This window comes from Tenacibaculum sp. MAR_2010_89 (assembly GCF_900105985.1).
Taxonomy (GTDB): domain Bacteria; phylum Bacteroidota; class Bacteroidia; order Flavobacteriales; family Flavobacteriaceae; genus Polaribacter; species Polaribacter halocynthiae.
Genome location: NZ_FNUB01000005.1, coordinates 2,998,918 through 3,114,260 on the forward strand (window position 1 = coordinate 2,998,918; position 115,343 = coordinate 3,114,260).

The window sequence follows — 115,343 nt, forward strand, 5'->3', positions numbered from 1 at the left end:
ATCTTATCTAAGTCTACATTTACAGCATCAGTACCTATAATTGTATATTCAGAAGGTTTCTTTAATTCTACTTTTTCAGGTACTTCCAATAGAGCTGCTTCTTTAACAACCTCTCCATAACCTATAGTTTCTCCTTTATCATTTGTAATAATTCCTTTAGATGCTTTACAAGTAGAAGAATCAACTCCCCACTTTGTAGCAGCTGCATTTATTAACATCTGTTTTGTAGTAGCTCCTGTTTGTCGTAAAGCATCCCAACCTTTACGTATAGATTGGCTCCCGCCTGCTACTTGGCGTGTATATTCCTTTTTATTATATTTTGCTTGAACTACATGTACTTTATCCCACTCAACATCTAATTCCTCTGCAATAATCATTGGCATTGATGTTTTTACACCCTGGCCTATTTCTGGATTAGGAGAATAGATTGTGACATAACCATTATCTGATATTTTTATAAATGCATTAAAGTCATTAAAATTTAGATTTTCTATATCAATAGAAGGCTTTACATTTGGTTTACACGCTGTAAATAAATTAAAGCCTATCATAATCCCTCCACTTGCTAAAGCAGATGTTCTTAAAAAATTCCTTCTACTAAATGTTAGTTTATTTTCTTTTGAGTTCATCTTGGTAGTATTTATGACATTTTTTCTGCTGCTATAGCAATTGCTTTTTCTATTCTATTGTAAGAAGCACACCTGCAAATATTTCCATGCATTGCTTCGCGAATTTCTTGTGTATTGGGGCTTGGGTTTTCTTTTAAAAAAGAAGCGGCTGTCATTATTTGACCTGCTTGACAATAACCACACTGAGGTACATCAACTTCTTTCCATGCATTTTGCAAAGGATGAGTTCCTTCTTTAGAAAGCCCTTCAATAGTTGTTATCTCTTCTTTATCTATAGCAGAAACTTGTAATTGACAACTTCTCATAGCTTTGCCATCAACATGAATTGTACAAGCGCCACATTGAGCTATTCCACAACCAAATTTGGTTCCTACCATATTTAATTCATCACGCAATATCCAGAGTAAAGGTGTATCAGAATCGGCTGTAACAGTAACCAATTCTTCATTAATTTTTAGAGTATAAGTTGGCATTTTTAAGTAGTTTTTGTTTCGTTGAGTGTAAGTTACAAAAAAATTGCTGTTTTATATTTAAATGCATAATTTTAAGAAAACTTTAATCTACTTATATAAATAATATCTTTTTTTACAAGAAGCTAGTACTATTATAAGTTATAAATTTGCAACTTACTTTTATTATCATGAGTTTAAACAAGCATTTATTTTATAATTATTTACAGGAACTTGGTTTTTCAATTAATACTTCTAAATACTTAAATCTATTTATTTTACTAATTTTATTTTTAATTGCTATTTATGTTATTGATATAATTACCAGAAAAGTATTTCAAAGTATTTCAGTTCGAATTGCTAAAACATCAAAAACAAATTTTGATGATATATTATTAGCTAACAAGCTTCCTACTAATATTGCACATCTTATTCCTGTCTTTTTATTTTTTGAATTGATTCCTATTCTTTTTTATGATTTTGAATACATCAGAAACCTAATTATTAAATCTGTTCAAATAATTAGTATCGTTTTAGTTATTAAAATTGTTAGAAGTATTTTAAACTCTATAAAAGATTACTTAAAAACATTACCAAAATTTAAAGACAAACCAATTGATAGTTACATACAAGTATTTATGATATTTGCTTGGTTTAGTGGTTTCATTTTGTCTTTTGCTATTATAACCAATCAGTCTATTTTAGCCTTTTTTACAGCTCTAGGTGCCGCTTCTGCAATTATAATATTAATTTTCAAAGACACTATTTTGGGGTTTGTTGCCAGCATTCAAGTTTCTGTAAACGATATGGTTCGAATTGGCGATTGGATTACTTTTGAAAAATTTGGAGCAGATGGTGATGTTATAGAAATTTCACTTGCCACAGTAAAGGTTCAAAATTTTGACAAAACAATTACTACAATTCCTACATATGCCTTAATTTCTGACTCTTTCAAAAACTGGAGAGGAATGGTAAACTCTCAAGGAAGAAGGATTAAAAGAGCTTTAAACATTAAAATAAACAGTATTAAACACTTGTCGAATGAAGATATCGATAAATTAAAATCTGTTCAATTGATTGAAGAGTATTTAACTATGCGTCAAAAAAAGATTAACAACTTTAATAAAGAATACAATATTAATAAAGGCCTTCTTTTAAACGGACGTAATTTAACTAATATTGGTGTTTTTAGAAAATACGCTCAAACCTATATTGAAATGCATCCCGCTATCAACAATGATATGATGATTATGGTTAGACAGTTAGCACCTACTTCTCAAGGTTTACCTTTAGAAATATATGCTTTTAGTGCTGATAAAAACTGGAAGAACTACGAATATATTGTATCCGATATTTTTGATCATTTACTGGCTTCAATTAAACATTTTGATTTAGAAATATTTGAATTACCAACAAACACAAACTTTTAGGTTATAAGTCAAGTTCTATTAGTTTCTCATTGTAATCAAATTGTAGATCTTCATGTAACTTATCAATACCTTTACGTATTAACCTTACTTGAGTTATCAGTACATTTTGTATGCGAGGACTCTTCTTTATCGACGGTTTAACATTTTTTAGCTGTAAACAGAAGTACAATAATAACTCAATTTCTGTTTCTTTATTTTTTGAATACCGAATATACCTCTTTGTTGTTGTAAGTATTTTCCGAACACTTTTTCTTATATAAAAATAACTCTTTGTATTAACCTCACTAAACAAAACATCTATTTCCTTTTTCACAGTTTCTCTATACTGTTCTTCATTATGCGCCTCAAACAACAAATAAGTTAACAACTCTTTATTTTCTTTTTTAAACCTAATTAACTTTAAGCATAACTCTAATAATTCTTTAGAATTCTGATGCTCCAACTCATCCTTTAAAACTTTAATTGTAGCTGTTTTCATACATTATTAATCTATGGATGGAATATAAATAAAAACCTCATAGATTCAGAATCTATGAGGTTTTTATTTATCTATATTTTTTATCTATGAAATACTAGGCACTTTTACTACTTCATTTACATCTGCATTATAATCAACTCCTTCAACTTTAAATCCGAATAAATTAAAGAAATCATTACTATACCCTTCTAAATCTCCTATTTCTGATAAGTTTTCAGAAGTTGCTGTTTTCCATAATTCAGCGATTTCAGATTGAACATCTTCTCGCATTTCCCAATCATCAATACGAATTCTACCTTTATCATCTAGAGCTATATCTCCTCCATATAGTCTTTCACTATATAAACGTTGAATTTGCTCAATACAACCTTCATGAATTCCTTTTTCTTTCATTACTTTAAACAACAATGAAATATATAATGGAATTACTGGAATAGCAGAACTAGCCTGTGTTACTAAAGCCTTATTTACAGAAACATAAGCTTTACCTCCTATAGATTTTAAATCATCTGAAATTGTAAAAGCAGTTGCTTCTAAATGATCTTTAGCAGCTCCAATTGTACCTTTTCTATAAACAGCCTCTGTTAAAGATGGCCCTATATATGAATAGGCTACTGTTGTTGCTCCTTCAGATAATAAGTTTTCTGCTTTTAAAGCATCCATCCACATTTTCCAATCTTCTCCTCCCATTACAGTTATTGTATTTTCAATATCATCACCCTCAGCTGGCTTTATAGATATTTCAGATACCTTACCTGTATGGAAATCTACTGTTTTATTTGAAAACTCTCCACCTATCGGTTTTAATACCGATTTAAATCTTTTTCCACTAACTGGATGTGTTCTTACCGGAGATGCTAAACTATAAATAACCAAATCAATTTGACCTAAATCTTCTTTTATCAAATTAATAACTTCTTCTTTTATTTCATTTGAAAAAGCATCTCCATTTATACTTTTTGCATACAAACCGGCAGCATGGGCTTCTTTTTCAAAAGCTGCTGTATTATAAAACCCTGGTGAACCTGGTCTACCTTCAGTTCCTGGCTTATCAAAAAACACTCCAATTGTAGCTGCATCTGATCCAAATGCACTTGTTATTCTTGACGCTAAACCAAAACCAGTTGAAGAACCTATTACTAATACTTTTTTAGCTCCTTCTATTTTACCTTTTGACTTTATATATTCAATTTGATTTTTTACATTCTCCTCACAACCTATTGGATGTGATGTTAAACAAATAAACCCTCTTGTTCTTGGTTCTATAATCATTATTGTTTGTTTTAAAATTTTATATTTCTGATTGGTTATCTTTTATTCTTTGACCAATCATTGTTAAAATTCGTTTGTTTACTTCTGAATCATTTTCTTTATAAAACTCAAATTCTTTTACTGTAAATTGACCAATAATTAAACCTAATAACTGATTTCTTAAAGTTATATTTTTTCTAGTTATTGTATTTACTGTCTTATTGAACTTTTCTCTTTTTATGTTTAAAATATCTATTTTTTGTTTAGCACAAAAAAACATAAATAGTTCTACTATTAATTCATTTTGTAATTTTAAGATTGGACGTACAGTTCTATTTTGAAAATCTTCAATAGGAATTGATGATGACAAATTTAAAACGGGTCTAATACTTATTTTTTTACTATCCATTTAAGAAATCAACTACATTATCATTTATACGCTTTAATACATTATCTGTATTTGCTTTGATAAAAGTTTCTCCAGTAATTTGCTCAAATAACTCTATATATCTATTAGATATTTCAATAATTTTATCATCTGACATTTCAGGAATTTGTTGTCCTTCTTTTCCTTGAAAACCATTTTCAATTAACCATTGACGTACAAATTCTTTAGATAATTGCTTTTGCTTTTCACCTTTTTCTTGACGCTCAGCATACCCTTCTTCATAAAAATAACGAGATGAATCTGGAGTATGAATTTCATCAATCAGTACAATTTTTCCTTCTTTAGTTTTTCCAAATTCATATTTAGTATCAACTAATATCAATCCACGTTTTTTAGCTATTTCAGTACCTCTTTGAAATAATTTACGTGTATAATCTTCTAATACTAAATAATCTTCTTCAGAAACAATTCCTTTAGCTAAAATATCTTCTCTTGAAATATCTTCGTCATGTTCTCCATTATCAGCTTTTGTAGAAGGTGTTATAATTGCTGAAGGAAACTTATCGTTTTCTTTCATCCCTTCAGGCATATCTACACCACAAAGTGTTCTTTTACCAGTGTTATATTCACGAGCTGCATGACCTGACAAATATCCTCGGATTACCATTTCAACCTTAAAAGGTTCACATAAATGACCAACAGCTACATTTTCATCAGGGTTTGCTATCAACCAGTTTGGAACAATATCCGCAGTATCATTCATCATTTTAGTTGCAATCTGATTCAATATTTGCCCTTTAAAAGGAATTTGACGTGGTAAAATAACATCAAATGCTGATAATCTATCTGAAGCTATCATCACTAATAAATCATTATTAATGTTGTATACCTCTCTTACTTTACCTTTATAAACTGCTTTTTGATTAGGAAACTGAAAACTAGTTTCGTTAATTGTATTCATTATAGTTATTGTTGTGTTGTAGTGTGCAAATGTAAGTTTTTTACTTTTCTTTTTTTATTCTTTTTATTTGTTTAATATTATCTAAAATTGGTGTTGCAGTTACAACACTATCTTTTTCTTCCACATAAAAGATATAAGCACTGTTCTGACCTATTTTCTTAACCTTTAATTTACTATTATCTTTAAAAATTAATAAGCAATCACTTTTAAATTTAATATTGGTCAATTTCTTTTTATAATTAATTCCTGCACCTAATCTAAACCCTAAAAGTAAAGCAAACAAAAAGTACAAAACAACAAATACAAAACCACTTTTCTTACTTACCTTAATTCCTTTTTTATTAGCATCTTCTTTATATAATTTACGATACCATTTTTTATCTTTATTTTTTTCATGAATTTTAGGAAATCTAACAATCCAGAAAAAGGTTAATAACATAAAAAAAATAAAAACTCCAAATAACAATTTATTATTAATTAATAAGGAAATAGGAGAAAAAAGAGCATCTAAAATAGATACATATTCTAAATAATTAATATCTAAAAACCCATAAAAAATCGCTTCAGAAACAAGACCTAAAACAACTAAAAATAAGTACCCTAAAGATAAATGTTCTTGAAAACTTAATTTATTTAACATCTTATTCTGTTTCTATACTTTTATAAGCCTTAATAATTTTTTTTATTAAACGATGACGTACAACATCTTTATCATCTAGGTATACTTGCGCTATTCCATTAATATCTTTTAAAGCCAATAATGCTTGCTTTAAACCTGATATCTGCTTACGGGGTAAATCTATTTGTCCAGGATCTCCAGTAATAATAAACTTAGCATGCACTCCCATTCTTGTTAAAAACATTTTCATTTGGGCATGTGTAGTATTTTGTGCTTCATCTAATATAACAAAAGCATTATCTAATGTTCTTCCACGCATAAAGGCCAAAGGTGCAATTTGAATTATTCCTTTTTCTAAATGAGACTCTAATCGTTCATGCGGAATCATATCCCTTAATGCATCATATAACGGTTGCATATAAGGGTCTAGTTTCTCTTTTAAATCACCTGGAAGAAATCCTAAATTCTCACCAGATTCTACCGCTGGTCTTGTTAAAATTATTCTACGAACTTCTTTCTCCTTTAATGCTCTAACAGCTAATGCTACTGCTGTATACGTTTTTCCTGTTCCTGCTGGACCAACAGCAAACAACATGTCATTTTTCGTCATTAACGAAACCATTTTACGTTGATTTTCTGTTTGAGCTTTAATTTGTTTACCACTAACTCCATGTACCAATACATCAGATACTTTTCCTGACTGTGGCTTATCTTCTTTTCCTGTAGAGGTTATTAAACGTTCTATAACATTTTCATCAAGTTTGTTATACTTCATATAGTATTTGATTAGCATACCAACACGCTTTTCAAATTCATCTAAAATTTCGGGTTCTCCATAAATTTTTAATTTATTTCCTCTAGCAACAATTTTTATTTTTGGGAAGTATGTTTTTAATTGACTTATGGTGCTGTTTTGAGCTCCAAAAAAGTCGTTTGGATTAATTTCTGTTAATTCAATAATACGTTCGTTCAAATGATATAAGTTTTAATATTATTCACACTAAAAATAATGATTATTTTTATTGAATTGCTTAGTTTTGCTATAATTTTCAATATAATTTTTCACAATTTAATTAACAAGTAACTAATATTAATGTCTCTTATTACATTAACTACTGATTTTGGAACTAAAGACCACTTTGTAGGGGCTGTAAAAGGAGCTATTTACTCAGAGCTACCAAATGCTATTATAGTAGATATAACTCACGACATATCTCCTTTTAACATTACTGAAACTGCATATATTTTAAAAAATGCTTACAAGAGTTTCCCTGACAACACCATACATATTATTGGTGTAGATTCAGAGCTAAGTATTGATAATAAACATATAGCTATTGAATTAGATAATCAGTTTTTTATTTGTCCTGATAATGGATTAATTTCCATGATTGCATCAGAGGTAAACCCTACTCGAATTGTTGAAATAAACATCCATAATCATACAAATAGCAGCTTTCCTGTTTTAGATATATTTGTTAAAGTAGCTTCACATATTGCTCGTGGTGGTAATTTAAATGTTATAGGTAAAGAAATTTCAAACTATAAAAAGATTACTGAAATTCAACCAAAAGTAAATCAACAACAAACTATTATTAAAGGTGGTGTTATTTATATTGATAATTATGGTAATGCAATTACAAATATTAATAAGAAGTTATTTAGCTCAATTGGTAAGGGACGTAACTTTATTATAAACGCTAGTAGGTATCAATTTAAAAAAGTATTGAATGGTTATAATGAAATTGTTGACTATACATTACCTGAAGAAAAAAGACAATACGATGGAGATAAGCTAGCTCTTTTTAATTCAGCTGACTTTCTTGAAATTGCTATTTACAGAAGCAACTTAAAAACTGTTGGAGGAGCCTCTACCCTTCTTGGCTTAAAGTATCGAGATACTATTACTATTGAATTTGAAGATGTTGTTAAGCCTGAATTTGTAACAATAAACCAATAATTATGTTTGTACGTATTGTAAAAATGAGTTTTCATTCCGAAAAAATTGAAGAATTTCTTGCTAATTTTAATGAAAAGAAAGAATACATACGAAAATCATCAGGTTGTCGTTTATTAGAGTTGTATAGAGACAAAACGAACCCTAATATATTTTTTACCTATAGTTACTGGGAAACAGAAGAAGATTTAGAAAATTACAGAAACTCTGAACTGTTTAAAGGAGTTTGGGCAAAAACTAAAATTCTTTTTAATGATAAACCAGTTGCATGGAGTGTTGATAAATTAGCATCTTTGCTTTAATGAAAGAATTATTTAATCCTTTTCCTATTTTAAAAACCGAACGTTTAGTTTTAAGGAAGCTTGTTGATAGTGATCAAAAAGCTACTTTTGAGATACGTTCTAACAAAGAAGTAAATAAATTTATTGACAGACCTGTTCCTAAAAGGATTTCGGATATAGAAGACTTTATAAAAATGATTGACCAATTAATTAACGCCAACAAAGGTGTGTATTGGGCTATTGAGTACAATAATATTTTAATAGGCTCTATTGGGTTGCGTCATTTTAATGAAGACTTTACCTATGCCGAAGTTGGCTATGAATTACAAACTGATTTTCAAGGAAAAGGCTTTATGAGTGAAGCTTTAAAAGAAGTTTTAAACTATGGTTTCAACAAACTCCTTTTAAATGAAATTGAAGCTTATACGCACAAAAAAAACAAGAACTCTATAAGCTTATTAAAGAAACATAATTTTAACATTCGATCTGAAAAAAAAGATGTAGATTTTGAAAATAATATTATTTTAGGATTAATAAAAACAGATTATAATCATATATGTTAGCCATACTAAAAAAAGAATTCAACTCATTTTTTTCCTCACCCATAGCTTATTTAGTTATTGGTGTATTTTTACTCGTAAACGGATTGTTTTTATGGGTGTTTAATGACAATTTAAATATCTTAAATGCTGGCTTTGCTGATCTTAACAGCTTTTTTTACTTGGCTCCCTGGTTACTATTATTTTTAATTCCTGCTATCACCATGAAAAGTTTTGCAGATGAATTTAGCAACGGAACTATTGAAATATTAAAAACAAGACCTTTGACAGACTGGCAAATTGTACTTGGAAAATTCTTTGCTTCTTTATTATTAGTTAGTATTGCTTTAATACCTACAATAACGTATGTATACACAATTCACAACCTAGGCAAACCTATTGGTAATATCGATATGGGTAGCACACTAGGTTCCTATATTGGAATATTCTTTTTAGCAGCTACATACACTTCAATTGGTTTATTTACCTCAACACTTTCAAAAAATCAAATAGTAGCTTTTATCATAAGTGTATTTATCACTTTTATTTTATTTTTTGGGTTTGAATCTATAAGTAGTTCTTTAGGAAAATCTGGATACACGCTACAACAATTCGGAATTAATGAACACTATAAAAGTATTAGTCGCGGTGTAATAGACACTCGTGATATTATTTACTTTATTTGTGTTACTTTTTTCTTTTTATTCATTACTAAACAACAATTAAAAAATGAGTAAAAAAATTCAACACATACTATTCGTTTTTATAGGTATATTAGTTATAAACTATATAAGTAAAAGTGTATATAAACGTTTTGACATCACTCACAACAAACGTTATTCTTTATCAAAAGTAAGTACAACACTAATCAATAAATTTGAAAATCCTTTATTAATAAATGTATATTTAGAAGGTAATTTTCCTTTAGAATTTAAACGTTTACAAATAGAAACTCGTCAGTTTTTAGAAGAGCTACAAGCTGAAAACTCAAACATACGATTTCGTTTTATAAATCCTGATAATATCAGAGAGGAACTTATTAAAAAAGGAATGCTTCCTAGCAGACTAACTGTTGATGAAAATGGAAACTTATCTGAAGCTATTATTTTTCCTTGGGCTGAAATAAGTTATGGTAACAAAACAGAATTAGTTTCTTTATTACCAGATTCAGCTTTAAAAACTCAAGAAGCTCAATTACAAAATGCTATTGAAAAACTAGAATATTCGTTTGCTAGTGCTTTTAGTTTAATTTCTAAAAAAGCTAAACAAAAAATAGCAGTTATTTCTGGAAATGGAGAATTGAGTGATATGTATTTGTATAGTATTCTATCTAAACTGAAAAACAAATACAGACTTGCTAAATTCACATTAGACAGTACCGAAAATAATCCTCAAAAAACATTAACTGATTTAACTAAATACGACTTAGCTTTTATAGCTAAACCTACTCAACGTTTTACTGAAAAAGAAAAATTAGTTTTAGATCAATACATTAATAATGGAGGTAGAAGTTTATGGATGGTAGACACAAACTATGCTGACACTGATAGTTTATACAATGAAGGTAAAATGTTAGCTTTTCCTCGTGATTTAAATTTAACCGACTTACTTTTTAGCTACCAAGTTAGAATTAACAATAAACTTATTCAAGATTTATATAGCGCTAAAATCCCGCTAGCTACAGGAAACATAGGTAATCAAGCACAATTTCAACATCTCAATTGGTTTTATCACCCATTAGTTAATGGAAACCCTAATCATCCAATCACAAAAAACATTGCACCAGTTCGTTTTCAATTTACCACTCAAATTGACACTTTAAAAGGAAATATTAAAAAAACACCTTTATTTATATCATCAGTACTAACAAAAAAAATTGGTACACCTAATTTTGTTGAACTACAAAGTATTAGTAAACAACCAAAACAGAATGAATATAATGGTGGTCCACAATTATTGGCTGTTTTATTAGAAGGGAAATTTACTTCTGCTTATAAAAATCGTGTCAAACCATTTAACACTCCAAGCTTTTCTTCTGATACCAAAGAAAATAAAATGATTGTTATAGCAGATGGTGATATTGCTAAAAATCAACTTTTAAAAGGAAAACCTTATGATTTATCAAAAGACAAATGGACAGGTGCATATTACGGAAACAAAGAGTTTTTATTAAATGCCGTTGATTACTTATTAGATGACACAGGACTCATTCAACTTAGAAATAAAACTATCCAAATTAATCTTTTAGATAAACAAAGAGCCTATACAGAAAAACGTTTTTGGCAATTTTTAAACATTGGAATTCCACTTATACTATTAACATTATTTGGTTTTTCTTTTAATTATTGGAGAAAGAAAAAATATAGTTAAATACTCAATAAGTTATCATGAGTAAAAGTATATTCTAATACTTTTTGTATTTTTTCCGAATTTATAATTTTGTACTGTAAAGGCATAGAGTTATCAAAAACTGGTAGCTCCTTTCCCAATATCTTTCTTGCATTTTTATAAAATTCTTCACGAGTTGGATGATGATTTGAACAAACATTAAATACCTCACCAAAGGCATCTTGAATTATCACTTCCTTTATAACTGATATACAATCGTCTAGATGTACCATATTCACAAAACCTTTAGGATATGGTATTGCTTTGTTTTTAAACCAATTTCCTGGTTGCCTATCATAACCAAAAAGACCTGCAAATCGAATAATAGTAGTTTTAAAACTTCTGTTTTTTAAAAATAGTCCCTCTATTTCAACTAAAGGAGAATTAACAGTTTTATCTTCTTCAGTCATTTCTTTATTTAAACTAGGATACACAGAAGTAGAACTAATAAACAACACCTTTTTCACAGGTGATTTCTCTATCCTTGAAATCAAATTACTAAAGTCTTCTATATTTTTAGAGGTAATAGCTATAACTAGAATTTCAGAATTTAAAAAATCACTAATATCATTATCTAAAGAAATATCTACTAAAAAAGGAATGATTTTTAAAGCTCTAAAAACATCCATTTTTTGTTTAGAAGTAGTTGACCCTTTTACTCCGTATCCATTATTTATTAAATCAATTGCTAATGGTTTTCCTAACCATCCGCATCCCAAAATACTAACACGCTCCATCACAACAACTATCGTCTTTTACCAATTTGCATGAAACTACTGCTAGTAATGCACCTAAAATTGGTGCTAAAATATATAACCATAAATGCTCAAAATGTCCAGATACTATAGCAGGAGCTATAGAACGAACTGGGTTCATAGATGCTTTAGTCATTGGACCTGCAAACATAGCTTCTAATAAAACTACTCCTCCAATTGCTATACCGGCCATTACTCCTACTTCTTTACTTCCTGTAGAAACATTAATAATCGTAAGCATTAAAAAGAACGTTAACAATAGCTCTAATACAAAAGCTCTCCAAGGCTCTAAAACAGGTATTGTTGCTCCATAATATTCACTATCTGGAAATATAATCCATAATAGTATACTTGCCAATAAAGCCCCCAATAATTGAGCTATAATATACTTAGGAACTTCTTTCCATGAAAACTTTTTAGCATATGCAAAAGCAATAGTTACCGCAGGATTAAAATGTGCTCCTGAAATTTCTCCAAAAGCATAAATCATAGCCATTACTATTAACCCCCAAGTTATTGCAACACCAACATGAGTTAAATCAGCTCCTCCAGTTATTTCGTTTACAGTCATTGCTCCTGTTCCACAAAAAACAAGTGAAAACGTACCTATTAATTCAGAAATATATTTTTTCATGACTGCAAATATACGCTTCGTTATTTTAAGCTTTTGTTAACATTTTCCATTTATTTTCGTTGTAATTTTAGCAAACTAATTAAAAACAAACCCATTCATATCATGAAAAAAATATTATTAAGTTTGTTTGTTGTAGCTTTATCAACAAACATAAATGCTCAAGTAAAAACCCCAGCTCCGAGTCCTTCTTCAAAACTTGAACAAAAAGTAGGTTTATCTGATGTTTCTGTAGAGTATTCTAGACCAGGAATGAGAGGTAGAACTATTTTTGGAGACTTAGTTCCTTATGATAAATTATGGAGAACTGGTGCTAATGCTAATACAAAAGTTACATTTAGTGATAATGTTACTATTGACGGAAAAGAATTAAAAAAAGGTACCTATGCATTATACACTAAACCAGGTAAAACTTCTTGGGAAGTGATTTTTTATGCTGACTCTAATAACTGGGGAACTCCTCAAAAGTGGGACGATAAAAAAGCTGCGCTTACAACTACTGCTAAAGTAGTGCCAATGCCAATGAAAATAGAATCATTTACAATTACTATTGATGATCTTACTAACAATTCTGCAGTTTTAGGTATCTTATGGGAAAACGTTTATGTAGGTGTTAAATTTAATACTCCTACTGACAAAGGTGTTGAAGCTAGTATTGCTAAAGTTATGCAAGGTCCTAGTGCTGGTGACTATTTTTCTTCTGCTGTATATTACTTACAAGAAGGTAAAGATATAAACAAAGCTAGAACATGGATTAACAAAGCAATCAATATGACTAAAGATCAACCTCGTTTTTGGTATTTACGTCAACAATCATTAATCTTAGCAAAAGCAGGAGATAAAAAAGGAGCTATTAAAGCTGCTAAAGCTTCTTTAGCTGGTGCTGAAAAAAGAGGGAATGCTGACTATATTAAAATGAACAAAGACTTTTTAGCTAAAATGAAATAATTTCATTTTAAAACAATAAAAAAGCCTGGAAATTTAATTATTTCCAGGCTTTTTTATTTGTTAACTTTAATTAATTTTCTTGATACTTAATTACAATATATTTCTTAAATCAACTCGCATGTTTAACAAATTCTTTTTAAAACCTGCTTTTTCATAAGCTTTAATAGCCCCTATATTTTCAGTATAAACATCAAGCCGTACTTCATGAATTTTTTTTGACTTAACCCAATCAAATAAAGCCTGTACAACAATTTTATTTATCCCTCTTCCTCTGTGTGATGGACTTGTATACATAAAACCTAAATAAGCAAACTTATCAAACTTAAAATATTTTTTTGGCGTTACTATACTTGCATAACCTGAACTTACAGGTATATCATTATCAACAACTACTATCACTTCAATATCATCAGCTAAAATCATTGCTTTAATGTCATAATAAGATATTTTTTCTTCCTTTAAAGTTACATCAAAAGGACGCTCAGCCTTAATTATCTCTTGTTCAAACTCTAATAACACTGGTAAATCTTCCAATGTTGCTTTTCTAGTCGTTATCATTTATAAATATATTCTTATCTAATATTTGAATTAAAACAGCTATTAACATTACTAATCCGCAACCTAAAGCATTTAACCACAAATATGGTAACCAATCTAGATACCATACAGTAACAATCAATATTTGAGTTATAATTGCTGCTATAAACACTGCATTTCCTTTTACAGCTTTTATAAAAAAGGCTAATAAAAATACTCCTAAAACATTCCCATAAAATATAGATCCGATAATATTTACCAATTGTATAAGGTTATCAAATAAATTAGCTACACAGGCTACTATAATAGCTAAAATACCCCAACCTAAAGTAAACCATTTAGACATTTTTACATAATGAGCATCAGAATATTCTTTAGTAACATTTCTTTTATATAAATCCATCGCTGTTGTTGAAGCTAAGGCATTTAATTCAGAGGCTGTAGACGACATAGCAGCTGATAATATTACAGCTAACAATAAACCAATTAATCCTTTTGGTAAATTATTTAATATGAATTGAATAAATACATAATCTTTATCATTGGTTTCAACCTTAGAATCAGCTTTTTCTATAATTTCTTTTGCTTTTTCTTTAAGCTCTTTGTCCTGTTCATTTAGTTTTTGAATTTGTTTTTTATTTTCAACAGTTAATCCTTCAAAAATTAATGTTTTCTTTTCGTTTTCAATTCTTTGATGTTGAGTTTCTAACTGCTTATATTCCAAAGAATATTTAGATTTAACAACTGCTTCTTGTGCTTTAGGGTTAAAATTCAAAGGAGAACTATTAAACTGGTAAAATACAAATACCATTACCCCAACCAACAAAATAAAAAACTGCATAGGTACTTTTAATAATCCGTTAAAAATTAATCCTAACTGACTTTCTCTTACTGATTTCCCAGATAAATATCTTTGAACCTGACTTTGATCAGTTCCAAAATACGAAAGCATTAAAAATGTTCCTCCTAAAATACCTGTCCAAACTGTATATCTATTATTTAAATCCCAAGAAAAATCTAGCACTTTCATTTTATCACTTGCACCGGCTATTTCAAGAGCTTTTGTAAACGTTATTCCGTCTGGTAAGTAATCTAAAATAATATAAAAAGCAATAAACATCCCTGCAAAAATGACGCCCATCTGTTGCTTTTGAGTTACACTTACTGCTTTAGTTCCACCAGAAACTGTATAAATAATAACTAATAATCCTATTATTACGTTTAAAGTAATCAAATCCCAACCTAAAACAGCCGATAATATAATAGCAGGTGCAAAAATGGTAATTCCAGCAGCTAAACCTCTTTGAATAAGAAATAATATTGCTGTTAATGTTCTTGTTTTTTTATCAAATCGCCCTTCTAAAAACTCATAAGCAGTATATACTTTTAATTTATGGTAAATAGGAATAAAAACTAAACAGATAATTACCATTGCTATAGGTAACCCAAAATAAAATTGAACAAACCCCATTCCACTATGAAAAGCTTGTCCTGGTGTGGATAAAAAAGTTATCGCGCTTGCTTGTGTTGCCATTACTGACAACCCAATAGTCCACCATTTACTATCATTGCCCCCTTTTATATACTCTTCAACATTTTTACTACCTTTAGTTTTCCATGCTCCATAAATTACAATAAACGCTAACGTTAACGAAAGAACTATCCAATCAATACTTTGCATACTCTAGTTATTAAAAATATTAGTAATTATATAAAACAGTACTAAGTACACTAAATTGGCTACTAAAACAAGTGTGTATTCACGTTTCCATGTATATTTTTGGGGACTCATAATATTATTTTATTGTTTTGGTTTTTCAAAAAAACTATCAGCTAATGGTGCTTTACTTAACAATGCTGAAGAAAATTGAGTAGGTTCTCTAGTAGGTTCTAGTGGATTACCATCTTCATTTTTCTTGTACCAAGTTATTGATTTTGGTAATACTAAACCGTTAACATTTTCCCAATCATTATATCTAATAATATTAAATTTACTAGATGGTTTTTTAGAAAAATAAGTAACAGTGTACCCTAACCATTCCATTTGATATGTTTCAGGATGGTAATATATAAAATAATTATCATCAGGAGAAGTTCCTACATTTGCTTTATATGATATTTTTATACCTGGATAAGATACTCCCTCAAATTCTAGAGGTTTAGTTTCTGAATATGTTATTCCATCATCTGCCAATACAAAAGGCATTGCATAGAAATAAAAATACAAATTATAATAAAATTCAGGATTCCCTTTAAAAGCAGCAGAATCTTGTTCTTTCAACCAAACATTTTCTCCATCAAATCCTAATGAATATTTATCTGTACTCACAACTGCTTTTCTTGAATTTAATTCAGTGGTATGTTCTTCATTTTTTACAGTAAAAGATAATGTTTTATAGCTTTTCCAAACATCAATTCCTCCATGCTTTTCTATAACCTTATCCAAATTCTCTGGATAACTTTTTTTGATTTTTTGTTTTTTAACAGACTTATTACACGATATGAATACTACTAAAACTAGTATTACTAAAATTATTTTTTTCATTTTATAAAACGGTTTATAAGTTTTTGTCGAAAATATTTTTTGAAATTACGATTTTTTAAAACAAAAAAATCCTGAGCAAAAACTCAGGATTTAAATTTATTTTCAAAAAAAATTATTCGTTATGCATAAAACGTTGTTTTCCTAACAACTCTTCTTCAGTTTCAACATTATCATCATCAGGCACACAACAATCAACAGGACAAACAGCCGCACATTGAGGCTCTTCATGAAATCCTTTACATTCTGTACACTTATCTGCAACAATATAATAAATTTCATCTGAAATTGGCTCTTGCTCTTCTTCAGCATTTGCGTTATTTCCGTTTGGTAATACAATATCACCCTCTAAATCGGTACCATCAGCATAACGCCAATCATCAGCACCTTCATATATAGCTGTATTTGGGCACTCAGGTTCACAAGCACCACAATTTATACATTCATCTGTTATTATAATTGCCATAATAAATCACTTTCAGTTTTGTAACTTTGCAATCGCAAAAATAGTTCCAATTTAATTTAGAACCAAAATAAATGGATAACATAAAAGGTAGAATAAAAGCTTTTAGTGAATTAGGGAGCTTTTTAAGTCAGTTTTCTTCAGAAAAAATGGCACAAAAAGAAAATGTACTTCATAATGATTTATTTTTTGAAGGCTTCAAGCATCAGTTAAAAATAGCAGGTGAAAACAATACATGGTTTACTAGTGATAATTTATTTTTTGCAACTCAAAGTTGGGCAGAAGCATTGACTTTTGATAACTTAACTCAATGGACTAAAAATGAACAACTAGGCAAAGGGATCTCTAAAAATGTAGCAGTAATAATGGCAGGAAATATTCCTTTAGTTGGGTTTCATGATTTTTTATCTGTACTTATTGCTGGCCACTCTATAACAGTAAAACAATCGTCAAACGACAAACATTTACTTCCTTTTTTAGCTAAATATCTAGAGTATGTTTCTCCTGAGCTAAAAGGAAAAATAGTTTTTACAAATGAAAAACTAACTACTTTTGATGCTGTAATTGCTACTGGAAGTAATAATACTGCTAGATATTTTGAGTATTATTTTAAAAACAAGCCTAATATTATTAGAAAAAGTAGAAATTCTGTTGCTGTTATTACTGGAAACGAAACTGAAGGTGATTTAGAAAGTTTAAGTGATGATATTTTTAAATATTTTGGTTTAGGTTGCCGTTCAGTTTCTAAGCTTTTTGTTCCTAAAAATTATAATTTTGACAGTTTTTTTAAAGGAATGTATAAGCGTCATGAAATTATCAATAATGCAAAATATGCTAATAACTATGATTATAATAAAGCAGTATATTTAATGAGCGAATTTGATATACTTGAAAACGGTTTTTTAATGATTAAAGAAGATAAAAGCTATGCTTCACCAATTGCTTCTGTTTTTTATGAATATTATGATAATTCAGATGATTTGAAAATAAAATTATTTCAAGATAAAGAACAAATACAATGTATTACTTCTAATAACTTTATTGAAAATGAAATACCTTTTGGACATACTCAAAAGCCTAAGTTATGGGACTATGCTGATGGAATTAACACTCTAGACTTTTTAACTAATTTATAAGGTTTAAATTCGTATAATTTGCATCTTTGCTTAACAACACACAAGTAAAAAAATGAAAAAACATAACTTTAGCGCAGGTCCATGTATTTTACCTGAAGAAGTACTTCAAAAAGCTTCTGAAGCTGTTATTAATTTTAACAATGACAATTTATCATTAATTGAAATTTCACACAGAAGTAAACCTTTTGTTGATGTTATTGAAAATGCTAGAAGTTTAGCTTTAGAATTATTAGGCTTACAAAACAAAGGATATAAAGCTCTTTTTTTACACGGAGGAGCTAGCTCTCAATTTTTAATGACAGCGTATAATTTATTAAATAAAAAAGCAGCTTATTTAAATACAGGAACATGGAGTAGTAAAGCTATAAAAGAAGCTAAATTATTTGGAGAATTAAACGAAGTAGCTTCTTCTATAGATAAAAACTTTAATTATATTCCAAAAAATTATAAAATCCCTAGCGACGCTGATTATTTTCACTGTACAAGTAACAACACTATTTACGGAACTCAAATGAAAAGTTTTCCTGAAACTACAGTTCCAATGATATGCGATATGAGTTCTGATATTTTTTCTCGTCAATTGGATTTTTCTCAATTTGACTTAATTTACGCAGGAGCTCAAAAAAATATGGGGCCTGCAGGAACAACATTGGTTATTATTAAAGAAGACATATTAGGAAAAGTTGAACGAGTAATTCCATCTATGCTCAACTACCAAACTCATATAGAAAAAGATAGTATGTTTAATACACCTGCTGTTTTTCCTATATATGTATCTATGCTAACATTAGAGTGGTTAAAAGATTTAGGAGGAATAGACTTTATAGAAAGTGTTAATAAACAAAAATCAGCACTTTTATACAATGAAATAGATAGAAACCCTTTATTTAAAGGACTTGTTGAAGAAGATGATAGAAGTCATATGAACGCTACTTTTACATTAACTAATAAAGACTTAAAAGAAAAGTTTGATTTCATGTGGCAAGAAGCTAACATTAATGGATTGCACGGTCATAGAAGTGTTGGAGGATATAGAGCAAGCATGTACAATGCATTACCACTATATAGCGTTCAAGCTTTAGTTGATGTAATGCAAGAATTAGAAAGAAAAGCATAAAAATAACGTCATCATTCATTTAAAAAAAGCTTCTCTTTTTCAGATGAATGATGTCAAACTGAATTAAAAAATGAAAATATTAGCAAACGATGGTATTTCTCAAAGCGGAATTGACGCTTTAGAAGAAAAAGGTTTTGAAGTTTTGACTGTTAAAGTAGCACAAGAGCAACTTATAAACTATATAAATGATAACAATATAGATGCAATACTAGTTAAAGGAATTACACAAATACAAGAAGAATTAATTGAAGCTTGCCCTAGTATTAAATTAATTGGTTGTGGTGGTTTAGATATGGACTCTATTGATGTTGATTTTGCAAAAGAAAATGGAGTGCATGTTATTAATACTCCTGAAGCTACTTCACAAGCTATAGCCGAACTTGTTTTTGCTCACTTATTTGGTATGGTTCGTTTTTTACATCAAGCCAACAGAGAAATGCCACTAGAAGGAGAAACAAGATTTAATGCGTTAAAAAGGGAGTTTGCTGCTGGAACTGAACTTAAAGGTAAAACATTAGGTATTATTGGTAATGACCCTTCAGGCAAAGATGTCGCTAAAATAGCGCTTGCAACAGGTATGAAAGTTATATTCTCAGGAAATTATTCAGATGAAAACACTATAACTGTACCTTTTTACAACGGTCAGTCTATAGATATTGAAGTAGAAACTGAGCCCTTAAAGGAATTATTAAAAAGTGCCGATTTCATTACTTTTCATACTACTTCTAATGAAGGATATATTATAGGTAATAATCAATTTAAAGACATGAAAGATGGTGTAGGTATAGTTAATACTTCACAAGGAGGTGTTTTAGATGAAGTTGCTTTGGTTAATTACATTGAAAGTGGCAAAGTGAAATATGCTGCTTTAGATGTTTTTGAAAATGAACCAACACCTGAAATTCAACTATTAATGAATACTGACTTGTCATTATCTCCTCATATTGGCTCATCTACTCTTGAAGCTCAAAATAGAATAGGTACTGAATTAGCAAAACAAATTATTGAACTACTTTCTGAATAATATATGGCAATTGTAAAACCTTTTAAAGCTGTTAGGGCTACACGTGATAAAATAGCATTGGTATCTTCAAAATCTTATGAAGCTTATCCTGCAGAACAATTAGATGCTAAATTAGCATTTAACCCTTTTTCATTTTTACATGTTGTAAATCCTGGCTACAAATATCACCAACAAGAAATATCTGGTGATCAACGCTTTAAACTGGTTCATAATCGTTACCTTGAATTTAAAGAGGATGGTTATTTTACTCAAGATGAAATTCCAGCTTTTTATATTTATAAAAAGATAACCCCCACTGATTCTTTTTGTGGAATTATTTCAGCTACTTCCGTTAATGATTATCATAATGATGTAATAAAAAAACATGAAGGTACCTTACGAAAAAGAGAATTACTGTTTGAAGATTACCTTAGAAACACTGGATTCAATGCTGAACCTGTTTTATTAACTTATCCTGATAATGATGAAATTACTTCTATAATAAATAAGTATCAAGAAAACAGAGCTGAATATGAATTCACCACAACTGATAAAGAAACTCACTTACTTTGGATTATAAGTAATAAAGTTGATATTGAAAAAATTACATCCGCATTTGAAAAAGTAGATACTTTATATATTGCAGACGGACACCATCGCTCTACTTCTTCATGTATGCTTGCTGAACATTTAGCTAAAGAAAATCCAGATCATACAGGTAATGAAAATTATAACTTTTTTATGAGTTATTTATTACCAGAAAGTCAACTAAATATTTATGAATTTAATCGATTTATAAAGGACTTAAACGGATTAACTGTTGATGGTTTTCTAATTGAATTAGATACTATTTTCAAAATAGAGAATAAGGGCTTAGAATTATACAAACCAAAAGAAAAGCATAATTTTAGCATGTACTTAAATGGTGATTTCTATTCTTTAAGTTTACGTAAATCTGCTTATGAATTCACTAATGAATTAAGTAAATTAGATGCTCAAATTTTATATCAAACAGTGTTAAAGCCTATTCTAGGTATTGATGATATTAGAAATGATTCTAAAATAATTTACTCACAAAACAAATCTGGAGGGTTAGAATTGAAAACTAAAGTAGATGAAGGTTCTTTTAAAGTATCTTTCGGAATGTTACCTACCAATATTGACGAATTAAAAGGGATTGTTGATATCGGCTTATTAATGCCTCCTAAAACTACATACATTGAACCTAAACTAAGAAGTGCATTAACCATTTATGAGTTTTAAATTATATCGTTATAATGATAAAAGAAAGTTTACAAAAAATAAAAAACTTATTACCTAAACATGTTACGCTAGTGGCTGTTTCTAAAACTAAGCCTATTTCAGATATTCAAGAAGCATATGATGCTGGTCAAAGAATATTTGGAGAAAATAAAATTCAAGAAATGGCTTCCAAATTTGAGGCACTTCCTAAAGATATTGAATGGCACATGATTGGGCATTTACAAAGAAACAAAGTAAAATACATGGCTCATTTTGTAAACTTAATTCATGGTGTTGATAGCTTAAAAACTTTACAAGAAATAAACAAACAAGCAAAAAAACACCATAGAATAATTAATTGTTTACTTCAAATAAAAATTGCCAAGGAAGATTCTAAATTTGGTTTATCATTTGATCAAGCAAAAGAAATAATAGCCTCAGAAGAATTTAAAAGTTTACAGAACATAAAAATTACTGGACTTATGGGAATGGCAACATTTACTGATAATGAACAACAGTTATCTGAGGAATTTTCATCACTACATACATTCTTTTTACAAGAAAGAATAAATAAACCAGAGCTAACTACACTTTCAATGGGAATGAGTGGTGATTATGAACTAGCTATAAAAAATGGTAGTAATATGGTTAGGATTGGTAGCTCTATATTTGGTCATAGAAATTATATTGCTTAGATTTACATTAACCGCTTAAAGAGAAAGAATTGTACGCAGTTGTAGATATTGAAACCACAGGAGGAAAATTTAACGAAGAAGGTATTACTGAAATAGCCATTTATAAATATGATGGCCATCAAATTGTAGATCAATTTATTAGTTTAGTTAATCCTGAAAGAGAAATTCAAGAATTTGTTGCCAAACTTACAGGTATTAACAATAAAATGCTTAAAAACGCTCCTAAATTTTATGAAGTAGCCAAACGTATCATAGAAATAACTCAAGATTGTATTTTAATTGCTCATAATGCTAATTTTGATTACAGAATTTTACGAACAGAATTTGGTCGTTTAGGCTATGACTACAATAAAAATACTTTATGTACAGTTGCACTTAGTAAAAAATTAATTATTGATTCTCCTTCTTATAGCTTAGGAAAACTTTGTAGACATCTAGGAATACCTGTTACTGATAGGCATAGAGCTAATGGTGATGCGCTTGCTACCGTTAAACTTTTTAAACTTTTATTAGATAAAGATATTGATAAAGAGATCATACAACAATCTGTAAAATACTTTGATAACAGGCATGAAAAACAACGTATTTTAAACATATTAAACAAACTTCCTGAAGCTCAAGGTGTTTTTTATATTCACAACCAAGAAGGAACTATTATCTTTATAGGTAGAGGTAATAACATAAAGCTAGAAGTTAATAAACAGTTTTTAAAGAAAACCTCTAAAGCTGAAAAAGTGTTTAAGAGAGTACATGAAGTAACTTATGAAGAAACTGGAAACTCTTTGCTTACTCGCTTAAAATATCATTTAGATTTAGACAGTGTACGTCCGAAATACAATATTATTCGTAAACGTAAAAAAAACAATACGAATTTTAATAACAATACTTTTTTAATAATTGATAAAGGAAGAATTCCTGAAGAACATGCTGTAATTTTAATAGAAAATAATACTGTACTTGGTTATGCATTTACCAATTTGGCTTTTCAAGAAAACCAAATAAGTATTTTAAAATCAATGCTAACACCTATTGAAAACAAAGAACTAGCTAAAACAATTATTAAAAATTATTTATTAAGAAATAAAGTTCAAAAAATCGTTCGATTAGAAACTGAAGAAAATATTTAATATTTATTTTCTAAAAAAAAGCCGAAGTTTAAACTTCGGCTTTTTTTATTATTTACTTAAATACATTTTTCTACGTGAATATAAATCGTAAAATTGATCATCTCGTAAATTATCTATAAATAAAATGCTTTCTCCTGTACTCTTCATTTCTGGTCCTAACTTTTTGTTCACATTAGGAAACTTATTGAAAGAAAAAACTGGTTGTTTGATAGCAAAACCTTCTAATTGAGGATTAAAATTAAAGTCAGTTACTTTATTTTTACCTAACATTATTTTTGTAGCATAATTTACATATGGTTCTTTATAAGCTTTGGCTATAAAAGGCACAGTACGTGATGCACGTGGATTAGCTTCAATTATATAAACTTTATCATCTTTAATAGCAAATTGAATATTTATTAATCCAACTGTATTTAATGCTAAAGCTATTTTTTTAGTATACTCTCTAATTTGTTCAAGAATTAACTCTCCTAAATTAAACGGTGGTAAGGTTGAATTTGAATCACCTGAATGAATTCCACATGGTTCAATATGTTCCATAATACCTATTATATAAACATTTTCACCATCACATATTGCATCAGCTTCAGCTTCTATTGCTCCTTCTAAATAATGATCTAATAATAATTGGTTTCCTGGCATTTGGCTTAATAAAGAAACTACATGTTTTTCTAACTCTTCTTTATTAATTACAATTTTCATTCCCTGCCCTCCAAGTACATATGAAGGTCTTACTAAAATTGGAAAATCTAATACTTCTGCTATTGCAGCTGCTTCATCTGCAGTAGTTGCAATATCAAATTGTGGATAAGGAATATCATTTTCTTTTAATAAGTTAGAAAACAACCCTCTATCTTCAGCTAAATCTAAAGCTTCATAACTAGTACCTAAAATCTTAATTCCATATCTAGATAATTTTTCAGCTAACTTTAATGCAGTTTGTCCACCTAATTGAACAATAACACCTTCAGGTTTTTCATGCTTAATAATATCGTAAATATGCTCCCAAAAAACAGGTTCAAAATATAACTTATCAGCTGTATCAAAATCAGTAGAAACTGTTTCCGGGTTACAGTTAATCATAATAGTTTCATAATCGCATTCAGCTGCAGCTAAAACACCATGAACACAACAATAATCAAACTCAATCCCTTGTCCAATTCTATTTGGTCCAGAACCTAAAACTATAACTTTTTTCTTATCAGATACTACACTTTCATTTCCTGTAAAGCGTTCACCGTTAACCTCCATATCACTTTCAAATGTTGAATAGTAATATGGTGTTTTTGCTTCGAATTCAGCAGCACAAGTATCTACTAATTTGTATACACGGTTGATACCTAATTCTTCACGCTTATTATATACTTGACTTTCTAAACAACCTAACATATGAGCTATCTGACGATCTCCATATCCTTTTTGTTTAGCTTCTAATAATAACTCTCTATCTAAATTCTCTATAGTATAAGTAGAAATCTCATTTTTAAGCAAGTGTAATTCTTCATATTGCTTTAAGAACCACATATCTATTTTTGTGATTTCATGAATTCTACTTAATGGAATTCCCATTGCAATTGCATCGTAAATAATAAATACACGATCCCAAGAAGCATTTGTTAACTTCTCAATAATTTCATCGTAATTTTTATTCTCTTTTGCATCAGCTCCTAATCCATTACGTTTAATTTCTAACGATTGAGTGGCTTTATGTAAAGCTTCTTGGAACGAACGTCCAATTCCCATAACCTCTCCTACCGATTTCATTTGTAAACCTAAGGTACGATCAGATCCTTCAAATTTATCAAAGTTCCAACGTGGTATCTTCACGATTACATAATCTAATGTAGGCTCAAATAAAGCTGAAGTTGATTTTGTTATTTGGTTTTGTAACTCATCTAAATGATACCCCATAGCTAACTTAGCAGCAACTTTTGCAATAGGATAACCAGTTGCCTTACTTGCTAAAGCTGAAGAACGAGATACACGAGGATTAATTTCAATTGCTATAATCTCTTCTTTTTCATCTGGGCTCACAGCAAACTGTACATTACAACCTCCTGCAAAATCACCTATAGAACGCATCATATGTATAGCCATATCACGCATTTTTTGATATGTCTTATCACTTAAAGTCATTGCAGGTGCAACAGTAATAGAATCACCAGTATGAATTCCAATTGGGTCCATGTTTTCAATAGAACAAATAATAACTACATTATCATTTGAATCTCTCAATAACTCTAACTCGTATTCTTTCCAACCAATTAACGCTTTATCAATCATTACTTCATGAACTGGCGAAACCTCTAATCCACGTCTTAATAATTCGTCAAAATCTTCTTCTTTATATACAAAAGATGCTCCTTCACCTCCTAAAGTAAATGAAGCTCTAATAATTAAAGGAAATCCAAATTCTTGAGCAATTTCTTTACCTTTTAAGAAAGAAGTTGCTGCAGCTTGAGGTGCCATAGGAATACCTATGTCATCCATTAAAAGTCTAAATTTATCACGATCTTCAGTAATATTAATGGCATCAATATTAACCCCAATAATATCTACATTAAAATCATCCCAAATACCTTTCTCATCAGCTTCAATACATAAATTTAATGCTGTTTGTCCACCCATTGTAGGTAAAACAGCATCAATATGAGGATGTTCTTTTAATATTTGAACAATAGACTTTGTATTTAATGGTAATAAATACACGTGATCCGCCATTGACGGGTCTGTCATAATTGTTGCTGGATTAGAATTGATTAAAATTGTTTCAATTCCATCTTCTCTAAGCGATCTTAATGCTTGTGTTCCTGAATAATCAAACTCACATGCTTGACCAATAACGATAGGCCCAGATCCGATAATTAAAATTGACTTAAGGTCTTGTCTTTTAGGCATTACTTATTTTGTTGTATAGTTGTGTGTAAAAATAATAAATTACTTGGGTACAAAAAAAGGCGTTACTAATAAAAAGTAACACCTCTATATGAATGACATTATATCATTATTTTTTTGGTCTTGGAGCTGAAGAAACAGTTAAACTTTTTCTTCCTTTAGCTCTTCTTCTTGCTAATACTTTTCTACCATTAGCAGAAGCCATTCTTTCTCTGAAACCGTGTTTGTTTCTTCTCTTTCTCTTCGATGGTTGGTACGTTCTTTTTGGCATTACTTATATTTTTAAAATATCTTCTTTAAATTATGTCTTGCTTTTGTGAAATTCCGTCTGCTAAAAGCGTGGGCAAATATACAATAGTTTTTTTGTCTGACAAATCCATTTTTTGTTTTTTTAAAAATATTTGTCACTTTATGGAAAGTATATCTTTTTACACTTTTTTGTTTGCTAAAATTATTAGACTTCTTACTTTTGCCCAAACCTAACAATACCATGAATAACACTAAATACGTTTTTGTAACAGGAGGCGTAACTTCATCACTTGGAAAAGGAATTATAGCTGCTTCTTTGGCTAAACTAGTACAAGAAAGAGGTTTTTCTGTAACCATACAAAAACTTGATCCATATATCAATATTGACCCAGGAACATTAAACCCGTACGAACACGGAGAATGTTATGTTACTGATGATGGAGCTGAAACTGACTTAGATTTAGGACACTATGAACGTTTTTTAAACATTCCTACTTCACAAGCTAACAATGTTACTACAGGTAGAATATACCAATCTGTAATTAACAAAGAAAGAAAAGGAGAGTTTTTAGGTAAAACTGTTCAAGTGATACCTCATATTACTGATGAAATTAAACATCGTATTCAAATTTTAGGAAATACAGGTGATTATGATATCGTTATCACTGAAATAGGTGGAACAATTGGAGATATAGAATCTTTACCATACATAGAAGCTGTTCGTCAATTACAATGGGAATTAGGTGAAGAAAACGTAATTGTTGTTCACTTAACATTGGTTCCTTATTTAGCTGCTGCTGGTGAACTAAAAACAAAACCTACACAACACTCTGTAAAAATGTTAATGCAAAGTGGTGTAAGTCCTGATATTTTAGTGTGTCGTTCTGAACACGAAATAAATGATACTATAAAACGTAAATTAGCTTTGTTTTGTAATGTAAAGCAACAAGATGTTATTCAATCTTTAGATGCTGAAACTATTTACGATGTTCCTAATTTAATGTTTGCTGAAGGTTTAGATTATGTTGTTTTAGAAAAACTACGTTTATCTACAAGAAAACAACCTAAATTAAAAGCTTGGAATAAATTTTTAGAAAAACATAAAAATCCAACCTCTACAATAGAAATAGGTTTAGTTGGTAAATATGTTGAACTTCATGATTCATATAAATCAATAACTGAAGGATTTATTCATGCTGGTGCAGCTAATAAAACAAAAGTAAATGTTCGTTGGATACACTCTGAAGAATTAACTCCTGAAAATGCAGCTTCTCAACTAGAAGGATTAAATGGTGTTTTAGTAGCTCCTGGTTTTGGTGATAGAGGTATTGAAGGTAAAATTTCTGCTGTTCAATATGTTCGTGAAAACAACATTCCTTTTTTAGGTATATGCTTAGGTATGCAAATGGCTGTTATTGAATTTGCAAGAAATATTTTAAACTTAAAAGAAGCAAATTCTACTGAAATGAACCCTTCAACCAAGCATCCTGTTATTAATTTAATGGAAGACCAAAAAGAGGTTACTGAAAAAGGTGGAACTATGCGTTTAGGAGCTTGGGATTGTCAATTAAATCAAGATTCGAAAGTTTTTAATGCATATAAAGAAGAAATAATTAGCGAACGTCATCGTCACCGCTTTGAATTCAATAATAAATATAAAGAGCAAATTGAAAATGCTGGTATGCAAACCACAGGTATTAATCCTAAAACTGGCTTAGTTGAAATAGTTGAAATACCTTCACACCCTTGGTTTGTTGGTGTTCAATACCATCCAGAATATAAAAGTACAGTGTTAAATCCTCATCCTTTATTTGTCGATTTTATTAAAGCTGCACTTAAGCAATCAAAAAAATAACTTTTAAATCCTGCAAAATTGACTTGCAGGATTTTTTATTTAAAAATGGAATAGCATTTGTGCTATACTGTATATCAAAATTAATCAACGTAAAACTCTTTAAAATAGATAGGGTTTTACTACATTTGTCGGGTTTTTCTTTGTACAAGAAAAACATTAACTGACAGGTTGACATTTATAAAATATATCAATGGAACAAAAGAAATTCGATTTTAATTCCTTTATAGGAATGCTTTTATTAGGAGGTATTTTACTTTGGTGGATGAACACTCAAAAACCAGAAGAAACTCCAGAAACTAACACTAGCACTCAAACAGAACAAGTTTCTGAAACTACTACTCCATCAGAGGATAACACAAGTACTGTTGTTTTAAACGACTCTTTAAAACAAATTGCTTTACAAAATAAATTAGGTGCTTTTTCTTACGGTGCTTTAAATAGTAAAGAAGGTGCCTCTATCATAGAAAATAGTTTATTAAAACTTACTATTGATAACAAAGGAGGTCAAATTACTGAAGCTCTAATTAAAAACTTTAAAACTCACGATTCTCTACCGTTATATTTAATTAAAAACAAGAATGCTTCTTTTAATGTTAATTTCGGGACTAATGATAATCGTATTTTAAATACTAAAGATTTATTATTTACTCCTGTTCTTACCAAAAATGGAGACACACAAGTGCTTTCTATGAAATTAAAAGTAGCGGAAGATAAATTTTTAGAGTACCGTTATGAAATAAAGAAAGACGATTACAGAATTAACTTTGCTATTCGTTCGCAAGGTTTAAGTAACGTAATTAATGCTTCTCAACAAATTAATTTAGATTGGAACTTAAAAGCTTTTAGTCAAGAAAAAAGTTTAAAAACAGAGAATACCATGTATTCTTGGTTTTATTATAAAGCCGGTAGTGAAGTTGATTATTTAAGTCCAGGAAATTCTGAAGTTGTAAATGATGTAAATTGGGTTTCTTATAAACAACACTTTTTCTCTTCAGCTTTACTTAGTGAAACAGCTTTTAATAATGCTACACTTACTTCTACTGATTTGGTTAAAGACCAAAAGAAAGATACCATTTTCACTAAAGCTTATGAATTAAAAGCTCCTTTAGCTTTGAAAAATGGAGAATTAAATTATAACATGCAATGGTTTTATGGACCTACAGATTATAATTTACTTAAAACCTATAAAGGAACGGATTTAGATCAAACAGCAGATTTAGGTTGGGGTATATTCGGTACATTAAACCGTTATGTATTTTATCCAGTATTTAATATGCTTAAAGGTTTCATTGGTAACTATGGTCTAATCATTATTTTAATGACAATAGTAGTTAGAATTATAATGTCTCCTGTATTATACAAGTCATATTTATCAAGTGCTAAGATGAAAGTGATTCGTCCAGAGATGGAAGAAATCAACAAAAAGTATCCAGGTAAAGAAAATGCAATGAAGCGTCAACAAGAAATTATGGCTGTTCAGCGGAAAGCTGGAGTAAGTATGATGTCTGGTTGTATTCCTGCATTAATGCAAATGCCTGTTTTCTTTGCTTTATTTAAGTTTTTCCCAACCAACATTGACTTTAGACAAAAAAGTTTCTTATGGGCAAACGATTTATCATCTTATGATACTATTTATAAGTTACCTTTTGATATTCCTTGGTATGGTAATCATGTTAGTTTATTCCCTATACTAGCCTCAATAGCTATTTTCTTTTATATGAGAATGAACCAAAGTCAACAAGCAAACATGCAAGCTCCTCCGCAAGAAGGAATGCCTGACATGAGTAAAATGATGAAGTATATGATTTACTTCTCTCCTATTATGATGTTGTTTTTCTTTAATAACTATGCTAGTGGATTAAGTTTATATTACTTCATTTCTAACTTATTAACTATTGCAATTATGTTTGTAATTAAAAACTTTGTAATAGATGAAGCTAAGATTCATGCAAAAATTGAAGAAAACAAAAAACGTCCTGAAAAGAAAAAAAGTAAATTCCGTGAACGTTTAGATACAGCGATGAAGCAAGCTCAAGAACAACAAGCTGCTCAACAAAGAGGTAAAAACAAAAAATAATAGTAGTTTATAACTACACTATAATTTTACTACAGACCAGAAGATATTTAATTCTTCTGGTTTTTTTATGATTATAATATAAAAATCACCCATAAAGGGTGAGTAAGCTGAACAAAAAATAATGTAGTTTTAAGAATAATAATCTTTTAAAAATAAAATACCATGCTAGAAATCTTAAAACTTAACGGAGTTCAAAAATTAGAAAGAAAACAACAAAAGAGTATTAATGGTGGAGTTTGCCCTCAACAAGGAGAATATTGTGTTCCTGGAATACCAATTCATTGTATTACAGCTGATCCTTATCTTTGTATCAACAATAAATGGGTGAAATTATAAGCAAAAAAAGCCGATTAGAATTTATATACTAATCGGCTTACTATTTTTCAAATAAAATATCTATTCAATTACTAATTTTTTAGATATTCTTTCTTTTAATGTTTTAATCAATACAATATAAACACCTTTATCTAAAGCTTTAACATTAATAGAACTTTCTTTTTTCCATCTAGTTCTATACACTATTTTCCCATATTTATTAGTTATCTCTACCTCTACTCCTTCTAAACTTAAGTTACTCTTTAAATACACCTTTTCTCTTGAAGGATTAGGATAAAGCTGTACTAACTGAATTTTATCAGTGTTTAAATCCATCTCTTTTATCTTTTTCATATTTTCATTATGATTGTCATCAGAAACTTCATATTTTTTTTCTGCTATAAAATTATATTTCAACTTAGTTTTATCTTCACTCAACATGCTTTCCTCTTCATATATAAAGAAAACTTTATCTGTATAACTAATTTGAGAACAGTTAGTTCTTGATATATGCCTTACTAAATAATACATTCCATGCTGTACGTTTGGCACACTATAATTATGAGTTGGCGTAGTAGAATTTACTATTGTATGTAAACTCCAAGAAGAAAGGTTAGGATATGTATTTACAGTATTTTTAAAAACAATCCAATTACTTACAGCATTTGTAGATACTGTTGCACTTACATTAAGACTAGATGATCCATTAGTAGGTGAATTAATAGACCCGCTGAAATTAGAATTTACTACTCCGTTAAATGTATACGGTATTTTAAATACTTTCCTTTGTTCCTTCCAACTACAAGTAGAGGTCCATACACCATGCTTTACCATATAATATTTACCTCCAATATTAGGAACATTATACGAACCAGATATTGCATTTACATACCCCACTACACTAACAACATTAGCATCTGCAGTACTAAAACTATTCATTTCCGATATTACATACTGATGTGCTGTTCCATTTGGATTTACCCCACTATTAACAACATTAATAGACACTGTATTAGATGATTCATTACATGTAATACTTGTTGTAAATGCTGCATTCAAATTACACACTACTTTAGAAATACTTACATCATCAATTAAAATGGCTCTAGCATTATTGTTTCCCATCTTTTCAATAGGCCACATCTTTAATCTAATTTCAACTTTATCATAAATACTTGCTTCTCCTTGGCTTATTACAAATGTAGTTTTATACTCTTTCCATTGAAAATTAGTTACGCTTGGTGATGTATAAATAACCTTACTTTGCGTACAAGAATTACCTTTACGTAGCACCACTTCTACATTATAATAATTAACAGGATCAAAGAGTGGATTAGAAAGCATATAAAAGTTTTTAGCTCTTGCTAAATATAAAGACAAGTCATAACCTCCAGCTTGTAATGAGTTTTTTAATGTTCCTCTTATCCTCTCTTCACTTGCTGGGCTAGGTGGATAAATCGCTGTATATATTCCTGCATATCTATTTCTCCCTGATCTTTCTGGTAGTCCTGCTGATGTAGTAAATTTATTATTTGGCACCTTAATTTGAGCTGAAGGACTGTTTTTATCAAATAAATCTGAACTCGGAAATGTACTTTGAATATTAGAATTATAAGGAATACACTCCCCTTTATAATGACTCCAATAAGTTGCACGCTGAAGCTGCCCTTGATTATTAGGTATTGACCCTAGTTCAAAACTGGGATTTTCAACTAGATTTTGTGACATTCCTAATTGGGTAAAAAATATAGTTATTAAAAAGCATAAAATGCTTGACCTTTTATTGTTTTGATTCTTCATCTTTTAATTGTTTTTTTGGGATTAATCGTTAAATAGTACCTACTCTTTTTAGTAAAGGATTTTCGGTTTCCTCCATAATAATTAAAAATGATAATTACTCTAAAACTGAAATATTTACTTACAGCATAGTAATTGCACATTGTGTTTCCTAAAAATAGCCTTTGAAAAAAAATGAGGAAATAGTATAATTTCTTTGAAAAATTATTAATAACAACTAGTAGTTTTAAAGTTTTATTTCAAAAACTAGCAGTACATTCATTAGTAGTAGGAATCTCCTTTTTTATTGTTTAATCATAAAATATGAGTTCTCGAATGTAAAAACTTTAGTGCATCATTTGGTTAACTAGTTTCCCTATTAAGTGTTTTTCTTTCCAAATGAAACAAATACTCTTATAGTTTATATATAAAATGCTGATTTAAATAAACTAGAAAGGGCTTTAAAATAAACTCTCTCTATTTTTTTTAAAAAAAACTTCGAAATCATCATTTTTAACGTAATTAAAAAAATAAAAAACTTTATTTTTTTTAAAATTCTCTACTACAGAAAAACTATTCTAATGTTAAGTAATTGTTAATTTAACAACATAAGCACTCTTAATTTACATTTAAAATAGTAATCTTTTTTTAACTTCTAAAACTCTCTTTTTCTCAATGTTTACAATAGCAACACAGTTGCTTTAATAAATATAAGCACTTATTTTATACAATATAAAAACCTAAAAAACAAATACTTATGAATATTTTTAACATTTAATATTTTAGAAGATTTTATACTTTTGATTCAAATTAAAACCCTTCATTATGAAAAAATTAAACAATTTTTTTGTGAGTGCACTTTCAATTGCATTCTTAATTACTTCTTGTCAGAACGAAAATGTTTCTGACCAAAGCACACAAAATGTAGAACCTATAGCGAGTGAGGGAAAAATCATTCCAGGCCAATACATTGTTGTATTTAAAAACTCAACCATTAATCCAGCCTCAAGGGTATTGTCAAAATCACCTATTGTCGGTAGAAAAGCGAAAGCTAGTTCGGTAAGAAAAATTTCAGAAAACTCAATTTCAGAAATCAACCGTATACTTACAGATCATAAGGTTGATCAATCAAGAGTTTTGAATTATTACACTACCAAAATTTCTGGTATTGCCGTGAAATTAAACAAAGAAGAAGCTCTTGCTTTCTCGAAAGATGAAAACGTTGCTTCAATCGAGTTTGATCGTATTGTTGAAATACCAAAATTCGAAATTGAAGAAACTACTTCTTCAAATGGTTCACAAAGAATGGCTCAACAAACCCCTTGTGGTGTAAGTAGAGCTGGTGGTTTTGCAGATGGATCTGGAAAAAATCAATGGATTTGGGTAATTGATAGTGGTATTGACTTAGATCACCCAGATTTAAATGTTGTTACCAACACAACTTATGCAAAATCTTTTGTAGGTGGATCTGCAAATGACTGTAATGGACATGGTACACACGTAGCAGGAACTGCAGCTGCTAAAAACAATGGATTTGGTGTTGTTGGAGTTTCTGCAGGTGCTGCGGTAGTACCAGTACGTGTATTTGGTTGTAGCGGTGGTAGTAGTACATCTACCATTCTTGCAGGTATTAACCATGTTGGACAATATGACATTCCTGGTGATGTTGTAAACCTAAGTTTAGGTGGTTATTATGGTAGTGGCTGTTCTAATAGTTCTGCTTACAAAAGCGCTTTATTATCACTTTCAAACTCTGGAAGTTATATAGCTATTGCAGCAGGAAATGATAGTGATAATGCTGCATATTACAATCCTGCTTGTATAAGCGGAAGTAATATTTACACAGTTGCTTCTATGACTTGTAATCGTGGCTTTTCATCATTTTCTAATTACAACATGAATCCTATTGATGCTATTGCAACTGGAAGTAGTGTACGAAGCACTTATTTAAATGGTGGTTACGCTACCTTAAGTGGTACTTCAATGGCTTCTCCTCATGTTGCTGGTATTATGCATGCTAGAGGAAGAGGACCAAGATTTTCAGGTTCTGTAAGACATAGAGGTGAAAACTATCCTATTGCAGTAAGGTAATTTGTTACTAAGTTTATTTTGAATTAAATCCCACCTTTGAAGAAGAGCAAAGGTGGGTTTTTAATAATATCTCTTTCTATTAAAACAACACGCTAACTTTAAAAACCTCTTCATTAAATAGTTTTACATCTTTTCTTATTTAACAAAGCTTTAACTAAAGTGTATTAAACCATTATAGACCTTCGTTGTCTAAAGTTTTTATAAACTAATTCAATGAAAAAAATTACAATACTCTTAGTTTTTTTAAGTATCTCCCTTTATGCTCAAAAACCTAAAACAAAACGAAATATTCCTAAAGTAAGATTAACAGGAAAAATTATAGAAACAAAATCTAAGCAACCATTAGAATATGCCACAGTTGTTTTAACACACTTAAAAAACAAAAGAGTTACCGGTGGTGTAACTGATGTTAAAGGGAATTTTGATATTCAAATCCCTAAAGGAATGTATGCTATAAAAATTGAATTTATTGGCTTTAAAACTAAATCTCTTCCTAATAAAGAATTAACTCAAAATGTAAATTTAGGTACTATTACACTTAATGAAGATGCTGAAACTTTAGAAGAAGTTGAAATTATTGCAGAGAAATCTACTGTAGAAATACGCTTAGACAAAAAAATATACAATGTTGGAAAAGACATGACTGTTAAAGGTGGTAATGCTAGTGATGTTTTAGATAATGTACCATCTGTAAATGTTGATGTAGCTGGAGCAGTTAGCCTTCGTGGAAATGAAAATGTTCGTATTTTAATAGATGGAAAACCTTCAGCTTTAGTAGGTTTAAATGGAACAGATGCTTTACGTAATCTTCCTGCAGATGCTATTGAAAAAGTAGAAGTTATTACATCTCCTTCCGCTAGATATGATGCTGAAGGAACCGCAGGTATTTTAAATATTATTTTACGCAAAGGAAAAATAACCGGTTTTAATGGTTCTGTGAACTTAACAGTAGGAAATCCTGATATGCTTAGAATATCTCCTAATTTAAATTTCAGAACAAAAAAATTAAACATCTTTTCAAACTTAGGTTACTCATACAGAAAAGGCCCTGGTAATTCTCAAAGTTTTTTTACAAATTTTGAAAGTGACGGAACTGTTAAAGATTATAGGAATGAAGACAGGGTTTTTGACCGAAAAAATAACAACTACAATGGTTCATTAGGTCTTGAATACTACATATCTCAAAATAGTTCAATAACTGGTACTTATTTCTATAGAAAATCAAAAGGAGAAGATATTGCTACTAATATTACTAAAAACTTTGATATTAATAGAGATTTGATTTCTACAGAAAATAGAATTGAAAATGAAAATGAGGATGGTAAAGACAATCAATTTTCTATAAATTACACGAATAACTTTGATGGTAATGGTAAAAAACTAATTATGGATTTTCAGTATGGAGACAGCAAAGAAATAGAGGATTCTCCTGTGACAATCAACGATGTTTTATCTGAACAAAATTCACAAATTACAGAATCAAAAGATAAGCTTTTTCAAATAGACTATATATTACCTATCGGTGAAAATAGCCAAGTTGAACTTGGACATAAAACCACTTTACAAGATTTATATTCTGACTTCAAAGTTAGACTAAGACAACCTGATGGCTCTTTTGTTGAGAGTAGCTCTTCAAATGCAATAGATTTTAAACAAAATATATATGCCTTTTACGCACAGTACGGAAATAAAATTAACAAATTCTCTTATCTATTAGGTTTGCGTTCAGAAATTACAGACATTGATTTAAGAGTATTAACAACAAATCAGTTTTCTGATAAAAACTATACAGAATGGTTTCCTACTGTTAACCTTGGTTATGAATTAAATGACTCTGACAACCTTACCTTAGGATATAGTAGAAGGTTACGAAGACCTCGTCATTGGTTTTTAAATCCTTTTGAATCTCGTAGTTCTGCTACAAATGTATTTAGAGGTAACCCTGATATCAATCCTACTTTTACTAGCTCTTTCGATTTAGGATACACAACAAAAATTAGAAAGTTAACTTTAAACTCTTCTATTTATTACCAATACTCAACAGATATAATGCAAGGTGTATCAATTATAGAGGAACGAATTATTAATGGTACACCTACAAATGTTTTTGTTCGACAACCTGTAAACCTTAGTGACCAAAGTCGCTACGGTTTTGAACTAACAACTAACTATTCTCCTGCTAAATGGGCAAAATTATCAGCTACTTTTAACTATTTCAAATTTAAAACTGATGCCTTTTCTTATGTATATACAGCTCCAAACGGAAGTAAAATCACAACCAATTTAGAAGAAGTTAATAACAGCAGTTGGTTTACACGTTTTAATGCTCGAATTACATTACCTGCAAAAATTCAATGGCAAACACGTATCATGTTCCGTGGTCCACAAGAAACTGCTCAAAGTGAAAGAAAAGGTATGTTTGTAGCCAACCTATCATTTAGTAAAGATATTTTTAAAGAAAAAGCTTCTTTAGTTTTAAATGCAAGTGATTTATTTAATACTCGTAAGAGAGAAACAACTACCTATAATGGAGACAGAGCCAATCCTAGTAATATAATTGATGGTAGCTTTCAATGGAGAGAACGTCAAATATCTTTAAGTTTTACGTATCGTTTTAATCAAAAGAAAAAACGAGAACGTCCACAAAGAGGCAACGATAATGGCGGTGGTGGAGAATTTGGAGGATAATTTCTTTTAAATTTTAACACTAAAAAGAAACACGGAGAAACTATTTTTTTCCGTGTTTTTTTTTATAGTTGAAAACATTTAACCACTAAAAAAATAGATGTCTTACATCTAACACTAAACTGTCACCCTCATGTCTACTGTATTTCATTAAAAAAAATACTCATTCGCTATCTTTGCATTACAATTAATCTTAGAATCAAAACAACAATGGAGTACGAAGCTATCAATTTAAAAGACATCAAAAAAATGCGGTTAGAACGCCATTGGTCACAAGATCAACTAGCAGAAATGAGTGGCTTAAGCAAACGAACAATTCAACGAATTGAAAGTGGAGAAAATGCAGGGTTAGAATCAATAAAGTCATTAGCTGCTGTTTTTGAAATTAACATTACTAATTCTAATAAAAAAATTGAACAAATTAAACTAGAAGAAGAATACATTCAAAAAGTAAAAGGTTTTTATAAGCTTTTTTTTATTTCACTTTTAAGTTTAGTTCTACCTTTTATAATTGCAATTAATGATTCAAGCAATTGGCCTCTATTTTTATGGATACTCGCTTCTTGGTTAATTGTTTTAGGAATATACTCACTTAATTCTTTTGATTTTTTTGGAGAAGAATGGAAAAAGAAAATAATTAGTAAAAAGTTTAATAAGAACCAATAAAAGCTTAATTCAATTGTATACTAATATTCCATCTATACCAATTAAAAAAGCTCGTTCATGATGAACGAGCTTTTTTTATATTTTGTAAAAACTACCTACTTACCTTCAGCAGCTTTTTTAGCTTCTCTTTTTAATTTTATGTTTTCCCAGATAGTTCCACCAATCCAATAAGGAACTACAAATGTTAATAAGAAAATTAACAACCAAAATCCAGCTGTAAAAATAAACATAAATAAAACTAAACCTGAGAATTCTGAAAAATCTAACATTTGTTTTTTATTAAAATTGTTACGAGCTACAAAATTATAACTATTTTTCGTTACTAGCAATAAAATCTGATAAAAATCAACTACTAAATCTATTAGAATTTGTAATTTTGGTCATCATTAATTTTTAGCATTTTAAAAATCATTTACAAATGAAATACAGAATCGAAAAAGATACTATGGGACAGGTAGAAGTACCTGCTGATAAATATTGGGGAGCTCAAACCGAGCGTTCTCGTAATAATTTTAAAATCGGTCCTGCTGCGTCTATGCCTTTAGAAGTGGTATACGGATTTGCTTACTTAAAAAAAGCCGCAGCTTTTACAAACTGTGAATTAGGTGTATTGGCTCAAGAAAAAAGAGATTTAATAGCACAAGTATGTGATGAAATTTTAGAAGGTAAACACGACGATCAATTTCCTTTAGTAATTTGGCAAACAGGTTCAGGTACACAATCTAACATGAATGTGAATGAAGTTGTTGCAAATAGAGCGCATGAAATTGCAGGAAAAGTAATTGGTGAAGGAGAAAAAACAATCCAACCTAATGACGATGTAAATAAATCACAATCATCTAACGATACTTTCCCTACAGGAATGCATATCGCAGCTTACAAAAAGATTGTAGAAGTTACCATTCCTGGAGTGGAGCAATTACGTGATACTTTACAAGCAAAATCAGAGGCTTTTAAAGATGTTGTAAAAATTGGCCGTACTCACTTAATGGATGCTACTCCCCTAACCTTAGGACAAGAGTTTTCAGGGTATGTTGCTCAATTAAACTTCGGTTTAAAAGCATTAAAAAACTCATTAGCACATTTAGCTCAATTAGCTTTAGGTGGAACTGCTGTAGGTACAGGTTTAAATACTCCTGCTGGATACGATGTATTAGTAGCTAAATATATTGCTGAGTTTACCAAACTTCCTTTTATTACTGCTGAAAATAAGTTTGAGGCTTTGGCTGCACATGATGCTTTAGTTGAAACTCACGGATCTTTAAAACAATTAGCTGTTTCTTTAAACAAAATAGCAAATGATATTCGCTTAATGGCATCTGGACCTCGTTCAGGTATTGGAGAATTAATTATTCCTGCTAATGAACCTGGTTCTTCTATTATGCCTGGAAAAGTAAATCCAACCCAAGCTGAAGCTATTACTATGGTTTGTGCGCAAGTTATGGGGAATGATGTTGCCGTTACTGTTGGTGGAACTCAAGGTCATTACGAATTAAATGTTTTTAAACCAATGATGGCTGCTAACGTATTACAATCTGCTCAATTAATTGGAGATGCTTGTGTCTCTTTTGATGTTAATTGTGCTGCTGGTATTGAACCAAATCATTCTAGAATTACTGAATTAGTGAATAATTCATTAATGTTAGTTACTGCTTTAAATACAAAAATCGGGTATTATAAAGCTGCTGAAATCGCTAATACAGCACATCAAAATGGTACTACTTTAAAAGAAGAAGCTGTTCGTTTAGGATATGTAACCCCTGAACAATATGACGAATGGGTAAAACCTGAAGACATGACTGGAAGTTTAAAATAAACTTTTTAATAAACATATAAGTTTAAAAAGGTTGTAAATAAATTACAACCTTTTTTCATCTCTACTATTTAAATAATTTCAAAAAATGAATAAACACGAAGAATTTATGAGTGAAGCTGTAAAAGCAGCTTTAAGAGGAATGCAAAACAACGAAGGAGGACCATTTGGGTGTATTATTGTAAAAGACGGAGAAATTATAGGTCGTGGTAATAATAAAGTTACCTCAACAAATGACCCTACTGCTCATGCAGAAGTTACTGCTATTAGAAATGCATGTAAAAATTTAAGCTCTTTTCAACTAGAAGGCTGTATTATTTATACATCTTGTGAACCATGCCCTATGTGTTTAGGTGCTATTTATTGGGCTAGGCCTGAAAAAGTTTTTTATGGAAGTAATCAAGTAGATGCTGCAAACATTGGTTTTGATGATGAGTTTATTTACAAAGAAATTCCTTTACCTTATGAAAAACGTAGTATTCCGTTTGAACAAGTAGGCCGTGAAATAGCGCTAGAGCCTTTTGAAAAATGGACTGAAAAGCAAGATAAAACAGAATATTAAATTATGCTTTATCTAAAAACTCCACAACATTTTGTTGTGGAGTTTTTCATTTATAAAAATCATGTGTATTTTTTACTTAGTCTTTTCTTATTTCACAACTCTGACAAATTTCTTAATAGACATAGTTTTACTACATTTTCTTCTATACCCAAAATTAAAACGTTCATGATTTTTTTAAATTAACTACGCCATTTATTCCCTATTTTTAAAGGTATTTAACAATTTCACTAAGTAATAAACTAACTAACAATGACAAAACCTCTAAATGAAAAGTCATCTTCTTGCTGGAACTGCGATGGAGATATTACCTTAGTTACACAACGTCTTAAAGAGATGTTTGTAGAAATGGGACAAAAAACTAGAATTGAAAACGGTCAAAAACCTGCTGAAAGAGCTGTTTTCAGAAAGCAACATGGTATAGCCTATGGTCGTTTTGAAATAAATAAAAATATAGACGAGAAATTTAAAGTTGGAATATTTGCAGGAGATACTTATGAATGTGCCGTTCGCTTTTCAAGTGACACAGGACCAACATCTCCAGATTTACATTCTACCTTAGGGGTAGGTTTAAAATTATTTGGTGTTGACGGACCAAAATTACTAGGTGATGGAACTAATGCTGATTTCATTTTTCAAAATATTGATCGATTTTTTGCTCGTGATGCTAGTCAAATGTGCAGTTTTACTACTGCTGGTGTTATTGATCGTGACTATAGCTCTTATATTGGAAAACACCCTGAACTTGCTAGCATTTTACAAGCCATGACTAAAGAAGAAGCTAGTGTATTAAGCGCAAGTTATTGGGCAATTCTCCCTTTTAAATTAGGTGACTCTCAAATTGTAAAATATCGTTTGGTTCCTGATGATACTTATAAAGGAACCCCTTTTAATGATACAAATTATTTAGGCTTAGACCTGCAACAACGTTTAGTAAAAAAAGAAGCTACTTTTCGTTTTGAAATACAACTAAGAACCAATGACGCTACTATGCCATTGGATGATGCGCAAGTAGTTTGGAGTACAGAAGAGAGTCCATATATATGTATTGCTAAACTACATTTACCTCAGCAAGATGTTTCAAGTATTGGTCAAGCTGAATTTGGAAGTAATTTAGCGTTTAATATTTGGAGAACGTTACCACAACATGAACCATTAGGTTCTATTGCACAAGCAAGAAAAGTAGTATATGCTGCAAGTGCTGAAGCAAGACACCAAGCGAACGGACAGCAATTACACGAACCAAAAAGCATCAATCCAAATTTTGAAGGAAATACTGATGAAAACAGTGACTGCATTGTAAAAGCAGGTATCTATCCTCCTATTGGAGTTATGAGAGTTGGAAATAGCAAAGATGAATACTTTCTTGGGCCTTTAGTTGACAATCCTGAACCACAAACCGATCCGTATGCGTATAGAGATAAAACTGGTGCTTTAAAAAGACAAGCTGCTCAATTTAGAATTTATGGATTCAATGCAGCTGGTAAAGCTGTAAAAGAATTAACTGCAGAAAACTCTAACATTACATGGCATAGTCATTTATCAAATCAAAAATCTTCATGGTATCAATTCAACATTGCTTTAGATATTCCAGAAGCTGCAGATAGTCCTCCTTCTTTATTACGTAACATAGATGTAAAAGACAGAAACTCTTTATTAATAGATGGTGGTGCTAAATCTATTTCTGGAACAAACATTAAGGATGGTCCTTTTTTTGAAGGAGAATTTTTATCTAAAAAAGTGTATTTAGGGGAAATGCATACCGATGAAAAAGGTCGTTTAATTATGCTAGGTGGACATGGGAAATCAGAAAATATAAATGGAGATATTGCTATTACTTTTGCTAACAATGAAGGTTGGTATGATGACATTTCTGACGGACCTGTTACTGCCGAAGTTGAATATAATGGAAACAAGCTTATAGTAGATCCTGCTTGGGTTATTTGTGCACCACCTGATTATGCACCGATGCAAAAGTCAGTACGTACTATGTGGGATTTAATGCGTGATGTAGCTGTAAAATCTAAAATGTTAGTTCGTCCTACAAGACCGTCTTTCACTAAAGATATTTTACCTATTTTTCAACGTATGACTGATTTACAATGGGTAAATGCAGGTTTTGCCGGTGCTTTTGGATTTGGAGGACAATTTAACTACACCACTAACGAATGGATTAAACGATTAGGAAACCCATCTTCTGCATATATGGAAATGCGTAGAACAATTTCAAATAATTTCCGTCGATTTGATGTTACAAGTGCTGAAGCACCTCAATTATGGCCTTGGTTATATGGTGATGCTATTAGTATTCCGTCAACAGGTTCTGTTCGTCAACATGCCACATTATCAAATTTACAGTTAGAGTTTTTAGACCAATGGGTTAAAGGAGATTTTGATGCCGATTATATAGATATGACAGGATGCCCACACACACCAAAAGCTCAATCAATAGATGACTTACCTATAACTGAACAACCAGATATGCTTACCAAAGCTGCAATGGAGTTTTGTTTAGCTGATGCTTTTCATCCTGGATGTGAAATGACCTGGCCTATGCGTTCTTCAGGAATGTACATGGCTCCTTTCCGAATTAAACACGCTCCAAAAACACCTCCAGTTAATACTATGTATTATGGACCTATCATGAATAATGAAGTACTCCCTTTAGCTAAAGGACCTATTTTAGGGGGACAAGTAGCTGGTAGTATTACTCGTTGGATGGCTATTCCTTGGCAAACTGATACTGCAAGTTGTAGAGATGGTTATACCAGTGAATATGACCCATATTTACCAACATTTTGGCCTGCTAGAGTTCCTAATAATATTTTAAATGAAGAACGTTATGAAGAAGCTGTTGACACTAATCTATCTGAAGAAACTCGTATCCAAGCTTTTAATTACCGTACTGAATGGCTAGATAATCTTCCTTTAGATGGTGCATCTCCAACCTATACGAATCAAATTAACAGTATGGTTAAATATTTTGATAAACTAGCAGTTGTTCAAAAACGTCCTGGAGTAACTCATGATCCTAATTTCCCTAAAGAAATGCAAGTTGGAATTACACCTACTCCTGAGCAAGAAGCTACATTATTAAAAGCTACTCTAGCAGATTTAGATACTATTTTAAATAGTAGTCATACTTTAAATGATGCTACTAAAAATATACTAAACGCAGCAGTAGATAAACTTTCTCATGACAACCTTTTAAACGAACAATTCTTATTAGAAGGAGCTAAAGGTGAATTACTAACGTTAGTAGAAGATGAATTAACAAAAGATTTTACTCCATCTTCAAACGTTACTAACACCATTAATCTTATTGCTTCTAAATTACATACAATGAAACAATCAGACTCACATCAGCAAGAAGTTTCTAAAAAAGTAGAAGTAGGTATTCCTGAAAAAATGACACGTTTTTCAAGATATACTCCTAAATAAATTACTTTTATAATTATTCAATAAACACAATCTTGTAAAAGTATTACAAGGTTGTGTTTAAAAGTAAATTAAATATTAACTCTTTTAACACTCACTTTGTGAGAAAAACAGATATACTTATTATTGGCGGAGGTATTGCGGGTTGCATTGCTGCAATCTCCTTAGCTAAGGATTATAATGTTACTTTAATAGACAAACAAATAACTCCTTCTGATCGAATTGGTGAATCATTAGCTCCTGCTGCCCAAAGAATTTTAAAGAAACTAGATCTTTTAGAAAATGAATCAGATGAATTTAAACAAACATTATTTAGTAATAACCTTGGTATGCAATCATACTGGGGAAGCAATCAACTTCATATTGTAGATCATCTTAAAAATCCTGATGGGTTTTCTAAAAGCTTAGATAGGGCAAAATTTGAAACATACCTCAGAAAAAAAGCATTAGACAGAGGTGTTCTTTGTTTATGGGGAATACGTCTTTTTAATAGCGTTTACGAAGAAAATATATGGAGAGTAACCGGTAAATCTGATAATTTAAAAAACAGAACTACTCATGTTATTGAAGCAAGTTTTGTTATAGATGCTACAGGAAGACAATCTCACTTTGCAAAAAGTATAGGAATTAAACGAGTTCAATATGATAAATTAATTTCATGTTGGATAAGTATACCTAATACAAATATAAATACTATGAGTACTATTCTTGCTGAACAACAAGGTTGGTGGTATAGTGCAGTTTTACCTAATAATACCAGAATTATTTCTTTTCAAACTGATTCAGATATCATAGATAAAGCGATACTTAAAAATTCTGAATCTTTTTTAGCACTTCTTAAAACGAATCAAGTAATACATTCGTTAATACCTAAAAATAAAAAAGATATTACTTTTCATGGAACTGTTAGTGCTAATTCAACACGTTTAGAACAGGTTTCTGGTAAACAATGGATTGCTTTAGGAGATGCAGCTATTAGCTTTGACCCTTTATCTTCTCAAGGTATGTTTAATGCAATGGCTAATGCTATGCAAGTTAAGGAACTACTAACAAATTTTAATATTATTAATGATTTTAGCTTAGCTAAAATGGAAAACTTCAACAATACTTATTCAAATCAAATAGAGCATGTGTGGAGTCACTATTTAAAGCATAAAAATTTATTTTATAAAGCAGAAGCAAGATGGAAAGAAAGTACTTTTTGGAAAAGGAGAAACTCCTAACCTTTTATTAAATTAAAACTAGGCCTTTAAAAAAAGAAAGTTTAATTAGAATGTTTATTTAGCCATGAGATTACATTTTTATTAAAAAAAGCTGCGACATTTAACTTTTGTTCAACAAAACCAATAATGTTTTCATTTCCTCCATGATGAACTCCAATTACAAAATATCCATCTTCATCTTTATACCATAAAGGAGTTCCGCTATCTCCTTGACAAGTATACATTGGATACCCAATAATTGTATTTCTATCATTAATTTTTATAGTAGAATACAATGCATTTTTCTCTATTAATTCTCCTTTAGAATCACATGGGAATCCTGTTAAGTGTAACCTTTTATTATTTAATTCGTAATTATTTAAATACTTAAAAAAAGTTACATTCCTAACATATTTATTAGGGTTTGTAATTTTAATAATTGCAATATCATTTTCAACTCCCTTATTTTTTTCTTTATATAAAAAAACCTTAAAATCTTTTTTCTTTAAAACAATATTTTCTCCTCCTATACTATAAGATATTTTAGTAATACCTTTATTAATGATATTATGTTTAGCTGTTACAATGATATTTTCTTTAATAAAAGAACCTGTTCCACTAAATCCGTCATGAAAAAAATGATACCATCTCTTAACAGTAAACTTTATAATTGAGTTATAAGGATCTGTTTTTTTTACATTACTATCCAATATCACTCTATTTCCTTTCCACTCCTCTTTACCAGTACAAATACAATTTTGAGCTGTTATACGTGTATTTATACAAAACACTATAAATACCAATAAATAAAAATTCACCTTCATCTGTTTACTCTATTATAAAAATTTACAATGCAATTTATTTATTATTATTTACTTTTAAATACTTAGTACTAGCGATATTTCAAAAGCCAGTAACTTTAAACATTATAACAAAAAACAAACCTCCTCAACCATGTATTTAGTTGGGGAGGTTTTGTAAAGTCAATCTTAAAAACTTTACTTCAATCTATTCTCTATAAACTCTTTTACTTCCTGTTTCGCTTTTAGCATTTCAACTTCATCAGATGTTTTTCCTTCTGCTCTTTTTATAAATGAATCGAACAGGTGACTCATATAAATTGGTGAAGTATCACTAGTATAACTTACAGCATTATGACAGCTAAAGCAATTAGCTAATGTATTTACATTAACATCTTTTAAACTACTTTTAAAAGTTTGTGTGTAAGTTTCCATTGTAACATTTGCACAATTTAAAGAACCTCTCGCTACTGATCCAGGTGTCCCGCTTCCTACACTATATTTTAACTTCACTAATAATTCAGCTTGTTGTTTTGATGATAATCCATCAGTATCAACCCAAATAGAACCGTTATAAAAATAATTTGCCCATACATCTTTTAAATTCTTTTTTACACAATTGTTAATATTTACTATGTTTTCGAAATTTACAGACTCTTCTTGACTTGTTTTCATAAATCCTCCTGTAGAATCTCTAGGTACACCAAACTTAAAAATATCGTATACTTTATATAATGTTGATGCTTGTTTTTTAATCGTATCCCAATAAATACCATTAATTCCTGTGGTACTACCTTTAGCAAATAATAACTTATCTGAAGATGAACTTGCTTTATCTTCTTTCCAATTATAATTTGGTGCTAAATCATAATTCTCAAAAGTTGCCCAAATAAATTCAGGATGGTTTTCTACTACTCCAACAACATGCATTCCTAATAAAGCCACTTCTTTATTGGTAAAATTCCCTTTTCCATCATCTACAGCTCCAACCGTTGTAAAATAATTAGCACGTTTATTTACAGGAATTGCATCAATAGAAGTCCAAGAAACTTTTAACTCTAATGATCCAACTGGAAAAGATGATAAATTATCTTTAGCTAATGTTCCATTTAAAATAGAGTCTTTAAATTTTTCAGCTGCGTTTTTTAATGTTGGTGAAACATGAATTGAATAAAAAACTGTCTCTTCTTTGTTATGTGCATTATTATATGCTGGATTTGTTCTTAAAATTCCTGATGAACCAGCTTGTGCAGTATCTTCTAAAACCACAGATGCTCCAGGCACTGGTGTTACACTTCCCAAGTGAGAATCTACTTGATACATTTTTTTTGGGTTTAAAAATAATGGTAAAGTATCTCCAACATACAATGGAACTTCCTTTCCATCTAATTTTACTAGCAATTTCTCTATTTGATATTCAGGTTTTGTTACCCATAAAAACTTTTGCCATGACCATTGATGAAAAATAGCATTTGTAGTACTTATTGTATCAAACGGACTGCCTATTCCCTCTTCTGGAGCAGGTGTTTGAGAATGTGGAAACCAATTGCTTTCACACAAGCTTTCTATTTCTAACTTATTATAAGCTACTTCAGTTTTTACTTTTATTTGTTCTTTTTCTTTCTTTTTACAAGAATTTAAAAACATCATACTCAACATAAGTAACGTTCCTAAAGCTAGTTTAAATGATAATTTCATGATTGATTAGTTTTTGATTGTTAAACAAAGTTCTAAATTTTAACAACCTTTTATTAAAAAAATGTCATGAAACCCTAAATTACAGTTATAAAAAGAGTTATTTTAATATCAAGTGTATAAATAGTTACCTTTTGAAAGTAAAAAAGTTGCTTACATAGTATCATAAGCAACTCTCTTAGTATTACATAACTTTATAAAATCGATTTTAATTATTCATATAAAAAATATTTCATTGATCTAGTTTTCCTGATAATGATGACACCTGTAATTCCAATCTTTTTATTTCTCTTAATACCGCATTTTTATCCATTTGTAACCATGCAAAAATTTTCAACATGCTAACTCCTAATAAGAATACAACTGAACCTAACGCCCATTTTATTAACTCTTTTGTTTCTTCTGATTCAAAAAAATGAATAGTACAATACACAAACAACCCAAAAAACACAAGAGTCATAATGTTCATTAAATACATAATCCATTTATTTTTTCCTTGAAAAAGCCCTCCCACCATTTGAAACATATTTTGTTCCTCTAACTCTTCATAAAATTTAGCTTCTTCTTCTGATAATGTTTCCTTTATTAATTTATCTATATCTTCTATATTATTCATAATTTATATGTTTTAAAATTGTTTTTAATTTCTCTCTTGCATGAAACAATCTAGATTTAGTAGTTCCTACAGAGATATTTATTAATTCGCTAATTTCATTTAAAGAATAATTTTGTGTGTAAAAAAGTTGTATCACTATTTTTTGATTTTCGGGTAACTTTTGAATCCCTTCTCTTAATCTTTTCTTATAAATAGATTCTTTGTTTTCAGCTCCCTCAGTACAAATATTTACCGTATTATCTTTATAATATTTCTCTAATTTTAACTTTCTTTTTTTATTTAAACGTAAATAATCTATAGCTTTTCTTTTTACAATACTAATAGCCCAGCTTTTAAACTTATCTGGTTCCTCTAAATTTTCTATTTTCTTTAAAATCACCTTCCAACTTTCTTGAGCTATATCTTTTGCTACATCAGCATCTTTAACATACCAAAAAGCTAGTTTACAAAATTGTAAATGCCATTTTTTGACCAAAAAAGAAAATGCTTCTTTCTTTCCTGATTTATAGGCCAACACTAATTCTTTATCTGATGAATTATTATTATTTTTCATAATCGATTACAATACATAGACGCCCAAAAAGTTAAAAGGTTCAATTTAATTTTAAAAATAATAATTAATGTTTATGTTTAAAGTACTTCAAACAATATCTTTTCCTAATTTTGCAAACCATAAAATATTTACAATGCCACGTAGAGAACGAAATAAATTTGTTAAAAAAAATCAGGATTTAGAAATATTAATTGAAGATTATGCTTTTGGAGGAAAAGGAATTGGTCGAATTCGTTCTGATGAAGGAGTTTTTGTAGTCTTTATTCCTAATACCTTGCCTGGTCAATTGGTAAAAGCACGTGTTGTGAAATCTAAAAAAAACTATGCGGAATGTAAGTTAATTGAAGTTTTAAAACCTTCAGATAATGAAATAGAAGTTCCATATCAAGATATTCCTGGGGCTCCTTACATTCAATTACCTATAAATTTACAACACCAGTACAAAAAAGAAAGTACACTATCTCTTTTTAAACGTATTGGTAAAGTTTCTAACATAGAAGATTTATTTGATGAATTTATAGCTTCTCCAAACGTATTTCATTACCGTAACAAAATGGAATATGGTTTTTCGGCAATTGGTTATGATCGAAAGAACAAAACTGATATAGATGAATTTACATTAGGTTTTAAACGTCGTGGTACTTGGTGGATGGGTGATAATTTAGACAAAGATTCTGGCTTATTCGATAAACTGGTTGAAGACAATCTAAAAAGTATTAGAGAATATTGCCAAGAAACTAATTTAGCTCCTTGGCATGGCCCAAAAAAAGAAGGTTTTTTCAGATACTTTGTAGTTCGCAAATCATACAAAACTGATGAATTGCTATTTAACTTAGTTACTACATCTTACGATTTACCCAAATTTGATTTGCAAAAATTCGCTCAATTTTTAAAAGATATTTTCGGAGAACGTTTAGCTGGATTATTACATACAATAAATGATGAAGTTGGAGATAGAACAATTGCCACTTCTGGAAGTATTGACTTGGTATATGGAAAAGAGAAAATAGTAGAAGAGTTACTTGGATTAAATTTTGAAATTAGCATGAAAAGCTTTTTTCAAACAAATCCAAAATCTGCTGAAAAATTATATACTAAAGTAGTTGATTATGCTTTAGAAAACAAAGAAGCTATTGACAATACTGTGGTTATGGATTTATTTTGTGGTACAGGTACCATAGGACAAATTATAGCTTCAAATTCTAAAAATGCAAAAATTGTAGGAGTTGATATTGTAGCTTCTGCAATTGAAGATGCTAAAAAGAATGCTAAAAGAAATAACATAGAAGGCTTACAGTTTTATGCTGCTGATGTTGGTAAATTCTTATACGAACATCCTCAATATAAAAATAAAATAAGAACCATTATTTTAGATCCTGCACGTGCTGGAATTGCACCAAAAACACTTAAAAAAATCATAAATTTAAATGCAGAAAGAATGGTTTATGTATCTTGTAACCCAGCAACACAAGCTCGTGATACTGAAGAACTAATGAAAGCTGGATACCAGCTTAAAAAAATTAGTTTGGTAGATCAGTTTCCACACACAGCACATATAGAAACTGTTGTTTTATTTGAAAAATAAATTTAAATGAAAAAATACATCTACATTATAATTATAAGTTTTATGGGACTTTCTTCTTGTGAAAAAGATGATTTCTGTACTCAAAATCCTGTAACGCCTAGTTTAATATTACGTTTTCATGATAAAGATGATGTTACAAAGAAAAAAAGTGTAGAACGTTTTTCTATAATTGCTGTTGGAAAAACCGATAGTCTTTTTGTAGACAGAAATACTGATTCTATTGCTATTCCTTTAAATGGACTAGATACCAAAACGGTATATACTTTAAAAATGAATGATGTAGATAATATAAAAACAAACAATAAAATAGCTACTTTAACTATTAATTATACTACAGAAGAAGAATACATTTCTCGTTCATGTGGTTATCGATTTATTTTTAAAGATATTACTTTAACGAGCTCAACACCTTCTTGGATAAATAGTTTATCTACTAAAGATGTTTCTATTATAAACAATCAAATTAAAGCACATGTACAAGTATTTCATTAGTTTTTGTTTAGTTTTTGTTTTTACGAATACCTACTCTCAAAAAAAACAAAAAAAAACAGTAAAAAAAGATACTATAACGTACAAAACTGGGTATGGATTACGTATTGGTGTAGATTTAAGCAAACCAACACTCTCTTTCGTTGATAAAAGCTATAGCGGATTAGAACTTGTTGGTGATTATAGAATTACAAAAAAATGGTATGTTGCTACAGAATTAGGGTATGAAAAAGAAATTAGTTTTGAAGATTTTACAAACTCTACCTCTAAAGGAAGCTATATAAAAATTGGCGCAAATTATAATGCTTATCAAAATTGGCTGGATATGAATAATGAAATTTATATTGGAGCTAGATACGGATTTGCTTTATTTGATCAAACTTTAAATAGTTACACACCAAATGTTACTAATGGTTCAACTACTCCATATTTTCCTGCAAATACAATAAACACTCCAGTAACTGATACTGGTTTAACAGCGCATTGGACAGAAATTCAGCTAGGAATAAAGGTAGAAACTTTTAAAAATTTATTTTTTAGCGCAGGTTTCTCTTATAAAATTTTATTAAGCGTTGATGATCAAAAGAATTTCAAAACATTATATGCTCCAGGTTTCAATAGAGTTTTTGAAAATAATACAGGTTTTGGTTTTAACTATACAATTTCTTACCTAATACCTTTTGTTAATAAGTAATTTATTAGCATACGCTTGATTTTACTACCTTTACAAAGTAAAAAAGTTAAACTTATTAACAATGAATAAAATCCCTAGCGTAAATTTAGAAGACTTTTTATCTAACGATGAAACTCGTAAACAAAAGTTTATTGATGAAATAGGACACGCTTATGAAAACATTGGTTTTGTAGCCTTAAAAGGACACTTTTTAAATGATAAACTGGTTGAAGATTTATATGCAGAAATTAAAAACTTCTTTGAACTACCAGTAGCAACAAAACAAAAATACGAAGTACCTGGAATTGGAGGTCAAAGAGGCTATGTTTCTTTTGGAAAAGAATCTGCTAAAGGAAAAAAAGAAGGTGATTTAAAAGAGTTTTGGCATTTTGGTCAATATGTTGAAGACAATCCAAAATTAGAAAAAGAATATCCTGAAAATGTTAATGTAGAAGAGCTTCCTAACTTTAATGAAGTAGGAAAAAAAACATATCAAATGCTTGAAAAAACAGCTAAATATGTACTTCGTTCATTAGCTTTACATTTAGGACTAGAAGAAACGTATTTTGATCAATATATCAAAAACGGGAACAGTATTTTACGTCCAATACACTACCCTCCTATTCAAGAAGAGCCAAAAGGAGCTGTTAGAGCTGCTGCTCATGGTGACATTAATTTAATTACATTATTAATGGGATCTCATGGTAAAGGCTTACAAGTACAAAATCACAAAGGAGAATGGATTGACGCTATTGCAGAACCAAATGAATTAATGATTAATGTTGGTGACATGTTATCTCGACATAGTAATAATAAATTAAAATCAACCATTCACCGTGTTGTAAATCCGCCAAAAGAAATGTGGGGTACTTCTCGTTATTCGATACCATTTTTTATGCATCCTATTTCAGAGATGAAACTAGATGTATTAGATAACTGTATTGATGATAACAATCCAAAACAATTTGAAGATATTACTGCTGGTGATTTTTTAAACGAACGGTTGCGTGAGTTAGGATTAATAAAGTAATAATGGATATACAAGATCAACTTAAAAACCTGTTTCCTGATCATAAATTTGAGGAAAAACCTGTTGAAGAAAAACCTGATGTTTGGCTACAAGAAGAACCCATACTTTGTAAATATGAAAAACGTAAAGGTAAACCTATTACTATTTTAGATGGTTATAATGGAGCTACAAGCGACTTTAAAAAACTAGCTAAAGAAATTAAAACTAAACTAAGTGTTGGTGGTAGTTATAAGGATGATAAAATAATAATCCAAGGAGATTACAGGAATGAAATAATGGAAATTTTAAAAGCCAAAGGCTTTAAAGTAAAAAGAGTTGGAGGTTAAACAAAAATGCTGAGAAAAAAAGTTTCTCAGCATTTTTGTTTTTACATTTTTTGTTATATCATTACAAAGTGTTAAAAATCATTTAATTAATAATAACGGCAAAAAATAAACGTTTATTATATATTATTAAGAAATATTATCAATTATCCCCAATAATTATGGCATCTTCTATATTACACATTACAAACGGAGACAGTACTACCCAAGTATTAAATAAACTAAATTTTAATGGATCAATAATTACATGGCGTGAGATGTTATGTGAAGGAAAAACATCTATTGACGTTGGTAGTGAGAACTTTTGGAAAACTCGCTTTGATTTTTTAAAATCTTCTTATAAAGTTTCAAAAAAAACTTTTATTGATTACACCTTAAAAGAATACAGAAATCTTTGTAATCAAAAACAACAAGATGAAATTGTATTATGGTTTGAATATGATTTATTCTGCCAAGTAAATATGCTTGCTGTTATAAGTTGGTTAAAACGTTACAGAAAAGGAAGAAAAATATCATTAGTTTGTAGTGGTGAAATAGAAGGTAAAAAAGGATTATTTGGTTTAGGTCAATTAACAAATACTGAATTAAAAGAACATTATAATAAAAGAGTAGTATTAACTCAAGATGATATTGAGTATGCTGATTATATTTGGCAATTATATTGTTCAGACAGTCCCCTACGTTTAGAAACAGTTCATCAATACAACCCTATGTCACCTTTTGTATATCTTGAAGCTGCTATTAAAGCACATATTCAAAGGTTTCCTTCAATTAAAAATGGATTAAATAAAATTGAAAACTCTATTTTAGAAATTGCCAATCAGCAACATTTTAAAAATAAAAATGAATTAGTTGGCTCAATTTTGGCTTCACAAGAAGTATATGGATTTGGTGATACTCAATACTTTAACAAACTGCAACAATTAAAAAAACTGTTCACTTCCTTTGACCCCGTTAAACTAAGTAAAATGGGAAAAAAAGTATTAAATGACCAAGTAAATTACTATGGTCAAATACGTTCTGATTTTTCGTATCTTGGCGGTTCTAAAAAATATAGCTACTTGTATATAAACAATACCAACAAGCTATTAAAAATAACATCATAAATGAGCATACAACATTCTGAACTAATATTAAATTCAGACGGAAGTATTTATCACTTAAATTTAAGACCCGAACATATTGCTACTGACATTATTTTTGTTGGTGATCAATATAGAGTAGATAAAGTAACAAAACATTTTGACAGTATTGAATTCACTACTCAAAAACGTGAATTCAAAACAACTACTGGAACCTATAAAAATAAACGTTTAACAGTTATTTCAACAGGTATTGGTCCTGATAATATTGATATTGTTTTAAATGAGTTAGACGCTATCGTTAATATAGATTTAGAAACACGTCAAATAAAAAAAGAACATACTTCTTTAAATATAACTCGAATAGGAACCTCAGGGTCTTTACAAAATGATATACCTGTTGATAGTATTTTATTAAGCTCTCATGCTTTGGATTTAAATGGAATGTTACATTCTTATCAAATTGATAAAATTACAACACCAGAAATAGAGAAAGCTTTTATTAACCATACCAATTGGTCTGATAAAAAAGCAACACCTATTATTATTGAAAATGGGAAGTCATTAGAACAAAAACTATATTCTAATTCTATTTATAAAGGAATCACTGCAACTGCAGGTGGATTTTATGGACCTCAAGGAAGAGTCCTTAGGTTAGGTTTACAAGACGCTAATTTAAATACTAAAATTGATAGCTTTAACTATAACAATAATAGAATTACAAACTTAGAAATGGAAACTTCAGCAATTTACGGATTATCGAAGTTGTTAGGTCATAACGCTATTTCTATGAATGCAATTATAGCAAATAGAGCTACCGGTACTTTTAGTAAAAACCCTAGCCAAATAATTGAAGATTTAATTATCTATACGTTAAACAAATTAGTAGAGTAAATGCTTAATTTAAAAGTTGGTGGTGTACCGGAACATTTTAATTACCCATGGTACATTACATTAAAAAATAAAGAATACACAAAGCATAATATAAATTTGCGTTGGAAAGATTATCCAGGTGGTACTGGAGAAATGTGTAAAGCTTTACGTTCTGGAGAAGTTGATATTGCAATTGTACTTACTGAAGGAATCATTAAAGATATTATAAATGGTAATCCTTCTAAAATTACCCAAACTTATGTAAAAAGCCCTTTGATTTGGGGAATTCATGTTGGCGCAAAATCTAATTTTAAAGAAATTCGAGATTTAGAACACGCTACCGTTGCTATAAGTCGATTCGGATCTGGCTCTCACTTAATGGCAATTGTGAATGCACATAACAATGGGTGGGATATTGATAAATTAAAATTTAAAGTAGTTGGAAACTTACAAGGAGGTATTGATGCTTTAACCAATGAAGAGGCTGATTATTTTATGTGGGAACACTTTACTACAAAACCTTTGGTTGACAGTAATATTTTTAGGCGCTTAGGAGATTGTCCAACACCTTGGCCTTGTTTTGTTATTGCTGTTCGTGATGAAATTTTAGAAAACAATTTTGAAGAAGTAAAAAAAGTTTTAAATATTATAAACTCTTGTACTGAAGACTTCAAAAGCATCCAGAATATTGACAAAACACTAGCTATCAGATACGAACAACAAGAAAAAGACATAAAAGAGTGGCTTTCTATAACTGAATGGAATGATGGAAAACCTGCTTCAAAAAACTTAATTACACGTATACAAAATAAAATGGTAGCCTTTAACGTTATTGAAACGAAAGAAGATTCTGGTAAATTAATCAAAAATATGTATATTTGATTTTTAAAATATTAAAAATGAAAAAAGTAGTATTTATTGCAATTTGTATAGTTAGTTTATTAGGTTTTTCTTCTTGTGGTAGCACAAGCCCTTGTGGTTTAGCTAAAACTGATCAAACAAAACAAAACTCTCATCAACAAGAGATTGTAGTTGCTGAAGCAACTGCCGAATAGTTGATTTCTTTATTCAAATTCAATAAATCCGCTTTTTAAGCGGATTTTTTATTTGGTATTATGAACAGAAATTAATTTTTCTTCTTTAACATTGGAACGAACTTAAAATCTCCTAATTCATGTTTTTCAAACTCTTTAGGTGATTTACGTATAAACAATGTCATTACTTGTTCAGTATCACCAACAGGAATTAGCAGCATTCCTCCTACTTTAATTTGTCCTAATAAAGCTTTAGGTACAAAAGGAGCCCCTGCTGTAACAATAATTTTATCAAAAGGAGCTTGTTCTGGTAATCCCTTATAACCATCTCCAAAAATAAATCGTTTAGGTCTATACCCTAATTTAGGTAAAAATAATGATGTTTTTTTAAACAATTCGTGTTGACGTTCTATAGAATACACCTCAGCTTTTAACTCTAATAAAACAGCAGTTTGATAACCTGACCCTGTACCAATCTCTAATACTTTGTCACCTTCTTTAATTGCTAACGTTTGTGATTGAAAAGCAACTGTATATGGATGAGAAATAGTTTGTTCTGCTGCTATTGGAAATGCTTTATCTTGATACGCATGCGCTTCAAAGCTACTATCTATAAATAAGTGCCTAGGAATTTTACGAACAGCCTTTAAAACTTTTTCGTCTGTAATTCCTTTTGCTTCTAAAACGTTTGCTAATTGGTTTCTAAGTCCTTGGTGTTTGGTAGTATCTCTCACTAATATCCTAATTTCAGTGGGCTAAAAATAGTAATAAATATCTTTAAAAGTGTATCTTTGTTAGCGTTGATTTTTTTCCAAAAATCACTAACTAAAAATAACACTTTCATTACGAGGATACAACCCATAAAAATAATTATTAAAAAGATTGTTTTTATCTTCTAAGTAATAAAAATAAATATAAAATATGTTAAAAGCTGGAGTTTTAGGAGCAGGTCATTTAGGTAAAATACACTTGCGTTTATTACAACAATCAGAGAAATATGAATTAATAGGATTTTATGATCCTTTTACTGAAAATGCACAAAAAGTTGCTAAAGAATTTGGATATACCCTATTCAACTCTATAGCTGAACTTATAGATGCTGTAGATGTTGTAGATATTGTAACACCTACTCTTTCACATTTTGACTGCGCACGACAAGCCATTGAAAAAGGAAAACATATTTTTATTGAAAAACCTATAACCAATACAGTATTGGAAGCTGAATCTATAAGAACTTTAGCTAGTCAATTTCATGTAAAAGGACAAGTGGGTCATGTTGAACGTTTCAATCCTGCATTTACTGCTGTAAAAGACATGATTGATACTCCAATGTTTATTGAAACTCATAGATTAGCTGAATTTAACCCAAGAGGTACTGATGTTCCTGTTGTTTTAGATTTAATGATTCATGATATTGATGTTATTTTATCTGTTGTAAAATCAACTGTAAAAAATGTGCATGCAAGTGGTGTTTCTGTAATTTCAGACACTCCAGATATAGCAAATGCTCGAATTGAATTTGAGAATGGATGTGTTGCTAATTTAACTGCTAGTAGAATATCTATGAAAAACATGCGTAAATCTCGCTTTTTTCAAAAAGACGCTTATATTTCTGTTAATTTTTTAGAGAAAAAGTCTGAAGTAGTTAGAATGAAAGATGTACCAGAAAAACCAGATGAGTTTGCTATGATTTTACAAAACGCAGAAGGTGTTAAAAAGCAAATTTATTTTGATAATCCTGAAGTAACAGAAAATAACGCGATTTTAGATGAGTTAGAGTCTTTTGCTGATGCTATTAACAATAACACTACCCCTATTGTTTCTTTACGTCAAGGTACTGAAGCTTTACGTGTAGCACAAATGATTATTGACTGCTTTTAATCCCTCATACTAAGTAAAAACATTCAAGACAAACAAACGAAATTAAAATAAATTATTCAACTGAATAAAAACAAACTACAACACATGAAAAACATAGCCGTAATTGGAGCTGGAACAATGGGAAATGGAATTGCACATACTTTTGCGCAATTTGGATATAATGTACAATTAATTGATATTTCACAAACTGCTTTAGATAAAGGTTTAGCAACTATTACTAAGAATTTAGAAAGGATGGTAGCTAAAGAAAGAATTTCAGAAGATGATAAAAATAATACATTAAACAACATCACTACTTTTACAAGTATACAAGATGGTGTTAAAAATGTAGATTTAGTAGTTGAAGCTGCCACTGAAAACGTTGATTTAAAATTAAAAATTTTCAAAGACATTGACGCAGCTTGTGGTTCTGACACTATTTTAGCTACAAATACTTCTTCTATTTCTATTACACAAATAGCAGCTGTAACTAGCAGGCCAGAAAAAGTTATTGGTATGCACTTTATGAATCCTGTACCAATTATGAAGTTAGTTGAAATTATAAGAGGATATAATACAACTAATGAGGTTATGGAGGTTATTGTTGATTTAACTAAAAAAATCAAAAAAGTTCCTGTTGAAGTTAATGATTATCCTGGTTTTGTAGCTAATCGTATATTAATGCCAATGATTAATGAATCAATTGAAACTCTTTATAATGGAGTTGCTGGTGTTTCTGAAATTGATACTGTAATGAAACTTGGAATGGCACATCCTATGGGACCTTTACAATTGGCTGATTTTATTGGTTTAGATGTATGTTTATCTATTTTAAATGTAATGTACGATGGGTTTAAGAATCCTAAATATGCCCCTTGCCCACTATTAGTAAATATGGTTATGGCTGGAAAACTAGGTATTAAATCTGGAGAAGGTTTCTATGACTATAGTGAAAGTAGAAAAGCTGAAAAAGTAGCAAAGCAATTTTCATAATTCATAACTTATTTTTATGATATCTCAAAGATTAAAAGCTTTAAGAAACTATATGGCGTCTAAGAAATTAGACGCTTTTATAATTCCATCAACAGATCCTCATCAATCTGAATATGTGGCTAACCACTGGAAGTTACGTGAATATTTTTCAGGTTTTACAGGATCAGCAGGTACACTAGTGGTAACTAAAGATATTGCTGGTTTATGGACGGATTCTCGTTATTTTTTACAATTTGAAGATGAATGTAATGATAGTGAAGTAATACTTTGTAAACAGTCTATTCCTCATGCTCCAGAACATGTTGAATGGATTTGTAACCTACTTAATGAAAACACCATAATTGGTGTTGACTATCGTCAATTTTCAAAGTCTCAAATAAATTACATACTAAGCTTTACCTCTACTAAAAATATTCAGCTACAAAACGAACCAAAATTCACTGATGGTATTTGGACAGACAGGCTGGCTTTACCTAATTTCCCTGTAGATGTCCATCCTATAGAGTTTTCAGGAGAAACTACTGCTTCGAAAATTGATAAAGTTCAAACTGAAATAAAAAATCAAGATGCGCAATACTATCTATTTTCTTCTTTAGATGAAATAGCTTGGCTATTTAATATTCGCTCAAGCGATGTAGATTTTACACCATTAGTAACAGCTTATGCTTTGGTAGGTGCAAATACTTCTATTTTATTCTGTAATAAATCTCGTTTTTCGCAAAGTGCTATCGCCACTTTTGACGAATTAAATATTTCTGTTCAAGAATATGATACTGTAGTTTCTTTACTTAATGAAGTACCTAAAGAAAAAACTATTATTACTGATCCTTCTACCTTAAACTATTCATGTTTTAATGCTGTTAGTGGTCGTTTTATTTATCAGAACTCTATTGTTAAGGAATTAAAAGCTATTAAAAATGAAATAGAAATTGAAGGTGCTAAAAACTGTATGTTAAAAGACGGTGTGGCACTTACCAAGTTTTTTATTTGGTTAGAACAGGAGTTAGAAAATAGAGAAATTTCCGAGTATGAAATTGGTAGAAAACTAGATAACTTTAGACAACAACAAGAATACTATACTGGTGAATCATTTGCTGCAATTGTTGGTTACAAAGGAAATGGAGCTATTATTCATTACACAGCACCCGAAGAAAATTCTGCAATGGTTAAAAATGAAGGGATATTACTAGTTGATAGTGGAGCACAATATAAAGATGGAACTACAGATATCACTCGTACTGTATGGTTAGGAGGCACTCCTTCAACAGAACTAAAAACAGCGTATACTAGTGTTTTAAAAGGGTATATTGAGTTAGAACAACTACAGTTCCCTATAGGAACTACTGGTGCTCAAATAGATGCTTTTGCTCGTATGCATTTATGGAAAAACGGATTAGATTATCCACATGGTACAGGTCATGGTATTGGAAGCTATGGTATGGTACATGAGCCCGCACAAGGTTTTGCAACTGGAGCAACTACAGCAAGAGGTACAACACCTCATTTATCTCACCAACTAACCACTATTGAACCTGGATGTTATGTAACTAATCAATTTGGTATTAGGACCGAAAACATTGTTGTTTCAAAAGTTGTAAAGGAAACAGCATTTGGAAAATTTTTAGGTTTCGAAGTGTTAACCTTATGCTATGTAGATACTAACTTATTAAACTTAGAACAATTAAGTACTTCTGAAATTAATTGGTTAAATAACTATCATCAATTAGTTTCTGATAAACTATCTCCTCTTTTAAATGAGAAAGAAAAACAATGGTTACAACAGAAATGTAAAGCATTATAATCAAAAAAACAGCCTATTAAAGGCTGTTTTTTAAATTATTGACATTGCATTATATAAAAAATAAATTCTTTAAAACTTTAAATAACAAGTAAATTTAATATTTTTCTAAGAAGATTGGTTTAAGTAAATCTTCTTGATACATTAATAAGTTTTTCTTTAATAAAAAATATCCTTTTGATAAAATAAAGACATAATTATTGATACTTTTAAATAAAATTTCTAAACTATCATCAATATATTTTTCTCCTTCAAAATACTTCATTTCTTGTGATAGATATAACTCAAAATTTTCTCTTATTTCTTTGCTTATTTCAGTTTGATAATTATTATTGTAGATTAACTCTCTTATTTCTTTTTTAAACTCAATTTCAATGGGTTTTATTTTAACAAAATTCTTTACAATTTGTTCAAATGGGGTAGCAAGGCTTATAAACTCTAATTCGCTTGATAACTTCATATACATATTATACTTTGAATCAAATTCTTTATCAAACATAAAAAAACTTCTATATAATTTTTCCAATTCAATACTCCCAGCTCTAAGCTTTTCTTTCTCCCTAAAAAACTTAAATATCTCAATATCATTTTTCTTTATCTTTTTATTAAGCTCTTCTAATTCCAACTCTAATCTTGACTGAATTTTTTTACTATTTTTCTCTTTAAATTTTTTTCCATCATAATCAAAAGTTTTAACTTTAATAGTTTTATCTGCTACTTGTTTCAATGTTTCAATATCACTTTGTAGAGCTATAGCTGTATATACTAAATCTATATTATACTGAGAAAACAATTCATCAAATTTTACTGTTTTTTCCGATAAGGAGAATTTATTAACATCAAAATATATTGGGTTTTTATTATCATAATACCCTTTATATATTTTAGAAAATGAATCATCTATAAACTGCTTTTTATAACCATTACAAAAATCATCAAAAGATACAAGTTTAGTTTCTCCTTCAAATTCAATTCCTTCAAATAACTTGTTTGTAAATTTCTCGTAAGTTTTTTCTATATTCTTAAATATTTTTTCAGCGGGTTCATCTTCTATTTGCTCCATAACAACACCAGTCTTCTCTAACATAAGTATTCTTTCTTCAACACTTGGATGCGACGCCCATTGATCTTTAATAACCAATTTTGATTTATTAAATTTATTTAATTCTTCTTCTGAAACCTTAGGTAAATTATTTATTATTTCAATATTATTCTCTTTAGCTTGAAAATTCATAACAAAAAATTGTTCTTTATATAAATTCTTACTTCTCAAACTATCCTTAATCTTTTCCTCATAAAATGACAAAACATTATTAAAAGAATTGTCAGCTAATGACATTCTCAATAAAGAACTTTTTAATGGCTCATAACCTGTTACATTAGCAGCAATTTCATCTGCATGGAATTCCATTTCTCTAGATAATCCCAAATAATTTTTATTTACAACATCATACATTTGTCTTAAAACAAACTGAATTACTTCTACAATTTTTATTGCTATAATTGCAAATATTGAAAAATAACCACTTGCATTGGCCCAACTCTGAATAAGTTTATCATAAGATTCATTATCAAATAACAAATTAAAAATGACTTGATTTACATTATAGACATAACTCCCTACTTTCATAGTTTTTTGAGAAAAATGCCCAAATTCATGACTTAAAATTGCCGTAAGCTCTAATTTACTTATTGTATTTACCAAACCTAAACCAATTTGAAGGTTCTTTTTAACAGGTAAAAACATACTCCAGAAACTAGAATTGTAAAAAACCGATGCATTTACATCTGCAGATAAATAAATTTTTTTTGGAAAACTTGTGTCTACCTCTTTTACTATTTCTTCTATTAATTTAAATAGTTCAGGCTCATCAAATTTTGTTATTTCAATAAGATGGGAACGATCTATTTTATGTGATTTAAATATAAATTTTAGTAAAAAAATTAATATAAAAAAACCTAAACTTGCCAAACCTATACCTAAACCTATTGTAATAAACATTGGTTTCATGACTATTAACATAATTCCTAAGTACACACATAATGCCGTTAAGCCTACAGACATAATTAAAATTAACATGTAAATAAATACAAAGAAAATAATAGCTATAATAGCTTTAGTTGTTTGTTTCTTAAAATCATCTGAAAGCTTAATTTCTTTTTTTTTCATTAGTTCTTTTTTTGTAAAAGTAATAAAAATTTAATTTTAGATTTCTTACATAGAGGATTCTCCAAAAACTTTTAAATTATGTTTTATAATACATATGAATCAATCTAAAAACCTTAAATGAGTCCCTAACAAAATAAATGATATTATTCTTTGAACTTCCTAAAATTATTTTTTGTCTCTTTTATAATATGTTATTATACTAGCTTTGGCTAAAGAATTATTCCATAAATAATAACCAACTACTGCAGGATTTGTATTTTTATTTAACCCTAATGATTCAGTTTTTAAAGCATATACTGTAATTATATATTGATGTGTTCCATGGCCTTTAGGAGGACAGGGGCCACCATATCCAGTAACTCCATAATCAGTAACACTTTGTACGGCTTTCTTTGGTGTGAGTTTTAATTTTAAATTACCAGCTCCAGAAACTAATTCACTAGTAGTGTTAGGAATATCAAATACAAGCCAATGCCACCAACCACTGCCTGTTGGTGCATCAGGATCATACATAGTTACCGCAAAACTTTTCGTTCCTTCAGGTGCATTTGTCCATGCTAACTGAGGTGATTGATTTTTACCTGTACAACCAAAACCATTAAACTCTTCTTTTTTTGTTGCTTCTCCTCCTAAATCTTTACTTGTTAAGGTAAATGTATTTTGAGAAAAAGTAGTTGTGGATAATCCAAGTAGTACTAATAAAATAAAATTTAGTTTCTTCATAATATTTGTTTTTAATTATATCTACAAAATAATGAGCAAATTGACTAAATAGTATATTTAGTATAGTTCAAAAAGTGTTGTTAAAAGTTCAACTTAATTAATATTGTTTTGGGGTCACTCCAAACTTTCCTTTAAAAGCCTGAATGAAACTCGATAAACTTTCATATCCAACCTCTTCAAAAATCTCTGTTGGTCTTTTAGATTCATTTTTTAATAAAAAGGCGGCATGTTCAAGCCTTTTATCTTGAAACCATTTACTTGGTGAAGTATGAAAGTATTTTTCAAATTCTCTTTTAAAAGTTGAAACACTCATATTTGTTAAAAAAGAAAGCTCTTTAATAGTTAGTTTATTTAACTTATTCATTTCAACTGTTTGAATGAATTTTTCATGTTGACTATCAACTTCATTTACTAATGAATGTAAAAAACTCACTCCCTTGATTTCTACAAGGTAAAGAAGTACTTCTTCAAACTTCACCTCTAACATCTTTTTTTGCAGAGATATTGATAGTTTTGATATATCTACTAGACTATCAACAAACCTATTTAAAAAAGAATCATAATCAAATGAATTTGTAGAGTACCTAGTAGTTTTCTTTGTTAAATTAAACTCAAATTTTCTAATAAATTTTAATACATCTTCATTAGAAAAAAACAACAATATACTTCTATAAGATTCAGAAACATTAGAAAGTTTTTCTGTCATCAAACAGTTTCCTGATTTCATTAATAGAAATTGCGAATTATTTATAGTACAAGAAGAATCATCAAAGAAAACTTCCTTTGTTCCCTCTTGAAGAAAGCTAAAAGTATTTTTATTCAATACTATTTGTTGTTTAGATATCTCCTTGTTACTATTATAGTCATAAATACTGACAGACATAGAAGAATTCAAATTTAGCTCATCAGGTAAAATGATTGTATTCATTCTAGTTTATATAAAGGTTTGGAATCATTTTTACTTTTTCGATATTTTCTTTAAAACATCAATTGCTTTATCTGCATCATTTTTATCTACAAAAATATGATCGTGATAATACCCAGCTATTACATTACAACTAATATTATTTTTTGCTAATTCTGTTGAGAAGATTGCTGTTAAACCAACTGCATCAAGCGATGAGTGAATTGTAAGAGTTATCCATGAAGCTATATAATCATACTTCAATTTTAACTCATCAGCTTTTTTCTTTTCTATAACAATAGTTGTTCCTTCTTTTTCTTTAAATTCACAAATAGTATCCTTTCTTTTAATAAAACTTTCATCTTTTATTGTTGAAAAAACATAATCTCCTTTATTTAATTCTGGAGTCATTCCTTGTATTAATTTAGATAAATCTTTCTCTCCTGACATTTCTTATTTTACTATTCTATTAACTGTAATTACACTAAATGTATTTGAATTCACTGTTATTCTAATATTTCCTTCACTATTTGTTACGTAATAATTTTTTCCTTTTTTTTCAAAAAACATTAAGTCTGTCTTTTTTAAAGTTTTAAGAATATAAGATTCAATTTCTTTTTTTGACAGCTTACTGTTTAACTTTTTATTTATTCTATTGTAAACAAGTTCAGTATAACAAATGTTCTTTATAATTTTCTCTTTAATCATTATAATATAGCACTAAAAATTAATTACCTCAACTATTTCAAAAGATTAAGTACCATTAAATAATCTTCTGAACTCTCTTTAAGTATTTCAAATCCTAATTTAGCATACATTTTAAATGCATAATTTTTCTTTTGAACACTCAAAGATGCTTGCTTATACCCTTTATTTACCAAACAAGAAATCATTTCCTTCATTAATAATGTTCCTATTCCTTTCTTTCTATATTCCTTGAACAAGGAAATAGCAAATTCAGGGGTCTTATCATTAATATTGCCAAACCCTTTAATTTTATCAGCCAATATTCTAACCCAAACTGCTCCTATAATTTTACTATCAATAATAGCTACTAAACAAAAGTCATCTTCTTTTTCTCCAAAATCATCAATGTAAACACTAACTTCAGGAAGTTTAATTACCTCTCTTGGTATAAGATTAAGTTCATCAGGCTGATAAATAGACTCATATAGCATGTTTTCAAGAATTGCTATTTCCTCAGGTTTTATTTCTCTTATAACTAATTTACTTTTCCCAATCATTTTTTAAATACTCTAGCGCATTTTCAAATACTATTTTTGGTGGCTTAGGGTTAAAGTCCAACTCTTTCCTTGACTTACTAATATCATAGTCTTGCTTTAACCCATAAAACATATCTAAATAATGTCTCTGTAGTAGAGGTTCTTTCTTAGTAATTTTACTGCTAAACTCCATTAGGCTTGCTATGATGTATAATAACCATTTTGGAAGTTTATGAGGAACTTTTAAGTTTAATTCTGGATATAAATTAGATGCTATTTTTACACTTTCTTGCAAAGTAGTATGTTTTTCATTTGACAGTATATATCGTTCACCATTTCTACCTTTTAACATTGCATTATAAAGTCCTTGTGCAACATCTTTTACATCTACCCAATTTAAAGTTATACCAGTATCAACCGGTACCTTTCCTTTTAAAACTTGTAATACAAGATTATTGGAATAACTTAATTTAAATGCCTCTGACCCAATCATTGCAGATGGTAAAACTAAAACTGTTCTTATACCATATTTTTTCCCTAATTCTAATGCTAGTTTGTCTGAGTCATTTTTAGAATTATAATACCAATTTCTACGATCTTTATTATACCCATTATTTACATTCGCGGGTAAACTAGTAAAGTCTAAAGAAGCTACCGAACTAACATAAACAATGTTTTGAACTCCGCTTTCTTTTGCTATATCAAATACATTTTGAGTTCCTTCTAGGTTAGCGTCATAAATTTCAACTTTCGGGTTTATAGCCCACATATTAAAATTTGCAGCTACAGCATATACATTTGTAACTCCTACAAACGCTTTTTTTAATGAACTTTTATCTGTAATATCAGCTTCTACAATTTCACAATCTAAACCTTTAAACGGTTCCTTTTTATGAATATCTCTAACTGTCGTTCTTACTTTTTTATTTTCTGAAAGTAACAGCCTTATTAAGTTATTTCCTAAATGTCCGTTTCCACCTGTTACTAATGAAATTTCATTACTCATTTTCTATACTTTTATATTTAGGTAAATTTCCCAAGCTTTTGAATAAGAAAAAATAACATTTGTTAGAAAGTGATTTGTTTTCGAATACGGCTTAAAGATTGTGGTTGTACTCCGAGAAAAGATGAAATATTATCAACAGACACTTGCAATGCTAATCTTGGATAGTTCTTAACAAATTTTATGTAGCGTTCTTTAGCTGTTAACATTTGAAAATCTTTAACTCGTTCAAGCTTGCATTTTAAATGTTCATTAGTAATATCTTTCACTAAAGGAATCCAAAAACTAGCTTCTTTTTCTAAAACGTCATAATGCACTTTAGATATTTTAACTAATTTACAACTTGTTATAGTTTCATAATAATCATTAGAAGGTGTTTGGGTTATAAAACTATCTAAAGATGTAAAAAAGTCAAACTCAGAAACCAAATGTTGTACAACTACTTTTCCATCAATATTTTGATATCCTTTTACAATTCCTTCACTTAAAAAATAAATATAATTCTCTACTTTACCTTCTTTTAAAAGAATGGTTTCTCCAGAAACTTCTTCATAAATGAAATACTTTTTAACTAAATCAATATCTTTTTTAGTCAAAGTTGTTTTTGATTGTAAAAATTCTAATAAGTTTTCCATTTTATATATCAATGAAATTTTTATTTCAATTCTCCATTTTTTTTAAGAAAAGAAAATATTTTTTTATCAACTTCAGAAATAATTTCAAAATCATTATAACTTAGCCATCTAATTTCTTCAATTTCGTTACTTGCTTTTAATGTACCTGAATATTTAGCTTTATAACATCTCATTACGACATTTACACCTTTTTTTGCTCCATCAGATTGAGCTGAAAAAGCACCTATATATTCTGCTGTATCAGGTAATACAATGACACTTAATTCTTCAAACACCTCCCTGCTTAAAGTTTCTAGATCACTTTCACCAATTTCTCTTTTTCCTCCAGGAATGTAATACTTAGTTTTTCCTTTTGATTTTGTGCTTAAGATTTTTCCTTCTTGAATTTCAATAAAAGCTATTTTGTCTATTTCTTTCATACTTCATAAAGCTTATTTAAATTTATTGCAACAGTGCTACATATAAATACTACAGTTTTGTACGCGAATATTTTTCAAAAAAACTACACAGCCTATATATCAAGAACGAATTTAGTGTTATTCCTATACATTTTTGTTATGTCTAATTTTCTTTTTTTAGTTTCCATTTTTGGAGTCCTCCAAACAAGAATAGAAGCCCTATAATTAATGCTATAATAGATTGAATGGTTTCAAGCTGTGTTGTAGTTCCTTTAATAATGTTATATGATTGTTCTCCAATTCCTCGAAATAGATATATCAATGCAATAGTAAACACACCTAATTTTAAATATGGCAGCTTTCTAATTTTACCACTTGCAGAAAGTCCATAAGTCCCAAAAACAAAAAAGATGATGGCTACAAAGAATGTCAGTAAATATGGGTAAGAAAAATGAATTTGAGTAAGCTTAGCCATTTCTTTAGTTACGCCTGTTCTCTCAAACATTTGCTCTGCCCAAAATAGCCCTATCAAATGCCCAAAAGCAATTACTATATTTATGTATCCTCCAATTTTAAGCATTTTTTTTTATTTTTTTAAGTCCAATAATTCCTAATACTCCTATTGGGAAAAGTAAGATCCATTGTGGTGCAAGCGTTGATAGTATTATACTCGAAAAAATAAATGCAAATGAAAAGGATATATATAAAAAGCTAATAAAACGAATCAACTCAACATTGTATACTTCTTTTTTATTGAAACCTCTTTTTAAAAAAATAATAGAAGAAGCAAATAAAATAATTGTAACCATATGCCAAACACCTAACATCTCAGTCTGCACTTGAGTTTCTATATCACTTTTTAGTAATGGGTTTATGAGATCAACTTGACCACCAATTAAATGTAAAAATGTGGTAAACAGGTTTAATATTCCTGCAATAATCCAATATGTATTTTTTGTTTTCATTTTTTTAAAACTTTATAAATTGATTCAGTTCTATTTTTACTTTATATACATAATCATTACACTGTTTTTTGTAGCGAATCATTTCGTGATACCCTATTAGATATTTATAGAATAATATAGCTTTTACAGAGGCATCATTTATAGAGAATCCTATTTCAATAAGTATGTTTTTGACATAATCAATCCTTTGGTTATCTATTTCATCAACTAGTAATTGAATTTTCTTGTCTTTAAGTCCATATCTTTTTAGAAAGAAAATAAAATCTAAATATGGTTCTTTCTTAAATACTATCTCTATTAATTTTTCAAATTTCTCTTTACCTGACTCTTCGCTTTCTATAGATGATATAATTTTATTAGTATCTGTAGTAATCCAAAATGAAATTATTTCATTTATAAAATCTTTTTTCGTTTTGAAATGCCAGTAAAAACTTGATTTGTTTACTTTTAATTTTAAAGCCATTTTTTCAACGACAATACCCGATACTCCCTGTTCTGAAAACAATTTGTACCCTAAAAATATCCAATCTTGTTTTTTTGCTATTATTTTAGGCATTTATTTAGACGTTTACGTTTAATTAAACAAATATAAGAATATTTTTTAATAAACGCTATCGTTTATTAAAGCTTTAAAAATGTAATTTGTTTTGAGTAAAGTTTGATATTATTTAATATCCTAACCAATAAAACTATGGTTTTGTGATTAAAATCATTAAATTTTCAGTTCAAATAAAGGATGAATAAATTAAGAATTTTGCTTCCTTTCTTATTTCAACTTATTCTTTAGATACAGTTTTTATTTTATTTCAAATGAAACCCCCGATTCAAAACCAATACTATTGTGTCCTTTATTAGGGAAATATAAATTTGCATTAGAATTGTGTCTAAGCGTTAAACGAAAATCAAATAATAGTTCTTTTTGTTTATAAGAAAATCCAACCCCTAAAACATCAGAAAAAGCAAAACCTTTTTTTAACCTTTCTGTATCTACTGCTGAAATCATTGGACCAATACTTCCTAAAAAATAAGTACTAAAATTATTTAAAAGTCTATATCTTACAACAATCCCCACATTAATTGCATATTCTTTAAATAACTTTCTTTTTGTAAACCGTTCTCTTTTTTCAATATAATTCGGCCCAGGAGTTACGAAGTATTTATTTAATAGTTGATGTTCAGAAAAGTATAAGCTTGGTTCTATAAGTAACTCATAACTAAAATTTCTATTTTGTTTTAAGAGATAATTGATTTGAACTTTTAAAAATTGATTCTTATACAGATAATCAGGATCATTAAAAGGAAATATATCTTGAAAAGATTTTCCATAATTTAAACCTATTAATATAGTAGCATTTTTTTTTTGTTCTTCTTGAGATTTTACTTTAAAAATCAAAAAAAAACTAAAAAAGAAAAAGAAATATAACTTCATAGTTTAATTGTTCTCTTAGCCTTCATTTATAAACTTAATGCCCTTACAAAGGAACTATTTAAAAAAATATATTTTTTGTTTATATAAAAGCTGCTAAAAATAAGAAAAAGATTTATGTTCAAACATAAAAAATATTTAAGTAATTATTACTATAATACATTTTTTAATCTCTCAAAAGCCTCTTCAGTTGTAATATCACGCTGAGGCATTCCAAACATTTCATACCCTACCATAAATTTTTTAACTGTGGCACTTCTTAACAATGGTGGATAAAAGCTCATGTGCCAATGCCAATGTTCATTATTCTCAATATTTATTGGTGCTTGATGTATACCACTAGAATATGGAAAAGAGCATTGAAATAATTTATCATATCCTTTAGTTATTTTTGATAGCATATCTGCAAAATCTATTCGCTCTAAATTTGTTAAACTAGAGATAGTAGGTCTTTGTTTTTTAGGAACAATCATAGTTTCAAATGGCCATACTGCCCAAAACGGAATAAGCAACACGAAGTTTTCATTTTCAAATAAAATACGTTTGTTTTCTTTTAATTCCTGATCTACATAATCATTCAACAACAAGCTTTTATTTTCTTTAAAATATTGTAGCTGCTGTGTATCTTTTTTAACTACTTCATTGGGTATTGAAGCTTGTGCCCATATTTGACCATGAGGATGAGAATTACTACAGCCCATTACTTCACCTTTGTTTTCAAATATTTGAATATAATTTATTCCTTTCTTTTTACTTAAATTGACAAATTCTTCTTGCCACAATCTTATAACCCTAACAATTTCTTCAATCTCCATATTAGCCAAGGTCTTGGAATGATCAGGACTAAAACAAACTACTTTACAAATTCCTTGTTCTAACTCAGCTTTTAAAAGTCCCTTAGATATTAGTTTTTTAGGTGTTGAACTTTGTAAAGCTCCAAAATCATTAGTAAACACAAATACATCCTTATAGTCTGGATTTTTTTCACCATTAATCCTCGTATTTCCAGCGCATAAATAACAATTAGAATCATGTATTATCTTTTCTTTCTCAACAATAGTCTCTTCCTTTCCTTGCCATGGACGTTTTGCTCGGTGAGGTGAAACCAACACCCATTCACCAGTTAGAATATTATAACGTTTATGTGAATACTTTTCTAAATCTGAATCCATTTTTTATCTTTTAACAAGAAGTATCTGCTATTATTTTCCATTCACCATCTATCTTTTTAAAGATGATCATAAAAACTCCATTAGCATTACCTACTTTTCTAGTTAAATAATACTCACCCATTACAAAATATGCTCCTTCTTTTATTTTTGAAATATCATTTATTTTGAATTTTAATGTTCCAGAATGATCTTTTGTTGGATATCCTTTTTTATAATTTTCTAATGTTTTTTTCCACCCATATGTCAGTCCGTTACTTCCATAAAATTTTAAAGAATCATTTTTCCAATACCCATTCATAAAACCTTCTAAATCATGTTTAGACCATGATTTTTCTTGTTCTTTAATTATAGCTAAAATTTCATTTCTATCTGTTTCTTCAGATACATTTTCTGCTTGAGGTACATTACAAGCTACTATAGTAATAAGTAAAATCAAATAAAATATTTTTCTCATTTTTATGTCTTTATATTAATCTTGTTCCATTTTCTAAAGTTACTTCATAAACACTACAATTATGGTTAAATTGCTCTTGATATGCTCTTGTAATTTCTTCTACACATTGTTCTTTTTTATTTTTTTCAATTATATTAATTGTACAACCTCCAAATCCTCCTCCCATCATTCTAGCACCTATTATTGCCTTAGATTTTTTCGCTTCCTTTACTAAAAAATCTAACTCATCACAACTAACCTTGTATTGTTCAGACAACCCTTTATGGGATTCATACAATAAAGCACCTATGCTTTCTACATCCTCATCTAAAAGCGCTTTAGTAAACTGAACAGTTCTTTCATTTTCTTCTAAAACATATAATCCTTTTTGATACTCTTCTTCAGTAATTTTACTTTTTAAAACATCTAAATCTTTTTTACAAACATCTCTTAGCGATTTAGTATTTAATAGTTTTGCTATTTTCTCGCATACAGAACGTCTTTCATTATAAGCGCTATTTACCAATGAATGTTTAACATTACTATTGATTAATAATAACTGAAATTCTTTTAAATTAATAGTATAAAAAACTGACTCCATACTTTTACAATCAAGGTGAAAAGCCATTCCTAGCTTTCCAAACATAGAAGCATATTGGTCCATAATACCACATTTCACTCCTACATAATTATGTTCTGCTTGTTGAGAAATTAATATTAATTCCTCTTTTGTAAATTTTAAATTAAAAATTTCATTTAATCCAAAAGCAACCCCATTTTCTAATGCTGCTGATGATGATAATCCAGCTCCAATTGGGATATCTCCAGAAAAAATTAAATTAAACTCAGGAATTATTATGTTTCTTTTTTTTAACTCTGCTATTACCCCTAATACATAATTCTCCCATTTACTTTCTTTAAGTGGTTTTATATTTTCAATACTAAACTCATAAGTTTCTTCTCTATCTATAGCTGTAATACTACTTTTAGCTAACGAAGACTCTTGAATAGCAATGTAAATTCCTTTGTTTATAGCTGCTGGAAAAACAAATCCCTCGTTATAATCAGTATGTTCACCTATTAGATTAATTCTTCCCGGTGAAAAAACGAGTAATGGTTCTTTTTTAAACGCCTCTATAAATTTTTCTTTTATTTTCTTAATCAATTCCAAATTCATTTTAAGAAAAGTAGATATATGAATAAACAACTATTACACTAATAACTACACCAGCTATAGTTACATATTTCCATGGAGTTATATTAACATGTTTTGTGTACACTAAATTAAAAGAGTTTTTCCTTGGCTGTAGCTTTCCTATAACCAACATGATTATTATATTAAGTACAAATAAAATGGCCATTACATGTAAAAAATGGGGATAATTCTCTTTCCCAAAAACATATGGTTTAAGTACAAATTGGCTAATAATATATAATAATGAACCAGAAATAATTCCAACTTTTGCAGCTTTAGCTGGTACATACTTTGTAAAATATCCAACAACAACAATTGTTAAAATAGGAATTGAATAAATTCCATTAGCTTCTTGTAAATAACTAAATATACCACCTGCATACAGAAGTAAAGGGGCTACACACATTGCTATAATAGTTAATATAATCCCAAAACTTTTCCCAGCTTTTATAAGATCTATCTCAGAAGCATCAGTTTTAATGTGCGATTTATAAATATCAACACTATATAAAGTTATTGAAGAATTCAACGTCGAATTAAACGATGATAAAATAGCTCCGAATAATACGGCAGCAAAAAAACCCACTAATTCATTTGGCAATACTTTTTTTACCAACTCTGGATAAGCCTCATCTGGACTCTCAAGAGTATTTCCAAAAATGTAAAAGGCAATAATTCCAGGTAATACAACAATTAAAGGTCCTAAAATTTTTATAAAAGCAGCATATATTAATCCTTTTTGGCCTTCTTTTAAATTTTTTGCTCCTAGTGCTCTTTGAATTATGGCTTGATTTGTTCCCCAGTAAAATAGCTGCACTAACATCATTCCCGTGAAAATAGTTCCAAAAGGAATCGAAGATCTTTCATTTCCAATAACTTTGAATTTTTCAGGTGCCTTTTCAGTTAAAATAATAACTCCATCAATAATACTATCATTTCCTATTAAAAGTAATCCAAAATAAGGAATTAACAACCCTCCTATTAATAATCCAACTGCATTAATTGTATCAGATATTGCTACTGCTTTCAAACCACCTAAAACTGCATACATAGCACCTATTAATCCTATACCCCAAATTGTTATCCATAAAGCAACTGTTTTATTTACTCCTAATAATTGAGGTATATCAAACATACTGTTCAAGGCAAGAGCTCCTGTATATAAAACAATAGGTAATAATACAATAACATAACCTGATAAAAACAGCCCAGATGCTATTGTTTTTGTCATTTTATCATATCGTGTTTCTAAAAATTGAGGCACGGTTGTTATACCTTCTTTTAAATATTTAGGTAATAATACAATTGCTGTAACTACCATGGCTATTGCTGCTAGTGTTTCCCAAGCCATTACTAATATCCCCTCTTTAAAAGCAGCTCCATTTAGTCCAACAATTTGCTCTGTCGATAAATTGGTTAATAAAAGTGATCCAGCAATTACCCAACCTGTTAAACTTCTTCCTCCTAAAAAATACCCATCAGATGTTATTTTTTTTGTTTGTTTACTTTTATAATAAGATATTACAGCAACTATCGCTGTGAAAGTTAGAAACGTAACAAATTGCATAACTATAATTTTTTAGGTTGTATTATAAATGAATATTTATAAGGTAATTTTGCTGGTATGGTATATTCTGGATGCACTAATCTTCCCCAAGAAGTGTCTCCTCCTACTCCCATTTGTAAAAAATCAATATTCCATTGAATTGTATTTCCTATTTGAATATCGGCTCCATGTTTTTTAGTTACTGGCACCAATCCAGAGGCTGAAACACTAGCTTCTTCGCTAGAAAAATCTATTTCTTTCATACGAAAGGGCCATATACTTGTATTTAATAGGTTCTGATTTAACCCAGTAACTTTCAAAGACAACTTTTTTGATACTACTTTTACCCAACGAACATCTGTTTTATTTCCTGTTTCTTGAGGTCTTGAATACTTATGAAATTGTTTTAAAATTTCACCTGAATATACGCCAGTTTTTTGACCAGTTTTTCTATCCCAATAAGTTTCTTCTGGTCCTTTACCATACCAGAAAATTTCTTCAAAATCATTAGGTAATGTTACATACATTCCTATTCTGGGAATATTAGGTAACTCTTTTTTTAATGGGTTAAATCCATATTGAATACTTAAACTACCATTGTTATTTAAACTATAAAATACTTTTACTTTTGCTATATTGTCAGGTAAATAATATTCTACTTCATAAAAGACTCCTTCATTAACTACTGTTGGTTTTTTAACTAATTTAGAAGTATAATCATAAGTAGCATTTTGCCAAATCTTAGCCCATTTATCCATTCCATTCCCAAGGTCATTATCGGTGGGTGGTCTCCAAAAATTAGGACGAATCGCTTCTTTTGTTATTTCTTCTCCTTCAAAAACCCACGAATTTATTTCCCCAGAATTAGCATCAATTTTTAAAACTACTTTATCATTTTTAACTTCTAAAGTATTTTCTTCTGAATTAATAGTTAACCTATTTCCTTTATTTTCATTTTCGTCTAAGAAATTTCTTTTTTGAAGCACAAATTCATCCCAAGCAACTTCATGATTAGCTGGAATTAAACTCATTTTATTTTTTTGATACAAACTAACTTGGAAAATATACTCTTTTAATGAATGAAACTTAGGTAAACTTCCAATATTTAAAACTAAGCTCTCTTGAGGTTTTATATCAATATTTTCTTCCTTCTTTTTTAAAATTTCTTTTCCATTTTCTAATAATTTCCATGATATAATTTTATCAGACAAATCAGTAAAAAAGTTCTTGTTTGTTACCTTTATTTTACCGTTTCCTATATACTCAAAATGTACTGGCTCGTATACTTTTTTAACTTCTGAAAGATGTGGATGAGGATTTCTATATGGGTCTACTAATCCATTATTTAAAAAATTACCATCTGTTGGTAAATCTGGATGATAATCGTGTCCATAAGCCAAATAAGGTTTTCCTTTTTCATCTTTATATTCTAGGCTTTGATCTACCCAATCCCATATATAACCTCCTTGCAGATTAGGATATTTTTCTATAATATTCCAATAATCTTGTAAATTCCCTACTGAATTCCCCATTGCATGTGCATATTCAATCATTACAGATGGTTTCTTAGATTTTGATTCCCCGTGCTTAATTAAATATTCTGGCTTAGGGTACATCGGACAATACACATCTGTATAATCTTCTTTCCCTGCAGGCTCATATTGTACTATTCTATTTTTATCATGATTTTTTAACCATTTATAAGTAGCTTTGAAAATCTTTCCTTCTCCTGCTTCATTACCTAATGACCATGAATATATGGATACATGGTTCCTGTCTCTAAAATACATCCGTTTGGTACGCATTAAATGTGCAGGCAACCAACTCCTTTCATTACCAATTTGCGTTTTTTCACTTATTGCCAACGGATGACTTTCAATATTTGCTTCATCAATTACATATAATCCATAAGTATCACACAAATCTAACCAATACGGAGAATTAGGATAATGAGAACTACGAACGGCATTAATATTATTTTGCTTCATTAAAGTAATATCCTTCAACATTGATTCCTTAGAAATTACGTGACCTGTATATGGGTCGGTTTCGTGTCTATCAACCCCTTTAAAATAAATAGCTTTCCCATTAATTAATACTTGTGCATTTTTAATTTCAACTCTTTTAAACCCTATCTTTTTAGTTACGTATTGATTTTCTTCTTTCCTATTTTCATCTTCTAATAAAATTTTTAAAGTATAAAGATTTGGTTCTTCAGCAGACCATGATTTTACAGCTTTCAAATTATTATGGGCAACAACTTTAATTGTTGTATTTGCAGGGATACTTATTTCTTTTTCTTCTAAAATAACTACAGAATTATTATCAATTACTTGTGTAGTTATTTTTTTGCTTTTTACACTATTTGTTGAATTAGTTATTAAAATTGTTCCTTCAAATACTCCATTTTTATAAGAGTCATCCAAATTAGTTTTAATATTATAATCTTCTATAAAAATCTTGGGTCTAGTATACAAATAAACATCTCTTTCAATTCCGCTCATTCTAAGCATATCTTGACTTTCTAAATAACTTGCGTCAGACCAACGAAACATTTGAAGAGCTATTATATTGGAACCTTTAGTTAGATAAGAAGAAATATTGAACTCAGCAGGTGTCTTACTTCCTTGTGAATATCCAACATAGTTTCCATTCACATATACGTACATTGCAGATTTAGCTCCAGAGAAGTGTAAAATAACATCCTCTAATAAAAAATCACTGCTTAGGTCTATTTTTTTTCTATAGGTTCCTACTGGATTGTAATCTTCTGGAGCATTTGGCCATTTAGTAGTAAAAGGAAATCGTTCATCTAAATATATTGGATACCCATAGCCTTCTACTTCCCAATTTGCTGGAACAGGAATTGTTTTCCAATCAGTATCATCAAAATTGATGTTTTGAAATGTTTTTGGTCTTTTTTTAGGATCTTTCGTCCAATGAAACTTCCATTTCCCGTTCAGGTTTATAAATCTTTTAGATTCTTCTTTTTTTTGAAGGTTAGAAGTTTCATAACCAAAAAAAGAAGCTCTTGGTGGTAGCTTATTTTCTTCAAAAATTTTATGGTTATAATGATTTACTTGTTTAGAAACTTCAATTAATGATTTGGTTTTACAACTATTAATTAATAATAATACACTAATAGTAAAAGTAATTATACTCAGTTTCCTTTTCATTCTACATTACTTTTTTGCATAAAATCTTCTTTAAATATTTTCTTTAAATAGAATAATAGTTCATTCGCATTATCTTTAGAAAACACCATAGGAGGTTTTATTTTTAAAACATTATTATCTACACCATCAGTACTCATTAAAATTTTATGATCCTTCATTCTGTTTGCTAAATACGAAGCTTCTTCTGCTAAGGGATTCATATTCTTAGTAACTAATTCTATTCCTAGAAATAAGCCTTGGCCACGAATATCACCTATAATAGGGTAATCTCTTGCAAGCTTCTTTAACTCGTCCTTTAAATAATTACCTACTTCTAGCGCATTTTTCTGTAGTCCATCATTTTTTACAGTTTCCAAAACTGCTTTACCAACTGCACATGATACAGGGTTTCCTCCAAACGTATTAAAATACTCCATTCCGTTTGCAAACCTATCAGCTACTTTTTGAGTACAAGCAACAGCAGCTAATGGATGTCCATTTCCTAAAGGTTTACCTATTGTTATAATATCTGGAACTACATTATGTAATTGAAACCCCCAAAATGTTTTTCCCATTCGTCCACAACCAGTTTGTACTTCATCAGATATACATAAACCACCTTCATTACGTACATATTCATATACCTTAGTTAGAAAACCTTCTGGTAATTCTACTTGTCCACCACAAGAAATAATAGGTTCAATTATAAAAGCCCCTACGTTTCTACCTTTCTCTTTTATTTTGACTATCTGTTTTAATACTTCTTTTGCATATTTATTAGTAGCATCCTTATCTGTATATTTCCCTCTAAAAGTATCTGGTAATGGTATAATATGTGTATGTTCAGGTGCACCAGATCCTCCTTTACCATCAAATTTATACGAAGAAATATCTATGCACATATTTGCATTTCCATGATACCCAACTTCAGAAGCAATTATATCACGTTGCCCTGTATTTGCTTTTACCATTCTAATTGCCAACTCATTGGCTTCAGAACCTGAATTAACAAAATGCAAAACATTTAATTCTTCTGGTAGTGTTTCTATTAATTCTTTTGCTAGTTGATTTATATTTTCATGTAAATACCTAGAATTCGTATTTAGCAATGCCATTTGTTCTTGCCCAGCTTTTACAACCTGCTTATGTTCATGACCTACATGTGCTACGTTATTAACCGTATCAATGTATTTATTTCCAAACTGATCAATTAAATATATTCCTTGACCACGTACCATTTTTACAGGCACTTTATATTGTAAACTTAGACTCTTACCTAAGTGTTGTTTTCTATACTTAATTATTTCTTGGTTGCTCTTCGTTTCTAGATTATTTAAAACTTCAGACTTAAATAATAAATTTGGATCAGGGCAAATGCTTTTCCATACTTCAACTTCTGAATGTAAAGCTACTCCCGGAAAATCATCTTCAAAGTGTAGCATTGATAATAATACTTGAAAATGTAAATGTGAAGCCCAACTTCCGTTTTCCTCTGAATTTCCTAAAAACCCTATACAGTCTCCTTTTTTAACAGGATTACCAACTTTAGCACCTTCTAAACTATCCATTGATAAATGACCATACAGGGTATAAAATTCAATATTATTTTCTTTATGTTTTACAATAATTAAACCTCCATATTCTTTAAACTTATTATTGTTTGTTACAGTAACAATTACACCGTTAACAGGAACATGTACTGGTGTTTTTGAAGGCAACCAAAAATCAATTCCTAAATGAATTGTTCTCTCTTCTCTTCCGCTATTTCCAATAACACTAAAATCTTCTGAAGTATATAATGACCTAGCTTCTAAATAACCTCCTGCTATTAACTTTTCTTGTTGGCTTTTTTGTAATTGATTAATTTTAAATTGAAACAGTTCTAAATCATTAAATTCTGAACTATGACCTAACCATAAACTTTCAACACTTAAATCTAATGGATAAATGATTTCCTTTTTTATTGTAGGAAATATATCGGTGAATGTTATTTCTTCTTCTTCTACCCACTTTTCAAATACTTCTTGATTAGGGTGTGCTTTATATCCACAAGCTTCTCTAAATGAATATTCTGAAAACTCTGCTGAAATGTTTCTCCATTTTTTTAAAACCTCCCAAGCTGGTTTTTCTGAGATTAGCAAGTACGTGTTGTCAGGTTCCTTTTCCTTATTAATAGCCGATTTAGTAACTGAAATTACTAATCGCATAGCAATAGCGTTGTATAAGTGTTTTAATTCTATTTCTTCTAAAGGAAATTCAAAATGATATCCTTTTATTATTGGTAAAGAAGCATCTAAAGGATTATTATGATGCATAATAGCATATGCACAGGTAATAGCTAAATCATTTATAACCTGAGTATAAATAGCATCACCATAGTCAATTGCAGCCTTTACTTTTGGAGCAATCAAACTTTCCGAAACAATTACATTATTATCATTTGCATCATTATGAACTACAGCTTTTCTAAGCATATCATACGACTCTTTACTGAATTCAAATCGTTCTTGAAAAAAAGATAAAATTTTCTTTTCTTCAGAAGAAAATAAATTGAGATACTCTTTTGTCCATAAAGACTGAGCAACGTCCCATTCAAAATAGCGATGGGCTTCCGTATGATCAAACCCTTGTAAAGCTTTAGTTAATATACCACACTGTTTTCCTAAACTAAAGCGTAAATCATTTAACTGAGGATTTACACTACTCCATACTCTACCTGAAATCCATGTTAACAAGCGTACTTTTCTTATGTTTCCATTTTCATCAATAATTTCAGAAACAACTCTTCCTTTTTTATCAGTTATAACTTTAGGTGCTTCAAAATCACTTCCTTTTTTTTCTATAAAGCGTAATAATGATTGCTGAAAATCTAAATAACCAGCGTCTTCATTTAAACGAGAGATCTTTAAAATATACCCTTCTTCATTTTTAATTTTTATCCTAAAATTAAAATCAACTTCCCCCGGTAACTCTGAAACTTCTCCTTCTATATTAAAGAGGTCAAATAAAATTTCTTCAGCTTCTTTTTTGTTAATTTTTATTTCTGTGTAATTCATTTTAATCTTTTTGTAATAACATTATAATATGTGCAGCACTCCAACTAAAATTTTGAGCATTCAATCCTTTTCCAGTAATTGGATGATAGTTTTCTCTTATGGATTTACCTTTTTCTAAAACACCATTTGCTCCTTCTAAAATTTGCTTTGTTGCCTTATTAGCTTCATTTATAAACCCATAATTATGAAGCCCTTTTACTCCAAAATATGCTTGATCTAACCAATTCGGACCTCTCCAATATCCTTTTAAAGGATTAAATTTTTCATGGTCTGCACTCATAGTTTGAAATGGTACTTTTGTATAAAATTTTGCAGGATTCATCATTTTATTTTTTATCTTTTCTGCTTGTTTTTGCGATGCTACTTTAGCCCAAAGCGGAGTCCACCCTTCACTTCCTTCACCTTTTATAAACTTTTCACCATCAATACTAGTGTCATAAAACCATCCTTCTTTTTCATCATAAAATTGTTGCTGTATCATTGCTTTTAACTGTTCAGCCTCTTTTAAAAAAATCGCTCTATCATCTTCTTTATTTTCTATTTTTGCTAATAATGCTAAATATTTTTTTTCAGCATATAAATAAGCATTTAAATCAACACTTTCTTGATTTAAAGAATAAGCTCCTTCTGAATTTTTAAGAATTTTTGAGTTATCAAACCGAATTGCATTATCCATTCCACTTTCCCATTTCGCTGCTACTAATGAACCATCAGTTGAACCATACTCGCAAAGTCCATCTTTATCATGATCTCTTTTGTTGTACCACCATTCATGGTATTTTTTAAGCTTTGGATACATTTCTTTTACAAACGATATATCCTTTTCTTTTTCGTATATTTTTACAACAGCCCAAGTAGCTAGTGGTGGTTTTGTATCTCTATAATTATGTTTTTCTATAAGTGTATCTCTATATACGCAGTCAGCTACAAAACCATCATCATTTTGAAAATCAAACATTAATTTTATTTGTTTTTTAGCTAATTCAGTATTGTAATATGACAATCCTACTGCATGTTTCCATGAATCCCAAGACCAAAAACCATTAAACCATTTATAGTGATAACTAGGAAACAATCCTTCATGCTTTATTTCGCCAGCAGGTATTCGCCAATTATTTTGTAATGTTAACTGCGCTTTTGCTAAAACTTGGGTATATTTACCTTCTTTAAAAGTTGTTTTCTTGTTAGCTATTAAGCTTTTTAACTCCTTTAATTTCTCACTTTTCCTTTCTTTTAATATAGTATCGAAGTCTATTGCTTTAATTGATTTTAGTTCATTATTCCAATCATATTCAGGAAAAATAAATGTTTGAGATATGCTATACTCTTTTACTTCTTTTGGCTTTATACTCACCACGTTTTTTGCCTGATAATGTAAACTATCAACTAATTTTACAATAACCTTATCAGGAAATTTCAAATATCCTTTTGCTTTAGATTTTACTGAATTAATTTTTAAAATTTTATCTTCTAATTCAAAAGACAATCCATCTGCAAAAACTGGAGAATGTCCCCAAATAAGTTCTAGTTTAATATTTTTATTTGAGGTATTTTTTATCGAAGTTTTAATAAGTGCCGTATGACCATTTTTATACACCAGTTTTTGAGAAACTTCAAGGTTCTTATTTTTATAATCTTGTTCTAAATGACTAGCATAGCTTTTTGAGTTATTTTTTTGTAAAGCAATAGGAAAATCATTTTTTTCAATAATATTTAAATCTACAAATGAAGTAGTTAGCCAAACACCATTTTGTTGTGTCATTAAAAAAGGGCCAGAAAAACCTATTGACTCTCCTACGTTTTCATGAAAACTATATCCAAACCATGCCCCTTGATCAGAAAAAATTAATCCTTTTTTATCAAATTTTTCTTGTGGTGAAAAAGTGTAATCAAGAATATTTGAATACTCATTTAACTTTATTTTCTTTCCATTCTTACTGTTTTGTTTACAGCTAAACAACACAATAGATAAAACTAATATTATATTTATTTTTTTAACCATTCTGTAATTGAATTGTCCATTTAATGTTAAATGTTTCTTGTGAGCTGAGTTCTTTTAAACCTATTTTGTTATTAAAACTATTTGCGATACCTGTTACAGGTTCAATAGCAATATAATTTTCTATTTCTGAAGTATACACTTGTAAAAAATTATTGTTATTGGATGATTTAACATCTATACTATAGTTGGATGTTATCAAGGATGCCTTTCCATTTTTAAGTTCATAGCAATTATCTCGTTTTTGATTACCTATCAAAAAATTTTGTTTCCCATCTAAATCTTTCATAGCAATTGGTATCATTTTTTCATTGTGTACTATTATGCTTTTACTATCAAACTTCAATAAACTATCTTTTCTGTTTTCTGTATAAAAATAAGGATGCCATCCAATTGTAAAAGGAAAAGATTTATCGTCCTCATTTTTTACATAAACATCTAATGTTATTTTATCTTTATAAAGTGTATATATAAGTTCAACCGAATAATCATAAGGAAACCCTATTACTTTTTCTTTACTGATGTACAGGAGTTTTACACTTACATTATCTGCCGTTATTCTCCTCTTGATTTCAGTAAACTTTTTATTATATAACAATCCATGTATGGCTTCTGAACCATGGCTATTATCAAACGTATACTTTTCTTTTTTATAAATATATTCACCTTTAAAAATTCTATTCACAAAAGGAAATAAAACAGCTGAAGCATAAGACTTAAGATAGGGTTCTTCCTTTGAAAAATCATTAATTATTTCTTTTCCATTAAGTAATAACTTCGTTAAAGCACCTCCATTACACAGTGAAATATCTGCTTTAGAATTACCAAGTTCTAAGTGAATTAAATTTGTATTGTTATTTTTCAACTCCAATATTTATAAAGATTTTCTAAGTATTAAATTATAAGGGTTTGCTATTTTTACTTTTTCATTATTAATTATCATTGATGCTAATCTTTCTCCCATACCTTCAAAATCTGTAGATATAGTTGTAATACCACCTTCTACAATCTCTTTTAATAATGTATCATTATATGAAATAACCCCAATATCTTTAGATATTTCAAATTGACTTTCTTTGCACTCTTTTATTATTCTAATTAAATTTCTATCATCAGGAATTATATATACATCTCCATTGCAAATTTTGTAATCATTTAAAGTTTTAATACACTTACCAGTAACATTATAATCATTACAGAATTTTTGAAAACCAAGTAGCAACCCATCTGGTTGTTTTTCTTTGTCAAAAAGAAAAATTAATTGCTTATACTTTTTAAGTAAATGTTTACACCCTACCAATCCTTTATAAATATCCTTTTCAAAATCTTGAAATATTGAAGGATATTCCGAAATCTCTTCTTTTGTTTGATCTAAAATATATACTTTATCTTTTGGTAACCTTTCCAAAACACTATTAAGATTATTTAACTTAGCAGGCATCACAACATAATAATTATACTTTCCTAGATTATCAAAAATTAGCTTTTGAAAAACATCATAATTAAAATGATGAAAGAAAATATCTACCTCAATGTTATTTCCTAATTTGTTTAAAAAGGAATTATATAAATCTTCTTTAAAAGCATTTAACTCATCGAAAAGTAAAAATATTTTTTGACGAATATTAATACTCTCACTATTTATATAATACCCCTTACCTGGTATTGATTGTACTATCCCTCTTGCTTTTAAATCACCGTAAGCCAACAATACTGTATCTCTTGAAACTGAAAGCTCTTTTTTAGTTTCTCCTATAGAAGGAAGTTTATCTCCTTTTTTATAAGTACCATTAAGTATAGCCTCTTCAATAGACTTTATAATTTGTTTATACTTTGGTAATCCTACTTTATCTTTTATACTAATCTTCACTCTACGAATATATTAAATAAAAAACCAACTAGTAGGTACTAGTTGGTATTTTATAAAAAAATTATACATTCAAAAATATGTTACCTAAATACAAATCCTTTTTTCATAGGGTCTTGAGGGTCAATAATAAAATTTTGTTTTCCAGTTATATGTGCAGTTCCTTCTACTTGAGGTATTACAGCTTTAACAGTTCCATAATCTTCTTCTGAAACTACCGATCCTTTAAATACTGAACCAGTTATACTTTCAATACTCATAGTATCACCAAACCCTATTTCTTTTCTTTTTTTATGTATAGCCATCCTCCCTGACACTCCTGAACCTGTAGGGCAACGATCTACTTCACCTTCTGCAAAAATGCAAACGTTTTTACTATCAACTCCTGAAGATTGTTTCGTATTATCTATAAAAATGGTTCCGTATAAAAAACTTAAATCACTTTCAAACGGATGTAAAATTTCTTTATCAACTTCCATTACAGCATGCTTTATATCCATTCCTTTCGCTATTAATTCTCTGTATGATTTTGGAGTTAAATCAAAATCAAAATTATTTTTAGCCATATCAACATAAGCGTAAAATGCACCACCGTAAGCTAAATCATAAGTCACTGGTCCTATCCCATCTAAAATAACCTCTCTATCCAAACCAACTACAAAGCTTGGAACACAATGAAAGCGTACTCCAGTTACTTTTCCGTTTTTAACATTTGCATAAGATGTTATTCTTCCACAAGGAGCATCTATTTTTAAAATGTTATCTCCCTCCTTTATGGGTATCCAATTCATTTCTATTGCTAATGTTGAAATTGCAATAATTGCATGTCCACACATAGTAGAATATCCTTCATTATGTAAAAAAATCACACCAAAATCGCCATCATCATCATTTGGTGGTAACAAAATACAACCATACATATCGGCATGTCCTCTAGGTTCAAACATCAATGCTGTACGCAAATAATCATAATTATCTTTACAATAACGTCTATATTCTAATACATTGTCCCCTTTCAATTCAGGAAAACCATCTACAATTACCCGTAAAGGTTCACCTCCAGTATGCATATCAATAGTTTTAATTTGCATCCAATTTTCTGGTACACTAAATTCAGTATTTTTTAAAATATTTTGATATGTATTACTCATTGGTATATTTTTTATAATAATAATTAGCAGCTGTTAAATCTTCTAACGCATGACCTACAGATTTGAAAAAAGTAATTTCACTTGAAGATACTCTACCTTCTTTTTTATCTGTACATAATTCAAATAAATCAGCCTTCACCTCTTCTTCTTTTAAAATACCTCTATGTAATGGAATTAATATATCTCCACTTTCTTTTAACCCTCCTTGATAAGTATCTACAAAAATTGATGACTTTTTAACCGCCTCATCATCAGCTTCTCTTGTATCCTTTTTATAAGCACCTACCAAATCTACATGCTGACCTTCTTTTAAGTATTTTCCTAAAACCAAAGGCTTAGGAGATAATGTTGCACTAGATATGATATCAACTTCTGAAATTTTATCTTCTATATTTTTAACAGGAACACTTATGTAATTCTCTCCTTTTAATTGGTCACAAATTCTTATTGCTTTTTCATAATTACGCCCCCAAACATAAACTTTTTCAATAGCACGTACCGATGCGTGCGCTTTAATCAAATTCACAGATAATGCACCAGTACCTATCATCAATAAACTTTTAGAATCTTTTCTTGACAGAAATGATGACGCTAAAGCTGAAGCTGCTGCTGTTCTTTTAACCGTTAAACTCTTGGCTTCTAAAATAGCTTTTATGCTTCCTTTTATGGCATCTAAATAAATATAAGTTCCTTGTATTGATGGCATATTAAACTGTCCATTTTCTGGACTTACTGTTACTATTTTAACTCCTGCATTCTTACTGGGATTCCAAGCAGGCATTAACAATAATGTTGAGTCAGATTTCAATTCAGGATTTGGAAAATCATGATGGTGCCTTATAGGCACTATTATCTCATTACAAGAAAACATTTTTTTTAACTCGTTTACTAACTCTAAAAACACTGTATTTTGCTCAATAAACGTGTCTGATATTTGTAGAATTTCATTCATGATACTAAAAGTATTAAATTCTTAAAAACTACATTCAATATTACCATAATAAAGAATAATATTATACAAACTATAGCTAAAATAGTATCACTAGCTATTTCTGAGAGCTAGTATCTTTATGTTATAAATTATTTTTTATGAAACATCTTAGAAATACAATTGCATTCGTTTTTTTAGCCTTTATTAGTTTAGCATGTAAATCTTCAAAAGAAGATATTAAAGTTCAAAATTTTAAAACTCAATTACAAACTTTATTTCCAAAAGCTGAAATTGATTCTATAGCAAGTAAAGATCATTTTAGTGAATCATATAGAGTTATTTTAGATCAAAACCTCAATCCTAAAAATCCTTCAGAAGGGACTTTTAAGCATTATATATATGTTTCACATAGTGCTTATACTAATCCTACTGTTTTAATCACTGATGGTTATGCTTCATATAATAGAACTAGTGAAATAAGTAAAGTATTTAAAGGAAATCAAATTATTGTAGAGTATCGTATGTATGGTAAATCAAGACCAGAACCACTTCCTTGGAAACACTTAACAAACGATAATGCTATTGAAGATTACCATAATCTTGTTACCAAACTTAAAACTTTGTACAAAGGCAAATGGATTTCTTCAGGAATTAGTAAAGGAGGAGAAACTACGTTAATTTACAAATCAAAATATCCAAACGATATTGATGTTGCTGTTCCTTATGTTGCTCCTATGATTAATGGATTAGAAGACCAACGTACTACTAATTTAATTAACTCTGTTGGAAGCTCTGAATGTAGAGACAAGATTAAAAACCTACAAAGAAAAGTTTTAAAAAATAGAACAAAAGCACTTGATGCTTTTAAGGAAATTGCAGCTAAGAATAATTTACAATTTAACGAGGTTCCACATGAAGAAGCTTTAGAATATGCTGTTTTAGAGTTTCCTTTTTCATTCTGGCAATGGAGAGGCGGTAACTGTGAAGAAATTCCTTCAATTGATGCGCCTATTAAAGATTTAGTAAACTACATACATAAAGCTGTGGGTATTGGATTTTATTCAGATAAAGGTTATAAGAAATATCTTCCTTCATTTTATCAGCACATGAGAGAATTAGGATATTATGGGTTTGATTTTGCCCCTGTAAAAGATTTACTAAAAGTAGTTACAAGTACCTCTAACAAAAGATTTGCTCCTAAAGATGTAGATCTAACTTACAATTCAAAATATATTAAGGATGTTAGAAACTATGCTGAAAATAAAGGTAATAATATTTTATATATTTATGGAGCATACGACCCTTGGGGTGCATGTGCACCAACTCCAAAGCCAGAAGTTGATGCCCTTAAAATGGTTTTAGCTAACTCAGATCATAGCACTAGAATTAAACATTTTTCTAAAAAAGATCAAGATAAAATATATGCTAAACTTCAAAGTTGGTTAGGTGAAAAAACACAGATTTATAAATTATACAATAATTAAACAACAAACCAAATGATTGGAATTGGAGGTTCAACAATAGCTGAAGAATTAGCAAAAATAAAACCCAATATTAATGATATTCAACCAATACAAAAGGAAGAATTTCAACAACGTATACAAAAAGCTTCAAGCTTATTAAAGAAGATGAATGCCCAAGCCATGTATTTACATGCTGGTACTAACTTATTTTATTTCACTGGTACTAAATGGAACTCTAGTGAACGTATGGTAGGTGCTATTTTATTTTCAAATGGAGATATAGAATATATAGCTCCTAAATTTGAAGAGGGTACTATTCTAGACTTTATGCTTATTCAAGGAAAAGTACAATGCTGGGAGGAACATGAAAGCCCATATGAGCTATTTATAGCTTTATTGGAAAAAAGAAATATTAACGGTGGAACAGTTTTTATAGACGAAGCTACTCCTTTTTTTGTTTCTAATGGTATTTCTAAACTTACAACAAGTTACAATTTTGAAGATGCTAAAACTATTACTGCTTCTTGTAGAATGGTAAAATCTAAAGCCGAAATAGCTATTATTCAACGTGCAATGGATATAACTTTAGAAGTTCAAAAAGCAACTGCACGAATTTTACATATAGGAATCAGTACAAAAGAAGTTACAGAGTTTATCCACGAGGCACATAAGCGCTACGGCATACCTTCTGGTTCTTATTTTTGTATAGTTCTTTTTGGAGTAGATTCTTCTTTTCCTCATGGTGTAAAAACCCCGAAAGATTTAGAAGAAAATGAAATTGTTTTAGTGGATACTGGATGCCAATTACATGATTACATTTCAGACATTACTAGAACATATGTTTTTGGTACTCCTACTAACAAACAACGTGAAATATGGAATATTGAAAAAGAAACTCAACTAGCAGCTTTTAATGCCGCTCAAATTGGTAATTCTTGCGCTTCTATTGACAAAGCTTCCAGAGCTGTGTTAGAAAATAATAAATTAGGTCCAAATTACAAGTTACCTGGACTTCCACATAGAACGGGACATGGAATTGGTCTAGATATTCATGAATGGCCATATATTGTTAGTAACGATTCAACTATTTTAGAACCAGGAATGTGCTTTAGTAATGAACCTATGATTTGTGTTCCTAGAGAGTTTGGAATTCGACATGAAGATCATATTTACATGACAGAAAGTGGTCCTAAATGGTTTACAAAACCAATGCTTTCTATAGATAATCCGTTTGGAGAGTAATAACACTTATATAAAAAAGGCTCCCCTCTATGGGTAGCCTTTTTAATTTATATCACATTTATATGATTAGAAACTCATACTTATGTTTACAGTAACTCCCGTACTTTCAGGAACATTTCTACAAACACCTCCTACGCAAACTAAACCTCCACGCTGTCTTCCATAATTCAAAGCAAACCTATGTGATTTGTATGTATAACTTCCTCCTAAATTGTAATAATGGATTTTTTTAGACACATCTGTACTTCCATAATTATAAATATCACTAACATAAAAAGCTAAATTTGATGAAGTATTAAACTCTACAGTACCTCCAGTCCAATTCTTTCTATCATCTTTAGTCCATAAATGTTGAGCTTCAAAACGAATAGACTTTCCATTTCCTATTTTAAATGTTGATTCACCAACTAAAATATCAGCTCTCACTTCACCAGCCTGCTCTTCTATAAAACGCTTATTATAATATTGATTTACATAATAAAAAATACTACTCCATTTTTTTGACCACTTTTTACGAACTTCTAAACTAACCTCAGAAAAATATTTTTCACCAAAACCCAAAAGAGAAGTATCATAATCAAAATTATTAAAATCTACATCTCCTTTTAATCCTGCCCAATAAGAAGCATTTACAGCAATTTTGGTTCCGTACTTACCTCCTAAAAGAGTTTTCTTCTTTATTTTATAATACAAATCCATTTGACCTCCTATTTCTCCTAACTTAACTAAAGTAGGATCTATAAAGGAAATTTGAGGTTGCGCTTGATATACATATATATTCGTTAACAGATAATCATGTTGTTTAGTAAGCCCAGGAATGTAATTTATAATATTTTGATTAAAATTTTCCTTTACTGCATCTCTTTCTGAATAGAAATTAGCATTTTCCATTCTTCTTAAAGTAACATCGATACCTAAACCTTTTTTAGCATATCCTAAGTTTAATAAAAAAGAATTTCCTTTTTTAGCATTTCTTACATTTCCAAAAACATAAATAGCATCTTCTCCTTTCGTTACATATTCAGCGTTAGAATAGAAATTACCTGAAGAAAAGTCTAACCTCCCAGAAAAGCTATTTGTTAATGAATTAAATTTAGGTGTTAAAATCTCATTCTTTTCGTTTCTACCAAGATAACTAACTCCGAAAACCAAATTAGAATTTTCAAAACTCAATAATTGTGATAAATCTATATTAGAGTCAAAACCAAAAATTGTTCCATCTGAATATTTAAAACCGGCTCTCTGTTGTCCAAAAACAGCTGTTACATCGATATAATCTGTTGGGAAATATTTTACACGAGCTCCCCTTAAAGCATTGTTAATCCCTAATTGTCTATTCTCCCATGTTCTAAAAATCAATCCACTTCCAAATTGTTCATAAAAATGACCAACTGTAAGATTTATTTTTTCTGATTTGTAACCAGCATAATAAAGACCTAAATTAGTTTTTTCAAAACCTGGATAATAATTTAACAAAGCCATTGGTGAATAACTTTCTACCTGTAATCCTGCATAAAAATTTTTATATCCATATTCAACAGTTAAATAATTATTAGATCTAAATCTATTTGGAGCAACAAAATCCCCAGTTTTTGAATCATCCATATAATATTGTGAGTTAGATTCAAACCCTATTGATAAGTAATCGTTTTCTTGAGCATTTAATAAAAAGCTTAAAAAAACAAAGCAAAGTGTTAGTAGGTTGTTTTTCATGATCTTAATCTACATTCTTTTTAATTATTTCATAAAGTTCATCTTCAAACCCAGGTGAATACCCCGAATGCCTGTATATAATTTTATTATTCTTTACAACTAACAACTCAGGCACAGTATTGATATTTAAAGCTCTTTGTAATTCTTGATTTTTATCTAAAAGAATTTTATAATCCCAAGCTTTTCCATTCGCTAGAGCTTTTACTCTTTTTTGAGATCTAGAATCATCAGTTGAAATAGCTATTAATTCTACATTTGTTTCCTCTTGCCATTCGTCATATACATCATTAATTGCATCTAACTCATTTAAACAAGGTACACACCAGGTAGCCCAAAAACTAAGAATGGTTATTTTGTCTTTCGAAATTTCATCAGAAATATTAACAGAAATCCCTTTTAAATTATGAAGTCTCTTGTTTGGTACAGTTTTTTGTGAATAGCTCATTATAGTAGTTAATAACAAGCAGAATAAAATAATTTTTTTCATTTTTAAGTTTTTCATTTAACATTATGTTTACATCTATTATGTAACAAAAAGAAAGATGTTTTCCCTACAAATATTTTAATATTTAGACTAAAAAAGTGTGAAAGTATGTTAATTATTTCGGTTAAGTTTAAATTTTTAACTAAAAAAAAATAGAGTTATCAAAAAAAACGTAAAAAAAATGTAGGGTAAATTAGTTTTTTGTTGTTTTATAGTCAACAAATTAAGAACTATATAAATTATGAAAACAACAAAATTATTTTTAAGCTCTATTGTTTGCGCTTTAACTTTTACTCTTTTTATGGCATGTTCTGCTTCTTCTGATGCCGATCCTGGTAATGAAGAAACTGTAAAAAGTGTTGAAATAAAAAAAGACAAAGACGGTGATATTATTTTTACTGGTGAGGTTGTAAAATTTACTGTTATTGCTAACGGAGGTATAAATGTTACAACAAGTGCTACTATTTATGTAAATGGTGATAAAATTAGTGGTGACTCATTTAAACCAACAACTGCTAAAGCATATGAAGTAAAAGCTATTTACAAAAATGTAACAAGTAAAAACAAACTTAACTTAACTTGTGAGGCTAAAGGAGCTACTTTTCAAAAGAATGTTGTAGTTGAAGACTATACAGGTGCTTGGTGTGGTTGGTGTCCAAGAGTTTCACATGCATTGAAACTAGTAAGCGATAAAACAAGCAACATGATTCCTATTGCCGCACATATTGGTGATAACATGGAGAATAAATATTCAAAAGAATTAGCCAAAGCTTTTGATGTTAAAGGATACCCTACTGCTTATGTTGATAGAGCTAAATTATGGTCAAGTCCTGAACCACAAAACACTGCAGAAATTTTAAATTTAATAAAAGACAATGCTGTTTTAGGTATTAAAATGGAATCTACTTTAAATGGTACAGACATGAACCTTAAAGTTAGTGTTAAGTTTGGAAACACTTATGCAGGAAAACTAAAACTAACTGTTTTTGCTCTTGAAGACGGTATTGTATTAAGTCAGAAAAACTATACAAGTTATTATGGTGGAGCTTCAGATATTGCTGACTTTAAACACAACTATATTTTAAGACATTCTTTTACAAGCGTTCTAGGAGATGAAATTGACTCTAAAGAAACAGTAAAAGATAATGTTTACACGAAAGAATTTAAAGGAAGTGTACCAAGTACAATCAAAGATTCTAGTAAAATGAGTTTTGTTGCTATCGTTTCTAATGGAGACACTAAGGCTGCTATAAATTCAAGAAGTGCTAAAGTAAGTACTTCTAATAATTTTGAAGTAAAATAATTAGTAAGTATAAACTAATAATAAGAAGTGACTGTCTTGTAAAACAGTCACTTTTTTTATTCTACTAACATAAAGTTATATTCATTAAATGCCACTCCATAAAAACCTTTCTTTAGTTTTATATTTAGCACCTACTTTTTGGTAAAACTGAATTGCTTCTTTATTAAAACTAGGAGTTTGCCATTGTATACTTGTACAATTTTCAGATTTTGCATGCATCTTTATCTTGTTCATCATTTTAACTCCTACGCCTTTCCCTCTTATTTTTTCCATTAAAAACAAACAATCTAAATACATATAAAATTCAGCATCCCAAGTAGAGAACTGTTTCATAAATGTAGAGTATCCAACTATTTCATCTTTATCTTCTGCCACCAGACAGTTAACAGTTAAAGGCTTTTTAAAAAAACATTCTAAGAACAACTTTTCTTTACCTTTACTATTAAAATCTGATTTTTCATAAATAGCATGCAACTTACATAGTTCTAATAACTCTTTTACATCTTTTTTTTGAATAAACCGTATATTCATTTTTCAGATTTTTAACAAGCACATTCAAATTCCGAGCCCTTTGTAGGTTTAGTGCCATTTGTTGCATATCCATCAAATTTCCACCATTCAATTCCTCCTATGAGTTCCTTCACTTTAAAACCTAATTTAGTCATTTTTAATGCCCCTTTTGTTGATGCATTACAGCCAATTCCATCACAATAACAAACATAAGTTTTAGTTTTATCTAAGCTTTTAGTGCTTTCTTCTGTCATTTCTATATATGGAATGTTTATAGCTGTTGGAATATGTTCTTTATCAAACCCAAACTTTCTCCTTGCATCTAAAGCAATATAATCAGTACCTTTTTCAAAAGCTTCATATAAATCTGAAGAATCCATTTCATAATTTAATTTGTTTTCGTAAAATTCAATTTGTTTTTGTGCTTGTTTCATCTAATATTGGTTTTAAAAAATTTCGTTCATAACTAATAATACATTTAGTTTTATATGCAAATTCATATGCCTTTTTACAAGCTGTATCTGTTTCACTATCTATTCTATATTTTTCATACATTGAAAGTGATTTAAAACTAAATAAAGCTACTGCAATATTATTTGCACCTTCATGAGGTAAAAAATATCCGTGGTGTATCCCTTCAAACTTTTCTACTAAAGGAATCCACATTTTTGCATACTTTTCAAACTCTTTTACTTTAATATGGATCAATTGTATATTTTAAGTAACAGGTTATCATTTTCTTGATTTATATGGACAAATATATAATCACATTTGTTGTCTATTAAAAAATTAAAATGAGCATTATGCATCTATGATTGATTTTTTTTCAACTAAAGTATATTCATATTATTGTAACTTTGATTTTATGGAAATAAAGTATTTTAGGTTGATTAAAACTATAGCTGAAGAAGGAAGTATTGCTAATTCAAGTGAAAAGTTATTTTTAACGCAATCTGCCTTAAGTCATCAACTAAAAGATTTAGAAGAACAACTAGGGTTTAAGGTATTTCATCGTACTAGAAACAAATGGTCGTTAACTGAGGAAGGTATTGAACTTTACAACTTAGGGAATTCAATTTTAAAAAGTATCGATTCTAGTTTCAAAAATATTGAAAACATAAGAGCTGGTTCTACAGGTACAATTAAAGTAAGTACTGAGTGTTATTCATTTTATCAGACTTTACCTCGTTTTATTCAAAAAATGGGAATCTTATACCCTGATATTAATCTAGATTTAATTCTTGAGGCTACGCATCAACCAATTACAAAATTACTATCCAATGAAATTGACATAGCCATAGTTACTTCTAAACCTAAAAATAATTTACTAACTAGCATTGATATTTATGAAGATAAAATTTTTGCAATAATGCACAAAGAAAATGAACTAAGTAAGTTAGACTATCTTACTGTAAGTGATTTTTCAAATGTACATTTAATAATACATTCTTATCCTTTAGAAACTGTTTCAATTTATGAGAAATTATTAAAGCCAAACAAAATTATTCCTGCTAAAATTTCTGCCATACCACTTACAGAAGTCGCTTTAAAAATGGTTGAAGCAAATTTTGGAATAATGTGCCTTCCTAAATGGACTTTAAAATCGTTTAACATCTCCAATGATATTGTTTTTAAAAAAATAGAAAAAAAAGGATTAAAAAGGAATCATTATTTAGTAATTAGAAAGGCGGATACTTCAAAAAAATATATTCAAGATTTTATTTCAAATTTTATTGATGAGTTTCCTATAATTTAAAATAAACTAGTGAAAATCCTCCAATATTTAGTTAACTATATTTTCTTAATTGGTAAACTGAAAACAACCCAATAACAAGCTCAGCTATAACTCCAAAAACATATCCACTAGTTGGAGTGCCATCTATAATAATACTTAATATTCGCCCAGTAGCTAAAGTCAACATAAATAAAATATTTAGTTCTGTAGCACTTTTCCAGTAATTTTCTTTAATAATACCTACTAACCAAATACAAGAAATCCCGATATATAAACACATAATTGCTTTAAGTAAATTAGAAAGATCTATCGTACTTACTTCTATGTTTAAATTGGTAGATAATATTGACGGTGTTCCATAAATAATCGCAGTTGGTACTACAATCAATAAAGAAATAACAAGATGCAAATTTTTAAAAAATAGAATTCCTTTATAATTCATTTAAATAGTATGTTTTCTTTAATTAGTACATAGCTCTTAATCTATAATATTTTCCATAATCACATACTCTATTCCTCCTTTGTTAAATTTATTCGTTGTAGCTTTTAAATCAAATTTTTTATAAAATTTTTCTTTTTCAACTCGAGCATTACACCATATTCTTTTAGCTCCTTCTTTTTTAATAACATTTATAATGTTTTTTAATAAAACTGTACCATGTCCTAACCCTTGATATTCAATTAATGTTGCAAATTTTCTAAATTGAACTTCATTATTCTTAGTAAACAGTGATATTATTGAGGTTATTTTACCATTTACAAATAAACCAAAATGCCTTGCATTCATATCTCCTTCTAATTTAACATAGGATATTGGCATATTAGGCCACATAACTTTATGCCGAATAGGTAAAACATCAGAGGAATTTATTTGTCTAACTTCTGTAGCCATAGTGTTTACTTATTTTTTTTCTTTTGTGTTATCTAAATGGTGGTCCAGATACCCAGCCAACAATAGATTGTCGTGTTCCTTTTGTTATTGGTGTAACTCTATGCATAATAAATGATGGAAATATTACAATAGTTCCTTTTTCTCTTGGAGCAGTAACTATTTCTTTATTAACCATAAATTCTAAATCACCTCCTTCATAATCATTCGGATCAGATAATTGAATGGTCATACTTAACTTTCTTGCAGAAATTTCACCAGCTCCAAAATCTAAATGCCAATCAAAAAAATCTCCTTCAGAATACCTAGTAAGTTGTAACTCTTGATGAAACCCTAATAAATCAAACCAATATCTTTCATTATTAGTATTGATAGCTAAAGAAGCTAATTTGCTATATATCCAATCATTTTCAGGAATATTATCAATAAACATAACCGAACTTTTTCGCAAGTCATCATTATATTTTTCATCTCCACTTATAGTAGCTTTGATAGTTGATTCATCACTCCAAAAACTAATTATCTTTTCAATTTCATGAGGTAAAAATAGACCTTGGTAATAAACAAATTCTGCAAAATTATGTTTAAGTGGCAATCCAAAAGGATAATTAATTGACATAGTACAAACTGATTAAACGTTATGATATTAATTTCAAATGAGTTTACAAGATAGTATTAATTTAAAAAATTAATACTTTTTTATAACAAGTAATTCATAATAATGAAACACCACTAACACTAAATCTATAAAACCGGTAAGTAGTTTTAAAATACCTAAAACAATGAAGTAATAATATCTTTAATGGTAATACTTTCTGCCTCTGCTTTATAGTTTTTTACCATTCTATGAGAAAGTATTGGAACAGCAACAGCCTGTACATCTTCTATATCTGGTGAATATTTTCCAGAAACAGCTGCAAAAGCTTTAGCAGCTAAAATTAAATTTTGTGATGCACGTGGCCCTGCTCCCCAATCAATATATTTTCTTACAAAATCAGTTGCTTTTTCAGATTTAGGTCTTGTTTTACCTACTAATCCAACAGCATACTCAATAACATTATCTGCTACAGGGATTTTACGAATTAACTTTTGAACTTCAATTATTTCATTCGCAGAAAAAATAGAATTTACAGTTTGATTAATTATAGATGTAGTGCTTTTTACAACTTCTACCTCTTCTTCAAAAGTTGGGTATTCTAAGTTAATAGAAAACATAAACCTGTCTAACTGTGCTTCAGGTAATGGATATGTACCTTCTTGCTCTATTGGATTTTGAGTTGCTAACACAAAAAAAGGTAAATCTAATTTATAATGCTGTCCAGCAACTGTTACTGAACGTTCTTGCATTGCTTCTAATAAAGCTGCTTGAGTTTTAGGAGGTGTTCTATTAATCTCATCTGCTAAGATTATATTTGAGAAAATTGGCCCTTTTATAAACTTAAATTGACGATTCTCATCTAAAATTTCGCTTCCTAAAATATCAGAAGGCATTAAATCTGGAGTAAACTGAATTCTTTTAAAGTTAAGCCCTAAAACATCTGAAATGGTATTTACTAATAAGGTTTTAGCTAATCCAGGAACACCAATTAATAGTGAATGTCCTCCACAAAAAACAGATAAAAGTGTAAAGTTAACAGCCTCTTGCTGTCCTATAATTACCTTTCCAATTTCTTGTTGTAATTGTGTGTATTTTTTAACTAAATTATTTACAGCAGTTACGTCAGACATTTTACTATTGTTTTTATATAAGTATCCGCTCAAAAGTAAGGTTTCATCTTTAAACTATTGAGCGGATATCTATGAATTATTTTATTATTTATTTTCTTTCTTCCAATCTTTTTTAAATGTACATTTTTTATACTCGTTCCCTAGTTTAATATAGGTTTCTTGTATTTTTTCTTTTGACCATTTGGTAACAGTTTCTTCTTTTTTCTTAGCTAAAGCAAATTGTTGCATTCTAACATAATCTTCAACAATATCAGCTTTATGAGTATCTGTTCTATTCTTCATAAAGATAACTTTGTACATTTTCTCTCCACCTCTAGTTTCATCATAAAAAACATCAGATAAATCACCTTGTTTTAATTCACTAATTCTAGCAAATAAATCTGGTGGCATTCTTGTTAATTCAAATGTCGGCTCTTGTGTATATGGATTAACTAATAAACCTCCGCTATTTTTCGTATCATCATCTTCAGAATATTTTTTTACAGCCTCATCAAAAGTAATTTTACCTTCTTTTACTTCAGCTACTATTCTTTCAATCTCATCTTTTGTTTCCTTTAATTTTTCGTCAGAAATTTCTGGCTGCATTAAAATATGAGATACTTCTCTACCTTTACCTTTTATTTTATGTAATTGAATAATATGATATCCAAAAATAGTTTTAAAAGGCTCTGAAATTTGACCTTCATCTAAAGAAAAGGCTACTTCCTTAAACTCTTTTATAAATTGAGTTTCTTTAGTTATAACTCCCATGTTCCCCTGATTACGAGTTACACTAGGGTCATCAGAATTAATAATAGCTTTTAATTTAAAACTAGAACCAGCTTCAACTTCTTTTTTTATTTTGTTTAATTTCTCAACAACTCTATCGCTTTCTTCTTTTGTTGCTTCAGCATATAAAACCAGTTGAGCTAAACCTACTTCTGCAGGAATTTCAGGTAGTTCATTTTTTTCTTTCAAACCATTAAAATACACACGTACTTCTTCAGGAGTTACATCAATTTTTTCTGTTATTTTTTGTTGCTCCTTCTCTATTAGAGTATTCTCTCTCTGAACTTTAGCTAACTCTCTTTTTAAATCTTCAATATCGTTAAAACCATAAGCTTCAACTACCTTTTTTTCACTTCCATATTCATTTGTAAAAAAAGCAATACTACGATTTACTCTACTATCTACTTCACTTTGTGCAACTGTTATACTATCAATAACAGCATGGTGAGCTAATAGTTTTTGCTGCATTAATTCTTCTAACATTTCACAATCAGTAATTGTAATTTTACCTTCACTACGAAGTTTTACTTCTTGTTTAAATTTATCTATATCAGAATCTAAAACAATATTTTTACCAACTACAACTGCTACACCATCAATCTTGTTTTGTTGTGCTTTTAAGGTTAGTACAGTTAAAAATAAAGTTAGTAAAAGGCTAGTATTCTTTAAAGTTTTTGTTTTGAATAGCATCATTTATCAGCGTTTTTTCAATCTCTCTTATTAATTCTAATTTTCGTTTATGTAAAATAATTTGTTTTATTCTAATATTTACATGACTCAAAGGAGCTGTTTCATTTTTTTTCAAAATATTTTTTACAGCGACCAAATATACTCCTAAACTATCTTCTTTTTGTATGAATTTTGATATTTTTAACAGTTTTTCTTTTAATTCACTACGAAATGGAGGTATTTTTCGTTTTAAATAATCAATAGTTACCCAAGAAGTATCTTGCAAACGATATGATTTAAAACTCAACAAGTGCTTTTCTAAATCTTCTTTATCTTCTTCTTTTTCAGATTTAAAATTTTTAACAATTTTATCTTTATCTAAATGGTCATTTCCAAAAAACAAATAATCAAATTGTAATAGCTCATCATTCAATCTAAAATTATCTTTATTTTTTTCATAATAAGACCTCACTTCACTTTCAGAAACTATTGTATCTAACTGTTGTTTTATTAGTTTTTCTTTATACCCATTTATGTATAAACCAGCTTTGTAATCATTAACTAATTTCTCAATTTCAAGACTACTTATTTCAGATATATTTTCTTCAGCCTTATTCAAAAAAAGTTGTTGTTTAGCCCATGAGTTTATTAACCCCTTTACAACAACAATACTATCTTGTTTTGATAAATTTTTTGGCAGTAGATTTTTAATATCTTTTTTATAAAGATGGGTGTTATATACTGAAGCTATTAATTTTCCTTCTTTTGTTCTTTGTTTTTTTAAAGTGATCAAATCACAAGAAATAAAAAAAAATGTGCTTAGTAATAGTAGTAGAAAATAATTTTTCACTTTTTATTGATTATATATTTGTTTTAATTTTTTAAGTTCTCTTTTTCTAATTCTTATAACATTATTCTTTCTTAGGTCTTTTATCCAATCATCTTCTAATTTTTTTTGATAATCACTTATTACCTCTCCTTTAATATCTTCTAGTTTCTTTTGCTTATAGTTTCCTTTTGTTTTATTAAAAAAACGTTGCAAACCAATAGAATCATTAGCTGATTTTTTCCATATTTTTTGTTGCATTAACTCAAATAAAAGTAACCCCTCTTTATATTCAGTTAGTGTATGTTTATACTCTGGTTCTTTGTTTACTAAATCTTCTTTAAAGTAATTAAAAATCTCTTCATTTTTAAATCCCTCAAATAATAATCCAATATCCTCTTTTCTTCTATATCTAATATAATCAAAAAAAGCTTTTTGTTTAATTTTTTTATTATTTATAGAAAGTAAGTTATCATGTGTTAATTGCATTTTAGACAATTCTTTTATTGATTTATTTGTAAAAATTTCAAAATTTTTATCATAAATACTTATATCATATTCCTTTTTTAATTTGTCTAGAACTGCCTTCTGAGATACTCTTAACCTATCAGAACTTTTAACTTTTTTCTCAATAGTTACTTTCATCTTATCAAAAGAGTTAATAGGGTAAGTTTTTAATAGTTTTACAATATGCCACCCAAACTTAGTTTTAAAAGGTTTACTAACTTCATTTATTTTTTTTAAAGCTAATACATTTACCTCAAAATCTTCAACCATTTTACCAGTTCCAAACTTTGGAAGTTTTCCTCCTAATTGTGCAGTTCCAACATCTTCTGAATATTTTTGAGCAATTTCTTCAAAAGATTCACCTTTTTTAATCTTCTTATACAATGAATCTATTTTTGCTTTTCCTACTATAGATCTATCTCTAGCTAAAATATGAGCTACTTCAAATTCACCTTTTGACTCTCTTTTTCCTGTTACTTTTAAAATATGATAACCGAATCTAGTTTTAAACGGATTTGATACTCCTTGCAAGTCTGTTTTATAAGCGTTATCTTCAAAAGGATATACCATTTTAAATGCTGAAAAGTACCCTAAATTACCTCCATTAAACTGCGCTGAAGGATCTTCTGACATTTCTCTTGCTACCTTAGCAAATGATTCTCCAGACACAACTCTATTTCTAATTTCTATAATTTTATTATACGCTTTTAATGTATCTGCACTTGTTGCTTTTTTAGGTAATCTAACTAATATATGACTTGCTTTTACTTCATTTTTAATTCGTGAGTAAGCCTCTTTTACCATTTTATTAATTGACTCTTGATCTTGTAAATAAGGAGCAATCAATTGTTTTTTATACCCTTCTAATTCTCTCTTATAAGCTCTTACAGTATCTAAACCTAATGAATACGCCTCATTTACTTTTAACTTATAATTTATATATAAATCAAGATATTTATCAATATTTTTAGAATCTTCATCAACAACAAGTCCCAAGTTTTTTTCATAAACCCTTTTAAACTCTGAAACTGATACAGGTTTTTTATTAACACTAAACAATTCTTTTTTACTTTGTGCAACAATTGTTAAACAACAAAATAAAATAGCTATACTTAAAACTTGTTTTTTCATAAATTGCTTTTTATAAAGAAATAATACCTTTTATTAATTCTGCTTTTTTATAATACGAAATTACTTCATCAGAACTTTTAACCGTTAAATGTATAGAAACACTAACATATTTACCTGTTCTTGAATTTTTTGTACTTATTACTGCTCCCCCACTATTAAATAAACTTTGTACTTCATCTACTTGTTTACCGTCTGTAGGAACGATAAATTTATATAAATATTTTGTAGGAAAACTACTTGTATCCTCTAATTGTGATTTTAATTTACTGTAAAACGCTTCTCTATCTGACATAATTATTTCATTTATCATATTTTTTATCAGAAAAAATATTTAAACTGATAAAGCACAAAATTACACTATTTATTAAATTTATAAATTGAAACTTTTATTTTTGCACGATGCAACAAAAAATAGTTCTAATTGGTGGACCTGGTACAGGGAAGTCATCTATCTTAAAAGAGTTTATTAAAAGAGGTTACGAATGTATGCCTGAAATTTCAAGAGAAGTTACCTTAACCGCTCAAAAAGAAGGAATTGACCAACTTTTTCTTGACCAACCTTTACTTTTTAGCCAGATGCTTCTTGAAGGAAGAGAGAAACAATATTTAGATGCTACTCAATCTGAAAAAGAAATTATATTTTTTGATAGAGGAGTTCCAGATGTTCATGCTTATATGAATTATTTAGGTACTGATTACCCTGATACTTATATTAAAAAAAGTAATCAGTGCACTTACGACAAAGTTTTTATGTTAGCTCCGTGGGAAGAAATTTACAAATCTGACAACGAACGGTATGAAACTTTTGAACAAGCTGTAAAAATAGATCGTTACTTAAGAGAAACTTACGAAGAAGTTGGATATACTATAATTGATGTTCCTTTTGGCTCAGTAAAAGAACGTTGTGATTTTATTTTACACTCGTTGAAAAACGATGTCTAGCAAAGCTTTACATATACTTAATCAATATTGGGGGTATACTTCTTTTAGACATCCACAAGAAGAAATTATAAACGCAGTTTTAAATTATAAAGATACAATTGCTTTATTACCAACAGGAGGAGGAAAATCTATTTGCTTTCAAATTCCGGCACTAATAAACGAAGGTGTTTGCATTGTGATTTCTCCATTACTTGCTCTTATACAAGATCAAGTTGAAAGCTTAACAAAAAGAGGTATTAAAGCTACTACAATCCCTTCTGGTAGTTCTCAAGACGAAATAATTACATTGTTTGATAATATTCGTTTTGGAAATTACAAGTTTCTATATTTATCGCCCGAACGTTTACAATCTAGGTTTATTCAAGAAAAAATTAAACAATTAACAGTTAATTTAATTGCTATTGACGAGGCGCATTGTATTTCTGAATGGGGTCATGATTTCCGTCCTTCATATACTAACATTTCTATTTTAAGAGAGCTACACTCTAATATTAACATTATAGCTTTAACAGCATCTGCTACTAATAAAGTAATAGATGATATTAAATCTTACCTTGAATTAAAGTCTAGTAATCTTTTTAAAAAATCTTTTAACAGACAAAATTTAGCATATCAAATTTTTAACACAGAAGATAAGCTATATAAAATCACTCAAATATTCACTAAAATAAAAGCACCGGCTATTGTATATGTTTCTTCTAGAAATAGAACTAAAGAAATTAGTGCTTATTTAAATGCTAAGGGGTTTAAAAGTAGTTTTTATCACGGAGGACTTTCTGCTCTTGAGAAACAAATCTCTTTTGATAATTGGATGTCAGAATCAACTCCCATAATGGTAGCTACAAATGCGTTTGGCATGGGAATAGATAAATCTAATGTACGTGTAGTTATTCATTTAAATCTACCTTCATCATTAGAAAACTATATTCAAGAAGCAGGTAGAGGTGGACGAGATGGTAAAAAAGCCTTTTCAGTTATATTAACTAATAAAAGTGATGTTAATTCGTTAAAAGAACTTCAACAAAAGCAGTACCCAACTATAAACGAAATTAAAATTATTCATAAAAAACTATATCAACATTTTCAAATATCAAAAGGAGAGCATATTGAATCTTCATTTGACTTTGATTTTTTAGCTTTTTCTAATAAATATAACTTCATCCCCAACAAAGTTTCTAATGCTCTTCAACTATTAAATAATAATGGAGTTATAACACTCAACTCAAGCTTTAAGCAAAAATCCACCATTCAGTTTATTGCTTCTAGTAAACAAATTATTAATTATTCAAAACATAATTCAACTACTAAAACGTTTATTCAAGCTTTATTAAGAATTTATGGAGGTGTATTTGAACAACCTGTTAAAATAAATGAGTTTTACATTGCAAAAAAAGCTAGTATTACCTCTACAAAAGTTGTACAGCTTTTAGATGACTTAGTAGAAAAGGGATACTTAGAATATAAAAAGTCTACTAAAAACACTGAATTATTTTTTTTACTTCCAAGAGAAGATGATTATATTATTAATCGTATTTCAAAAAACATAAAAGCGTTTTACAAACAAAAAAAACAAAAGGTTAACGATATTACTTTTTTTGTTGAAAATAACACGGTTTGCAGAAGCATTCAGTTATTAAATTACTTTGATGAAGAAACTACTAAAAAATGTGGTATTTGTGACGTTTGTTTAAGGGATAAAAAAGGAATTAAAAATAATATAGAAATTCTTATACTTAACATAATAAAAGAACACAAAGAATTATCCTCTAAAGAAATCTGTACCTTAGTAAAAGTAAAAGAAGGAGACATTTTAATACATTTGCGAAAATTACTAGCCAATGAAATAATTGGTATTACAAACTACAATAAATATTTTATAAAATAATGAGAGATTTACGTATCGTTTTTATGGGAACTCCTGATTTTGCTGTAACTATACTAGAACACTTAGTTACTAACAATTATACTATTGCAGGAGTTATAACTGCAGTTGACAAACCAGCTGGTCGTGGTAGAAAATTAAATCAATCTGCAGTAAAAAAATACGCGCTATCTCAAAACTTACCAGTTCTACAACCTAAAAACCTAAAAAGTGAAGAATTTCAAGCCGATCTAAAAGATTTAAATGCAAATTTACAAATTGTAGTAGCTTTTAGAATGTTACCAAAATCTGTTTGGGCAATGCCTAAGTATGGTACATTTAACTTACACGCATCACTATTACCAGAATATAGAGGTGCTGCTCCAATTAATTGGGCTATAATGAATGGTGAATCTAAAACTGGAGTTACCACTTTCTTTATTGATGATAAAATTGATACTGGTGAAATTATACTTCAAAATGAAACTTCTATAAGAGAAGATGAAACAGTAGGTGAATTGCATGATAAATTAATGCATTTAGGTGCTAATTTAGTTAAAGAAACTGTTGACTTAATTGCAAAAGGTGATGTTAAAACAACTAAACAACCTGAATTAGAGGAAAAGTCAGCATACAAACTATACCCTCATAACTGTAAAATAGATTGGTCTAAATCATTAAATGATATATATAACCACATAAGAGGACTAAACCCATACCCTGCTGCCTGGACAACAATTAATAATAATGAAGAAGAAATTACAGCTAAAATTTATTCCGTTTCCAAAGAATTTTTGTCGCATGATTATAATAATGGAAAAATAATCACAACAAAATCAACATTAAAAATTGCAGTTAAAGATGGTTTTTTAATAATAAATGAAATTAAGCTTTCAGGAAAAAAACTAATGGACTCAAGAAGTTTGCTAAATGGTTATCAATTTTCTAACGAAGCAATAGCCCTGTAGCCCTTTACTTATAAGGTAATTACAGTTTTCAACAAATAAACAAGTAGGGTTATTAACAATTAGACCCTTTTTATTAACAAAACACCTTTTTTTTTGCATCAAATGTTGCACAATACCGCATTCCGTCTATATTTGTTGAGCTTATTAAGCAAAAAACATTAATTAATTTTTAAAATCCATTTAAATTATGAACAAATCAGATTTAATCGATGCTATGGCTGCTGACGCAGGAATTTCAAAAGCTGCTGCTAAAGCTGCATTAGATTCTTTAACTTCTAACGTAACTAAATCTTTGAAATCAGGAAATAAAGTTGCTTTAGTTGGATGGGGAACTTGGTCTGTATCTGAAAGAGCTGCTAGAACAGGAAGAAACCCTCAAACTGGTAAAGAAATTCAAATCGCTGCTAAAAACGTTGTTAAGTTTAAAGCAGGTGCTGGTTTAAGCGACTCAGTGAACTAAGATTTTTAAAAAATCATATCTATATAACAGTATTTAGGCAACTAAATACTGTTTTTTTTTATAATGTGTCACGTTTTAAAAAAGACACTGTCTTTAAAATATAAACATTAAAACAACACTTATGAAAAATATACTTACAATCATAGCCGTTTTATTTTCTACTACATTCATTTTTAGTCAAAAAACAGTCAATGCTTCAGATATAATGAGAGATATAAAAAATGGTAAGACCATTGAATACTCTAACACTATTATTAAAGGTGAATTAGATTTTACTTTTATGGATAAAGCTTTACCTAAATTACCTAAAAGACGTAAATGGTGGAATAATGGAGGCTCAAATACTATAGAAAAACAAATTAGTAATAAAATTGTTTTTAAAAACTGTACTTTCAAAGATGATGTACTAGCATACATTCCTCATGAAGATAGTGGTTATACATTCATCGCTAATTTTGAAAGTATTACTGTTTTTAAGAATTGTAATTTTGAGCAAAAGGCAATGTTTAAATACTCTGATTTTGAAAGAGATGCAGATTTCTCTGGCTCTAAATTTAATAGTGATACAACTTTTAAGTATGCTAAATTTGACAGAGGTATCTCATTCAAAAACACCTATTTTGATGAACCAGCTACCTTTAAATATTCTGATTTCAATGAATTTGTAAGTTTTGAAAACTCTGTTTTTAATGAAACCGCAACTTTTAAATATACAGAATTTAATGATGGGGTTTCTTTTAATAATGTGAAATTTAAAGAAGATTTAAACCTTAAATACACTAAAGTTACTGGAGAATTTGATATAACAAATATGGAAGTTTCCTATGATATAAACTCTAAATACACCGATATAAACGGAAAAAGTTTCAGTAAATACTTATTGAAAAGTAGACAATAAATTCTGTAACAATAACAAAAAAAAGCTGTTGTAAATTTACAACAGCTTTTTTTTGTTATTATTCCTCTTCATACGAGGTATTCTTTTTTGCTTTTTTACTTCCTTCGTATAATTCGTATTTTACAAAACGACAATCTAAATCTGCATTTTTAAGAGGCACTCGTTTTGACGTTCTTAAACCAACATGTTTTAATGCTTGTATATCTGAGGTTATTAACCAAGCAGTAGAATTACCATAATTATGCTTTAAAGTATCCCCTATCTTCCCATAAAACTCTTCTACATCAATATTTAATCGCTCTCCATAAGGTGGATTAAATAAAATGGTAGTTTTACCAAACACTTCTTTTTTAGAGTTAAAGAAATTTACATGATGCACCCCTATAAATTCATCTAAGTTAGCATTAATTATATTTTGTTCAGCTTTTCTTACAGCAGACGGAGCCTTATCAAAGCCCATAATTTTAAAGTGTGAACTTCTTATTTTCTTTAATAATGAATCTTGAATTACAAAATACAAATCTTCATCGTAGTCTTTCCAATTTTCAAAAGCAAAGTGCTTACGATTAATATTTGCAGGTATTTGATTAGCAATCATTGCTGCTTCAATCAAAATAGTTCCAGAACCACACATAGGATCAATAAAATTCTCTTCACCTTTATATCCAGATAACAATACTAAACCAGCTGCTAAAACTTCATTAATCGGGGCAATATTAGTAGCACTCCTATACCCTCTTTTATGCAAAGAATCTCCAGAAGAATCTAATGAAATTGTTAACCATTCTTTATGAATATGGATATGAATTTTTACATCTGGATATTTTAAGTCTACATTTGGGCGCTTTTTATACTTATGCATGAAATAATCAGCAATAGCATCTTTCGATTTTAAGCTAATATAATGTGAGTTAGTAGTAAAATTTCTAGAATTTACAACAGCTCCAATAGCAAAGGTTCCTTCTACATCTAAAAAGCGTTCCCATTTTATACGTTGTATAGCTTCATATAAATCTTCTTCATCAAAAATTTTACTCCTTTTTATAGGTTTTAAAATCCTAATAGCTGTTCTTAAAGCAATATTTGCTTTATACATAAACCCTTTATCTCCTCTAAAAGAAACATTTCTTATTCCTTCTTTTACTTCTTGAGCACCTAGTTTACGAAGTTCATCTGCTAAAACACCTTCTAAACCTGCCATAGTTATGGCTGTCATTTTAAAATCTTTCTCCATGTATACCTGTAAAATTTCGTTACAAAAGTACTGCTAATTTATCTACTTATGAATTTTTATTCTTTCATCTTATAAAACGTAAGATTTCATTATTTTTGCTGACTCTTATTATTATGGATACAAAAAAAGATTGGTTTACTTCGTGGTTTGATACACCTTACTATCATATTTTATATAAGCATAGAAATGATACTGATGCGCAATTTTTTATGCGTAACATTACTTCTTTCTTAAAACTAAAGAAAAACAGCTCAATTGCTGATGTTCCTTGCGGTAAGGGAAGGCATTCTGTTTATCTAAATTCTTTAGGGTACAATGTTAGCGGTGGTGATTTAAGTACTAATAGTATTCAACATGCTAAAGAATTTGAAAATGATTCTTTAGAGTTTGAAGTATGGGATATGCGTAAACCTATTGAGAATAAATACGACGCTATTTTTAACTTATTTACTAGTTTTGGATATTTTGAAGATGACAATGATGATATTTTAATTTTACAGAACTTCAAAAACGGGCTAAAAAAAGATGGTGTTTTAGTTGTAGATTTTTTAAATGTTGAAAAAGCAAAAGCTAATTTAATACCTGAAGAAGCAAAAACTATTGACGGAATTAAATTTAATATAAAAAAAGAGATTAAAAATGGTTTTATTTTAAAGCATATTTCATTTTTTGCAGACAATGAGGAACATACCTATACTGAACAAGTAAAACTTTTAACTTTAGAAAAAATGCACCATTATTTTGAAAGTGCTGGATTAAAAGTTAAGCATGTTTTTGGTAATTATGCTTTACAAGATTTTAACAAAGAAACTTCTGACAGATTAATACTAATTGCTGAATGAGTTATATTTTATTAATACTTTCTGTTTTATTAGGTTCTTTAATTGTTTTATTTATAAAACCTAGCAACACCTTTGTAAGGTTATTACTTGCTTTTAGTGGTGCCTATTTACTATCTGTTACAGTTTTACATCTACTTCCTGAAGTATATACACAAAATACGAACATTAAATTAATTGGTATTCTTATTTTAGGAGGTATCTTAATACAATCTGTATTAGAATCATTTTCCAAAGGGGCTGAACATGGTCATGTTCACATACATTCTGATAAAGAAAAATTCCCTTGGTTATTATTTATCAGTTTGTGTATTCATGCCTTTTCAGAAGGACTCCCTATTCATGACCATGAAGGTCATCAACATAATCTTTTATGGGCTATTTTTATTCATAAAATACCAATTGCTGTTGTTTTAACTACTTTTTTAATAAAAACTAAATACACTAAAAAAACAATGGTTCTTTTTTTAGGTTTGTTTGCATTAATGAGTCCGTTAGGTATTTTTATTTCAGAAAAAATTACTTTTTTCACAAAATACCACTCAGAAATTACTGCTTTTACCATTGGTATATTTTTACACATTTCTACTATTATCCTATTTGAGGGTTCAGAAAACCATAAATTTAACTTACAAAAATTCACTGCTATTTTACTAGGAATCATACTTACTATTATTACTGTATAAGATTTTTACTTATATTTAGGTAGTTTAAAGTACTTACTTGTAGGTAATTTTTTTATATCAAAAAAGTTGAACTTTGAAAGTAAATAAAACTTATATTATGAATGCAAACAACTACACTTACTTTCTTGAAGTAAAAGCAGGAAAGTTACATAGTTACTTTAATCTCAGGAATAAATTAATAAACTTACACATTTCCGTACCAAATATTGATTTTGATATTATTAGTACTTACTTTTTGGGAGCAAACAAAAAAGAGAAAGCTATAATTGTACACATTTCCGATCAAACAAAAAAAAGGATTTGTAATAATACAGGAGGAAAAGTATTGTTAAAAAAGAGAATCTATTTTTCTGAAGTGAAACCTACTCTATCTGGTGAGATTCTTGACCTAAATAAAGATGATAAACTTAAGGTTTATGTAATTAATGATTTTCCAACAGATTTTGATAATAATAAAGTACGCTATTTTTCAAATTTAAGAAAAAAAATTTACAACTGATCATTCATGGGGTTGTGGAAACACAATACTTAACAATTATCCTTTAACAGAAAAATCAGTAACAGAAAACATTAAATTTTCATCAAGCAAGGATGAATATGCGATGCCAGAAGAAGCTGGAGGAGGAGTAATTGTTGCTGGACCATAAATTATATGTCAAAAAATCTATTAAAATATTTCATAAATACTGTTATAGCTTTTTTTGCTATATCAGTATTTTCTATTAATCAAATTAAAAAAGATTCTTCCTATATATACTTTACTGAAGGAATTAAATCTATTAAACTCAATAAAGCTGACTTAGCATATAAATATATTTTAAAGTCAAAAGAATTATATTTAACAAGAAAAAAAATTGACAGTGTTTTTATTTGTAATATAGAATTATATGACATTGTAAAATCTCAAAAAAAGCTAAATAAAGACCCGTTACAATACTTAAAAGAAAACCAGCAATATAAAATAACAGATACCGTATGGGTTATTGCTTTAAAAAACAGATTCGCTTCCTATTTTTTTAATCAAAACTCCCCTATAACTTCAGCAAAATATTATAAAGAATCTTTAAAGTTATGTTTTAAGATTAATAGAAAAGATTATGCTCAGAATACTTATACTAATCTTGGTTTGTTATACTCTATTAAAAAGCCTGATTCTGCAAGTTATTTTCTAAATAAAGCTTTAAATACAACTTCTGTTAATAACCCTGATAAACTAATTGGTATATACATAAACCTTATCAATTTATATCAAAAACAAAAAAACTACCGTAAAGCTATAGAAATTCTTGAAAAAACTAAAAACTTAAAACTTTCTCAATATGAAGTAAAATATCAAAAAATAATTTATCAAAAATTAGCTGACTGTTACCAACAAATAGGCAATTATCAAAGAGCATATAAATATCAACAAAATTATATTTTATATAAAGATAGTTTAAATACAAGCCAACAAAACATAGCAATTGCTAACCTAGATAAAAAGTACAAAGTAACAGAAAAAGAAAAGGAAAATTTACAGTTAAAGCAAGATAACTTAATCAATGAGCAACAAATAAAACATGGTAAAAATTTATTTTATGGTGCTTTAGCTTTTTTAATACTTGGCGGAATAATTGGTTTTCTTACTTTAAAAAACTCTCGTAGAAAACGCTTATTAGCAGAACAACAAAACCAACTAGAACAACAAAAAAATCTTACTTTACTTAAAGAACAAGAATTAAATACCATTAATGCTATGATTGAAGGGCAAGAAAAAGAACGAATACGGATTGCTGAAGATTTACATGATAATATCGGTAGTGTGCTGGCTACTTTAAAACTTCATTTTGAGAACCTACAATTAAATCGAGAAAAGAAACACTTCAATCAAGAAAAGTTATACAAAAAAACAGAAAAACTAATTGATGAAACCTATTTAAAAATAAGAAGTATTGCTCATGCTAAAAACTCTGGCGTAATTGCCAATAAAGGATTACTAGTTGCTGTTAAAATAATGGCTGAAAAAATTTCTGATGCAAACAAGATAAGTATTGATGTTATTGATTATGGTTTAAACAAACGCCTTGAAAATAGCTTAGAAATAACCGTTTTTAGAATTATACAAGAATTGACTACTAATATTATAAAACACTCAAAAGCTACACATGCAAGTATTAATATTTCTCAATTTGAAAATACTTTAAATATTATTGTGGAAGATAATGGGAAAGGTTTTGATTATAATAAAATAGCTATAAATAAGGGCATGGGAATTGGATCTATTCAAACTCGTATTAAACACCTTAACGGAACCTTTGAAATTGACTCTACAAAAAACAAAGGAACTTCAATTATTATAGATATTCCTATAAACAATACCTAATTGTAAGTATTTCTAAAGGGGTTTAGTTTTATTATCTTTGGTTAACTCCCAAAAATAAAAAAATGAACTTCTTTATTAATTTTTTCATATCAATAGATCAACTTGGTAACGTTCTTGCTGGAGGAAATCCTGACAATACTATTTCTTCTCGAATAGGATATTATACAGAAGAATATTATCCTTCTAAAAAAGTTCCTTTGAAATGGACGTTATTCAAAAAAATTATCAATTTTACATTTTTTCCTATAGATGGACATCAGCATTGTAAAGAAGCCTACTTTAATGATGCAGGTGAAGAATTTGATAAAGACACAAACGATATTGCTGTTGCAATTTTAGCTATAATAATTATTATAAGCTGTTTTTTTATAATAATCTTACTCTATACCTTATATGCTTTTAGAATTGTCTCTCCAAAGAAAATTAACAGAACAAAAAACATAAAGCAGCGACTACGAATAGCAGAAGCTAAACTAAAAGGTGTGTATTCAGAACTAAATCAATACCAAGTAACAGTTGATACTGAATTAGATGAAATAATTGATGAAACACAAAATACAATAGAAGAAATCGCTCAAAAAAATGATGGGATATTAAACCTAAAACAAAGACTCCAAAACTTTAAAATAAAGAAACAAAACACAAACAATAACTAGAAGTAGAAATAGGTAACTATAAAATAAAGAAATATGATTACTATAGCCATGGCAGAAGACCATCAAATGTTAATTGATGGTGTAAAATCTTTTTTTGAGTACGATGATGAAATTTCTATTATAGGCGCTGTAAATAATGGCGAAGATTTAGTAAAACTAGTTTCTTTAAAACAACCTAAATTAGTAATCACGGATATTAGAATGCCTCGTATGGATGGTATAGAAGCAACTAAAATTATAAAATCTAAATTTCCTCATATACGCGTATTAGCCATGACTATGTTTGATCAGCCAAAAGCTATAAAACAAATGTTAGATGCTGGTGCTACCGGTTACTTATTAAAAAATTCTGGTATTAAAATGCTTTTAAAAGCAATTGTAGCCGTTGCAAATGGTGAAACTTTTTTTGATCCTAATGTAGCTTTTAATTTTATGAACAATTACATCGATAAAAATGTAATTATAGGTAAAACAGAAAAAGTGATACTCTCTAACAGAGAAAAAGAAATTTTACAGCTAATTGCAACCGGAAAAACTTCAAAAGAAATAGCTGATGTTCTATTTATTGCTAAAACTACTGTAGACACACATAGGAAAAATATGATCCGTAAACTAAATTTATCTAATGGAAATGAATTAATAAAATACGCCATTGATAAAAAGTATCAATTTTAAATTACTTATTCATAGGTATATTACAACATCTAACTATAGCATAATTTTGAGTATCTAATCAAACTCATTTATTATGCTATTTATCAGCTTGAAATTATTACTTCCTAGCTTTCTTGGAGCTGTTGGACAAGAGGTTTTACATTGGTATAACCTTAGTAAGTCATTAGGAAATAATGTAAAATTATTTTCATCCAAATCCTACTGGATTATCACAACCATATCAATTATCTTTTTTGGTTTAACAGCCAGTTATTTATCCGAGTTTATTAATATTCCAAAAATTGAAGAAAACACTAAACTCTTTATAACTGGCCTGTTTTACCCACTAATAGCTAAACAATTATTAAAGATAGTAACCATAATGAAACCTAATAGAATTGACCAGAATGGACATAGAGAATCCGATGTTCTTATAAAATCATTAAAAAAGAAAGATAGCTTTAACCCAAAAGATTATATAACTAAATATTAAAAAAATGAAACAAAGAATTTTACTATCATTTGATTCACAAGAATTAAAAGAATTTAAAACCGTTATTAACAACAGTAACAATCAAACGTTACAAAACCTTGTAAAACTCGTTACAGAAAGACAGGATACAGATGAGTTCATTAAAAGAAAAGTTTTTGAAGCTCTTTCAGATTTAAGTAACTGTGATATTGATGAAATAAAAGTCGATCAAAATCTAAAGAATCACTTGGGGCTTACTATATATCATAAAAAATCATTAAAAACCTACTTTCAACGAATTATAAATGAACTTAATGCCAATGCTATAATTTCGGTAAGAGAGTGTGAAATTTTAACGAATGTATCGACCTGCATTCAACTTATAAAATCTAAATTATGAAAACTATTAACATTATTAATGTAGTCTTTTTTTTGTTCTATAGTTCTATTATTTTAGGGCAACAAAAACAAAAAAAAAGCCAAAGTATTTTCAACCGTATCTCTTTAAGAAAGTCATTTCAAAGCACAAACTCAACAGCAGAACCTGCCACTATAACCTATACTAAATCAAAAGGTAAAAGTAGTTCATGGCTTTTAGATGCAGCTATTGGTGTTGATCTTACTCCTCGAGATTCAATAAAAGCAATTAGTTTAACCTCTTATTTTGAGTATCATAAAAATACACTTATTAACGAAGAGCAAAATAACTGGTTAACTGGATTAGCTCTTGAATGGTTAATTTTCGATATACAAAAGAAAAATTGGACTCCTATTCTAATTTCTTCTATAAAATATAACAAAGATAATTTTAATGATGTTTCGTCATTTCAAGGAAGTTATTATTTCACTACAATATTTAAAAGAAAGTCTAATCTTAAATACTTTTGGATTCCAAATAATATTGTAAACATAGGAAAATCCATTCAGTTTAACTACACTCCTTATTTCGGAATAGAAAATGAAAACAGGATCTCAACCAATCAAGATTCTAACAATGGAAGTATTTACAGAGCATATTTTAGAGTAACTCCATATTTAAGTATTTTTAAATCTTATAAAAAACTTAATAAACTATTTGACATCACTGCTGATTGGCAATATCGATATAACCTCTATGAAAATGTAAGTAGTTTAAATAGAAAAAATCACAAGTTCTTTTTTATAAGTGCTAACTATATCTTTTTTTCAAATAATGATGGAAATAAGACTGCTAAGATCGGTTTAGATTATACAAACGGAGGAAACCCCACTATTGGTTTTAAAGAGCAATCATTTTATGCCGTTAGTCTTAAGGTACAGTTATAAAATATTAAGAGTAATATATATACAATATGTTACTCTTTTTCTCTATTAACCAAATTCATAGAAAATGCAGGTAAACAAATAGCTAAGTACTCACATTCACTATCAAAAGGATTTGAATATTGAACACGAACATTTTTCTCAATCTTTATAGATTGACCAGCTTTAAGAACAACTATATCTCCATCAATATTAAATTGTTTTTTCCCTTTAATCACATAGGTATACTCTTCAAATTTTGGGGTTTGAAAAGGTTCACTCCAACCAGCTGGTGCCACCATATGTGCAATGCTTACTTCAGAGTTTTTATCAGTAGCATTCCCAAAGTGCTCTTCTATTAATTTACCATCTGTAGTTGGCACTACAAAAGGACTTGTTTGAATTGTATATTTTTTACTCATAAAAAAAACAAAAGTCGAAACTAAGTTTCGACTTTTTTAAATTTTTAGTTAAACCAAATGGTTAATGATTTAATTTTAGCTAAATCAGGAATTTGTT

The 115,343-nt window shown here is 29.0% G+C and carries 116 protein-coding genes (2 of these 116 only partly in view); 53 read left to right on the forward strand and 63 right to left on the reverse strand.

The window, feature by feature from the left end:
• Both BLV71_RS16465 and BLV71_RS16470 read right to left on the reverse strand, forming a co-directional pair.
• On the reverse strand, positions 1 to 629 hold the beginning of the coding sequence (locus BLV71_RS16465) for a xanthine dehydrogenase family protein molybdopterin-binding subunit (protein ID WP_093871603.1). 1,531 nt of this gene lie to the left of the window's left edge; the window shows 629 of its 2,160 coding nt (coding positions 1-629); its start codon is at positions 627 to 629; its stop codon lies off the left edge, out of view.
• Between the two features lie 11 nt (positions 630 to 640).
• Positions 641 to 1,102 (reverse strand): (2Fe-2S)-binding protein, encoded by a 462-nt coding sequence (locus BLV71_RS16470; protein WP_093871604.1) that lies wholly within the window; start codon positions 1,100 to 1,102, stop codon positions 641 to 643.
• A 167-nt stretch (positions 1,103 to 1,269) separates the two neighbouring features.
• Here BLV71_RS16470 and BLV71_RS16475 point away from each other — a divergent pair, with 167 nt between their 5' ends.
• Complete coding sequence (locus BLV71_RS16475) at positions 1,270 to 2,508, forward strand: mechanosensitive ion channel family protein (protein WP_093871605.1); 1,239 nt, start codon at positions 1,270 to 1,272, stop codon at positions 2,506 to 2,508.
• Position 2,509: 1 nt separating this feature from the next.
• Here BLV71_RS16475 and BLV71_RS16480 read toward each other — a convergent pair whose 3' ends face one another.
• The 6 genes from BLV71_RS16480 to BLV71_RS16505 form a co-directional block, all read right to left on the reverse strand.
• Positions 2,510 to 2,986 (reverse strand): hypothetical protein, encoded by a 477-nt coding sequence (locus BLV71_RS16480; RefSeq protein WP_093871606.1) that lies wholly within the window; start codon positions 2,984 to 2,986, stop codon positions 2,510 to 2,512.
• Positions 2,987 to 3,070: 84 nt separating this feature from the next.
• Complete coding sequence (fabV, locus tag BLV71_RS16485) at positions 3,071 to 4,258, reverse strand: enoyl-ACP reductase FabV (RefSeq protein ID WP_093871607.1); 1,188 nt, start codon at positions 4,256 to 4,258, stop codon at positions 3,071 to 3,073.
• Positions 4,259 to 4,277: 19 nt separating this feature from the next.
• Entirely contained in the window at positions 4,278 to 4,646 is a 369-nt protein-coding gene (locus tag BLV71_RS16490; RefSeq protein WP_093871608.1) for a hypothetical protein, read from the reverse strand.
• Positions 4,639 to 5,586 carry a phosphoribosylaminoimidazolesuccinocarboxamide synthase gene (locus BLV71_RS16495; protein ID WP_093871609.1) on the reverse strand — a complete coding sequence of 316 codons (948 nt, stop codon included), beginning with the start codon at positions 5,584 to 5,586 and terminating at the stop codon, positions 4,639 to 4,641. The genes BLV71_RS16490 and BLV71_RS16495 overlap by 8 nt, the downstream gene beginning before the upstream one ends.
• Positions 5,587 to 5,626: 40 nt before the next feature.
• Entirely contained in the window at positions 5,627 to 6,226 is a 600-nt protein-coding gene (locus tag BLV71_RS16500; RefSeq protein WP_093871610.1) for a hypothetical protein, read from the reverse strand.
• 1 nt (position 6,227) lies between these two features.
• Positions 6,228 to 7,178, reverse strand: a complete 951-nt coding sequence (locus BLV71_RS16505; RefSeq protein ID WP_093871611.1) for a PhoH family protein — start codon at positions 7,176 to 7,178, stop codon at positions 6,228 to 6,230.
• A 120-nt stretch (positions 7,179 to 7,298) separates the two neighbouring features.
• Here BLV71_RS16505 and BLV71_RS16510 point away from each other — a divergent pair, with 120 nt between their 5' ends.
• Genes BLV71_RS16510 through gldG form a run of 5 tightly spaced genes read left to right on the forward strand, consistent with a single transcriptional unit; the run spans position 7,299 to position 11,352 of the window.
• A complete protein-coding gene (locus BLV71_RS16510) occupies positions 7,299 to 8,165 on the forward strand; it encodes an SAM hydrolase/SAM-dependent halogenase family protein (protein WP_093871612.1) in 867 nt (288 codons plus the stop codon).
• Between the two features lie 2 nt (positions 8,166 to 8,167).
• Positions 8,168 to 8,464: a putative quinol monooxygenase gene (locus BLV71_RS16515; protein ID WP_093871613.1), complete on the forward strand. Its 297-nt coding sequence runs from the start codon at positions 8,168 to 8,170 to the stop codon at positions 8,462 to 8,464.
• On the forward strand, positions 8,464 to 9,006 hold the full coding sequence (locus BLV71_RS16520; protein WP_093871614.1) for a GNAT family N-acetyltransferase: 543 nt from the start codon (positions 8,464 to 8,466) through the stop codon (positions 9,004 to 9,006). The genes BLV71_RS16515 and BLV71_RS16520 overlap by 1 nt, the downstream gene beginning before the upstream one ends.
• Positions 9,000 to 9,719: a gliding motility-associated ABC transporter permease subunit GldF gene (gldF, locus tag BLV71_RS16525; RefSeq protein WP_093871615.1), complete on the forward strand. Its 720-nt coding sequence runs from the start codon at positions 9,000 to 9,002 to the stop codon at positions 9,717 to 9,719. Before BLV71_RS16520 ends, gldF begins: the two co-directional genes overlap by 7 nt.
• Complete coding sequence (gene gldG, locus BLV71_RS16530) at positions 9,712 to 11,352, forward strand: gliding motility-associated ABC transporter substrate-binding protein GldG (RefSeq protein WP_093871616.1); 1,641 nt, start codon at positions 9,712 to 9,714, stop codon at positions 11,350 to 11,352. The genes gldF and gldG overlap by 8 nt, the downstream gene beginning before the upstream one ends.
• Here the strand turns inward: gldG and BLV71_RS16535 are convergent.
• Both BLV71_RS16535 and BLV71_RS16540 read right to left on the reverse strand, forming a co-directional pair.
• Complete coding sequence (locus BLV71_RS16535; RefSeq protein WP_093871617.1) at positions 11,349 to 12,107, reverse strand: NAD(P)-binding domain-containing protein; 759 nt, start codon at positions 12,105 to 12,107, stop codon at positions 11,349 to 11,351. The two genes, gldG and BLV71_RS16535, sit on opposite strands and share 4 nt — an antisense overlap.
• Positions 12,094 to 12,759 carry an aquaporin gene (locus tag BLV71_RS16540; RefSeq protein WP_093871618.1) on the reverse strand — a complete coding sequence of 222 codons (666 nt, stop codon included), beginning with the start codon at positions 12,757 to 12,759 and terminating at the stop codon, positions 12,094 to 12,096. Before BLV71_RS16540 ends, BLV71_RS16535 begins: the two co-directional genes overlap by 14 nt.
• A 102-nt stretch (positions 12,760 to 12,861) precedes the next feature.
• On the opposite strand from BLV71_RS16540, the gene BLV71_RS16545 reads away from it, so the two are divergent.
• Positions 12,862 to 13,704, forward strand: a complete 843-nt coding sequence (locus BLV71_RS16545) for a DUF2911 domain-containing protein (RefSeq protein WP_093871619.1) — start codon at positions 12,862 to 12,864, stop codon at positions 13,702 to 13,704.
• 90 nt (positions 13,705 to 13,794) lie between these two features.
• On the opposite strand, the gene BLV71_RS16550 is transcribed toward BLV71_RS16545, so the two are convergent.
• The 4 genes from BLV71_RS16550 to BLV71_RS16565 all read right to left on the reverse strand — a co-directional run bounded on the left by BLV71_RS16550 (position 13,795) and on the right by BLV71_RS16565 (position 17,249).
• Entirely contained in the window at positions 13,795 to 14,262 is a 468-nt protein-coding gene (locus BLV71_RS16550) for a GNAT family N-acetyltransferase (RefSeq protein WP_093871620.1), read from the reverse strand.
• Entirely contained in the window at positions 14,249 to 15,922 is a 1,674-nt protein-coding gene (locus BLV71_RS16555) for a sodium:solute symporter family protein (protein WP_093871621.1), read from the reverse strand. The genes BLV71_RS16550 and BLV71_RS16555 overlap by 14 nt, the downstream gene beginning before the upstream one ends.
• 120 nt (positions 15,923 to 16,042) lie before the next feature.
• The gene (locus BLV71_RS16560; protein ID WP_093871622.1) at positions 16,043 to 16,786 is read right to left on the reverse strand and encodes a DUF6503 family protein; all 744 of its coding nucleotides are present in this window, start codon (positions 16,784 to 16,786) and stop codon (positions 16,043 to 16,045) included.
• Positions 16,787 to 16,898: 112 nt separating this feature from the next.
• The gene (locus BLV71_RS16565; RefSeq protein ID WP_093871623.1) at positions 16,899 to 17,249 is read right to left on the reverse strand and encodes a 4Fe-4S dicluster domain-containing protein; all 351 of its coding nucleotides are present in this window, start codon (positions 17,247 to 17,249) and stop codon (positions 16,899 to 16,901) included.
• 71 nt (positions 17,250 to 17,320) lie between these two features.
• Between BLV71_RS16565 and BLV71_RS16570 the strand changes: the two genes are divergently transcribed.
• The 6 genes from BLV71_RS16570 (at position 17,321) to BLV71_RS16595 (ending at position 23,566) form a co-directional block, all read left to right on the forward strand.
• On the forward strand, positions 17,321 to 18,382 hold the full coding sequence (locus BLV71_RS16570) for an acyl-CoA reductase (protein ID WP_093871624.1): 1,062 nt from the start codon (positions 17,321 to 17,323) through the stop codon (positions 18,380 to 18,382).
• 52 nt (positions 18,383 to 18,434) lie between these two features.
• Complete coding sequence (gene serC, locus BLV71_RS16575) at positions 18,435 to 19,499, forward strand: 3-phosphoserine/phosphohydroxythreonine transaminase (protein ID WP_093871625.1); 1,065 nt, start codon at positions 18,435 to 18,437, stop codon at positions 19,497 to 19,499.
• Between the two features lie 70 nt (positions 19,500 to 19,569).
• On the forward strand, positions 19,570 to 20,523 hold the full coding sequence (locus BLV71_RS16580; protein ID WP_093871626.1) for an NAD(P)-dependent oxidoreductase: 954 nt from the start codon (positions 19,570 to 19,572) through the stop codon (positions 20,521 to 20,523).
• A gap of 3 nt (positions 20,524 to 20,526) precedes the next feature.
• Positions 20,527 to 21,765: a DUF1015 domain-containing protein gene (locus BLV71_RS16585; protein ID WP_093871627.1), complete on the forward strand. Its 1,239-nt coding sequence runs from the start codon at positions 20,527 to 20,529 to the stop codon at positions 21,763 to 21,765.
• Positions 21,766 to 21,779: 14 nt separating this feature from the next.
• Positions 21,780 to 22,439 carry a YggS family pyridoxal phosphate-dependent enzyme gene (locus BLV71_RS16590; RefSeq protein ID WP_369813927.1) on the forward strand — a complete coding sequence of 220 codons (660 nt, stop codon included), beginning with the start codon at positions 21,780 to 21,782 and terminating at the stop codon, positions 22,437 to 22,439.
• A gap of 29 nt (positions 22,440 to 22,468) precedes the next feature.
• On the forward strand, positions 22,469 to 23,566 hold the full coding sequence (locus BLV71_RS16595) for a 3'-5' exonuclease (protein WP_093871629.1): 1,098 nt from the start codon (positions 22,469 to 22,471) through the stop codon (positions 23,564 to 23,566).
• 48 nt (positions 23,567 to 23,614) lie between these two features.
• On the opposite strand, the gene carB is transcribed toward BLV71_RS16595, so the two are convergent.
• Both carB and rpmH read right to left on the reverse strand, forming a co-directional pair.
• Positions 23,615 to 26,464, reverse strand: coding sequence for a carbamoyl-phosphate synthase large subunit (gene carB, locus BLV71_RS16600; protein WP_093871630.1), 2,850 nt, complete (start codon positions 26,462 to 26,464; stop codon positions 23,615 to 23,617).
• 106 nt (positions 26,465 to 26,570) lie between these two features.
• Positions 26,571 to 26,732, reverse strand: a complete 162-nt coding sequence (gene rpmH, locus BLV71_RS16605) for a 50S ribosomal protein L34 (RefSeq protein WP_093871631.1) — start codon at positions 26,730 to 26,732, stop codon at positions 26,571 to 26,573.
• Positions 26,733 to 26,951: 219 nt separating this feature from the next.
• Between rpmH and BLV71_RS16615 the strand changes: the two genes are divergently transcribed.
• The 3 genes from BLV71_RS16615 (at position 26,952) to BLV71_RS18680 (ending at position 30,978) form a co-directional block, all read left to right on the forward strand.
• Positions 26,952 to 28,565: a CTP synthase gene (locus BLV71_RS16615; RefSeq protein WP_093871633.1), complete on the forward strand. Its 1,614-nt coding sequence runs from the start codon at positions 26,952 to 26,954 to the stop codon at positions 28,563 to 28,565.
• Between the two features lie 190 nt (positions 28,566 to 28,755).
• A complete protein-coding gene (gene yidC, locus BLV71_RS16620) occupies positions 28,756 to 30,642 on the forward strand; it encodes a membrane protein insertase YidC (RefSeq protein ID WP_093871634.1) in 1,887 nt (628 codons plus the stop codon).
• Positions 30,643 to 30,804: 162 nt separating this feature from the next.
• A complete protein-coding gene (locus BLV71_RS18680) occupies positions 30,805 to 30,978 on the forward strand; it encodes a hypothetical protein (protein WP_158530854.1) in 174 nt (57 codons plus the stop codon).
• 60 nt (positions 30,979 to 31,038) lie between these two features.
• Here BLV71_RS18680 and BLV71_RS16625 read toward each other — a convergent pair whose 3' ends face one another.
• On the reverse strand, positions 31,039 to 32,685 hold the full coding sequence (locus BLV71_RS16625; RefSeq protein ID WP_176974424.1) for a T9SS type A sorting domain-containing protein: 1,647 nt from the start codon (positions 32,683 to 32,685) through the stop codon (positions 31,039 to 31,041).
• An 873-nt stretch (positions 32,686 to 33,558) separates the two neighbouring features.
• Here BLV71_RS16625 and BLV71_RS16630 point away from each other — a divergent pair.
• From BLV71_RS16630 to BLV71_RS16640, 3 genes are all read left to right on the forward strand, one after another.
• Positions 33,559 to 34,824 (forward strand): S8 family serine peptidase, encoded by a 1,266-nt coding sequence (locus BLV71_RS16630; protein WP_093871636.1) that lies wholly within the window; start codon positions 33,559 to 33,561, stop codon positions 34,822 to 34,824.
• A gap of 213 nt (positions 34,825 to 35,037) precedes the next feature.
• Positions 35,038 to 37,512, forward strand: coding sequence for a TonB-dependent receptor (locus tag BLV71_RS16635; RefSeq protein WP_093871637.1), 2,475 nt, complete (start codon positions 35,038 to 35,040; stop codon positions 37,510 to 37,512).
• Positions 37,513 to 37,719: 207 nt separating this feature from the next.
• On the forward strand, positions 37,720 to 38,175 hold the full coding sequence (locus tag BLV71_RS16640; protein ID WP_093871638.1) for an XRE family transcriptional regulator: 456 nt from the start codon (positions 37,720 to 37,722) through the stop codon (positions 38,173 to 38,175).
• Between the two features lie 95 nt (positions 38,176 to 38,270).
• Here the strand turns inward: BLV71_RS16640 and BLV71_RS18685 are convergent, their stop codons facing one another.
• Positions 38,271 to 38,444, reverse strand: a complete 174-nt coding sequence (locus tag BLV71_RS18685) for a hypothetical protein (RefSeq protein WP_176974425.1) — start codon at positions 38,442 to 38,444, stop codon at positions 38,271 to 38,273.
• Between the two features lie 149 nt (positions 38,445 to 38,593).
• On the opposite strand from BLV71_RS18685, the gene fumC reads away from it, so the two are divergent.
• The 4 genes from fumC to BLV71_RS16665 all read left to right on the forward strand — a co-directional run bounded on the left by fumC (position 38,594) and on the right by BLV71_RS16665 (position 45,208).
• Entirely contained in the window at positions 38,594 to 39,991 is a 1,398-nt protein-coding gene (fumC, locus tag BLV71_RS16650) for a class II fumarate hydratase (RefSeq protein ID WP_093871640.1), read from the forward strand.
• A gap of 85 nt (positions 39,992 to 40,076) precedes the next feature.
• Entirely contained in the window at positions 40,077 to 40,550 is a 474-nt protein-coding gene (locus BLV71_RS16655; RefSeq protein ID WP_093871641.1) for a nucleoside deaminase, read from the forward strand.
• Positions 40,551 to 40,799: 249 nt separating this feature from the next.
• Positions 40,800 to 43,988 carry a LodA/GoxA family CTQ-dependent oxidase gene (locus BLV71_RS16660; RefSeq protein ID WP_176974426.1) on the forward strand — a complete coding sequence of 1,063 codons (3,189 nt, stop codon included), beginning with the start codon at positions 40,800 to 40,802 and terminating at the stop codon, positions 43,986 to 43,988.
• A gap of 98 nt (positions 43,989 to 44,086) precedes the next feature.
• Positions 44,087 to 45,208 (forward strand): NAD(P)/FAD-dependent oxidoreductase, encoded by a 1,122-nt coding sequence (locus tag BLV71_RS16665; protein WP_093871642.1) that lies wholly within the window; start codon positions 44,087 to 44,089, stop codon positions 45,206 to 45,208.
• Between the two features lie 41 nt (positions 45,209 to 45,249).
• Here BLV71_RS16665 and BLV71_RS16670 read toward each other — a convergent pair whose 3' ends face one another.
• The 4 genes from BLV71_RS16670 to BLV71_RS16685 all read right to left on the reverse strand — a co-directional run bounded on the left by BLV71_RS16670 (position 45,250) and on the right by BLV71_RS16685 (position 48,851).
• Positions 45,250 to 46,011 (reverse strand): trypsin-like serine peptidase, encoded by a 762-nt coding sequence (locus BLV71_RS16670; RefSeq protein ID WP_093871643.1) that lies wholly within the window; start codon positions 46,009 to 46,011, stop codon positions 45,250 to 45,252.
• 174 nt (positions 46,012 to 46,185) lie between these two features.
• Positions 46,186 to 47,685 (reverse strand): hypothetical protein, encoded by a 1,500-nt coding sequence (locus BLV71_RS16675; RefSeq protein WP_093871644.1) that lies wholly within the window; start codon positions 47,683 to 47,685, stop codon positions 46,186 to 46,188.
• Between the two features lie 229 nt (positions 47,686 to 47,914).
• Complete coding sequence (locus tag BLV71_RS16680; RefSeq protein WP_369813928.1) at positions 47,915 to 48,298, reverse strand: DUF6768 family protein; 384 nt, start codon at positions 48,296 to 48,298, stop codon at positions 47,915 to 47,917.
• Positions 48,291 to 48,851 (reverse strand): RNA polymerase sigma factor, encoded by a 561-nt coding sequence (locus BLV71_RS16685; protein WP_093871646.1) that lies wholly within the window; start codon positions 48,849 to 48,851, stop codon positions 48,291 to 48,293. Before BLV71_RS16685 ends, BLV71_RS16680 begins: the two co-directional genes overlap by 8 nt.
• 133 nt (positions 48,852 to 48,984) lie before the next feature.
• Here BLV71_RS16685 and rlmD point away from each other — a divergent pair, with 133 nt between their 5' ends.
• The 9 genes from rlmD (at position 48,985) to BLV71_RS18690 (ending at position 55,961) form a co-directional block, all read left to right on the forward strand.
• Entirely contained in the window at positions 48,985 to 50,436 is a 1,452-nt protein-coding gene (rlmD, locus tag BLV71_RS16690; protein WP_093872072.1) for a 23S rRNA (uracil(1939)-C(5))-methyltransferase RlmD, read from the forward strand.
• 6 nt (positions 50,437 to 50,442) lie between these two features.
• Entirely contained in the window at positions 50,443 to 50,928 is a 486-nt protein-coding gene (locus BLV71_RS16695) for a DUF6452 family protein (RefSeq protein ID WP_093871647.1), read from the forward strand.
• Entirely contained in the window at positions 50,909 to 51,619 is a 711-nt protein-coding gene (locus tag BLV71_RS16700) for a DUF6048 family protein (protein ID WP_093871648.1), read from the forward strand. Before BLV71_RS16695 ends, BLV71_RS16700 begins: the two co-directional genes overlap by 20 nt.
• A 61-nt stretch (positions 51,620 to 51,680) precedes the next feature.
• Positions 51,681 to 52,628, forward strand: coding sequence for an isopenicillin N synthase family dioxygenase (locus BLV71_RS16705; RefSeq protein ID WP_093871649.1), 948 nt, complete (start codon positions 51,681 to 51,683; stop codon positions 52,626 to 52,628).
• A gap of 2 nt (positions 52,629 to 52,630) precedes the next feature.
• Positions 52,631 to 52,954 carry a translation initiation factor gene (locus tag BLV71_RS16710; RefSeq protein ID WP_093871650.1) on the forward strand — a complete coding sequence of 108 codons (324 nt, stop codon included), beginning with the start codon at positions 52,631 to 52,633 and terminating at the stop codon, positions 52,952 to 52,954.
• 158 nt (positions 52,955 to 53,112) lie between these two features.
• Positions 53,113 to 54,057: a DUF1835 domain-containing protein gene (locus BLV71_RS16715; protein ID WP_093871651.1), complete on the forward strand. Its 945-nt coding sequence runs from the start codon at positions 53,113 to 53,115 to the stop codon at positions 54,055 to 54,057.
• The gene (locus tag BLV71_RS16720; RefSeq protein WP_093871652.1) at positions 54,058 to 54,927 is read left to right on the forward strand and encodes a nucleoside phosphorylase; all 870 of its coding nucleotides are present in this window, start codon (positions 54,058 to 54,060) and stop codon (positions 54,925 to 54,927) included.
• Complete coding sequence (locus tag BLV71_RS16725) at positions 54,928 to 55,788, forward strand: substrate-binding domain-containing protein (RefSeq protein WP_093871653.1); 861 nt, start codon at positions 54,928 to 54,930, stop codon at positions 55,786 to 55,788.
• A gap of 17 nt (positions 55,789 to 55,805) precedes the next feature.
• Positions 55,806 to 55,961, forward strand: coding sequence for a hypothetical protein (locus tag BLV71_RS18690; protein WP_176974427.1), 156 nt, complete (start codon positions 55,806 to 55,808; stop codon positions 55,959 to 55,961).
• A gap of 71 nt (positions 55,962 to 56,032) precedes the next feature.
• On the opposite strand, the gene BLV71_RS16730 is transcribed toward BLV71_RS18690, so the two are convergent.
• Positions 56,033 to 56,674 (reverse strand): protein-L-isoaspartate(D-aspartate) O-methyltransferase, encoded by a 642-nt coding sequence (locus BLV71_RS16730; RefSeq protein WP_093871654.1) that lies wholly within the window; start codon positions 56,672 to 56,674, stop codon positions 56,033 to 56,035.
• 187 nt (positions 56,675 to 56,861) lie between these two features.
• Between BLV71_RS16730 and BLV71_RS16735 the strand changes: the two genes are divergently transcribed.
• The 3 genes from BLV71_RS16735 to BLV71_RS16745 all read left to right on the forward strand — a co-directional run bounded on the left by BLV71_RS16735 (position 56,862) and on the right by BLV71_RS16745 (position 60,594).
• The gene (locus BLV71_RS16735) at positions 56,862 to 57,821 is read left to right on the forward strand and encodes a Gfo/Idh/MocA family protein (RefSeq protein ID WP_093871655.1); all 960 of its coding nucleotides are present in this window, start codon (positions 56,862 to 56,864) and stop codon (positions 57,819 to 57,821) included.
• An 84-nt stretch (positions 57,822 to 57,905) separates the two neighbouring features.
• The gene (locus BLV71_RS16740) at positions 57,906 to 58,793 is read left to right on the forward strand and encodes a 3-hydroxybutyryl-CoA dehydrogenase (protein ID WP_093871656.1); all 888 of its coding nucleotides are present in this window, start codon (positions 57,906 to 57,908) and stop codon (positions 58,791 to 58,793) included.
• A 16-nt stretch (positions 58,794 to 58,809) separates the two neighbouring features.
• On the forward strand, positions 58,810 to 60,594 hold the full coding sequence (locus BLV71_RS16745) for an aminopeptidase P family protein (RefSeq protein WP_093871657.1): 1,785 nt from the start codon (positions 58,810 to 58,812) through the stop codon (positions 60,592 to 60,594).
• A 94-nt stretch (positions 60,595 to 60,688) separates the two neighbouring features.
• On the opposite strand, the gene BLV71_RS16750 is transcribed toward BLV71_RS16745, so the two are convergent.
• From BLV71_RS16750 to BLV71_RS16865, 24 genes are all read right to left on the reverse strand, one after another.
• Positions 60,689 to 62,761 (reverse strand): M48 family metalloprotease, encoded by a 2,073-nt coding sequence (locus tag BLV71_RS16750; RefSeq protein WP_093871658.1) that lies wholly within the window; start codon positions 62,759 to 62,761, stop codon positions 60,689 to 60,691.
• A 165-nt stretch (positions 62,762 to 62,926) separates the two neighbouring features.
• Positions 62,927 to 63,484: a YbhB/YbcL family Raf kinase inhibitor-like protein gene (locus tag BLV71_RS16755; RefSeq protein WP_093871659.1), complete on the reverse strand. Its 558-nt coding sequence runs from the start codon at positions 63,482 to 63,484 to the stop codon at positions 62,927 to 62,929.
• Between the two features lie 97 nt (positions 63,485 to 63,581).
• Positions 63,582 to 64,412: a helix-turn-helix domain-containing protein gene (locus tag BLV71_RS16760; protein WP_093871660.1), complete on the reverse strand. Its 831-nt coding sequence runs from the start codon at positions 64,410 to 64,412 to the stop codon at positions 63,582 to 63,584.
• Positions 64,413 to 64,442: 30 nt separating this feature from the next.
• Positions 64,443 to 64,838, reverse strand: coding sequence for an ACT domain-containing protein (locus BLV71_RS16765; protein ID WP_093871661.1), 396 nt, complete (start codon positions 64,836 to 64,838; stop codon positions 64,443 to 64,445).
• Positions 64,839 to 64,841: 3 nt separating this feature from the next.
• Positions 64,842 to 65,096, reverse strand: coding sequence for a DUF3781 domain-containing protein (locus BLV71_RS16770; RefSeq protein WP_093871662.1), 255 nt, complete (start codon positions 65,094 to 65,096; stop codon positions 64,842 to 64,844).
• 32 nt (positions 65,097 to 65,128) lie between these two features.
• Positions 65,129 to 65,632, reverse strand: a complete 504-nt coding sequence (locus BLV71_RS16775) for a GNAT family N-acetyltransferase (RefSeq protein ID WP_093871663.1) — start codon at positions 65,630 to 65,632, stop codon at positions 65,129 to 65,131.
• Positions 65,616 to 66,617, reverse strand: a complete 1,002-nt coding sequence (locus BLV71_RS16780) for an NAD-dependent epimerase/dehydratase family protein (RefSeq protein WP_093871664.1) — start codon at positions 66,615 to 66,617, stop codon at positions 65,616 to 65,618. The genes BLV71_RS16775 and BLV71_RS16780 overlap by 17 nt, the downstream gene beginning before the upstream one ends.
• Before the next feature lie 62 nt (positions 66,618 to 66,679).
• Positions 66,680 to 67,249 carry a Crp/Fnr family transcriptional regulator gene (locus BLV71_RS16785; RefSeq protein WP_093871665.1) on the reverse strand — a complete coding sequence of 190 codons (570 nt, stop codon included), beginning with the start codon at positions 67,247 to 67,249 and terminating at the stop codon, positions 66,680 to 66,682.
• Between the two features lie 20 nt (positions 67,250 to 67,269).
• On the reverse strand, positions 67,270 to 67,668 hold the full coding sequence (locus BLV71_RS16790) for an NUDIX hydrolase (protein ID WP_093871666.1): 399 nt from the start codon (positions 67,666 to 67,668) through the stop codon (positions 67,270 to 67,272).
• Between the two features lie 142 nt (positions 67,669 to 67,810).
• The gene (locus BLV71_RS16795) at positions 67,811 to 68,227 is read right to left on the reverse strand and encodes a hypothetical protein (RefSeq protein ID WP_093871667.1); all 417 of its coding nucleotides are present in this window, start codon (positions 68,225 to 68,227) and stop codon (positions 67,811 to 67,813) included.
• A complete protein-coding gene (locus BLV71_RS16800; RefSeq protein ID WP_093871668.1) occupies positions 68,220 to 68,612 on the reverse strand; it encodes a hypothetical protein in 393 nt (130 codons plus the stop codon). The genes BLV71_RS16795 and BLV71_RS16800 overlap by 8 nt, the downstream gene beginning before the upstream one ends.
• A 4-nt stretch (positions 68,613 to 68,616) precedes the next feature.
• Complete coding sequence (locus tag BLV71_RS16805; RefSeq protein WP_093871669.1) at positions 68,617 to 69,168, reverse strand: TetR/AcrR family transcriptional regulator; 552 nt, start codon at positions 69,166 to 69,168, stop codon at positions 68,617 to 68,619.
• Positions 69,169 to 69,408: 240 nt separating this feature from the next.
• Complete coding sequence (locus BLV71_RS16810) at positions 69,409 to 70,041, reverse strand: acyloxyacyl hydrolase (protein WP_093871670.1); 633 nt, start codon at positions 70,039 to 70,041, stop codon at positions 69,409 to 69,411.
• A 149-nt stretch (positions 70,042 to 70,190) separates the two neighbouring features.
• Positions 70,191 to 71,210 carry a UDP-glucose--hexose-1-phosphate uridylyltransferase gene (locus BLV71_RS16815; protein ID WP_093871671.1) on the reverse strand — a complete coding sequence of 340 codons (1,020 nt, stop codon included), beginning with the start codon at positions 71,208 to 71,210 and terminating at the stop codon, positions 70,191 to 70,193.
• Positions 71,211 to 71,220: 10 nt separating this feature from the next.
• Positions 71,221 to 71,664: a YybH family protein gene (locus BLV71_RS16820; protein WP_093871672.1), complete on the reverse strand. Its 444-nt coding sequence runs from the start codon at positions 71,662 to 71,664 to the stop codon at positions 71,221 to 71,223.
• A 10-nt stretch (positions 71,665 to 71,674) separates the two neighbouring features.
• Positions 71,675 to 72,820, reverse strand: coding sequence for a galactokinase (gene galK / locus BLV71_RS16825; RefSeq protein ID WP_093871673.1), 1,146 nt, complete (start codon positions 72,818 to 72,820; stop codon positions 71,675 to 71,677).
• Position 72,821: 1 nt separating this feature from the next.
• A complete protein-coding gene (locus BLV71_RS16830) occupies positions 72,822 to 74,405 on the reverse strand; it encodes a solute:sodium symporter family transporter (RefSeq protein WP_093871674.1) in 1,584 nt (527 codons plus the stop codon).
• 2 nt (positions 74,406 to 74,407) lie between these two features.
• Positions 74,408 to 77,560, reverse strand: coding sequence for a beta-galactosidase, LacZ type (locus BLV71_RS16835; RefSeq protein WP_093871675.1), 3,153 nt, complete (start codon positions 77,558 to 77,560; stop codon positions 74,408 to 74,410).
• Positions 77,557 to 80,595, reverse strand: coding sequence for an aminotransferase class III-fold pyridoxal phosphate-dependent enzyme (locus tag BLV71_RS16840; RefSeq protein ID WP_093871676.1), 3,039 nt, complete (start codon positions 80,593 to 80,595; stop codon positions 77,557 to 77,559). The genes BLV71_RS16835 and BLV71_RS16840 overlap by 4 nt, the downstream gene beginning before the upstream one ends.
• A gap of 1 nt (position 80,596) precedes the next feature.
• Positions 80,597 to 82,597 carry an MGH1-like glycoside hydrolase domain-containing protein gene (locus BLV71_RS16845; protein WP_093871677.1) on the reverse strand — a complete coding sequence of 667 codons (2,001 nt, stop codon included), beginning with the start codon at positions 82,595 to 82,597 and terminating at the stop codon, positions 80,597 to 80,599.
• Positions 82,590 to 83,459: an aldose 1-epimerase gene (locus BLV71_RS16850; protein WP_176974428.1), complete on the reverse strand. Its 870-nt coding sequence runs from the start codon at positions 83,457 to 83,459 to the stop codon at positions 82,590 to 82,592. Before BLV71_RS16850 ends, BLV71_RS16845 begins: the two co-directional genes overlap by 8 nt.
• 9 nt (positions 83,460 to 83,468) lie before the next feature.
• The gene (locus BLV71_RS16855; RefSeq protein WP_093871679.1) at positions 83,469 to 84,464 is read right to left on the reverse strand and encodes a GntR family transcriptional regulator; all 996 of its coding nucleotides are present in this window, start codon (positions 84,462 to 84,464) and stop codon (positions 83,469 to 83,471) included.
• An 80-nt stretch (positions 84,465 to 84,544) separates the two neighbouring features.
• A complete protein-coding gene (locus tag BLV71_RS16860; RefSeq protein WP_093871680.1) occupies positions 84,545 to 85,612 on the reverse strand; it encodes a proline racemase family protein in 1,068 nt (355 codons plus the stop codon).
• Positions 85,605 to 86,564, reverse strand: coding sequence for a bifunctional Delta(1)-pyrroline-2-carboxylate/Delta(1)-piperideine-2-carboxylate reductase (locus tag BLV71_RS16865; RefSeq protein WP_093871681.1), 960 nt, complete (start codon positions 86,562 to 86,564; stop codon positions 85,605 to 85,607). Before BLV71_RS16865 ends, BLV71_RS16860 begins: the two co-directional genes overlap by 8 nt.
• Positions 86,565 to 86,701: 137 nt before the next feature.
• Here BLV71_RS16865 and BLV71_RS16870 point away from each other — a divergent pair, with 137 nt between their 5' ends.
• Positions 86,702 to 88,027, forward strand: coding sequence for a S28 family serine protease (locus BLV71_RS16870; RefSeq protein WP_093871682.1), 1,326 nt, complete (start codon positions 86,702 to 86,704; stop codon positions 88,025 to 88,027).
• Positions 88,028 to 88,039: 12 nt separating this feature from the next.
• Positions 88,040 to 89,248, forward strand: coding sequence for a M24 family metallopeptidase (locus BLV71_RS16875; RefSeq protein ID WP_093871683.1), 1,209 nt, complete (start codon positions 88,040 to 88,042; stop codon positions 89,246 to 89,248).
• Positions 89,249 to 89,314: 66 nt separating this feature from the next.
• On the opposite strand, the gene BLV71_RS16880 is transcribed toward BLV71_RS16875, so the two are convergent.
• Both BLV71_RS16880 and BLV71_RS16885 read right to left on the reverse strand, forming a co-directional pair.
• Entirely contained in the window at positions 89,315 to 90,961 is a 1,647-nt protein-coding gene (locus BLV71_RS16880; protein ID WP_093871684.1) for a DUF6029 family protein, read from the reverse strand.
• A gap of 4 nt (positions 90,962 to 90,965) precedes the next feature.
• Positions 90,966 to 91,448 (reverse strand): TlpA family protein disulfide reductase, encoded by a 483-nt coding sequence (locus BLV71_RS16885; protein ID WP_093872073.1) that lies wholly within the window; start codon positions 91,446 to 91,448, stop codon positions 90,966 to 90,968.
• 238 nt (positions 91,449 to 91,686) lie between these two features.
• On the opposite strand from BLV71_RS16885, the gene BLV71_RS16890 reads away from it, so the two are divergent.
• The gene (locus BLV71_RS16890; RefSeq protein ID WP_093871685.1) at positions 91,687 to 92,748 is read left to right on the forward strand and encodes an Omp28-related outer membrane protein; all 1,062 of its coding nucleotides are present in this window, start codon (positions 91,687 to 91,689) and stop codon (positions 92,746 to 92,748) included.
• A gap of 84 nt (positions 92,749 to 92,832) precedes the next feature.
• Here BLV71_RS16890 and BLV71_RS16895 read toward each other — a convergent pair whose 3' ends face one another.
• From BLV71_RS16895 to BLV71_RS16905, 3 genes are read right to left on the reverse strand one after another with little or no spacing between them, the layout of a single operon-like run.
• Positions 92,833 to 93,279 (reverse strand): GNAT family N-acetyltransferase, encoded by a 447-nt coding sequence (locus tag BLV71_RS16895; protein ID WP_093871686.1) that lies wholly within the window; start codon positions 93,277 to 93,279, stop codon positions 92,833 to 92,835.
• Positions 93,280 to 93,290: 11 nt separating this feature from the next.
• Entirely contained in the window at positions 93,291 to 93,692 is a 402-nt protein-coding gene (locus tag BLV71_RS16900; RefSeq protein ID WP_093871687.1) for a rhodanese-like domain-containing protein, read from the reverse strand.
• On the reverse strand, positions 93,667 to 93,966 hold the full coding sequence (locus BLV71_RS16905; RefSeq protein WP_255405256.1) for an NIPSNAP family protein: 300 nt from the start codon (positions 93,964 to 93,966) through the stop codon (positions 93,667 to 93,669). The genes BLV71_RS16900 and BLV71_RS16905 overlap by 26 nt, the downstream gene beginning before the upstream one ends.
• 157 nt (positions 93,967 to 94,123) lie before the next feature.
• Here BLV71_RS16905 and BLV71_RS16910 point away from each other — a divergent pair, with 157 nt between their 5' ends.
• Positions 94,124 to 95,014, forward strand: a complete 891-nt coding sequence (locus BLV71_RS16910; RefSeq protein WP_093872074.1) for a LysR family transcriptional regulator — start codon at positions 94,124 to 94,126, stop codon at positions 95,012 to 95,014.
• 31 nt (positions 95,015 to 95,045) lie between these two features.
• On the opposite strand, the gene BLV71_RS16915 is transcribed toward BLV71_RS16910, so the two are convergent.
• The 8 genes from BLV71_RS16915 to BLV71_RS16950 form a co-directional block, all read right to left on the reverse strand.
• On the reverse strand, positions 95,046 to 95,435 hold the full coding sequence (locus BLV71_RS16915) for a DUF4345 domain-containing protein (RefSeq protein ID WP_093871688.1): 390 nt from the start codon (positions 95,433 to 95,435) through the stop codon (positions 95,046 to 95,048).
• A gap of 36 nt (positions 95,436 to 95,471) precedes the next feature.
• Positions 95,472 to 95,885, reverse strand: a complete 414-nt coding sequence (locus tag BLV71_RS16920) for a GNAT family N-acetyltransferase (RefSeq protein ID WP_176974429.1) — start codon at positions 95,883 to 95,885, stop codon at positions 95,472 to 95,474.
• Between the two features lie 28 nt (positions 95,886 to 95,913).
• On the reverse strand, positions 95,914 to 96,501 hold the full coding sequence (locus BLV71_RS16925; RefSeq protein ID WP_093871689.1) for a 2OG-Fe(II) oxygenase: 588 nt from the start codon (positions 96,499 to 96,501) through the stop codon (positions 95,914 to 95,916).
• A 155-nt stretch (positions 96,502 to 96,656) separates the two neighbouring features.
• Entirely contained in the window at positions 96,657 to 97,610 is a 954-nt protein-coding gene (locus BLV71_RS16930) for an AAA family ATPase (protein ID WP_093871690.1), read from the reverse strand.
• 84 nt (positions 97,611 to 97,694) lie between these two features.
• Positions 97,695 to 99,071, reverse strand: coding sequence for a peptidylprolyl isomerase (locus tag BLV71_RS16935; RefSeq protein WP_255405258.1), 1,377 nt, complete (start codon positions 99,069 to 99,071; stop codon positions 97,695 to 97,697).
• Complete coding sequence (locus BLV71_RS16940; protein WP_255405259.1) at positions 99,034 to 99,840, reverse strand: hypothetical protein; 807 nt, start codon at positions 99,838 to 99,840, stop codon at positions 99,034 to 99,036. The genes BLV71_RS16935 and BLV71_RS16940 overlap by 38 nt, the downstream gene beginning before the upstream one ends.
• Positions 99,841 to 99,900: 60 nt before the next feature.
• The gene (locus BLV71_RS16945) at positions 99,901 to 101,511 is read right to left on the reverse strand and encodes a peptidylprolyl isomerase (protein WP_093871692.1); all 1,611 of its coding nucleotides are present in this window, start codon (positions 101,509 to 101,511) and stop codon (positions 99,901 to 99,903) included.
• 10 nt (positions 101,512 to 101,521) lie between these two features.
• Entirely contained in the window at positions 101,522 to 101,821 is a 300-nt protein-coding gene (locus BLV71_RS16950; RefSeq protein ID WP_233487171.1) for a DUF493 family protein, read from the reverse strand.
• Between the two features lie 89 nt (positions 101,822 to 101,910).
• Here BLV71_RS16950 and BLV71_RS16955 point away from each other — a divergent pair, with 89 nt between their 5' ends.
• The 5 genes from BLV71_RS16955 (at position 101,911) to BLV71_RS16975 (ending at position 106,640) form a co-directional block, all read left to right on the forward strand.
• Positions 101,911 to 102,453, forward strand: a complete 543-nt coding sequence (locus tag BLV71_RS16955) for an AAA family ATPase (RefSeq protein WP_093871693.1) — start codon at positions 101,911 to 101,913, stop codon at positions 102,451 to 102,453.
• On the forward strand, positions 102,446 to 104,338 hold the full coding sequence (locus BLV71_RS16960) for a RecQ family ATP-dependent DNA helicase (RefSeq protein WP_093871694.1): 1,893 nt from the start codon (positions 102,446 to 102,448) through the stop codon (positions 104,336 to 104,338). The genes BLV71_RS16955 and BLV71_RS16960 overlap by 8 nt, the downstream gene beginning before the upstream one ends.
• Entirely contained in the window at positions 104,338 to 105,282 is a 945-nt protein-coding gene (fmt, locus tag BLV71_RS16965; protein WP_176974430.1) for a methionyl-tRNA formyltransferase, read from the forward strand. The genes BLV71_RS16960 and fmt overlap by 1 nt, the downstream gene beginning before the upstream one ends.
• Positions 105,283 to 105,469: 187 nt before the next feature.
• The gene (locus tag BLV71_RS16970; RefSeq protein ID WP_093871695.1) at positions 105,470 to 105,742 is read left to right on the forward strand and encodes an HU family DNA-binding protein; all 273 of its coding nucleotides are present in this window, start codon (positions 105,470 to 105,472) and stop codon (positions 105,740 to 105,742) included.
• Between the two features lie 121 nt (positions 105,743 to 105,863).
• A complete protein-coding gene (locus tag BLV71_RS16975; protein ID WP_093871696.1) occupies positions 105,864 to 106,640 on the forward strand; it encodes a pentapeptide repeat-containing protein in 777 nt (258 codons plus the stop codon).
• Between the two features lie 58 nt (positions 106,641 to 106,698).
• Here the strand turns inward: BLV71_RS16975 and BLV71_RS16980 are convergent, their stop codons facing one another.
• The gene (locus tag BLV71_RS16980) at positions 106,699 to 107,874 is read right to left on the reverse strand and encodes a THUMP domain-containing class I SAM-dependent RNA methyltransferase (protein ID WP_093871697.1); all 1,176 of its coding nucleotides are present in this window, start codon (positions 107,872 to 107,874) and stop codon (positions 106,699 to 106,701) included.
• A 113-nt stretch (positions 107,875 to 107,987) separates the two neighbouring features.
• Here BLV71_RS16980 and BLV71_RS16985 point away from each other — a divergent pair, with 113 nt between their 5' ends.
• The 9 genes from BLV71_RS16985 to BLV71_RS17025 all read left to right on the forward strand — a co-directional run bounded on the left by BLV71_RS16985 (position 107,988) and on the right by BLV71_RS17025 (position 114,848).
• Positions 107,988 to 108,716, forward strand: a complete 729-nt coding sequence (locus BLV71_RS16985) for a class I SAM-dependent methyltransferase (RefSeq protein WP_093871698.1) — start codon at positions 107,988 to 107,990, stop codon at positions 108,714 to 108,716.
• Positions 108,713 to 109,399 (forward strand): ZIP family metal transporter, encoded by a 687-nt coding sequence (locus BLV71_RS16990; RefSeq protein ID WP_093871699.1) that lies wholly within the window; start codon positions 108,713 to 108,715, stop codon positions 109,397 to 109,399. The genes BLV71_RS16985 and BLV71_RS16990 overlap by 4 nt, the downstream gene beginning before the upstream one ends.
• A gap of 97 nt (positions 109,400 to 109,496) precedes the next feature.
• Positions 109,497 to 109,898 carry a hypothetical protein gene (locus BLV71_RS16995; RefSeq protein ID WP_093871700.1) on the forward strand — a complete coding sequence of 134 codons (402 nt, stop codon included), beginning with the start codon at positions 109,497 to 109,499 and terminating at the stop codon, positions 109,896 to 109,898.
• Positions 109,899 to 110,051: 153 nt separating this feature from the next.
• Positions 110,052 to 111,761, forward strand: a complete 1,710-nt coding sequence (locus BLV71_RS17000) for a tetratricopeptide repeat-containing sensor histidine kinase (protein WP_093871701.1) — start codon at positions 110,052 to 110,054, stop codon at positions 111,759 to 111,761.
• A 62-nt stretch (positions 111,762 to 111,823) separates the two neighbouring features.
• Positions 111,824 to 112,417, forward strand: a complete 594-nt coding sequence (locus BLV71_RS17005; protein WP_093871702.1) for a hypothetical protein — start codon at positions 111,824 to 111,826, stop codon at positions 112,415 to 112,417.
• A gap of 33 nt (positions 112,418 to 112,450) precedes the next feature.
• Positions 112,451 to 113,092, forward strand: coding sequence for a response regulator (locus tag BLV71_RS17010; RefSeq protein WP_176974431.1), 642 nt, complete (start codon positions 112,451 to 112,453; stop codon positions 113,090 to 113,092).
• A gap of 73 nt (positions 113,093 to 113,165) precedes the next feature.
• Positions 113,166 to 113,564: a hypothetical protein gene (locus BLV71_RS17015; RefSeq protein ID WP_093871703.1), complete on the forward strand. Its 399-nt coding sequence runs from the start codon at positions 113,166 to 113,168 to the stop codon at positions 113,562 to 113,564.
• Between the two features lie 4 nt (positions 113,565 to 113,568).
• Positions 113,569 to 113,943, forward strand: coding sequence for a hypothetical protein (locus BLV71_RS17020; protein WP_093871704.1), 375 nt, complete (start codon positions 113,569 to 113,571; stop codon positions 113,941 to 113,943).
• Positions 113,940 to 114,848: a hypothetical protein gene (locus BLV71_RS17025; protein ID WP_093871705.1), complete on the forward strand. Its 909-nt coding sequence runs from the start codon at positions 113,940 to 113,942 to the stop codon at positions 114,846 to 114,848. The genes BLV71_RS17020 and BLV71_RS17025 overlap by 4 nt, the downstream gene beginning before the upstream one ends.
• Positions 114,849 to 114,877: 29 nt before the next feature.
• Here BLV71_RS17025 and BLV71_RS17030 read toward each other — a convergent pair whose 3' ends face one another.
• Positions 114,878 to 115,246 (reverse strand): cupin domain-containing protein, encoded by a 369-nt coding sequence (locus BLV71_RS17030; RefSeq protein ID WP_093871706.1) that lies wholly within the window; start codon positions 115,244 to 115,246, stop codon positions 114,878 to 114,880.
• A gap of 44 nt (positions 115,247 to 115,290) precedes the next feature.
• Positions 115,291 to 115,343 carry the 3' end of a hypothetical protein gene (locus tag BLV71_RS17035; protein ID WP_093871707.1) on the reverse strand. It continues 508 nt past the right edge of the window, so only the last 53 of its 561 coding nucleotides appear in the window; its start codon lies off the right edge, out of view; its stop codon occupies positions 115,291 to 115,293.

Bases quoted from the DNA above. Each gene is read 5' to 3' on its own strand.
- rlmD (WP_093872072.1), top strand. From the start codon at position 48,985: ATGCCACGTAGAGAACGAAATAAATTTGTTAAAAAAAATCAGGATTTA.
- BLV71_RS16735 (WP_093871655.1), top strand. From the start codon at position 56,862: ATGTTAAAAGCTGGAGTTTTAGGAGCAGGTCATTTAGGTAAAATACAC.
- BLV71_RS16955 (WP_093871693.1), top strand. From the start codon at position 101,911: ATGCAACAAAAAATAGTTCTAATTGGTGGACCTGGTACAGGGAAGTCA.
- BLV71_RS16950 (WP_233487171.1), bottom strand. From the start codon at position 101,821: ATGATAAATGAAATAATTATGTCAGATAGAGAAGCGTTTTACAGTAAA.
- BLV71_RS16560 (WP_093871622.1), bottom strand. From the start codon at position 16,786: ATGAAAAAAATAATTTTAGTAATACTAGTTTTAGTAGTATTCATATCG.
- BLV71_RS16820 (WP_093871672.1), bottom strand. From the start codon at position 71,664: ATGAGAAAAATATTTTATTTGATTTTACTTATTACTATAGTAGCTTGT.
- BLV71_RS16925 (WP_093871689.1), bottom strand. From the start codon at position 96,501: ATGTCAATTAATTATCCTTTTGGATTGCCACTTAAACATAATTTTGCA.
- BLV71_RS16980 (WP_093871697.1), bottom strand. From the start codon at position 107,874: ATGGAGAAAGATTTTAAAATGACAGCCATAACTATGGCAGGTTTAGAA.
- BLV71_RS16945 (WP_093871692.1), bottom strand. From the start codon at position 101,511: ATGAAAAAACAAGTTTTAAGTATAGCTATTTTATTTTGTTGTTTAACA.
- BLV71_RS16815 (WP_093871671.1), bottom strand. From the start codon at position 71,210: ATGGATTCAGATTTAGAAAAGTATTCACATAAACGTTATAATATTCTA.
- BLV71_RS17005 (WP_093871702.1), top strand. From the start codon at position 111,824: ATGAACTTCTTTATTAATTTTTTCATATCAATAGATCAACTTGGTAAC.
- BLV71_RS17010 (WP_176974431.1), top strand. From the start codon at position 112,451: ATGATTACTATAGCCATGGCAGAAGACCATCAAATGTTAATTGATGGT.
- BLV71_RS16860 (WP_093871680.1), bottom strand. From the start codon at position 85,612: ATGAGTAATACATATCAAAATATTTTAAAAAATACTGAATTTAGTGTA.
- BLV71_RS16555 (WP_093871621.1), bottom strand. From the start codon at position 15,922: ATGCAAAGTATTGATTGGATAGTTCTTTCGTTAACGTTAGCGTTTATT.
- BLV71_RS16675 (WP_093871644.1), bottom strand. From the start codon at position 47,685: ATGAAATTATCATTTAAACTAGCTTTAGGAACGTTACTTATGTTGAGT.
- BLV71_RS16880 (WP_093871684.1), bottom strand. From the start codon at position 90,961: ATGAAAAACAACCTACTAACACTTTGCTTTGTTTTTTTAAGCTTTTTA.
- BLV71_RS16830 (WP_093871674.1), bottom strand. From the start codon at position 74,405: ATGCAATTTGTTACGTTTCTAACTTTCACAGCGATAGTTGCTGTAATA.
- BLV71_RS16920 (WP_176974429.1), bottom strand. From the start codon at position 95,885: ATGGCTACAGAAGTTAGACAAATAAATTCCTCTGATGTTTTACCTATT.
- BLV71_RS16630 (WP_093871636.1), top strand. From the start codon at position 33,559: ATGAAAAAATTAAACAATTTTTTTGTGAGTGCACTTTCAATTGCATTC.
- gldG (WP_093871616.1), top strand. From the start codon at position 9,712: ATGAGTAAAAAAATTCAACACATACTATTCGTTTTTATAGGTATATTA.
- BLV71_RS16695 (WP_093871647.1), top strand. From the start codon at position 50,443: ATGAAAAAATACATCTACATTATAATTATAAGTTTTATGGGACTTTCT.
- BLV71_RS17015 (WP_093871703.1), top strand. From the start codon at position 113,166: ATGCTATTTATCAGCTTGAAATTATTACTTCCTAGCTTTCTTGGAGCT.
- rpmH (WP_093871631.1), bottom strand. From the start codon at position 26,732: ATGCCAAAAAGAACGTACCAACCATCGAAGAGAAAGAGAAGAAACAAA.
- BLV71_RS16470 (WP_093871604.1), bottom strand. From the start codon at position 1,102: ATGCCAACTTATACTCTAAAAATTAATGAAGAATTGGTTACTGTTACA.
- BLV71_RS16635 (WP_093871637.1), top strand. From the start codon at position 35,038: ATGAAAAAAATTACAATACTCTTAGTTTTTTTAAGTATCTCCCTTTAT.
- BLV71_RS16720 (WP_093871652.1), top strand. From the start codon at position 54,058: ATGAGCATACAACATTCTGAACTAATATTAAATTCAGACGGAAGTATT.
- BLV71_RS16845 (WP_093871677.1), bottom strand. From the start codon at position 82,597: ATGGTTAAAAAAATAAATATAATATTAGTTTTATCTATTGTGTTGTTT.
- BLV71_RS16745 (WP_093871657.1), top strand. From the start codon at position 58,810: ATGATATCTCAAAGATTAAAAGCTTTAAGAAACTATATGGCGTCTAAG.
- fmt (WP_176974430.1), top strand. From the start codon at position 104,338: ATGAGAGATTTACGTATCGTTTTTATGGGAACTCCTGATTTTGCTGTA.
- BLV71_RS16715 (WP_093871651.1), top strand. From the start codon at position 53,113: ATGGCATCTTCTATATTACACATTACAAACGGAGACAGTACTACCCAA.
- BLV71_RS16935 (WP_255405258.1), bottom strand. From the start codon at position 99,071: ATGATGCTATTCAAAACAAAAACTTTAAAGAATACTAGCCTTTTACTA.
- BLV71_RS16810 (WP_093871670.1), bottom strand. From the start codon at position 70,041: ATGAAGTTATATTTCTTTTTCTTTTTTAGTTTTTTTTTGATTTTTAAA.
- BLV71_RS16655 (WP_093871641.1), top strand. From the start codon at position 40,077: ATGAATAAACACGAAGAATTTATGAGTGAAGCTGTAAAAGCAGCTTTA.
- BLV71_RS16520 (WP_093871614.1), top strand. From the start codon at position 8,464: ATGAAAGAATTATTTAATCCTTTTCCTATTTTAAAAACCGAACGTTTA.
- BLV71_RS16535 (WP_093871617.1), bottom strand. From the start codon at position 12,107: ATGGAGCGTGTTAGTATTTTGGGATGCGGATGGTTAGGAAAACCATTA.
- BLV71_RS16490 (WP_093871608.1), bottom strand. From the start codon at position 4,646: ATGGATAGTAAAAAAATAAGTATTAGACCCGTTTTAAATTTGTCATCA.
- BLV71_RS16700 (WP_093871648.1), top strand. From the start codon at position 50,909: ATGTACAAGTATTTCATTAGTTTTTGTTTAGTTTTTGTTTTTACGAAT.
- BLV71_RS16785 (WP_093871665.1), bottom strand. From the start codon at position 67,249: ATGGAAAACTTATTAGAATTTTTACAATCAAAAACAACTTTGACTAAA.
- BLV71_RS16475 (WP_093871605.1), top strand. From the start codon at position 1,270: ATGAGTTTAAACAAGCATTTATTTTATAATTATTTACAGGAACTTGGT.
- galK (WP_093871673.1), bottom strand. From the start codon at position 72,820: ATGAATTTGGAATTGATTAAGAAAATAAAAGAAAAATTTATAGAGGCG.
- BLV71_RS16640 (WP_093871638.1), top strand. From the start codon at position 37,720: ATGGAGTACGAAGCTATCAATTTAAAAGACATCAAAAAAATGCGGTTA.
- BLV71_RS16910 (WP_093872074.1), top strand. From the start codon at position 94,124: ATGGAAATAAAGTATTTTAGGTTGATTAAAACTATAGCTGAAGAAGGA.
- BLV71_RS16755 (WP_093871659.1), bottom strand. From the start codon at position 63,484: ATGAAGAAACTAAATTTTATTTTATTAGTACTACTTGGATTATCCACA.
- BLV71_RS16760 (WP_093871660.1), bottom strand. From the start codon at position 64,412: ATGAATACAATCATTTTACCTGATGAGCTAAATTTGAATTCTTCTATG.
- BLV71_RS16960 (WP_093871694.1), top strand. From the start codon at position 102,446: ATGTCTAGCAAAGCTTTACATATACTTAATCAATATTGGGGGTATACT.
- BLV71_RS17020 (WP_093871704.1), top strand. From the start codon at position 113,569: ATGAAACAAAGAATTTTACTATCATTTGATTCACAAGAATTAAAAGAA.
- BLV71_RS17025 (WP_093871705.1), top strand. From the start codon at position 113,940: ATGAAAACTATTAACATTATTAATGTAGTCTTTTTTTTGTTCTATAGT.
- BLV71_RS16885 (WP_093872073.1), bottom strand. From the start codon at position 91,448: ATGAAAAAAATTATTTTATTCTGCTTGTTATTAACTACTATAATGAGC.
- BLV71_RS16545 (WP_093871619.1), top strand. From the start codon at position 12,862: ATGAAAAAAATATTATTAAGTTTGTTTGTTGTAGCTTTATCAACAAAC.
- BLV71_RS16800 (WP_093871668.1), bottom strand. From the start codon at position 68,612: ATGAAAACAAAAAATACATATTGGATTATTGCAGGAATATTAAACCTG.
- BLV71_RS16510 (WP_093871612.1), top strand. From the start codon at position 7,299: ATGTCTCTTATTACATTAACTACTGATTTTGGAACTAAAGACCACTTT.
- fumC (WP_093871640.1), top strand. From the start codon at position 38,594: ATGAAATACAGAATCGAAAAAGATACTATGGGACAGGTAGAAGTACCT.
- BLV71_RS16990 (WP_093871699.1), top strand. From the start codon at position 108,713: ATGAGTTATATTTTATTAATACTTTCTGTTTTATTAGGTTCTTTAATT.
- BLV71_RS16480 (WP_093871606.1), bottom strand. From the start codon at position 2,986: ATGAAAACAGCTACAATTAAAGTTTTAAAGGATGAGTTGGAGCATCAG.
- BLV71_RS16780 (WP_093871664.1), bottom strand. From the start codon at position 66,617: ATGAGTAATGAAATTTCATTAGTAACAGGTGGAAACGGACATTTAGGA.
- BLV71_RS16540 (WP_093871618.1), bottom strand. From the start codon at position 12,759: ATGAAAAAATATATTTCTGAATTAATAGGTACGTTTTCACTTGTTTTT.
- BLV71_RS16725 (WP_093871653.1), top strand. From the start codon at position 54,928: ATGCTTAATTTAAAAGTTGGTGGTGTACCGGAACATTTTAATTACCCA.
- BLV71_RS16500 (WP_093871610.1), bottom strand. From the start codon at position 6,226: ATGTTAAATAAATTAAGTTTTCAAGAACATTTATCTTTAGGGTACTTA.
- BLV71_RS16515 (WP_093871613.1), top strand. From the start codon at position 8,168: ATGTTTGTACGTATTGTAAAAATGAGTTTTCATTCCGAAAAAATTGAA.
- BLV71_RS16585 (WP_093871627.1), top strand. From the start codon at position 20,527: ATGGCAATTGTAAAACCTTTTAAAGCTGTTAGGGCTACACGTGATAAA.
- BLV71_RS16985 (WP_093871698.1), top strand. From the start codon at position 107,988: ATGGATACAAAAAAAGATTGGTTTACTTCGTGGTTTGATACACCTTAC.
- yidC (WP_093871634.1), top strand. From the start codon at position 28,756: ATGGAACAAAAGAAATTCGATTTTAATTCCTTTATAGGAATGCTTTTA.
- BLV71_RS16930 (WP_093871690.1), bottom strand. From the start codon at position 97,610: ATGTCTGACGTAACTGCTGTAAATAATTTAGTTAAAAAATACACACAA.
- BLV71_RS16660 (WP_176974426.1), top strand. From the start codon at position 40,800: ATGACAAAACCTCTAAATGAAAAGTCATCTTCTTGCTGGAACTGCGAT.
- BLV71_RS16590 (WP_369813927.1), top strand. From the start codon at position 21,780: ATGATAAAAGAAAGTTTACAAAAAATAAAAAACTTATTACCTAAACAT.
- BLV71_RS16750 (WP_093871658.1), bottom strand. From the start codon at position 62,761: ATGAAAAAAAAAGAAATTAAGCTTTCAGATGATTTTAAGAAACAAACA.
- fabV (WP_093871607.1), bottom strand. From the start codon at position 4,258: ATGATTATAGAACCAAGAACAAGAGGGTTTATTTGTTTAACATCACAT.
- BLV71_RS16495 (WP_093871609.1), bottom strand. From the start codon at position 5,586: ATGAATACAATTAACGAAACTAGTTTTCAGTTTCCTAATCAAAAAGCA.
- BLV71_RS16680 (WP_369813928.1), bottom strand. From the start codon at position 48,298: ATGAATAATATAGAAGATATAGATAAATTAATAAAGGAAACATTATCA.
- BLV71_RS16740 (WP_093871656.1), top strand. From the start codon at position 57,906: ATGAAAAACATAGCCGTAATTGGAGCTGGAACAATGGGAAATGGAATT.
- BLV71_RS16705 (WP_093871649.1), top strand. From the start codon at position 51,681: ATGAATAAAATCCCTAGCGTAAATTTAGAAGACTTTTTATCTAACGAT.
- BLV71_RS16550 (WP_093871620.1), bottom strand. From the start codon at position 14,262: ATGATAACGACTAGAAAAGCAACATTGGAAGATTTACCAGTGTTATTA.
- BLV71_RS16790 (WP_093871666.1), bottom strand. From the start codon at position 67,668: ATGAAAGAAATAGACAAAATAGCTTTTATTGAAATTCAAGAAGGAAAA.
- BLV71_RS16775 (WP_093871663.1), bottom strand. From the start codon at position 65,632: ATGATTGGGAAAAGTAAATTAGTTATAAGAGAAATAAAACCTGAGGAA.
- BLV71_RS16710 (WP_093871650.1), top strand. From the start codon at position 52,631: ATGGATATACAAGATCAACTTAAAAACCTGTTTCCTGATCATAAATTT.
- BLV71_RS16625 (WP_176974424.1), bottom strand. From the start codon at position 32,685: ATGTCACAAAATCTAGTTGAAAATCCCAGTTTTGAACTAGGGTCAATA.
- BLV71_RS16795 (WP_093871667.1), bottom strand. From the start codon at position 68,227: ATGCTTAAAATTGGAGGATACATAAATATAGTAATTGCTTTTGGGCAT.
- BLV71_RS16975 (WP_093871696.1), top strand. From the start codon at position 105,864: ATGAAAAATATACTTACAATCATAGCCGTTTTATTTTCTACTACATTC.
- BLV71_RS16995 (WP_093871700.1), top strand. From the start codon at position 109,497: ATGAATGCAAACAACTACACTTACTTTCTTGAAGTAAAAGCAGGAAAG.
- BLV71_RS16890 (WP_093871685.1), top strand. From the start codon at position 91,687: ATGAAAACAACAAAATTATTTTTAAGCTCTATTGTTTGCGCTTTAACT.
- BLV71_RS16840 (WP_093871676.1), bottom strand. From the start codon at position 80,595: ATGAATTACACAGAAATAAAAATTAACAAAAAAGAAGCTGAAGAAATT.
- BLV71_RS17000 (WP_093871701.1), top strand. From the start codon at position 110,052: ATGTCAAAAAATCTATTAAAATATTTCATAAATACTGTTATAGCTTTT.
- BLV71_RS17030 (WP_093871706.1), bottom strand. From the start codon at position 115,246: ATGAGTAAAAAATATACAATTCAAACAAGTCCTTTTGTAGTGCCAACT.
- BLV71_RS16670 (WP_093871643.1), bottom strand. From the start codon at position 46,011: ATGAAGGTGAATTTTTATTTATTGGTATTTATAGTGTTTTGTATAAAT.
- BLV71_RS16915 (WP_093871688.1), bottom strand. From the start codon at position 95,435: ATGAATTATAAAGGAATTCTATTTTTTAAAAATTTGCATCTTGTTATT.
- BLV71_RS16895 (WP_093871686.1), bottom strand. From the start codon at position 93,279: ATGAATATACGGTTTATTCAAAAAAAAGATGTAAAAGAGTTATTAGAA.
- BLV71_RS16900 (WP_093871687.1), bottom strand. From the start codon at position 93,692: ATGAAACAAGCACAAAAACAAATTGAATTTTACGAAAACAAATTAAAT.
- BLV71_RS16970 (WP_093871695.1), top strand. From the start codon at position 105,470: ATGAACAAATCAGATTTAATCGATGCTATGGCTGCTGACGCAGGAATT.
- BLV71_RS18680 (WP_158530854.1), top strand. From the start codon at position 30,805: ATGCTAGAAATCTTAAAACTTAACGGAGTTCAAAAATTAGAAAGAAAA.
- gldF (WP_093871615.1), top strand. From the start codon at position 9,000: ATGTTAGCCATACTAAAAAAAGAATTCAACTCATTTTTTTCCTCACCC.
- BLV71_RS16615 (WP_093871633.1), top strand. From the start codon at position 26,952: ATGAATAACACTAAATACGTTTTTGTAACAGGAGGCGTAACTTCATCA.
- BLV71_RS16765 (WP_093871661.1), bottom strand. From the start codon at position 64,838: ATGTCAGGAGAGAAAGATTTATCTAAATTAATACAAGGAATGACTCCA.
- BLV71_RS18690 (WP_176974427.1), top strand. From the start codon at position 55,806: ATGAAAAAAGTAGTATTTATTGCAATTTGTATAGTTAGTTTATTAGGT.
- BLV71_RS18685 (WP_176974425.1), bottom strand. From the start codon at position 38,444: ATGTTAGATTTTTCAGAATTCTCAGGTTTAGTTTTATTTATGTTTATT.
- BLV71_RS16770 (WP_093871662.1), bottom strand. From the start codon at position 65,096: ATGATTAAAGAGAAAATTATAAAGAACATTTGTTATACTGAACTTGTT.
- BLV71_RS16570 (WP_093871624.1), top strand. From the start codon at position 17,321: ATGGATAACATAAAAGGTAGAATAAAAGCTTTTAGTGAATTAGGGAGC.
- carB (WP_093871630.1), bottom strand. From the start codon at position 26,464: ATGCCTAAAAGACAAGACCTTAAGTCAATTTTAATTATCGGATCTGGG.
- BLV71_RS16685 (WP_093871646.1), bottom strand. From the start codon at position 48,851: ATGAAAAATAATAATAATTCATCAGATAAAGAATTAGTGTTGGCCTAT.
- BLV71_RS16805 (WP_093871669.1), bottom strand. From the start codon at position 69,168: ATGCCTAAAATAATAGCAAAAAAACAAGATTGGATATTTTTAGGGTAC.
- BLV71_RS16565 (WP_093871623.1), bottom strand. From the start codon at position 17,249: ATGGCAATTATAATAACAGATGAATGTATAAATTGTGGTGCTTGTGAA.
- serC (WP_093871625.1), top strand. From the start codon at position 18,435: ATGAAAAAACATAACTTTAGCGCAGGTCCATGTATTTTACCTGAAGAA.
- BLV71_RS16870 (WP_093871682.1), top strand. From the start codon at position 86,702: ATGAAACATCTTAGAAATACAATTGCATTCGTTTTTTTAGCCTTTATT.
- BLV71_RS16580 (WP_093871626.1), top strand. From the start codon at position 19,570: ATGAAAATATTAGCAAACGATGGTATTTCTCAAAGCGGAATTGACGCT.
- BLV71_RS16835 (WP_093871675.1), bottom strand. From the start codon at position 77,560: ATGAAAAGGAAACTGAGTATAATTACTTTTACTATTAGTGTATTATTA.
- BLV71_RS16875 (WP_093871683.1), top strand. From the start codon at position 88,040: ATGATTGGAATTGGAGGTTCAACAATAGCTGAAGAATTAGCAAAAATA.
- BLV71_RS16865 (WP_093871681.1), bottom strand. From the start codon at position 86,564: ATGAATGAAATTCTACAAATATCAGACACGTTTATTGAGCAAAATACA.